The following is a 115343-nucleotide window of genomic DNA, read 5'->3' on the forward strand; positions in this document are numbered from 1 at the left end:
TATGGCTGGGTGGTGGCGGTGGGCGCCCCCAGCGCCGGCTTCGGGGTAGGCTTCTTCCAGCGCTTCGCGGTCTACGTGCTGGGCGCCTGGGTGGTGCTGAGCGCCTGCATCGCGCTGGCCTCGTGGCTGTCCGGGCGCATCGTGCGCCGCATCGAGAGCGTGCAGGCCGGCGCCGCCGCGCTGGGCAGCGCGCGCAAGGTGCAGGTGGCGCCGTCGCGGATCAAGGAGATCCGCGAGATGGGCCAGGCACTGGAGGCCGCCGCCAGCCGGCGCGCCGCGCAGGAAGAGGAGCGTTCGCGCCTGCTGGCGTCGCTCGAGGAAGCGCTGGCGCAGGCGCGCCAGGCCGGCCAGGCCAAGGACGCCTTCCTGGCCATGCTGGGCCACGAACTGCGCAATCCGCTCAGCCCGATCCTGACCTCGCTCGACCTGATGGACTTGCGGGGCGAAGCGGGCAGCCAGCGCGAGCGCGCCGTCATGCGGCGCCAGGTGACCCACCTGCGGCGCCTGGTCGACGACCTGCTGGACGTGTCGCGCATCGCCTCCGGCAAGCTGGCGATCGACGCCCGCCCGCTGAACCTGGCCGAACTGGCGCGCCATGCGGTGGCGGCCCTGCCGGGCGAGCCCATCACCCTGGAGGCGCCGCCGGAGGTCTGGGTCACCGGCGACGAGACCCGCCTGGCGCAGGTGCTGGGCAACCTGCTGTCGAACGCGGCCCGCTTCGGCAGCAGCGACACCCGCGTCACGCTGGCGGCGGTGAATGGCGAGGCGGTGCTGGGCGTGAGCGACAACGGCGCCGGCATGGCCCCTGAGTTGCTGGCGCGCGTGTTCGAGCCGTTCTACCAGGCGCCGCAGCCGCTGGCGCGGCGCACCGGCGGACTCGGGCTCGGCCTGGCGATCGTGCGCGAGATCGCCCAGCTGCATGGCGGCCGGGTCGCGGCCTACAGCGCCGGCCCGGGCGCCGGCAGCCGTTTCGAGGTGATCCTGCCGCTCGGCGCGCCGAGCGCGGCGCGCGAGCCGGATCCGCTGGCGCCGGCGGCGCCGGGACGCCGCATCCTGCTGGTCGACGACAACGAGGATGCGGCCGCGGCCAGCGCGCTGCTGCTGCGCCACCTGGGGCATGCGGTGCGGGTCGCCCACAGCGCGGCCGAGGCGCGCGCGCTGGCAGTGGCCGAACCGCCCGAGGTGGCGATCCTCGACATCGGCCTGCCCGACATGGACGGCTATGCGCTGGCCGCGGCCTTGCGCGGCGACGCGGGCGCGCCGGAAGGAGGCCCGCTGCGGCTGGTGGCGCTGACCGGTTACGGCCAGCAGGCCGACGTGGCGCGCGCGCTGGCCGCCGGTTTCGACGTGCACCTGACCAAGCCGGCGACCATCGAGGCGCTGCAGGATGCGGTGGCGCCGGCCGGGGCCTGAGCAGGCGTGGACGGCGGGTTGCCGGTAGCGTGGATGGGAGCGGCCGCCTCCCCGGCCTGGGGCGCGGGCACGGCGGTGAAGGCGTAGCCGCGCCCGGCCACGTTCACGATCGCGCTGCCGGCGTCGCCCAGCAGCTTGCGCAGGGCCGCGATCTGCACCCGCAGGTTTGCCTCGACCACCACCGTGTGCGGCCACGCCCCGGCCATCAGCGCGCGCTTGCTCACGACTTCGCCGGGCCGGGAGGCCAGCAGCACCAGCAGGTCGTAGGCGCGCGCGCGGCTCGGCAGCGGGCGTCCGGCGCGCAGCAGCAGGCGCTGGGCGGGAAGCAGTTCGAAGTCGAGAAAGGCGATCCTGGTGGGGGCGGATGGGCCGGAATCCATGGCAAGCCTCGTGTCTGGTGGTGGCGGGTCGGGACGTATCGTGACCATTGTCCGCCGCCGGCGCGCGCCGGCGCTAGCATTTTTCTGCTGTCGCGTGCGTTGCCTGCAAGCGTACGCCGGACGCTTGCGGGCCGGACCATAATATGGACGGGCTGATAACGGGAGGACGGATGGGACGCAAGCACGACCTGCCGCTGCACGAAGTGCGGCGCTACCTGGAACCGGGACCGGTGGCGCTGGTGACCTCGTGCCACCATGGCGAACATGACGTCATGGTGATGGGCTGGCACACGGTGATGGAATTCAGTCCATCGCTGATCGGCTGCGTGATCTCATCCGCCAATCACAGCCACGGCCTGATCCGCGCCAGCGGCGAATGCGTGATCAACCTGCCGACCACCCGCCAGCTCGAGGCGGTGCTGGGCGTCGGTTCGACCACCGGGGCCGAGATCGACAAGTTCGCCGCCTTCGGCCTCACGCCGGAGGCAAGCGAGCAGGTGGCGGCGCCGTCGATCCGCGAGTGTCACGCCCAGTTCGAGTGCCGGCTGCATGACGAGAGCCTGGTCGGGCGCTACGATTTCTTCATCTGGGAAGTGGTGGCGGCGCGCGTCGCCGCGCGGCCACGCCATCCGGAAACCCTGCACTACAAGGGTGACGGCACGTTCATGGTGTCGGGCAAGGTGATCCGGCGCCAGCGCGCCGGCCTCAAGTAGATGTCAGTGTTGGCGCGAGCGCCAGCCCGCGTGCCCGGCGCCATGCAGCAGGATGCGCGGCACCCGCCCGCCGGGGCGGCCGCTGGGCGCATGCGGCGCCGTGGCCAGCGCGAGGTCGGTGCTGATCCGGTGCAGCGACAGCAGGTCGAGCAGCGCCGCCACCAGCTGGCGGCCGAGCGTGACGTCGCCATCCTCGACCAGCGGCATGGCGCGGTGCAGGGCGGCCAGGATGGTGGCGTTCTCGGCGCGGTGCTCGTGCAGGCGTTCGTAGTCGAGCGATTCCATGACCCGTTCCTCGTGCCGGAACCCGACCTCGACCGCCGTGACGACGGCCGGGAAGGCGTGCACGAAGCAGTCGTCCGGCGTGCAGGTGCTGTCGGCCGTGTCGGCCAGGCGCGCGCACAGGTGGCGGCGGGCATGGCGGATCGCGGCGCCGATGGCGCCGGCGCTGCCTCCTGGATAGTGGTGAAAAGTCATGGCTGAAATAGTGGCAAAGTAGGTCGAGTGGGATTCAATGGGCGATCAGGAGCGGCGCCGGCGCGTGGTCGAGCACGTCGCGCGTGACGCCGCCGAGGATCCATTCGCGGTAGCGGCTGTGGCCGAAGGCGCCGGTCACCATCAGCCCGGCGTGGCAGTCGCGCGCCATGTCCATCAGGGCCTCGCCCTCGGTGGCGCGGGTATGCGCGACGGCGACGTCGACCTTCAGGCCATGGCGCGCCAGGTAGTGCGCCATGTCGGCCCCCGGTTCGTCGCCGTGCAGGCCGGATTGCAGGTCGGGGTTGACCAGCGCCAGGTGCACGGTGCCGGCCTGGGCCAGCAGGGGCAGGGCGGCGTTGATCGCGCGCTGGGCCGGCATGCTGCCGTCCCAGCCGACCAGCGCGTCGCCGGGGATCGGCTTGCCGTGGTAGGAGTCGGGCACCACCAGCACCGGACGGACGCCGTGCAGGGCGAGGTATTGGGGCAGGCCCCGTTCGGTCGTGGCGCGGGCGCGGCCATTGTCCTGGCTCACCACCACGAGGTCGGCGTAGCGCGCCTGCAGCAGCAGGCCGTCGCGGTCGGCGTCTTCGACCATGCGCGCCTCGGCGCCCTGGATGCCGAGGCGCTCGGCCTGGGCCACGAAATCGTCGAGCTGGGTGGCGACGGCATCGCGCAGGTCCTGGAATTCGCGGTTGGAGACCGGCATGGCCATCGAGCCATTCAGCACCGCGTAACTGGCCATCGACAGGCCGGTGGCGCCGCTGCCGACCAGGTGGGCGCCGTGCGCGCCGGCGAGCAGCGCCGCCGCGCGCAGGCGGCTCTCCTGGCAGGGCCCGCCATCGACATGGACGAGTATGGTCTTGAACATATGCTGACTCCGTTCGGTGGTCTGGAACGTGGCGCACGGCGTTTCACTATACGCGGCGCAAGGCAGCCTGTCAGGCGCACGGTTGATCGCGATCAAACGTGGGTCAAATTTCGCTGCGGCGTGGGCTGGATTGGTTTGCTGGCAATCCAGGCCGGCAGCGTGGGTTCGGTAGTCATCGAGCTCCTGTCCGGTGCGGGGGCGGCTGCCGTCGATCAGACGGCAGCAGGCGTGCAATCCCGCCCTGCTTCAGGACCTGCCGCGGGCGCGCGACCTTCAGCGCCCGTCCAGCAAGTCCTGGCGCGGCCGCTCCCATTGCGGCACCGGCGCCGGGCACGGCTGACCGGCCATCGCGTCATAGGGAAGCGTCGAGAAATTCTCTTCCCCCGGCGCGCTGAAGCGGATGTCGGTCGCCTTGCCGTCGACCAGCGACGGCACGCGCGCGAAGCGCAGCCAGCCGTCGAAGTGACAGTTATCCTGCTGTAGCGCGCGCAGGCCGGCCAGGCTGCCGTGTTCCCGATACTTCCACGACAGCGTCTGGGCGGGCGCTCCCGGTTCGCCGCCGAAGCGCGCCGGGCAGGCCGCCACGCTGGTGATGCCGGGCGCCAGGCTCAGTACGCCGAGGCGCACCGCATAGCTTCCGGCGCCGCCGTGGTCGGTGATCGTCGCGAACGACCAGCACAGGGGATTCGAGGGAAAGGCCGACAGCGGCAGGTCGAGCACCCGGCTGCCGGGATCGACCTGGGCCAGCGCCGCGCGGATCTGTTCGCGCGCCAGCTGCCCGGCCACGCCCTGCACCGCGATGAAGCCCAGGCAGGCCACCAGCGCCGCGACCACGCCGCGCGCGCCGCCGCGGCGCGCCATGAAGCCCACCACGCCCGCCAGCAGCAACAGTCCAGCGAGCGAACCCCATTGCAGGAAACCCAGATAGGTGAACGCCACCGGCGCCGCCAGGATCAGCGCCGCGAACAGCCAGCGCAGCAGCCGGTTCGGCGCCAGCAGGGCGAGCGCGATCCCGAGCGCGGTCCAGAACACCGGCTCGATGATGAACACCATGTCGCCATACAGCCAGCGTGAGTCGAGCGGGTGGAAGGGGTGCACGCCATACACGTTCAGGAAGTCGAGCGACAGGTGCAGCACCATCCCGAGCGCGGCGGTGGCCAGCACCGCGCGCCGCGCCGTGCGGTCGTCGCGCAGCAGGCGCCGCGCCTGGCCACAGCAGCCAAAGCAGGCCGAGCAGCAGCGCGATCTGGGGCAGGGCATACAGCAGCGTGTGCGTATGGCCGCGGTGGTGCAGCAGGTAGCCGAGCGGCGGCGCCAACAGGGGCGTGAGCACCAGGTCCAGGTCGGGGAAGTTGCTGGCCAGCGCGCCGGTGGCAAGCAGGACGCGGCGGCGCGTGCGCGCCTGGTGCGGATCGGGTTGAAAGGGCAGGGCGCGGTCGGCGAGTTCGCCCAGCGCCAGGCCTACCAGGGAGTGAGTGAGATTGTCCATCCCACAAGTTTACCGTGAAAGCAAGACATTGAACTAAATCAAGATTCTCTTGGTTACATAGCATGGCCAACCATCGCATTTTTGATGTAGGTCATATTTTTCGCATTTCCTCATCGCTAGAATGCGAGAAACTATATTTTCTTACAGGCAACAAGAGGGAGAGCACAGTGCGCAATAACCAGCCAGTGACCGGGATCGAATACGTGATGGGGGCGGAACAGTCGATCGTCTCGAAGACCGATACCAAAGGCCGCATCACCTACGTCAACCCGAGCTTCGTCGACGTCAGCGGTTTCAGCGAGGACGAGTTGCTGGGCAAGGCGCACAATATCGTGCGCCACCCCGACATGCCGCCCGAAGCCTTCGCCGACCTGTGGGCGACCCTGCAGGCGGGCGAACCCTGGACCGGGATGGTCAAGAACCGCCGCAAGAACGGCGACTTCTATTGGGTGGTGGCGAACGTGGTGCCGATCCGGGAGCGCGGCCGCGTGACCGGCTATATGTCGGTGCGCACCGCGCCCACCCGCGCGCAGGTCGAGCAGGCCGACCTGTTGTACCGCCGGATCCGCGCCGGCCAGGCGCGCGGCCTGGGCATCGTGCGCGGCCGGGTGGTGCGCACCGGCTGGCGCCGGCGCCTGGATGTCCTGGCCGCCCTGCGCGCGCTGTCGCTGCGCCAGCGCCTGGGCTGGACGATGGGCGCCCAGGCCGTGCTGCTGGGCACGCTCGCGGCGGTGGCCGAAGGCATGGGCTGGCGCGTGCTGGCCGGCGCCGGCGTGCTGGCCTCGCTGGCGGCCTGGTATGAGCTCGATCGCAGCATCGCGCGGCCGCTGCGGGAAGCCATCGCCACCGTCCACGCCCTGGCCGGCGGCGACCTGGCGCGTCCGGTCGCGGCTCCCGGCAGCGGGGACGTCGGTCGCCTGCAACTGGCGCTGCGCCAACTGAACATCAATCTCACCGCGATCATCGGCGACGTGCGCGACAACGTCAGCTCGATCGAGCTGGCCACCCGCGCGATCGCCGCCGGCAACGCCGACCTGGCCGCCCGCACCGAAGCCCAGGCCGCCAGCCTGGAGCAGACCGCCAGCAGCCTGGGCAACATCGCGCGCGCCGCCGGCCGCAATACCGACAGCGCGGTGCAGGCCGACGGCATGGTGCTGGCCGCCACCACGGTGGCCGGCCAGGGCGGCCAGGCCGTCGATCGCGTCGGCCGGACCATGGACCGGATCAGCGGCTCCGCCAACCGCATCGGCGACATCATCGGCCTGATCGACGGCATCGCCTTCCAGACCAATCTGCTGGCGCTGAACGCGGCGGTGGAGGCGGCCAGGGCCGGCGAGCAGGGGCGCGGCTTCGCGGTCGTGGCCGGCGAAGTGCGCAGCCTGGCCCAGCGCACCGCCGGCGCCGCCAAGGAAATCAAGGGATTGATCGAGGTCTCCAGCGGCCACGTGGGCGAGGGGAGCGAACTGGTCTGCCAGGCCGGCCAGACCATGCGCGCGGTGGTCGACAAGGTGGGCGAGGCAGCCGCCATCATGAGCGCGATCACGGCCGCCAGCCGCGAACAGGCCCAGGACATCCGGGGCGTCAACGCCGCCATGAGCGAGCTGGACGCGATCACGCGGCAGAACGCCGCCCAGGTCGAGGAATCGGCGCTGTCCTCTGGCAGCGTGGCCGATGAGGCGGCACGCCTGTCGCTGGCCTTATCCGTGTTCAAGTTCAAGCATGGCGGACGGCCAAGCCAGGGCTGACTCTTCCATATTTGATGCATGTCAAGGATTTGCGTGAAGTAGATCAATAAACTGACCGCTAATCGTGCCACTTTGCATTTCGGCAAAGTGGCCAGCAGCTGGAGTACCTCAGTCATGTTCGCAGAAGTGCAAGCGGCGCCTCCCGCGCCGGTTCCCGCCCGGTTTCCGTCCCAACCCGCCACCGTGCTCCACCCGGCCGTCGAATTCGATGGCGACCTGCTGGCCCGGCTCGGCAAGTCTGGCCCGCGCTATACGTCCTACCCGACGGCCGATCGCTTCAGCCCCGACTTCGGCTACCGCGACTACCTGCACGCGGTGGCCAGCGTGCGCACCCGCGGCAAGCGCCCGCTGTCGCTATACCTGCACATCCCGTTCTGCGAAAGCGTGTGCTATTACTGCGCCTGCAACAAGATCGTCACCAAACGTCGCGACAAGGCGGCGACCTACTTGTCTTACCTGAAGCGCGAAGTCGAGATGCAAGGGCTGCTGTTCGCCGGCATGAACGAGGTCGAGCAGCTGCACTTCGGCGGCGGCACCCCCACTTACCTGTCGGACGAGCAGATGGGCGAGCTGATGGCGCACCTGGCGCGGTGCTTTCGCTTCGCCCCCGACGAGCGCGGCGAATATTCGATCGAGGTCGACCCGCGCACCGTCTCTGTCGAACGGGTGCACAGCCTGCGGCGCCAGGGTTTCAACCGCATCAGCCTGGGCGTGCAGGATTTCGATCCAGACGTTCAGAAGGCGGTCAACCGGGTCCAGCCCGAGCGCGAGACGGTGGCCATCATCGACGCCGCGCGCGCCGCGGGTTTTCGTTCGGTGAGCATCGACCTGATCTACGGCCTGCCGAAGCAGACCCTGGCCAGCATGACGCAAACCCTGGACAAGGTGATCAAGGCCGGCCCGGAACGCATCTCGGTCTACCACTATGCCCACATGCCGCACCTGTTCAAGCCGCAGCGGCGCATCCTGCAACAGGACATGCCGGACAGCGACACCAAGCTCAGGATGCTCCAGCTGTGCATCGAGCGCCTCGGCGCCGCCGGCTACGTGTACATCGGCATGGACCATTTCGCCAAGCCGGACGACGACCTGGCCGTGGCCCAGCGCCAGGGCCGCCTGCACCGCAACTTCCAGGGCTACTCGACCCATGCCGACGCTGACCTGGTGGCGTGCGGGGTGTCGAGCATCGGTGCGGTGGGCGCCACCTACAGCCAGAACGTCAAGACGCTCGACGAATACTACGACCTGATCGACCGGAACGAGTTGCCGGTCCAGCGCGGCATCCGCCTGTCGATGGACGACGCGCTGCGCCGCTCGATCATCCAGAAGCTGATGTGCCAGTTCGAGCTGTCGATCCCGGCCATCGAGCAGGCGTTCCCGATCGCTTTCGAACAGCACTTCGCCGGCGAGCTGGCCACGCTGCGCACGATGCAGGACGACGGCCTGGTGCAGGTCGGGCCGGAGTGGCTGACCGTCACGATGAAGGGGCGCCTGCTGATCCGCAACGTGTGCATGGTGTTCGACCGCTACCTCGCCCGGCCGGGCGAGGGCCCGCGCCATTCGCAAACCGTCTAGGGCCGGTCGATGAGCGGCGTCAGCCTGTTCCCGGTGTTTCTGGTCGGCCTGGCCGGCAGCGTGCACTGCGCCGGCATGTGCGGCGGGATCGTCGGCGCGCTGTCGCTTCCGCGCGCGCCGGGCTTGGCCGCACGGGAACCGGCTTTCCCGGTGCCGGTGCGGACCGTCGCCGCGAGCGCGGGTGCCACGCTCACCGGCGTGGGGGCCTATAACGCGGGGCGCATCGCCAGCTACATGACGGCCGGCGCGCTGGCCGGGGGATTGGCCGGCGGCGCGGCCTCGCTGGCGGCGTTGCCGGCCGTGCAGGCAGGCTTGTATTGGGCCGCGAACCTGATGCTGGTGGCGCTGGGGCTGTTCCTGATGGACGCCTGGCGCGGCCTGGCCCGCGTCGAGCAGGCCGGCCAGGCATTGTGGCGCCGTCTCGCGCCGCTGCTGCGGCGCATGAACGGCGTCGGGACCAGCGGCGCCCGGACCGGCGGCGCCCGCATGTTCGTGCTCGGCGCCCTGTGGGGCTGGCTGCCGTGCGGCATGGTGTACAGCGTGCTGGTGACGGCCATGCTGAGCGGCTCGGCGCTGGACGGCGCCGGCGTGATGCTCGCCTTCGGCCTGGGCACGCTGCCGATGCTGGCCGCGCTCGGCCTGGCGGGCGGGCGCCTGCGCGCGTTGATGGCGCGGCGCGCGGTGCGCCTGTGCTGCGGGTTTGCGATCCTGGCCTTCGGCATCCTCGGCCTGGCGCGCGCCGCCGGCGGCCTGCCGGCCGGCTGGATGCACGGGCTGTGCCTCGGGAGGCCGGCATGAGCGCGGTGCTCGAAGAAGCGATGCGCGCCGCGGGCGGCGCCGCCACGGCTGCCGCGCGCAACGCGCCCGCAGGGTGTTTCCACTGCGGCTTGCCGGTGCCGCACGACAGCGCCTGGCAAGCCACGATCCGCGGCGAGGTGCGGCGCATGTGCTGTCCCGGCTGCGCGGCGGCGGCCCAGGCCATCGTCGACGGCGGCTTCGCCGACTACTACGCGACCCGCACCGCCTACGCCGCCCAGGCCGACATCGAGGCCGCCAAGGCGCCCGAGCTCGACCTGGTCGACGACGGCGATGCCGACGGCGCGGCCAGCTTCACGGTGGAGGGCATCCGCTGCGCCGCCTGCGTGTGGCTGATCGAGCGCCGCCTGCACGACTTGCCCGGGGTGCTGGACGTCAGCCTGAACGTGGCCACCGAGCGCCTGTTCGTGCGCTGGGATCCGTCCGGCTGCCGCGCCAGCGCCATCCTGCGCACGCTGCGCGCGATCGGCTACCTCGCCTATCCCTACGATGCGCGGCGCCACGGCGAGCAGCTCGAGCGCGCGCGCAAGCAGCTGTTCCGCCAGCTGTTCGTGGCCGGCCTGTCGATGATGCAGGTGATGATGTATGCGGTGCCGGTGTACATGGCCGACGAGGGCACGATGGACGCCGCGATGACGGCGCTGATGCACTGGGCCGCGTTGTTCCTGACCCTGCCGGCGGTGCTGTATTCGGCCCAGCCGTTCTTCAAGGGCGCCTGGCGCGACCTGCGGCGCGGCATGCCGGGCATGGACGTGCCGGTCGCGCTCGGGATCGGCGCCGCCTTCGCCGGCAGCCTGCAGGCGCTGGTCACCGGCAATGGTGACGTGTATTTCGATTCGGTGACCATGTTCGTGTTCCTGCTGCTGGGCAGCCGCTACCTCGAACTGGGCGCGCGCCGCAAGGCGGCCGGCGCGCTCGAGCGCCTGCAGCAGGGCTTGCCGCCGTCGGCGCTGCGCCTGCGCGGCAATCCCCTGCTGCGTGACACCGAGCTGGTGACGGCCGGCAGCCTGCGGGTGGACGACCTGGTGCTGGTGCGCGCCGGCCAGGCGGCGCCGGCCGACGGCATGATCGTCGAGGGCGACACCGACGTCGATCTGGCGCTTCTGACCGGCGAGAGCCGCACCCAGCGCCGCGGCGTGGGCGACCTGGTGCCGGGCGGCGCGCTCAATGCGGGCGGCGCCATCGTGCTGCGCGTGACCTCGACCGCCCATGACAGCACGCTGTCGATGCTGGTGCGGCTGGTCGAGCGCGCGGGGCAGGGCAAGCCGGCGCTGGCCCTGTGGGCCGACCGGGTGGCGGCCTGGTTCGTGCTCGGCTTGCTGGCGCTGACCGTGCTGGCCTATTTCGCCTGGCTGCAGGTGGACCCTGGCAAGGCCTGGCAGGTGGCGATCGCGGTGCTGGTGGTGTCCTGCCCGTGCGCGCTGTCGCTGGCCACGCCGACCGCGCTGGCCGCCGCCACCGACCGCCTGTTGCGGCGCGGCGTGCTGTCGGTGCAGCCGCACACGCTGGAAACCTTCGACCGCGCCACCCATGTGGTGTTCGACAAGACCGGGACGCTCACCCATGGCCGGCCGGTGCTGCGCCAGACCCTGCCGGTGGGCAGCCTGACTGGCTTCGACTGCCTGCGCATCGCCGCCGCGCTGGAGGCCGACAATCCGCATCCGCTGGCGCTGGGAATTCGCGAGGCCATCGTCGCATCGCCCGCCGAGGCCGCGCGCGCCGAACGCACGCAGTTCACGATCGGGCAGGGCGTCGAGGGCTGGGTCGATGGGCGTTACTACCGCCTGGGCAGCGTCGCCTGGGTCGCCGGCGTGGCCGGCGGCGTGGCGCGCGTGGCGGCGCCGGTGGGCACCACCTCGGTCTGGCTCGGCAGCAGCGAAGGCTGGCTGGCGCGCTTCGACCTGGCCGACGGCCTGCGGGCCGACGCCGCCGAGGTGGTGCGCCGCATCCGCGCCAGCGGCAAGACGGTGATCCTGCTCAGCGGCGACGAGCAGCATGCGGCGCAGGCCGTGGCGGCCCGCCTGGGCATCTCGACCGCCATCGGCGGCAAGCTGCCGCAGGAGAAGCTGGCCTATGTACGGCGCCTGCAGCAGGATGGCGCGATCGTGGCGATGGTCGGCGACGGCATCAACGACGCAGCAGTGCTGCGCGGGGCCGACGTCTCGTTCGCGATGGGGCGCGGGGCCGAACTGGCGCAGCTGCATGCCGACGGGGTGCTGATGGGCGACAGCCTGGCGCCGCTGGCCGACACCCTGGACACGGCGCGCCGCACGCTGGCGGTGATCCGCCAGAACCTGGCCTGGGCCACGGTCTACAACGTGGCGGCGATTCCGGCGGCGGCGACGGGGTTGTTGAATCCCTGGCTGGCGGGGATCGGCATGGCGGCCAGCTCGGCCGTGGTCGTACTCAATGCGCTGCGCTTGCGAAGGGATTAGCGATGGAAGCCTTGTATTTGCTGGTGCCGCTCAGCGTGCTGGTGGTGGGGGTGGCCTTGTGGGTGTTCTTCGGGGCGGCCGAGAGCGGGCAGTTCGACGATCTGGAAGGGCCGGCGTATCGCGTCTTGCAGGATGATGATCGGTAGGGTCGGAGGCATGGCCGCCGACCCTGCGTACGCCACGGCGACGGATCACATCGTCGGTCCGCGCCCGGTGTGGGTTTCCTTCTCGATGCGGTCCTGGCATTCGATGCAGGTGCGCACCGTCGGCGTGGCCAGCAGGCGCCCGTCCGGGATCTCGCGGCCGCACGACTCGCAGATGCCGGCGCCGCCGGCCTCGAGCTTGCCGAGGGCGACGTCGATCTCGTGCAGCGTGTTCGCATCGTGTTCGGCCAGGTGGACCTGGTCGTGGCTGATCATCTCGGCGGTCACGCGGTCGTCGCCCGGCACCTCATGTGCGAGCGGCCCGATCTGGGGAGCGTCACCCTCGTCGGCCGTGGTGCGCGAACGAACGGCGCCGAGCAGGTCTTCGCGCGCCTGGTGCAGGCGCTTGGACATTTCTTCGTGAACGGATTGGGAAAGAGGCGGCATAGCGATTCCTTATTGGTTGGTGAGGAAAAGCCCCCCGGACTATGGCGGGCCGTCTAGTTTTGGACCTGATTCGTCTCAAAACGATGCCCGTGGAATCGTGGAAGAAAGCGTCGCAGCTCAGCGCACGGTAGGGCGACAAACGGGCTACAACATCCGTTCCTCATACTCTATCCATCAAGGAACATTTTGATACACATCAAGGATTTTTAAGGTTCGTAAACGCACACTCCTGGCTGTCACTACATCGTGTCATTTCAGGAGAGCATCTTGGACAGCAGTCTAAACTATAACTACAAGATCGTGCGCCAGTTTGCCATTGCGACCGTGGTCTGGGGCGTGATCGGCATGGCGGCAGGGGTGTTCATCGCGGCCCAGCTGGCCTGGCCCGCGCTCAACTTCGACATCCCATGGCTCAGCTACGGACGCCTGCGTCCGCTGCATACCAATGCGGTCATTTTCGCCTTCGGCATCTGCGGCCTGTTCGCCACCTCGTACTACGTGGTGCAGCGCACCTGCCAGGTGCGCCTGTTCTCCGACAAGCTGGCCGCGTTCACCTTCTGGGGCTGGCAGGCGGTGCTGCTGTGCGCCGCGGTCACGCTGCCGATGGGCTTCACGCGCGGCAAGGAATACGCCGAACTCGAATGGCCGATCTCGATCCTGATCGCCATCGTCTGGGTCGCCTACGCCGTGGTGTTCTTCGGCACCCTCGTCAAGCGCAAGGTCAAGCACATCTACGTCGCCAACTGGTTCTTCGGCGCCTTCATCCTGGCGGTCGCCATCCTGCACATTGTGAACGGCATGACGTCGCCAGCCTCGTTGATGAAATCGTATTCGGTGTATTCGGGCGTGCAGGACGCCATGATCCAGTGGTGGTACGGCCATAATGCGGTCGGCTTCATCCTCACCGCCGGCTACCTGGGCATGGTCTATTACTTCATTCCGAAGCAGGCCGAGCGCCCGGTGTACTCGTACCGCCTGTCGATCGTGCACTTCTGGGCCCTGATCTTCACCTATATGTGGGCCGGTCCGCACCACCTGCACTACACCGCGCTGCCCGACTGGACCCAATCGCTGGGCATGGTGTTCTCGATCATCCTGCTGGCGCCGTCGTGGGGCGGCATGATCAACGGGATCATGACCCTGTCGGGCGCCTGGCACAAGCTGCGCTCCGACCCGCTGCTGAAATTCATGATCGTCTCGCTGTCGTTCTACGGCATGGCCACCTTCGAGGGCCCGATGATGTCGATCAAGACCATCAACGCGCTGTCGCACTACACCGACTGGACCGTCGCCCACGTCCACGCCGGCGCCCTGGGCTGGGTCGGCTTCATCACCATGGGCTCGATCTATTACATCATCCCGCGCGTCGCCGGCAAGAAGCAGATGCACAGCGTCGCCATGGTCGAAACGCATTTTTGGGTCGCCACCATCGGCGTCGTCCTCTACATCGCCTCGATGTGGATCGCCGGCGTGATGCAGGGCCTGATGTGGCGCGCGGTGAATCCCGACGGCACCCTGACCTATACCTTCGCCGAAAGCGTCAAGGCCACCTGGCCCTATTACGTGATCCGCGTGACGGGCGGCGCCCTGTACCTGTGCGGCATGGTGCTGATGGCCTGGAACACCTGGATGACGATGCGCGGCACGAAGAGCGTCGACGTCCCGATCCCGGTCGGGCCGAAGAATCCGCGCGGCGTGGTTGACGCCGAGCATGTCGTCCCAGCCTAAAGAAACCAGGAGTCTGCAATGAAATTCACCCATGAGTGGATCGAGAAGAATGTGTGGCTGCTGATCGGCCTCGTCCTGCTGGTCATCTCCTTCGGCGGCCTGGTCGAGATCGTGCCGCTGTTCTTCCAGAAGTCGACCACCGAACCGGTCGCCGGCCTGAAACCCTATTCGCCGCTGCGCCTGGCCGGCCGCGACGTCTACATCCGCGAGGGCTGCTACGGCTGCCACTCGCAGATGATCCGGCCGCTGCGCGCCGAGACCGAGCGCTATGGCCACTACTCGGTGGCCGGCGAGTCGGTCTACGAGCACCCGTTCCAGTGGGGCTCCAAGCGCACCGGCCCCGACCTGGCGCGCGTGGGCGGCCGCTACAGCGACGAATGGCACCGCACCCACCTCGACAATCCGCGCGACGTGGTGCCCGAGTCGAACATGCCGGCCTATCCGTGGCTGGCCACGACCAAGCTGATCCCGGCCGAGATCATGCCGAAGATGCGCGCGCTGCGGCGCGTCGGCGTGCCCTATACCGACGCGGAGATCGCGGAAGCACCGAAAGACCTGGTCGACAAGACCGAGCAGGACGCGCTGGTCGCCTACCTGCAGGGCCTGGGCACCCAGATCAAGACGAGGAACTGAGATGGCAATCCAACAGATATTCGACGACGCCAGCAGCGTCATGACCGTGATCAGCTTCGCGACCTTCATGGGCATCGTGGGCTGGACCTACCTGCTGCACAAGGGCAGCGATTTCGACGCGGCGGCGCGGCTGCCGTTCGCGGACGGCGCCGACCACGGCGAGGAGCATTGACATGGCCGACTTCTTCAACGACTTCTGGCACTACTACGTCGCGGTGATCACGGTCCTGTCGATCGCCGGCTGCGCCATCCTGCTGTGGTCGCAATCCAGGTTCAAGGTCAGGCTCGACGCCGCCGGCAAACCGGAGATGACCACCGGCCACGTGTGGGACGAAGACCTCACGGAGCTCAACACGCCGATGCCGCGCTGGTGGATCGTGCTGTTCTGGCTGTCGATCCTGTTCGCGGCCGCCTACCTGGTCATGTACCCGGGCCTGGGCGCCTGGCGCGGCACCGTGGGCTGGAACCAGGTCGGCGAGTACCAGGCCGAGCTGAAACAGGCGAAGCTTGAGTACGGCCCGCTGTTCGAACAGTACAGGAAGCTCGACCTGAAGGCCGTGGCCGCAGACCCGCAGGCCCACGCGATCGGCGAGCGCCTGTTCCTGACCTACTGCTCGCAATGCCACGGCTCGGATGCGCGCGGCAGCAAGGGCTTCCCGAACCTGGCTGACGCCGACTGGCTGCACGGCGGCGAGCCGGACATCATCAAGACCACAATCATGAACGGCCGCACCGGCATGATGCCGCCGATGGGCGCGGCGCTGGGTTCGGACAAGGATGTCGAGAGCGTGGCCCACTACGTGCGTTCGCTGTCCGGCCTGTCGGCCGATCCCATCAAGGTCGCCTTCGGCAAGCCGAAGTTCGCCACCTGCGTGGCCTGCCACGGCGCCGACGGCAAGGGCAATGCGATGCTGGGCGCGCCGAACCTGGCCGACAAGACCTGGCTCTATGGCGGCAGCGTCGAGACCGTGATGGAGACGATCCGCAAGGGCCGCACCAACACGATGCCGGCCTTCGGCGACTTCCTGGGTGAAGAGAAGGTCCACGTGCTGGCGGCCTATGTGTGGAGCCTGTCGAATCCGACCTCACCGGCGTCAAGCATTCCGACGAAAGCGACGGCCGCAAAATGACAGACCCTGCTGGAGCGCCGCGCGAAGCGGTCGTCCGCATGTACGCCGCGCGGGAAGACATCTTCCCGCGCGAGATCAAGGGACGCTACGCCACGCTGCGCTGGGCCTGCGTCTGGCTGACGCAGATCCTGTTCTACGGCCTGCCATGGCTGAACATGAACGGCCGCCAGGCCGTCCTATTCGACCTGGCCAGCCGCAAGTTTTACCTGGCAGGCATGGTGTTCTGGCCGCAGGACTTCATCTACCTGGCGGCGCTGCTGATCGTGTGCGCCTATGGCCTGTTCTTGGTCACTGCGGTAGCGGGCCGCGTCTGGTGCGGCTTCGCCTGCCCACAGACGGTCTATACCGAGATCTTCCTGTGGATCGAACGCAAGATCGAAGGCTCGCGCAGCAGTCAGCTGCGCCTCGCGCGCCAGCCGTGGAATGCGGAGAAGGTCGTCAAGCGCGGCGCCAAGCACCTGTCGTGGGGCGCGGTCGCGCTCTGGACCGGCTTCACGTTCGTCGGCTACTTCGCCCCGATCCGCTCGCTGGGCGGCGAGATCGCGGCCTTCGGCCTGGGGCCGTGGGAAACCTTCTGGATCCTGTTCTACTCTGTCGCCACCTACGGCAACGCCGGCTGGCTGCGCGAGCAGGTGTGCAAGTACATGTGCCCGTATGCGCGCTTCCAGAGCGCGATGTTCGACAAGGACACGCTGATCGTCACCTACGACGTCGAACGCGGCGAGCCGCGCAACGGCCGCAGGAAGGGCGAAGCCCAGGCCAGCGCCGGCAACGGCGGCGACTGCATCGACTGCAGCCTGTGCGTGCAGGTGTGCCCGACCGGGATCGACATCCGCAAGGGGCTGCAGTACGAGTGCATCGGCTGCGCCGCCTGCGTCGACGCCTGCAATATCGTCATGGACAAGGTCCGGAAGCCGCGCGGCCTGATCCGCTATGCGACCGAGAACGGCCTGGCGCAAAAGCTCGGCGCGCTCGAGATCCGGCGCCGCATGCTGCGTCCGCGCGTGCTGCTCTACGGCGCGGTGCTGGCCATGCTGGTGGCGGCGATGGGCACGTCGCTGGCGCTGCGCAACCCGCTCAAGCTGGACGTGATCCGCGACCGCGGCTCGATGGGACGCGAAGTCGAGGATGGCCGCATCGAGAACGTCTACCGGCTGCAGGTGATGAACACGAGCGAAGCGCCGCAGACGCTGCGGGTGAGCGTGAGCGGCATTCCCTCGGCCACGGTGGTGGATGACGGCGCCATCGCAATGGAAGGCGCCACCACGCGCGCGGTGCCGGTGCGGGTGCGGGTCGACCCGGGCGCCGGCAAGCCGGGGTCGAACAGGATCGAATTCACGGTGCGCTCGGTGGGCGATCCGGACCTGAGCGTGAGCGAAGGGGCAGCTTTTATTGTACCTAAATGAGCGTTCCGAAGTGAGGCCTGTATGAGCAAGGAGAAGAATATGCAAGCGACCAACCCCAACTTCCCGCAGCAGGCGGCGCCGTGGTACAAGCACCGCTGGCCGTGGTTCCTGATGATAGGTCCGGTGGCGGTGATGATCGCCACCGGCGTCTCGGCCTGGCTCGGGGCGCAGCAGCCGGACGCGATGGTGGTGGCCGACTACTACAAGCAGGGCAAGGCCATCAACCAGGACCTGCGGCGCGACCGCGTCGCCACCGCGCTGGCGCTGAGCTTCGAGGCCCGCCACGATGCGCAGGCGGGGCGCCTGAACGGACGCCTGGCCAGCGGCGGCCAGCCGGTGGTGGCGCCATTCCACATCCGGCTGGCGCATCCGACCCTGCCGGAGCGCGACCTGGTGCTGGAGGCGCTGCCCGATGCGCAGGGGCGCTTCGCGGCCGCGCTGCCGACCCTGGAGGCGACCCACTGGCAGGTGGTGGTGGAGGGCGCGGCGCGCGACTGGCGGCTGGCGCGTAGCTGGAGTCCGGCGAAGCAGGCGCTCTTGATGATCGAGGCCGACGCTAGCCCAGACGCGCGATGAGGCGCACGTAGACCAGCTCCGCGACCAGCTCCACCAGCGTCTGCGTCACGATGATCGCCGGCAGCAGCGGCACCGCGCCCGGCACGGCCAGCGCCAGCGGCAGCACCACCAGCGAGTTGCGGGTGGCGCCGCTGAAGGCGACCGCGCGGCCGGCGGGCGCGGCGAGTCGGAACAGGCGCGCCACCAGCCAGCCGGCGGGCGGGGCCAGCAGCGCGAAGGCGATGTAGACCGGCGCCACCTGGAGTGCCGTATCGAGCGCCTGGCCGAGCTGCGGCAGCACCGACGCCACCACGATGAACAGCACCAGCGCTGTGGCCGGCACCGGCAGCAGGCCAAGGATTGTCGACGCACGTGCGCCGGCCTGGCTGCGTGCGGCCCAGAGCTGCAGCGCGACCGCCAACAGCAGCGGCACGGCGATCAGCCACACGAAAGCGTCGATGAAGGGACCCGGCTGGACCAGGCCGGCCGTGTCAATGCCGAGCAGGATGCGCAGGTAGACCGGCAGCATCAGCATCTGCGCGACCAGCAGGACGGGCGTCGCCGCCAGCAGCAGGCGCGCATCGGCGCGGCCGAGATGGGAGAACGTCACCACGTAGTCGATGCAGGGCGCCAGCAGCACCAGCAAGACGCCCAGCCGGATCAGCGGATCGTGCGGCACGAAGGGCAGGAGGCCGGCGACCAGCAGGGGAATGACGATGAAGTTCGTTACCAGGAGGGCGCCGAGGAAGCGGGTGTTGGTGAAGGCGCGTCCCAGTTCGGCCAGCGGCACCTGGAGGAAGGTCACGAACAGCATGAGGGCCAGGGCAGGATTGACCGCGGGCTCCAGCGCCGTAGTTCCCGGCAGCGCCAGCGCCGCCAGCGCGGCCAAGGCCACTGTCGCGAAATAGATGCCGATCTGGTGGTTTTCCAGCTTGTCCCTGATGTGCTGCATGTGGTGTCGTCGCTTTCTTCGTGGAGGATGGCAAGCCCGTGCAAACTCGCCAAGCGGGCATTATACGGAGCGCGGCCCTGCCTTCAGGTAGTCGTGAGGTAAGATGCCGTCCAATTGCGATTCATCGGGAGAGGAAGTGCAGTACCGGAACCTGTTGTTGTACTGGCTGGCGATCGGCGTCCTCGGGATGCTCGCGTTTCGCCTGCCCCTGGTCGGCTTTGCGCTCGGCATCGGCGCGCTGCTGTACTTCGTATATGCGATTCCCTACTGGCTGCTGTTCGTGGTGTTCTTCCACCAGCGTCCATACAGTCGCACGGTGTTCGGCATGGCGCGCCGCACCTTCGCGATCAGGCTGGCGATCGGCGCCGCGGTGGTGTGCGTCGGCAGCCTGCTGCTGGGGTGGAAGGTGCTGGCCTGCCTTGGCGCGGCGGTGCTGTATTACTGCGGCGAGATCGAACTCAAGGACCGGATGATCGCCGCCGCACGTGATGACTTCGACCTCCCTCAGTGACGGCATAGGGGCGAGGACTGCGCCGCCCATGTTGCCGCATGCAGCAGCGTCTCCCTCGCCGACTCTCCCGGCCTCGTTGGAACCTCGGGCGCTATGCCGCCGCGGATGACCGGCGCGTCGCCGATCGCATAGCGCGACGTCGTCAACGCGAGCATGGAGCCATCCGCCATCCGGTGCGCGACATTGGCGGTCGTCGCTCCGTACGAGGTCTGGCCGAAGGTGCGCGTGCGCGGGCCCTCTCCCATCAGGGCGATCAGCAGCATTTCCCCGGCGCTGCTGGTGCGCTGGTCGACGAAGACGGCCAGCGGCGCGCCCGCGAAGCGCTGTAGCGGATTGTCCGCTCGTCCCTTGAACCGTGCTTCCATCTGGCGCAGCTGCGGCGGGTTGACGAAGGCCGTGCGCTTGCCGTCGCGTCCGACCCAAGCCGCCGCATTGTCCTGGCCGAACAGGGGATGCATGACGATGAAGGGTGGCCAGGCGTTTCCTCCAAGCTGGGCGCTCAGGTCGACAACGAGGGCGCAGGCCTTGTCCGCACCCGGCGTCGTCGCGTAGTCCGCGTGGAAGCGCTGCAGGAATAGTGGCGCCTCGGTCTGCAGATCGCCCATGCTTTGCGGCGGCGTCCAATGCAGCACCACGCCGTGGGCCGTCAGGACCAGCGCAAAGGACGATGCCGTTCCTTGAACGCGCGTGCTCGCAAGGCCTTGCTGGACCCGGTGTCCGGTCGATGGCGGCCGGATGGACGAGTGGCCATCCGCGTCGAGGGTGCCGAGCATCGTGTTCACGTGCTGGAACAGCGACTGGCGATCGACCTCCACCCCAGTGCCGTCGAGCGCCGCCAGGAGTCGCGCCTTGGCGCTCGCGTATTCGTTTTGATTACGCGGGTACAGGCCTTCGGCTTCGACCAGCTGGATGGTCCGCTGCACCACGTCGCGGGCCGTCTGTGCCGGGATCGGATCCGTCATGGCGGGTGCCTGCGCCAGCGCGTTCGGCAGGAGCAGAATCGTCGCCGACGCCATTGCGAGAGTGCTCACCCATTTTCCGTGCCTGCCTGCCGCCATGCTCGCTCCGTTCGTATAGTCCAGTCATTATCCTAGCCGCGACCCGCCATGCAGTGAGAGTAAGTTGCCACCGAATGTAAGACGCCGTACGTACGCCGCCCGACAACACCGGCGTTGTCGATCTGTTTACTTCCATGTTAGATTCCTTGGCGGCAATTGCTACGCGCCGCAGATAATCAACCACAAGGAAGACACCCAAGATGCCATCGACCCGCCAGCGCAGCCTGCGCGCCACCATCGCCGCCCTGTTCATCCCCGCCATGCTCGCCGGCGCATCGCTGCCAGCGGTGGCTGCGCCGGCCGCCACCCAGGCCGCCGCCGTCGCCCCCTACAAGGCCTTCGACGCCTGGAGCGACAAGTTTGCCGAGGACTGGGTGCGCCTGAGCCCGCAGCTCGCGACCTCGACCCAGTACTTCAGCGGCGCCGAGCAGGCCAGGCTGGACCGCGAACTGACCCCCTTGAGCGCGGCGCACCGCCAGAAGGCGGTCGCGATGGCGCGCGAAGGCGTCAAGCGCCTGGACGGCTTCAAGTCGCAGCCCCTGAACGAGACCCAGAAGATCTCGGCGGCGGTGATGCGCTGGTCGCTGCAGAACGTGATCGCCAACGAGCCGTTCGAGGACCACGCCTTCGTGTTCTCGCAGTTCAGCGGTCCGCAGATCGGCCTGGTCAACTTCATGACCAACACCCACCCGATGCGCAACGCGGCCGACGTCGACAGCTACCTGGCGCGCCTGGACCAGGTGGCGGTCCGCCTCGACGAGGCGCTGGTGCGCGCCAAGGGCGCGGCAAGCAAGCAGATGATTCCTCCGCGCTTCATCCTGGAGCGCGCCCAGTTCCAGGTCGACCACTTCCTGAAGCCGGCCGCTTCTGACAACGTGCTGGTGACCACGCTGGCCCAGCGCACCGCCGAGATGAAGGACCTGTCGCCGGAGGCGCGCAGCGCCGCCATCGCGCGCGCGACCGGCATCGTCGAGCAGAAGATCCGTCCTTCCTACACCCGCGTCCAGGCCTTCATGGCCGAGATCCACCCGAAGACCGGCGACGTCGCCGGCATCTCGCGCCTGCCGAACGGCGCCGCCGCCTACAAGCGCGCGATCGAGAACTTCACCAGCACCGAGCTCACGGCCGACGAGATCCATACGATCGGCCTGCGCGAAGTGGCGCGCATCGAAGCCGAGATGGACAAGCACCTGCGCTCGCTCGGCTTGGCCGACGGCAATATCGAAACCCGCATGAAGCAGCTCGATGCGCGCTTCCAGCCGAAGGGCGAGGGCGACCCGCGTCCGGCGATCATCGCCAGCTACAACGAGATGGTGCGCGACGCCGAGCGCAGGAGCGCCTCGCTGTTCAACCTCAAGCCGCGCGCGCCGGTCGACGTGCGCCGCGTGCCGCCGCTGACCGAGCCGTCGGCCGCCGCCCACTACACCTTGCCGGCGCCGGACGGCAGCCGTCCGGGCATCTTCTGGGTGCCGCTGCGCGGCCCGACCTTCGACATGATCCGCATGCGCAGCCTGGCCTACCATGAGGCGGTGCCGGGCCACCACTTCCAGCTCGCCATCCAGCAGGAGATGAGCGACCTGCCGAAGTTCCGCAGCCAGCGCATCTTCAGCGGCGGCAGCGCCCACTCGGAAGGCTGGGCGCTGTATACCGAGCGCCTGGCGGTGGAGCAGGGCTGGTACAAGGACGACGTCCCGGGCCTCCTGGGCGCGCTGGGTTCGGAGCTGTTCCGCGCCCGCCGCCTGGTGGCCGACACCGGCCTGCACACCAAGGGCTGGACCCGCCAGCAGGCGATCGACTACGGCATGGGCGCCCAGGAAACCGAGCGCTACGTCGTGTGGCCGGGCCAGGCCAATGCCTACATGATCGGCATGCTGCGCATCCTGGAATTGCGCGAGAAGGCGCAGAAGGAACTGGGCGACAAGTACTCGCTGCCGGCCTTCCACGACCTGGTGCTGGGCGCCGGCTCGGTGCCGCTCGATGTGCTGGGCGAGCTGGTCGACAACTGGATCGCGCAGCAGAAGAAGGCTTGACGCCGGCCGGCATGCGGCGAGCGCCGCATGCCCAACGGTTGAGCAACGTCCCCGCCATGAGCGGGGACGTTTGCTTTCTGCTACTGGCAAACGGCCAAGGCGAACCCGGTCAAGTGTGTGGCGCGAACGCGAATGATAATGATTATCGTTTACATGTATTGACGTTCTCGGTAGAATCATTGTTTTACTTGCAGTGTTTCATCACATATCACTTCTGAGAGAGACCGCCTCGCCATGAAAGCAATAAAAAGCCGCAAGCATCCCATCACCCGCAGCCGGCTCGCGGGCACCGCACTGGCCGCGGCCCTGCTGCCGCTTGGCGCGCACGCCGCCGACGACGCCACCGCTGCCACCGCCACCGCAGCGCCTGCCACCGTCGCTCCGCAATCGACCGTCGAAGTGGTCGGCAACTACGAAAACCCTTTCCGCGCCGAGAACGCCTCGTCGCCCAAGTACACCGAGCGCCTGGTCGACACCGCCCAGACCGTGCAGGTGATCAAGAAGGAACTGTTCGAGCAGCAGGGCGCCCTGACCCTGACCGAGGCGCTGCGCAACACCCCCGGCGTCGGCGCTTTCTTCCTGGGCGAGAACGGCAACACGAATACCGGCGACGCGATCTTCATGCGCGGCTTCGACACGTCCGGCAGCATCTACGTCGACGGCGTGCGCGACGTCGGCTCGATCTCGCGCGACGTGTTCAACCTGGAGCAGATCGACGTGCTGAAAGGCCCGGCCGGCACCGACAACGGCCGCAGCGCGCCGACCGGCTCGGTCAACCTGGTGACCAAGAAGGCGAATCTCACCGACCTGGTGACCACCGCGATCACCGGCGGCAGCGGCGAGCAGAAGCGCATCACGCTGGATGCCAACAAGGTGCTGGACGAACAGCGCGGCATCGCCGTGCGCCTGAACGTGCTGGCCCAGGATTCGGGCAGCGCCGCGCGCGACGTGGTCGAGAACAAGCGCTGGGCGGTGGCGCCGAGCATCGGCTTCGGCCTGAACGGCCCCACCCGGGTGCACCTGGACTACCTGCACGTCGACCAGAACAACATCCCCGATGGCGGCGTCTACGTGATCGGCCTGCCGGGCTACACCAGCCCGGACCGCGCCAAACCCTGGGTCGCCGACGCCCCCAAGGTCGACCCCAAGAACTTCTACGGCTCGGTCGACGATTACGACGACGTGAAGGCCGACATGGCCACCGTGCGCATCGAGCACGACTTCTCGCCGACGATGAAGCTGCAGAACACGAGCCGCTACGGCAAGACCAGCCAGGACTACCTGCTCACCGCCTTCCTCACCAGCGCCGCCAACCTCGCCACGCCGGTCGAGGCCGACCCGAATACCTGGACCCTGGCGCGCAGCATCCGCACCGGCAAGGACCAGGAAAACAAGATCCTCACCAACGTCACGACGCTGACCAGCCAGTTCGACACCGGCGCCGTGTCGCACACCCTGGTGACGGGCCTCGAAATCACCAGCGAACGCCAGACCACCTGGGGCTTGACCGGCCTTGGCACGCTGCCGCCCGCGAACATCTACCGTCCCGATCCGAACCAGGCGCCGACCACGCCGGTCGACGTGCGCCGCACCGGCGCCTACAACGAGGGCGAGGTCGACACCCAGAGCGTGTACGTGTTCGACACCGTCAAGGTCGGCGAACGCTGGATCTTCAATGGCGGCGTGCGCCTCGACCACTTCCGCGGCGACTATTCGGTGGTGGCGCTGACGAATAACGTGTTGACCCCGACCCGCTTCAAGGTCGGCGATAACCTGGTCAACGGCAAGCTGTCGGCGCTGTACAAGCCGACCGCCAACAGCAGCGTGTATGCGATGGTGGCCAGTTCCAAGCAGCCGCCGGGCGGCAGCTTCACCGTGTCGGGCAACGCCAACAGCGCCCAGAACCCGATCTACGATCCGCAAAAGACGGTCACCACCGAAGTGGGCGGCAAGCTCGACCTGCTGAAATCCAAGCTGTCGCTGTCGGCCGCGCTGTTTCGCACCGACGTCGAGAACGAGGTCGAGCAGGACCCGGTCGACCAGCAGTGGTACCAGACCGGCGAGAAGCGGGTGCAGGGCGTGGAGCTGGGCGCCACCGGCGAACTGGCGCCGCACTGGCTGCTCAGCGCCGGCTACCTGTACATGGACACCAGCGTCGAGCGCGGCCGCAACGTCACCGCCGCCGGCGAGAACAGCTTGACCTATACGCCGAAGCAATCGTTCACCGCCTGGACCTCGTATGACCTGCCATGGGGCCTGCGCATCGGCGGCGGCGCGCGTTTTTCCGACAAGCTGGCGCGCGGCACCGACGGCGCGATCGGCACCCCGGCCTATACCGAATCGTACTGGGTGTTCGACGCCATGGTCGGCTACAAGGTCAGCAAGCACGTCGACCTGCGCCTGAACGTGTACAACATCGGCGACGAGAAGTATGTCGCGGCCATCAACAAGAGCGGTTACCGCTATACGCCGGGCACGCCGCGCTCGGCCAGCCTGACGGCGAACGTGCGCTTCTGATCGGCTAGCGCGCCAGCGGTGCGTCACCACCGGCCCGCTTCTGCTATGTTGAGCCCACCTTCATGGGGGACGACATGGAACGATTCCTGATCATCTATCGCGGCGCATCCGAACCGGGCGAGCGCCAGGAAGATCGCTGGCGCGCCTGGTTCGATGTCCTGGGCCCGGCCCTGCTCGACCCGGGCAGCCTGACGCAGGACAGCGTCGAGATCCCGAGCCGCCTGATCGGCCCCAAGCTGTCCGGAAGCTCGCTGTCGGGCTACTCGTTGATCGAGGCGGCGGATTTCAATGACGTCGTGCGCATGGTCCAGGATTGCCCGGTCTTCGACGAGCGCGGCTCGGTCGAGATCGCACGCCTGGGGGCGGGGTTCGGCGCGGGGTTGGGCGCAAGCGCAAGCTGAAGAAGGGCGCCGCCTGCGGTATACTCGGCGCCCATGCGCATCCAGCTTTTCTCCGACCTGCACCTCGAACGCTATCCCGGCTTCCAGCCGCACATCCTGCCGGACGCCGACGTCGTGGTGCTGGCCGGCGACATCGGTTCCTACCAGGCCGGCTCGCGCCTGGAAACCCAGGATTTCGGACTCGAGCGCTTCTCTCCCGCATTGCCGGCGCTGGCCGGCAAGCGGGTGCTGTTCATTCCCGGCAACCACGAATTCGATTCGCTCGACCACGACGCCACCCATGCGCGGCTGCGCGCCACCTGCGCGCGGCTCGGCATCGTCTGGCTCGACCGCGAGATCGTCGTCATCGATCATGTGCGCTTCATCGGCACCACCTTGTGGAGCGACTTCGACGCCCTGGCGCTGCGCGACGCCGACCTCACCAAGCAGATGCAGCAGCGTAACAAGGCGTTCCGCGCGGCGAACTACTACCTGAGCAAGAACACGACCCTGAAAGATGGCGGGCAGGTGCTGGCCGAAGGCATCCGCGCCATGTCGCTCGACTGCCAGGCCTGGCTGCGCGCGGCGCTGGCCACGCCGTTCGAGGGCAAGACGGCGGTGGTCACCCATTTCGCCCCGAGCCTGATGAGCGCCGACCCGCGCTATGGCCTCACCCCCGGCACGGCGGGCTTCTGCAACGCGCTCGACGACCTGTTCAAGCACGCGCAGCTGTGGATGCACGGCCACCTGCACTGCCGGAACGACTACGTGGTCGAGGGCCGCGACGGCGCCCTGTCCTGGTCGTGCCGGGTGGTGGCCAATCCGCTCGGCTACCTGAGCAAGGGAGAGCAGGAGGCTTTTCGTCCCGAGCTGCTGATCGAGATCTGATCAGCGCGGCGGCTCTTCGCCGCCGGAAGAGAGCGTGCCGATGAGCGTCTCGAAGCCGTCCGCCGCCTCCGGCACGTGTTCCTGGTCCGCATACTCGGCATACACCCAGTCGCCGCCGGCGCGCGCCACGCCTTCCGGCGGCAGCGGTTCGTGCTGCGGCGTCCTGGCCAGCGCGACGCGCATGAAGTCGACCCACATCGGCAGCGCCAGGGTCGAGCCGAACTCGCGGCCGCCGAGCGAGCGCGGTTCGTCGTAACCCATCCAGGCCACCGCCGCCACCTGGCCGCCGTAGCCGGCGAACCAGCCGTCGACCGCATTGCTGGTGGTGCCGGTCTTGCCGGCCAGGTCGGCCCTTTGCAGCTGGCGCGAGGCCGCCGCCGCGGTGCCGACGCGGGTGACGTCGCGCAGCATGCTGTCGACGATGAAGGCGTTGCGCGCGTCCAGCACCCGGGCGCTTTCCTGTCTCGGCTGCGGCGCCGCATGCTCGAACACGACCCTGCCGTCGCCATCCTGGATGCGCGCGATCAGCCACGGTTCCACGCGGTAGCCGCCGTTGGCCAGCACTGCGTAGGCGCCGGCCATCTGCAGCGGCGTGACGGCGCCCGTGCCCAGGCCGAGCGTCAGGTTGCGCGGCTGGCGCGCGGGGTCGAAGCCGAAGCGCGCCAGGTGCGCGCGGGCGTAGTCGACGTCCAGCGCGCGCAGCATGCGCACGGTGGGCACATTGCGCGAGCGCGACAGCGCATGGCGCACCGTGACCGGGCCCTCGAACACATTGTCGTCGTTGCGCGGCGACCAGTTGGCATAGGCCTTCTCGGCGCTGAAGTCGAGCGGCTCGTCGAGGATCTGCGTGCCGGGGAAGAAGCCGCGTTCCAGGCCGGCGGAATAGACGAAGGGCTTGATGCTCGATCCCGGCTGGCGCCAGGCCTGGGTCACGTGGTTGAACTTGTGGATTGAGTGATCGAAGCCGCCGACCAGCGCGCGGTAGGCGCCGGTTTCGGTGTCGAGCGCGACGAAGGCGGCGGCAACCTCGGGCAGCTGGGCGATCGATGGAGAGCCGTCGGTGGCCCTGGCCAGCCGGATGACGGCGCCGGGCGCCAGTTTCATCGCGGCCTTGGCCTTGCTCGACAGGGCGCCGGCGGCGAAGGCCAGGCCCGGGCCGGTGACCTCGACAGCGTCGCCGTTGGCGAGCAGGGCGCGCACCCGCCTGGGCGACGCGGCGACGACCACCGCCGGCGCCAAGCCGGCAACAAACGGACGTTTCTGCAGGGCGGCGGCGATCGCGTCCTTTCTTTCTTCGGCGCCGGCCGGCAGCGCGAGACGCGCCTCCGGGCCGCGGTAGCCGTGGCGGCGGTCGTAGGCGAGCACGTTGCGGCGCACCGATTCGTGGGCCGCATCCTGTTCGGCGGCCACGATGGTGGTGGTGACCGTGATGCCGCGTTCGTAGGCCGCCTGGCCGAAGCGGGCATGGACCGCCTGGCGCGCGATCTCGGCGACCCAGGTGGCGCGCGGATTCAGGGTGGCGCCATCGCTGCGCACCTGCAGGCGTTCGGCCAGGGCGCGCCGGTACTGGGGCTCGGTGATCAGCGCCAGTTCGCGCATGCGCTTGAGGACGACCTGCTGGCGCTTGCGGGCCGCCTGCGGATTCGACACCGGATTGCTGCTGGACGGGTTCTGCGGCAGGCCGGCCAGCATCGCGATCTCGGCCAGGGTCAGGTCCGGCAGCGGTTTGCCGAAGTACGTGCGCGCCGCGCTGGCGAAGCCGTAGGCGCGCTGGCCGAGATAGATCTGGTTCAGGTAGACCTCGAGGATCTGGTCCTTGGAGAGCGCCTTCTCGATTTTATAAGCCAGGGCAACCTCGGTCAGCTTGCGCGGCAGCGTCTTGTCGCGCGACAGGAAGAAGTTGCGCGCGACCTGCATCGTGATGGTGGACGCGCCCTGGCTGCCGAAGTCGGCGAGATTGGCCTTGGCCGCGCCGAGCGCGCGGATCCAGTCGACGCCGCCGTGCTCGTAGAAGCGGGTGTCCTCGATCGCCAGCACGGCCGATTTGAGCAGCGCCGGCATCTTGGCCACCGAGACGAACTCGCGCCGCTCGGCGCCGAATTCGCCGATCAGCACCTTGTCGGCGGTGTAGACGCGCAGCGGGATCTTCGGCCGGTAGTCGGTGACGGCCTGGATGTCGGGGACGTCCGGCAGGATCGAGGCGCCGGCCACGTGCGTGGCGGTCGCGAGCAGCAGGGCGGAAAGCAGGATGACGAGGGGGCGACGTGGTTGCATGGCGGTTTTCGTGGACGGTTGGTCGAACGCGGCCGATCATACTGTCGCGCGGCGCCCGGGTCATGCGAAAAGGCCGAGGTAGCGCGACACGCCCCTGCGCAGGGCGGCTGGCGCTACCTTGGCCATGCCTCCGGCGAGCGGCGCATCCGTGGCGCGGGACGACGCTGGACGCACGGAACGGGTATCCTTGCGCCAGTCAGTTTTCATGAGGAGAGATGGATGAGCACCAGGTATAGCGCATTGGTCGTCGGCGCCAGCGGCATCATCGGCAATGCGGTCGTACGCGAGCTGCACGGACGGCCGGAATGGCAGGTGCGGGCCTTGCCGCGCACTTTCGTGGACGGTGTCGAGAGCATCAAGGTCGACCTGACCGACGCCCAGGCCACCGCGCGCGCCCTGGAAGCGGCGCGCGACACGACCCACGTGTTCTACGCCGCGCTCAAGGGCGGGACCGACCTGCTCGACGAGGAGCGGATCAATGGCGGCATGCTGCGCAACCTGCTCGACGGCTTGACGTCGGTCGGCGCCCCGCTGCAGCGCGTGGTGCATTATCAGGGCGCCAAGGTGTATGGCGTGCACCTCGGCCATGCCCAGGCGCCGTTCTACGAGGACGACCCGCGCCACATGACGCCCAACTTCTATTACGCCCAGGAAGACCTGCTGCGCGAGCGCGCCGCCGCCGGCGAGATCGAATGGTCGATCCTGCGGCCCGACGTGGTGGTGGGCGACATCGCCGGCAATCCGATGAATATCGCGATGGTGATGGGCATGTTCGCCGCGCTCAGCAAGGACGCCGGCGCGCCGCTGCGCTTCCCGGGGACGGACAAGGTGTACTCGGGCGTGCTGGCCCAGACCACCGATGCCGACTGGATGGCGCGCGCCAGCGTCTGGGCGGCCCTCGATCCGGCGGCGCGCGGCGAAGCCTTCAACCTGGTCAACGAGCCGTTCCGCTGGGAGCGCGTTTGGCGCCAGGTCGCGGCGGCCTTCGACATGGAGGTGGGACCGCCGCAGCCGTTCTCGCTGGCGAAGCAAATGCCGTTGAAGGCGGCGGCATGGGAGCGCATCGTGCAGCGCCATGGCCTGCAGTCGATGCCTTACGAGAAGCAGGTCGGCTGGTGGTTCGGCGACTTCGTGTTCAACACCGAGTTCGACATGGTGTCGGACATGGGCAAGATCCGGCGCGCCGGTTTTACCGAAGCGGTGGAGCCCGGCGCGACGATCGTCAGCGCCATCGAGCGGCTGCGCGCCGCCCGCTGGCTGCCGTGATGCGGCAACTGGCGCCGGCTCGACTTTCGTATACCATGTCCGACCTCGTTTATCCGACCGCATGATGTTTCCACCAACCCTTACGCGCCCGCGCCGTCAGGCGGCGTTCCTGGTGCTGGCCTGCAGCGCCCAGTTCGCCTTCGCCGATGACGGCGATGTCATCAATCCCGACCGCCCCAACGTCGCCAACTCCAGCCAGGTGGTCGGCGATGGCCGCCTGCAGCTCGAGATCGGCGTCAACTGGGATCGCCAGCGCAACGACGACCTGCACCTGCGCACCTTGAGTACGCCTGCGCTGCTGCGTATCGGCCTGGGCGACACGACCGAGCTGCGCATCGAGACCGACGGCCGCAGCATCGAGCACGAGCTCGATCCGGCCACGCGCGCGCGCACCACGACGGCGGGCTGGAATGCCACGTCGATCGGATTCAAGTGGCACTTTGCCGAGGGAGAGGGCGTACATCCTGCGCTGGGGCTGATTGGCAGTGTAGCGCTGCCAAGCGGCAGCTCGGCGCTGCGGGTCAAGGGTGTGCTGCCGCAGCTGGTGCTGGCGGCCGAGTGGGATCTGCCGCAAGGCTGGTCATTGGCCGTGACGCCGGGCGCAGGGGCCGATGTCGACGATGACGGCGCGCGCTACCACTACGGCATCCTGGCGGCGTCGCTGGGCAAGAAATTCACTGAGCGCGTCCAGGGATTCCTTGAAGTGGCGGCGCCGCAGATCGCGTCCGCCTCGCATGGCGGCGACCGGATGCAGGTCGACGCCGGCGTGAGCTGGCGCCTGAACCAGAACTGCCAGGTCGATGCGATGGTGGTGCATGGGTTGAATCGACAGACGCCCGACCTGGGCCTGGCGTTCGGGCTGTCGGTGCGGCGCTAAGGTCGCCGCGACTTCACCAGCCAGCGCTGTGCCGACGGGATCAGTGCGCGCCCCGGTGCGCCGACGCGCACGAGACCACGCCAGCGACCAGCAACGCCAGGGCGGCGGTCTCGAACCCGCTCGGCCAGCGCGCCTCCCACAAGAAGCCGTACAGGGCCGCGAAGATGGTCTCGAACACGATCATCTGGCCCATCAGGCTCAGGGGCAGCGCGCGGCTGGCGTGGTTCCACAGGGCGTTGCCGACCACCGAGCACAGGATGGCGACCGCGGTGACCAGGGCGCCGAACTGCATCCAGGCCGGCAGCGTGTGCGCGCCCGGCGCCAGCACGAAGGCCGGCACCGCCAGCGCCAGGGCCATCAGCCCGGTCACCACGCCCACCAGCAGGTTCCATTCATGCGGCGAGATCCCGTCGATGCGCGCCAGCCAGCGGCTGTTGTGCACCGCGAAGAGGGTCCATGACACCAGCGCGCCGAAGGCGCATGCCAGGCCGGCGGCCGAGCCGGGGCCGGACGCCGACAGCGACTCCCAGCCGATGCAGGCCAGGCCGGCGCCGCTCAGCAGCAGCGACGGCAGCAGGCGGCGCAGCGGCACCGCGTGACGGTCGCGCGAACCGACCAGGGTGACCGCGATCGGCAGCAGCCCGATCACGATCGAGGCCATGGCCACGCCGCCCAACTGGACCGCGTTGGCGAGGAACAGGTAGTAGACGATGTTGCCGGTGAGGCTGAGCCAGATCAGGCTGCGCCAGGCCGGCCAGCCGAGATGGCGGCGCAGCCGTCCCCAGGCCGGGGCGATCAGGATGGCGGCGACCAGGCCATAGGCCAGGTAGCGCCCGGCCGAGAGCTGGATCGGCAGGAATCCGGGCGCCAGTTCCGGCGCCAGGAAGACCAGGCCCCAGAGCGCGCCGGCGGCGATGCCGGCGCCGATGCCGAGCAGGGTGGAGCGGGACAGCCCGCCCGCGCCAGTAGCGATGTACATGATGAATCTCCTTTGAAGAGATTCTCGGATCCGGACGTGGGATCGGTCTTGGCCGGGACTACCGCGATTTTGGCGGTTTCTCCTGACCCGCACGCCGGCAGGCGCCGGGCGTGGTGTCGAGTATCCGACGCATCGCCCGCGTCAGGCTGGCCTGGTCCGAAAAGCCGCAGGCGAGGGCGATGTCGGCCACGCTGCGCGCGCCGTGCGTCAACAGGCTGCGCGCGCAATCCAGGCGGCAGCGCAGCAGCCAGGCATGCGGCGTGCTGTCCAGCTCTTCGCGAAACAGCGCGTGGAGGCGGCTGACGCTCAGGTTGGCGGCGCGCGCCATCGACTCGGTGCTCCAGGCCAGGCCGGGCGCGGCCTCGATGCGCGCCAGCAGGGCAGCCAGGCGCGAGGTGGCGCGCGGCGCGTCCAGGCTCAGGGTGTCGAGCAGCAGCGGCACCCAGCCCTGCACCAGCGAGCGGGGCGGAGTGGACTCGCGTGCCATCAGTCCCATGAACTCGACCAGCTTGCGCGCCGCGGGGCCGAGCGTGACGAAGGGCCGTTCCAGCAGGCGCTGCCACGGGCCACTGCCGAAGGCGGCGCCGTCGACGTCGACGATCAGGGAGCCGTTGGCGCCCGGGCTCGACTGCGCATGCCAGGCGCCGGGCGCCACCAGCGCGCCATGCAGGGGATCGAGCCGGCCGCGCCGCTCTTCGATGTCGAGCACGACTTCACCGTGCACCGGCAGCACCAGCTGGGCGAATTCATGGCGGTCGCCCCAGTGCACGCAGTCATAGCTGCGCAGGTGCAGGTCGCACGCGGGCTGGGGCGTCATGGGCTCACGCCATCGGGCTGCAGGCGTCGGTGCCGGCCGCCAACGCCTTCAGCTTGACCGGATCCAGCAGGGTGACTTCGCGCTTGTCGACCTCGAGCCAGCCCTGCTTCTTGAAGCGCGACAGCAGGCGGCTGATGCTTTCGATGGTCAGGCCCAGGTAGTTGCCGATGTCTTCGCGCGACATGCGCAGCTGGAAGCGGTTGGCCGCATAGCCGCGGGCGGCGTAGCGCGCCGACAGGTTGACCAGGAACACGGCGAAGCGCTGCTCGGCGCGCATATTGCCGAGCAGGAGCATGACGTTCTGCTCGCGCGTGATTTCCTGGCTCATGATGCGGTGGAAGTGGCGCAGCAGCGTCGGCACCTCGCCGAACAGGTCTTCCAGGCGCGCGAACGGAATCTCGCATACTTCCGAGTCTTCCAGCGCCACCGCATCGCAATGGTGGGTGCCGCTGATCGCGTCCATGCCCAGCAGCTCGCCGGCCATCTGGAAGCCGGTGATCTGGGCTTCGCCGGCGGCATTCACCTGGTAGGTCTTGAAGTGGCCGAAGCGCACCGCGTACAGGTTGCGGAACGACTCGCCCACCCCGTACAGGCGCTCGTCGCGCTCCAGGCGGCGACGGCGGCCGATGATCTTGTCCAGGCGGTCGATCTCGGCGTCTTCCAGGCCCATCGGCAGGCACAGCTGGTGCATGCTGCATTGGGCGCAGGACTTGAGCGCGTGGATGTTCAGGGGCGGCTCGGCTTGCCGGGACAGGGGCTGGCTCATGAGGGATGGTCACTTTGTTCAGTACACCGCAAATTATAGACCCCTTGGCTGAGCATTCCGGCCGGCAAGCTCGAAATTTGCACCAAATTGGGAAGTTTTCATGAACTTTTGTTGCGAACCGGTCGGCATGTGTTCAAAAACCACTCAACAATGATAAAAATGATATGGCCAATCGTGCGAGGCCGATGTCGTGATCTACTTGGCGCCATCGATACGGGGGAGTTTGCATGCTTGGTCTTACAGCCCTGGAACTAGCGCGCATCCAGTTCGCCTTCACGATTTCCTTCCACATCATCTTCCCCGCGATCACGATCGGCATGGCCAGCTACCTGGCCGTGCTCGAGGCGTGCTGGCTCAAGACCAGGCGCCAGGTCTACGTCGACCTGTACCACTTCTGGCTCAAGATCTTCGCCGTCGCCTTCGGCATGGGGGTGGTGTCGGGCATCGTGATGGCCTACCAGATCGGCACCAACTGGAGCTACCTGTCCGAATTCGCCGGCAGCGTCATGGGCCCGCTGCTCACCTACGAGGTGCTGACCGCCTTCTTCCTGGAGGCCGGCTTCCTGGGCGTGATGCTGTTCGGCTGGAACCGGGTGGGGCCGCAGCTGCACTTCCTCGCCACCTGCATGGTGGCCATCGGCACTCTGATCTCGTCGACCTGGATCCTGGGCGCCAACAGCTGGATGCAGACGCCGCAGGGCTATGCCATCGAGGGCGGGCGCATGATCCCGGTCGACTGGCTGGCCATCATCTTCAATCCCTCGTTCCCCTACCGCCTGATGCACATGGTGGTGGCGGCCTACCTGGCCACCGCCCTGATCGTCGGCGCCTCGGCCGCCTGGCACCTGCTGCGCGGACGCGACAACAAGAACGTGCGCAAGATGCTGTCGATGGCGATGTGGATGATCCTGCTGGTGGCGCCGATCCAGGCCGTGATCGGCGACTTCCATGGCCTCAATACGCTGAAGCACCAGCCGGCCAAGCTGGCGGCGATGGAGGGGCACTGGGAGAATACGCCGGGCGAGGCGGTGCCGCTGATCCTGTTCGGCATTCCCGACATGGAGCGCGAAGAAACCCGCTATGCGGTCGAGATTCCCTACCTGGGCAGCATCATCCTCACCCATACGCTGAGCGGCCAGTTCCCGGGACTGAAGGAGTTCCCGCGCGAAGACCGCCCCAATTCCCTGATCGTGTTCTGGAGTTTCCGGGTCATGGTCGGCCTGGGCCTGTTGATGATCGCCCTTGGGGCCTGGAGCCTGTGGCTCAGGCGGGGAGGGCGGATCTACGGCAAGCGCCTGTTCCTGCGCTTCGCCTTGCTGATGGGGCCGGCCGGCCTGATCGCCATCCTGGCCGGCTGGATCACGACCGAGGTCGGCCGCCAGCCGTGGGTGATCTACGGCGTGCTGCGCACCGCCGATGCGGTCTCGCCGCACAGTGTCACCACGATGGCCGTGACGCTGGCGATGTTCGTCGTGGCCTATGTGTTCGTGTTCGGCGCCGGCACCGTCTACCTGCTGCGCCTCATCAACAAGGGGCCGCAGCACTTCGCCCTCAACAAGCCGCCCGAGGGCGGGTCGGGCGAAGGGCGCACGCCGATGCGGCCGCTGTCGGCGGCCAACGTCGACAACGACGACAGCATCGAGGGCAATATCGACGACAGTCCCGACCACGGCGCTGACCGCGACGGCGGCAACCCACCGACGCGGAGCTGACACCATGGGCATCGACACATCCGTCATCTGGATCCTGATCATCTTCTTTTCCGTCTTCATGTACGTGCTGCTGGACGGCTTCGACCTGGGCATCGGCATGCTGTTCCCGTTCACGCCGAAGAAGCGCGACCGCGACACCATGATGAATTCGGTCGCGCCGGTGTGGGACGGCAACGAGACCTGGCTGGTGCTGGGCGGGGAGGGGCTGCTGGCGGCCTTCCCGGTGGCCTACGCGATCATCCTGTCCGGGCTCTACCTGCCGCTGATCTTCATGCTCATCGGCCTGGTGTTTCGCGGCGTGGCCTTCGAATTCCGCTTCAAGGCCAAGGAGCACGAGCGCCACCTGTGGGACAAGGCCTTCATCGGCGGCTCGGTGGCGGCGGCCTTCTTCCAGGGCGTGACCCTGGGCGGCTTTTTGGACGGCATCACGGTCTCGGGGCGCAGCTTCGCCGGCGGGCCGCTCGACTGGGTCGCGCCGTTCCCGCTGCTGGCCGGCGTCGGCGTGATGATCGCCTACACCTTGCTGGGCGCCACCTGGCTGGTGATGAAGACCGAGGGCGAACTGCAGGCGCGCATGATCCAGGTCGCGCGGCCTTTCGCCTGGCTGCTGCTGGGGGCCATCGTCGCGGTCAGCATCTGGACCCCGCTGCGCTTCGCGGCGGTGGCCGAGCGCTGGTTCACCTTCCCCAATATCGCCTTCCTGGCGCCGGTGCCGATCCTGGTCGTGCTGTGCATGGCGCTGCTGCTGCGCTCACTGGCCCGGCAGCCGTTCCGCCAGCCCTTCGTGCTGGCGCTGGCGCTGATCTTCCTCGGCTACAGCGGCATGGCGATCAGCATCTGGCCGCACGTGGTGCCGCCCGCGATCACGATCTGGGAAGCCGCCTCGCCGCCGCAGAGCCAGGGTTTCGCCCTGGTCGGCACGCTGTTCATCCTGCCCATCATCCTGATGTACACGGGGTGGTCGTACTGGGTATTCCGTGGCAAGGTCAAGCATGACGCGGGGTATCACTGATGGCCGCGCGCCGCGAATGGCTGCGCCGGCTGGGGTGGATGGCGCTGCTGTGGCTGGGCGGCGTCGTCACCCTGTCGCTCGTCGCATTTCTCATAAGAATTGTCATGCATGCCGCCGGAATGCGCTAGGCGCAACTGTGCGCGCTCAATGTGAATCGGCGTCTACACTGGCGATACAAATTGAACAACTGGAGTGATCGACAGTGTCATCTACAAGTGCGAGCACGTCCGTCAACGCCGCCTTCGTCGCGGTCTCTGCGCCTGCCATGTCGCCCAGCGGCGAAGACCAGGCCAGGGCCGACCTCTACGCCTTGCTCTCGCGCCTGCTGCTGGCGGCGCCCGACGCGGCGCTGCTGGAAGCGCTTGCGTCCAGCGATCCTATTTTGGCCGAAGGCGGCGATCCGGCGCTGGAGCGTGCGTGGGAACACCTGACCGTGGCGTCCGGCGTGATGGACGCCCAGGTGGTGCAGGATGAATTCAGCGCGCTGTTCGTCAGCATCGGCACGCCGCCGGTCGACCCGTATGGCTCGCGCTACCTGGCCGGCTACATGAACGACACGCCGCTGGCGCTGCTGCGCGACGACCTGGCGCGGCTTGGCCTGGCGCGCATGCGGGGCCGGGGCGAGTTCGAGGACCACCTCGGCGCGCTGTGCGAGACCATGCGCGTGCTGGTCGCCGGCGCCCCCGGCATCCGGCGCCAGCCGCTAACGGCGCAGCGCCAGTTCTTCGAGGCCCACATCGGCGGCTGGTGCATGCGCGCGCTGGACGACATCGCCAATGCCGAGGGCGCCAACTATTACCGCCTGGTCGCGCGCTTCGCGCAGGCCTTCCTGGCAATCGAGGCCGAGAGCTTCGCAGTAGGAGAGGACACCGATGAGCAAGCATGATCGACAGACGCCGGACCAGCCCGACCCGGCGCGGCGCGGCTTCCTGAAGGCCGCCCCGCTGGGCGCGCTGGTGGTGGCCGCTGCCGCCGCCCCGGCGAGCGCGGCGCCTGAGGCCGCACCGGCCGCGCCGGACCCCAAGGTCAAGCGCGGCTACCACGAGACGGATCACATCCGCCGCTACTACGCCACCGCCGCCTACTGGTAGGCAAGCAGAGGAATCCCATGTCACTGGTCAAGTCTACGCGCGACAGCGCCCTGAAACGGCGCCGCTTCCTGGTCGGGGCCGGCGTTGCCGCCGGCGCCGGCGCCCTGGCGCGCCACCTGCCGCTGAACGTGATCGAACCGGCCCAGGCCGATCCGGTGCCGAACACCCCGGTGCCCACCGAAGTGAAACGCACCGTGTGCAGCCACTGCTCGGTCGGCTGTTCGGTGGACGCGGTGGTCGCTAACGGCGTCTGGGTGCGGCAAGAGGCCGCCTTCGATTCGCCCATCAATATGGGCGCCCACTGCGCCAAGGGCGCCTCGGTGCGCGAGCACGCCTTCGGCGAGCACCGCCTGCGCTATCCGATGAAGCTGGTGAACGGCAAATACCAGCGCATCTCCTGGGACCAGGCGATCGACGAGATCGGCGACAAGCTGCTGCACCTGCGCAAGGAGGCCGGACCGGATGCGCTGATGCTGATCGGCAGCTCCAAGCACAATAACGAACAAGCGTATTTGCTGCGCAAGTTCATGTCGTTCTGGGGCTCGAACAACTGCGACCACCAGGCCCGCATCTGTCACTCGACCACCGTCGCCGGCGTGGCCCAGACCTTCGGCTACGGGGCGATGACGAACTCGTTCAATGACCTGCACTACAGCAAGGCGGTGCTGTTCATCGGCTCCAACCCGGCCGAGGCGCACCCGATCTCGATGCTGCACTTCCTGCACGCCAAGGAGCTGGGCGCCAAGATGATCGTCATCGATCCGCGCTTCACCCGCACGGCGCGCTTTGCCGACCACTACGTGCGCGTGCGGCCGGGCACCGACATCCCGCTGGTGTGGGGCATCCTGTGGCACATCTTCAATAACGGCTGGGAAGACAAGAAATTCATCGAAGAGCGCACCTGGGGCATGGACGACGTGCGCGCCGAAGTCATGAAATGGACGCCCGACAAGGTGTCGGACGTGACCGGCGTGCCGGAATCGGCGGTGCGCATGGCGGCCGAGATGCTGGCCACTAACCGTCCCTCGTCCGTGGTCTGGTGCATGGGCATCACCCAGCACCACGTCGGCACCGCCAATGTGCGCGCGCTGTCGATCCTGCAGCTGGTGCTGGGCAATATCGGCATTCCCGGCGGCGGCGCCAACATCTACCGCGGCCACGACAACGTGCAGGGCGCCACCGACGTCGGCCCCAACGGCGATTCGCTGCCCGGCTACTACGGCCTGGCCGAAGGCGCCTGGAAGCACTTCGCCAACGTCTGGGGCGTCGACTACGAATGGATCAAGTCGCGCTTCGGCTCCAAGGAACTGATGGAAAAGCCCGGCATCACGGTGTCGCGCTGGTTCGATGCGGTCAACGAAGAAAACCAGTTCATCGATCAGCCGAGCAATCTGCGCGCCGTGTTCTACTGGGGCCACGCGCCGAACAGCCAGACCCGGCTGCCGGACATGAAGGCGGCGATGCAAAAGCTCGACATGATGGTGGTGATCGACCCCTATCCGAGCATGACGGCGGCGATGCATGGCCGCACCGACGGCGTCTACCTGCTGCCGGCCGCCTCGCAGTTCGAGACCCAGGGTTCGTGCACGGCCTCGAACCGCTCGATCCAGTGGCGCGAGCGGGTCATCCAGCCGCTGTTCGAATGCAAGACCGACCACGAGATCATGTACCTGTTCGCGCGAAAACTCGGCTTCGCCGAGGAACTGTGCAAGAACATCAAGGTGGTGCACAACGAGCCGGTGGTCGAGGACATCCTGCGCGAGATCAACCGCTCGTGCTGGACTATCGGCTACACGGGCTGCTCGCCCGAGCGGCTCAAGCTGCACATGGAAAACAAGCACACGTTCAACCCGACCACCCTGCGCGCCGATTCCGGCCCGTGCAAGGGCGACTACTACGGCTTGCCGTGGCCATGCTGGGGCACGCCGGAGATGAAGCATCCGGGCACGCCGATCCTGTATGACCTGAGCAAGAGCGTGGCCGAGGGCGGTTTGCCGTTCCGCGCCAACTGGGGCGTCGAGCACAACGGATCGAGCCTGCTGGCGGCCGACGGCTCGACCAACAAGAACAGCGAGCTGGACTTCGGCTACCCCGAGTTCGACCACGTGTTCCTGAAAAAACTGGGCTGGTGGGCCGAGCTGACCCCGGCCGAGCAGGCCATGGCCGAGGGCAAGAACTGGAAGACCGACCTGTCGGGCGGCATCATCCGGGTCGTCATCGCCCACGGCTGCGCGCCGTACGGCAATGCGCGGGCGCGCTGCAACGTCTGGAACTTCCCCGATCCGGTGCCGGTCCACCGTGAACCGCTGGCTTCGCCACGACGCGACCTGGTGGCCAAGTACCCGACCTACGACGACAAGGCCAATCACTGGCGCCTGCCGACATTGTACAAATCGGTGCAGGCGGTCGACTATTCGAAAGACTTTCCGCTGATCATGACCTCGGGCCGCCTGGTCGAGTACGAGGGCGGCGGCGAGGAAACCCGGTCCAACCCCTGGCTCGCCGAGCTGCAGCAAAACATGTTCGTCGAGATCAATCCGCGCGACGCGGTCCAGATCGGCGCCAAGCTGGGCGAATACGTGTGGCTCGAGACCCCGACCGGCGCGCGCCTGAAGATGATGGCGATGGTCACCGAGCGGGTGCCGGTGGGCCTGGTGTGGGCGCCGTTCCACTTCGGCGGCTGGTGGATGGGCGAGGACCTGGAACGGCACTATCCCGAGCATGGGGCGCCGATCGTGCGCGGCGAAGCCATCAACACTGGCTGGACCTACGGCTACGACGCCGTGACCATGATGCAGGAAACCAAGGTATCGCTGTGCCGCGTGGTGCGCGCCTGACGAGCCGACAGGAGACTGACTATGCCAGCAAGAATGAAGTTTATCTGCGACACGGAGCGCTGCATCGACTGCAACGGCTGCGTGACCGCCTGCAAGAACGAGCACGAACTGGCCTGGGGCATCAACCGGCGCCGCGTGGTGACGATCAACGACGGCATCCCCGGCGAGCGCTCGGTATCGGTCGCCTGCATGCACTGCACCGACGCGCCGTGCCTGGCCGTGTGCCCGACCAACTGCATCTACCACACCGAGGACGGCATCGTCCTGCACAGCAAGGACCAGTGCATCGGCTGCGGCTACTGCTATTACGCCTGCCCGTTCGGCGCGCCGCAATTCCCCGAGACCGGCCTGTTCAACCACCGCGGCAAGATGGACAAGTGCACCTTCTGCGCCGGCGGCCCGGAACCGGATACCTCGGAAGCCGAGTTCAAGAAATACGGCCGCAACCGCATCGCCGAAGGCAAGCTGCCGGCCTGCGCCGAGCAGTGCGGCACCAAGGCGCTGCTGGGCGGCGACGCCAACATCATCGCCGACATCTACCGCCAGCGGGTCGAGACGCGCGGCTACGGCCCGCAGCTGTGGGGCTGGAAGATCGCCTACGGCAGGCCGAAACGCGGTGGCCAGTACAAGGCCGAGGGCGACTCGCCGCGCGTCAACCAGGACGTGCGCGATTCACAGAACCACGCGGGGAGGTTCCCGACATGAAGCTCCTCAAAGCATGCGCGCTGATCCTGCCGGCCGTGCTGCTGGCCGGCTGCCTCGAAGTGGACCAGCACCCGCCATGGCTCAAGGGCGAGTACGCCGGCAAGCCGGACGACCGCCATTACCAGCGCCGCTTCCACAACGACCGGCTGGCCTGGTGGGCCACGGTCGAGAATCGCAACGGCAAGCAGAACGAATACAACCGGGCCAATCCCTGAGGAGACGACATGCGAGCGAATCTGAATGTGTTGCGCGCGATGCTGCTCCTGGTGGCGACGCTGGCGCTGTCCAGCAGCTGGGCCGGCGTCAAGAACGAGCGCGCCACGCCGGCGTATGCCGAAGAGCAGACCATGCTGCAGATCGAGGCCGACTCTGTGGTGCCCGACCCCGGCCTGCTGCAATCCGAATCGGGCCGCGTGCACATGGACCGGCACTACCTGGGCCAATACGGCAGCAAGGAGGGCAACGTCATCGTCCAGCGCGGCGGCAACACCTGGCGCCACCTGCGCAACGGGCCGCTCGCGACCATCGCCGGCTTCATCCTGCTGGCCGTGCCGCTGGCGATCTTCGTGTTCTACCGGACCATCGGCCCGGCCAACCAGGTGGCCGAGGCAGGGCGCAAGATGCAGCGCTTCAACCGCTGGGAACGCCAGGTACACTGGGCCACGGCCTTCAGTTTCATTGCCCTCGGCATCACCGGCATCATCATCATGTACGGCAAGAAGATCATGCTGCCATGGATGGGGCACGACCTGTTCTCCTGGGTGGCGATCATCTCGAAATACCTGCACAACTTCGTCGGGCCGCTGTTCATCCTGTGCTCGATCCTGATGTTCTTCACCTTCTTGAAGCGCAACTTCTACAACCGCGCCGACTGGCAATGGGTCAAGCAGGGCGGGGGACTGATCAGCCACAAGCATGTCCCGGCCGGCTTTTTCAATGCGGGCGAAAAGACCTGGTTCTGGGGTGGTGTCGCGTTGCTGGGCCTGATCATGTCGGTCACCGGCCTGGTGCTCGACTTCGCCGTCGGCCAGACCCGCTACGTGATGCAGGTGGCGAACGTCCTGCATGTGGGCGCGGCCGCGATGTACATGGCGGCCGCCATGGGCCACGCCTACATCGGCACCTGGGGCACGCCCGGCGCCTATGAGGCGATGCGCTACGGCACGGTGGACGAGAACTGGGCCAAGGCCCACCACCAGCTGTGGTACGAGCAGATGAAGACGGGCGTGCCGCCCGGCATGGACAAGGACGGACGCATGGTGCCCGGTCGCGACGTGCCGGGCCAGGGCGGCCGTCCGCAACCCGGCCCGGCGCACTGAGGAAATGACGATGAAACGATTCGATGCATCGGTCCTGGGCGCCGTAGCGCTGCTGGCCAGCGCGTTGGCCGCCTGCGACCGCGGCCAGGCGCCCGCCGCCAATGGCGTGATCCAGACCAAGTACCCCGGACAGGTGTCGTCCGGCGGCATGACCAGCGGCCAGCTCATGGCGCGCACGGCGCGGCCGGAAACCGACGCCACCTATGCCGGCGGCACGCCAGGCATCGCCGGCGGTTCGGGCGGCAATACCAGCGGCGCCGAAACCGGCGGCGAGACCCGGGAAACCGGCCAGGGGCCGTCGAGCGGCGTCACCCAGCCGTCCAGCGCCGGACGTCCAGGCAGCGAGCTGCCGTCGGGCGAGAACCGCCCCGTCGCGCCGGCGCCGGGAAGCACCGAAGCCCCGGCGGCCAACAATGCGGCGCCGCAGGGACAATCAGGAGGAACGCGATGACGATCAGGCGATTGCAATGCGTGCTGGCGCTGGCGTCCGGCCTGGCCGGCGCATCGTGGGCGGCCCTGCCGCCGCCATCGCCGGCCCAGGCCCAGGCCGCGGCGGCGAAAAAGGCCGAGGCCGACGCCAGGGCGGCCAAGGAAAAGGAAGCGTTGAACGCGTCGATGGACCGGATCAGCGGCCAGTGGCGCCAGCGCGCCGCGCAGGAAGGCTGGACCATCAAGCCGCCGCCGCCCGTGAGCGGGCCGACGGGTGTCGCCGCCTCCGATCCGACCCCGCCGGGCGCCGGCGTGCCGTCGCCGGCCCCGGCCGGCGGCGCTCCGGGAACGGCGGGCGCGGCGCCCGCCACCGGCGCCGCGCCGCTCGGCGCGCGTGCGCTGCATGCGGCCAACGTGCCGGTCAAGAGCGAGAAACTGGGCACGGCGCGTCCGAGCGAAGACGTCAAGCAGGGTCCGACCCGCGCCGAGCCGGCCGGGGCGTCGCCGACGGTGAACAAGAAAGGCGTGCCTGAAAACGCGCCCGAACAAATGAAGGCCGAGCGATGAAAATGGGAAGCATGCCGGTCGCCATCATCATGCAGCGGCGCGCGGTGCGGCACCGCTGGGGTGATATGGACAGCTGGGCCGCGGTGGGCGTGGTGCCGGACCGCGGCGAGCTGCCGCGCCTGTCGGTGCTGAGCGAAAGCGCCGAGCGCGACTACTACCTGGTCTCGGGCCTCGAGCTGGAACTGTACACCGACGAGCACGAGGGCTATTACGAGAACGTCATGGCGCCGGAATCGAAGGTGTTCGTGCTGTGGCGCATGGAGGACGGCCGCGCGATGCCGGCGCGCGCCTCGGTCAGCTACGTCGAGGGCACGCGCATGTTCGATTCGGGCGAGTCGGCCGACGGCGTGACCATGCCGGCCGAGATCTACAGCTGGGTCGCGGGCTACCTGCGCGAGCATTTCACGCCGCGCCCGCGCAAGGGAAGGCAGCACGGATGAGCGCTGACGCCGTGGCCGAGGAAGGATTCCTGCGCCGCTGGTCGCGCCTGAAGGCGGCGCCCGAGCCGGTGCAGGAAGTCGCGCCGGCGCCGCTACCTGCCGCCGCGCCGCCGCCACCGGTGCAGGAGGATCAGCGGGCGCTGCCGACCCTGGACGACGTGGCCCGGCTGACGCCGGAATCCGATTACTCGGCCTTCGTCGCCAAGGGCGTCGACAAGGCCGTGCAGCGCATGGCGCTCAAAAAACTGTTCGCCGATCCGAACTTCGCGGTGATGGATGGCCTGGACATCTATATCGCCGACTACAACAAGGCCGCGCCGCTCACCGACGCCATGCTGGCTTCGCTCAGGCACGCTCCCGGCGTGCTGAATCGCCTGCTGGGCGAGGACGAGGACAAGCAGGGCGAGGCGCAGGCACGGCGCGACGACGACCCGGCAGCCGACGGCCAGCCGGGCACGCCAACACAAGGGACCACATGAACATCCGATTCAACGACGGGGCGGCTTCCGACCCTGTCCAGGACGGCCGCGACGCGGCCGCCCGCGTAGCCGCGCTGCAGGCCGCGCGCGACTTTCCCGACTTCGAGGCGGCCGTTACGGTCGACTACCGCTCGCACGGGCGCACGCTGGTGGTGGGCAGCGCGTGTGACGCGCTGCCGCTGGCCGACCGGCTGGCCGGCGCGCTGTCGGTCACCGTGCTGCTGCTGGACGAGCCGGATGCCCCGGACCGCCCGCAGCCGCGCTTGTATCCGGTGCACAGGGCGCAGACGGTGGCGGTAGCCGGCTGGCTGGGCGCCTTCGAGGCGCGCTGGCGCGCGGCCGGCCAGCCGGTGGGCGAGGGCCGGTTCGACCTGGTGCTCGACCTGTGCCCGGCGCGCCTGATCGCCAGCCACCAGCGCCCGCACGGCTACTACGCGCCCGGACGGAGCGAGACCGCGCGCATGAAAGCGGTCGAGGCCCTGCTCGAGATGGTCGGCGACTTCGAGAAACCGAAATACTTCAGCTACAAGGAGCGCATCTGCGCCCACGGTCGCAACGGCATCCACACCTGCAGCGCCTGCGTCGACATCTGCTCGGCAAAGGCGATCGTGAGCGACGGCGACCGGGTCAAGGTCAATCCGTATCTGTGCGCCGGCTGCGGCGCCTGCGGCACCGTGTGCCCGACCGGCGCCATGAGCTACGCCTATCCGCCGGCGCCGTTCACCGGCAAGCGCATCCAGGCCGCCTTGCGCGCCTTCCGCGAGGCGGGCGGCGCGCAGCCGGTGCTGCTGCTGCACGACGCGCAGGGGCTGGACGTCATCGAACGCCTTGGCGACAGCGTTCCGGGCCGCATCCTGCCGTTCTCGCTGCACCACGTCGCCGCGACCGGCATCGACGTCTGGCTGGCGGCGCTGGCCTACGGCGCGGCCGGCGTCGCCGTGCTGACCACGGGCGAGGAAGCCCCGCAATACGTGCAGGCGCTGGGCGAGCAGATGCGCATCGCCCAGGCCGTGCTCGATGGCCTGGGGTATGCCGGGCCGCACTTCCAGCTGCTGCAACTGGCTGGCGGGCCACAAGCGTCGCCGTTGGAGGCGGCCCAGGAACTGGCGCTGGCCCTGCGTCATGCGCCGCGCGGCGACACACCGTCGTCGCCAGCGGTGTTCCACCTGGCTGCCGACAAGCGCAACACCCTGGACTATGCCCTCGACCACCTGCACCGCCATGCCCCGCAGCAGCCGCCGCACATCGGCCTGCCCGACAAAGCGCCGTTCGGCGCGCTGCTCGTGGACCGCCAGGCCTGCAGCCTGTGCATGTCCTGCGTCGGCGTCTGCCCGGCCAATGCGCTGCAGGACGGGCAGGGCGCGCCGCAGCTGCGCTTCATCGAAAAGAACTGCGTCCAGTGCGGCCTGTGCGCCAACACCTGCCCCGAGAACGCGATCGCGCTGATGCCGCGCATCTCGTTCGCGCCCGAGCGCATGGCGGCGGTGGTGCTGAACGAATCGCAGCCCTTCCACTGCATCCGCTGCAGCAAGCCGTTCGGCACGCTGCAAATGGTCGAGAACATGCTCGGGCGCCTGGGTTCCCACCCGGCGTTCGCGGCCAACCTCGATCGCCTGCGCATGTGCGGCGACTGCCGCGTGATCGACATGATGGCACCGGCCGACGAGATGCAGGTGACGCCGCTGCGGCGCAACTGAAGCGTCAGGCGTCACCACGGGCCGAATCGGTGGCAGAATGGTCGCAAGGCGGGAGCGTCACGCATCCCGCCATCCACATGGCATAGCGACCAGGAGACACCCCATGACGCCAACCCAGCGCTTCGTGCAGGCGCGCGACTTCCTCCAGCGGCACCGGCTCGACTACGACACCGCCTACCGCGATTTCAGGCAGCCCGCGCTCGACCGCTTCAACTGGGCGCTCGACTTCTTCGACCATCAGGCGCGGGACAATCACGCTCCCGCCCTGTGGGTGGTCGAGGAAGACGGCAGCGAACGCAAGATCTCCTTCGCCGACATGGCCGCGCGCTCGAGCCAGGTGGCCGAATACCTGCGCAATCTCGGCGTGCGGCGCGGCGAGCGGGTGCTGCTGATGCTGCCGAACCGGGTCGAGCTGTGGGAAATCATGCTGGCCGGGATCAAGCTGGGCGCCGTGCTGGTGCCGACCACGATGGCGCTGGCGGGCGACGACCTGGCCGACCGCCTGGAGCGCGGACAAGTCAAACACGTGATTGCCCAGGCCAGCGAAGCCGGTAAATTCGAGGCGCTCGCCGGCAACTACACCCGGATTGCGGTCGGTGGCGGGCCGGCAGGCTGGCACGACTACGCGGACAGCGAGAACGTGGCCAGCGTGTTCGTCCCCGAAGGCGAGACGCGCGCTACAGACCCCCTGCTGCTGTACTTCACGTCCGGCACCACGGCGAAGCCGAAGCTGGTGCTGCACACCCACCGGAGCTATCCGGTCGGCCACCTGTCGACCATGTACTGGATCGGCCTGCAGCCGGGCGACGTCCACTGGAACATCAGCACGCCCGGCTGGGCCAAGCATGCCTGGAGCTGCTTCTTCGCGCCCTGGAATGCGGGCGCCACGGTGTTCGTGTTCAATTTCGAGCGCTTCAGCAGCCGCGCGGTGCTCGACACGCTGGTGCGCTGCGGCGTGACCTCGCTGTGCGCGCCGCCGACCGCCTGGCGCATGCTGATCAAGGAAGACCTGGCCGCCTGGAAGCCCACGTTGCGCGAACTGGTCGGCGCCGGCGAACCGCTCAATCCGGAAGTCATCGAGCAGGTCGAACGCGCCTGGGGCATCCGCATCCGCGACGGCGTCGGCCAGTCCGAGTCGAGCTGCCAGATCGGGAATTCGCCGGGCCAGCCGATCAAGCCGGGCTCGATGGGCCGTCCGCTGCCGGGCTACCGCATCGCGCTGCTCGACCTCGACGACCGGCCGGCGGCGGAGGGCGAGATCTCGGTGGAACTTGCGTCGAACCCGATCGGTCTCATGGTCGGCTACGAAGGCAACGAGGAAAAGACGCGGGAGGTGATGCGGGCCGGCTACTACCATACGGGAGACACGGCGAGCGTGGACGGCGACGGCTATTATTTCTATGTCGGCCGCAACGACGACGTGTTCAAGTCGTCCGACTACCGTATCAGCCCGTTCGAGCTCGAGAGCGTGCTGATCGAGCACGAGAGCGTGCTGGAGGCGGCCATCGTGCCCAGTCCCGACCCGCTGCGGCTGGCCGTGCCGAAGGCCTTCGTGACCCTGCGCGCCGGGGTCGAGCCGAGCCGCGAGATGGCCGCCGCGCTGTTCGCCTTTAGTCGCGAACGCCTGGCGCCGTACAAGCGGATCCGGCGCATCGCCTTCCGCGAGCTGCCCAAGACCATCTCGGGCAAGATCCGGCGCGTCGAGCTGCGCCGCGAGGAAGCCGGGCGCGAGGCCGGGGCCGCAGACACGGTCGAGTACCGCGCCGAGGATTTCCCCGGCTAGCCCTGCGTAACGCCTGACAGGAGAACGACATGCAACTGCACGCGCCGATCCAGCCCTGCCTGTGGTTCGACACCCAGGCCGAGGAAGCGGTCAAGCACTATATCTCGATCTTCCCCGACTCGCGCATCACGCACGTGTCGCACTACAGCGCGGCCGGCCAGGACGTGCACCGCATGACGCCGGGCAGCGTGATGGCGGTGCAGTTCGAGGTCGACGGCCAGCCCTGCATCGCCATGAACGGCGGGCCGCTGTTCCACTTCACTGAAGCGGTCTCGTTCATGGTGATGTGCGACAGCCAGGAGCAGATCGACTATTACTGGGAACGCCTGGGAGAGGGCGGAGACGAGGCGGCGCGCCAGTGCGGCTGGCTGAAGGACAGGTTCGGGCTGTCGTGGCAGGTGACGCCGACCGAGATCATGTCCTGGATGGCCGGTCCGCAAGCCGACGCCGTCATGACGGCGCTGCTGCCGATGAAGAAGATCGACGTCGCCGCCTTGCGCGCGGCGGCCGGACTTTCCTGATGAAGCGTGCGGGCAATGCGCGGCGATTGCCGCCATAATGGATGCATTCCTTCAATCGTCCATTCGGCAACCAGATGACCAACAAGAAAAGCGCCGCCAAGGGCGGCAGCAAACCCGCCGACACCGACCCGATGGTCGAGGTGCGCCAGTCGCCCGTCCACGGCAACGGCGTCTTCGCACTGCGCCCGATCGCCGCCGGCGACCGCATCATCGAGTACAAGGGCCAGCGCATCAGCTGGGACAAGGCGACCCGGCGCGCCGAGAAGGCGGGCGGGCCGATCAACCATACCTTCTATTTCAGCCTGGCCGACGGCCGCGTGATCGACGGTGGCCGCGACGGCAACGACGCGCGCTGGATCAACCACGCCTGCACGCCCAACTGCGAAGCCTTCGAGGACGACGGCAAGGTCTATATCCACGCCATGCAGGACATCGAAGCCGGCGAAGAGCTGAACTACAATTACGCGCTGATCTACGACGAGCGCCATACGCCCAAGCTCAAGAAGCTGTTCGCCTGCCGCTGCGGCACCCCCGGTTGCACGGGCACGATGCTGGCGCCAAAGCGGGCCGCAAAGCGCCGCGCCGAGAAGTAGGCGACAATACAGCCTGCCGCGCCCGTTGCGCACATGCCTGGAGCCTTGATGAAACCCGTAGTCCGCAGCCTGCTGGAGACCGACCTTTACAAGTTCACGATGTGGCAGGCCCTGCTGCACAGCCACCCCGGCGCCACCGGGGAATACGAATTCCGCTGCCGTAACGAGCCGGCCTATCCGCTGGCCGAACTGAAGGACGACGTCGAACGCGAACTCGACTACCTGTGCAGCATGATGTTCACCGAGGGCGAGGTGGCCTACCTGCGCGGCCTGCGCTTCATCAAGAGTGACTTCGCCGACTTCCTCACCCTGTTCCGCTTCCAGCGCAAGTTCATCCGGGTCGACACCGACGGCCCGCACCTGACGATCCGCGCCAGCGGCCCGCTGGTGCACGTGATGGGCTTCGAGATCTTCGTGCTCTACATCGTCAACGAGCTGTACTTCCGCCGCTTCGACCAGCAGGAAGCGCTGCTCGAAGCGCGGCGCCGCCTGCAGCAGAAGATCGACGAGCTGCGCGCCTTCGGCAACGAGGCGCCGCGCGCCAACCCGTTCGAGTTCTTCGATTTCGGCGTGCGCCGCCGCTATTCCGGCGAGTGGCACGACGAAGTGGTGGCCACCATGGCGCGCGAGCTGCCCCAGTACTTCAAGGGCACCTCGAACGTCTACCTGGCGTACAAACTCAAGCTGACGCCGATCGGCACCATGGCCCACGAATACCTGCAGGCCCACCAGTCCTTCGGCACCCGCCTGCGCGACTTCCAGAAGGCCGCGCTCGAGAACTGGGTGCAGGAATACCGCGGCGACCTGGGCACGGCCCTGACCGACGTGGTGGGCATGGACGCCTTTTTGGCGGACTTCGACCTGTATTTCGCCAAGCTGTTCGACGGCCTGCGCCAGGATTCGGGCGACCCGGTCGTGTGGGGCGAGAAGGCGCTGGCGCACTACGCCAAGCTGCGCATCGACGCGCGCACCAAGCGCCTGGTGTTTTCCGACGCCCTCACGGTGCCCAAGGCGCTCGAGCTGTACCGCCATTTCGCCGACCGCGTGATGACCGGCTTCGGCATCGGCACCAAGCTGACCAACGACACGCCGCACAAGCCGCTGAACATCGTCATGAAGCTGGTGCGCTGCAACGGCCAGCCGGTGGCCAAGCTGTCCGACACCAAGGGCAAGTCGCAGAGCACGGACGAGACCTTCATCGCTTACCTGCGCCAGGTGTTCAACAAGTACGATTCTGGCGACTGAGGGGCGACTGCGGGGCGACTGCTGGGCAACTGAGCCGCGAAATTGTGTGAGTTTGTGCGGCGCCGGAACGCGCTATGCTGTCGGTTTTCGATCCTTCCAGACGGAGTCCGCCATGAAGCAGCTCGCACCGATCGCCCTCGCCATGATGTTCGCCATGCCCGTCGCCGCCGTGCATGCGCAGGAAACCGACCACACCAAGGCCGGCGTGGCCGCCGCCGGGCAGTGGCTCGCGCTTGCCGATGCGGGCAAGGCCGCCGAAAGCTGGAGCGCCGCCGGCACGGTGTTTCGCAGCGCCGTCACCGCGGAGCAATGGAACGGCATGCTGGCGGGCGCCCGCGCGCCGCTGGGCGAACTGAAATCGCGCACCCTGGCCAACGCGCGCCATACCCGCACGCTGCCGGGCGCACCGGAAGCCGACTATGTGGTGATCCAGTACAGCGCCGTGTACGCCAACCGCCCGGGCGTGACCGAAACCGTGGTCACCTCGCGCGAGGCGGACGGCGGCTGGAAGGTCATCACTTACCTGATTCAATAAGCTTCCACAACTCGGTCGGCAGCGCCGCCGGCGCGTCCGGCTTGAAGAAAGCCGAATCCTGGATGTGCGAGGTCGTCACGTAGACCGTGCCGTCCGGGCCCTGGCTGAAGGTGTCGGGCCAGCGCAGGCGTTCGTCCTGCACCACCACCCGTACCTCGGCCTGTTGTCCCTGATCGAGGTCGCGCATCTTGATCGCATCGTCCTGCACCGAGGTCAGGAACATGCGCTTGCTGCCGCGATCGAACAGCAGGCCATCGTTGACGCCGTTGTGGCCATACTCCTCGACCGCATCGCCCACGTCCTCGCCCTGCAGGCCGCGTTCGATCAGCGCTTGCGTGGGGATGCGGTACAGGGTGTCGCCCTTGATCGCCTGCCAGTACAGCCAGGCGCCGTCGCCCGACAGTTCGATGCCGTCGGCCGAGAACTCGACCCCGCGCCCGTCCGGCCGGCGCAGTACATCGCCGTCGGCTTTCACGTTCAATCCCTTCTTCATCTGGGTCGACGGGTGGCCGTCGAGCAGGCGCACCGTCTTGTCCTGCCCGAGGTCGACCACCAGGATGGCGCCGACCACGCCCGAGTCGGTGATGTAGGCGTACTTGCCGTCGTTCGAAAAGCGCACGTCGTTCAGGTAGGAGCCCTGCGGCGCGGCGTCTTCGTCGAAGGCGATCGTGCGCACGACCTTGTCGCTCGCCAGGTCGACCTGCACCAGCTTGGCGCCGCCGGACACCAGGTGCGCCTGGGCCGGCGCCGCCGGGTCGAGCACCCACAGGCTGCCGCGGCCGTCGGCCACCACGCTCTGCACGCACACCCAGTGGTCGTGCGGCGTCACCTCGTCCTTGCGCGCGTTGCGCCAGGCGTTCCATTCCTGGTCCGGGTAGGGGCGCAGCGAACCATCCGGCTTCAGCTCGGCCACCGAGACGGCGTTGTCCTCGGTCCAGCGCGGGAAGTTGACGAAGATGCGCTTGTCCTCGGACACCGAGACGCCAGTGACCTGGTGCTCGAAACGGGCGACGAGTTCGATCTTGTATGCGGTCATGCCAGTCCTTTCGTGATGCGCTCAAGCCGCCGCGCGGGCGGCCGGGCGCGATGGTTTGCGGGTCGCGGCCTTCGCCGGCGCAGGCTTCTTGCGTGACGCCGGGGGCTTCGGAAGGTTTTGCAACTGATCCTGCTCGTGGCGCAGGCGCTGCTGCAGCATGGCCAGCACCGCCGCTTCTTCCGGCTGCAGGGCGTGCAGGTCTTCCTGCAGCTTCTCTTCGGTGCGTTCGCGCAGCACCTCGAGCGCGGCGCCGTCGAGATAGGCGTCCAGCACCGCAGGGTGCACGTAGCACTTGCGGCAGATCGACGGCGTATTGCCGAGCTTTTCGGCCACCGATTCGATCGCGCGCACGATGTTCTTCTTGGCCTGGGCCTCGGAATCGAACTTCTCGAACTCCTGCAAGGCCAGCGCCGCCAGCACGGTGCCCGACCAGGTGCGGAAATCCTTGGCCGTGTAGTCTTCGCCGCCGATGGCGCGCAGGTAGTCGTTGACGTCGCTCGAATCGATGGCGTGGGTCTCGCCGTCCTCGTCCACGTACTGGAACAGTTCCTGGCCCGGCAGGTCGCGCGAGCGCGCGACGATGCGCGCCAAGCGCCGGTCGTGCACCTTGACCTTGTGATAGACCCCGCTCTTGCCGCGGAAGCTGAACTCGACGTCGCTGCCGTCGACCCTGGCGTGGCGGTTGCGCAGCGTCGTCAGCCCGAACGACTTGTTGGTGCGCGCGTATTCCTCGTTACCGACACGCATCATGGTCGCTTCAAGCAGGTAGACGATGGTGGCCAGCACTTTTTCGCGCGGCAGGCCGGGCAGGCGCAGGGCGCGGTCGACCTCGGCGCGGATGGCCGGCAGCGCCTGGCCGAACTTGAGCATGCGCTCGTACTTGACCTCGTCGCGCGCCTCGCGCCACTTGGGATGGTAGCGGTATTGCTTGCGGCCGCGGGCATCGCGCCCGGTGGCTTGCAGGTGGCCGTTGGCCTGGGGGCAGATCCAGACTTCGGTCCAGGCGGGCGGCACGACCAGGCTCTTGATGCGTGCCAGCGTCGCCTCGTCCGTCACCGGCTCGCCGCGGGCGTCGAGATAGCGAAAACCGTCCTTGACGGTGTCGCGCCGGATGCCGGGCCGGTCGTCATGGACGTAACGCAGGCCGGCCGCGCGCGCGGCGGCGGGTGGATCGCTGGGGACGGCATCGGCGTCGGGTTTTTCGCTGGGCATGGCAGGGTCGCTGGAAGGTGGATCTTCCAGCCGATCCTACCCTTGGCTTCCCCCGCTCACTGTACGCGAAGTAACGTAGGCGCAGTCCGAAGCACGTAGGCGCAATCTGAATCCGGCTGCATGTGCTCAGCGGTAACGCGCCTCGACCAGGTCGATCTCGCGCAGCAGCTTGCGCGCGATCTCGTCCGACAGCTGGTTGTGGCGCGCCATGCGCAGCAGCACCGCGCGTTCCTGCTCGAGCGCGGCCAGGCGGTAGTGGCGTTCGGCATTCTCGGCGGCGCGCGCGCGGACGGGTTCGATGCCGGCGCCTCCGACGTTGCCCGACCAACCGTCGAGCCGGTACTGGTACAGGCTGCGCACCTGGTCGGCCGCGCTGGCATGCATCTCGGCCGCGCCCTCGGCATCGCAGCCCGAGGTCGGCGGCGGCGGCGGGGCCGTGGCGATCGCTTCCAGCGCCGCCAGCGCGGCGGCGTGGCGCGCCTGGTCTTCCTCGCTTTCGTGGGCCGCTTCGGCCGGCAGTTCCAGGCCGCGCAGCACGCGCGGCAGGCCGACGCTGGCCAGCACCAGCGACACCACGATCACCGCGCTGGCCAGGAAGATCACCAGGTCGCGGCCCGGGAACGGCGTCCCGTTCGGCATCGCCAGCGGCAGGGTCAGCACGCCGGCCAGGGTGATCGCGCCGCGCACGCCGGCCAGCGAGGTGGCCAGGATCAGGCGCGGATTCGGACGGTAGACGGCCTGCTGCTGGCGCCGCGCGGCCAGCAAGGTCAGGCGCAGCGAGACCCAGACCCAGATGAAGCGCAGCAGGATCAGGCCGACGCTGATGGCCAGCGCATTGCCCAGCAGCCACCAGACATCATGGGCCGCCGGCAGTTCGGGCGCGACCAGGGCGGCGCTGACGATGGATGGCAGCTGCTCGCCCAGCAGCACGAACATCACGCCGTTCAGCGCGAACTGGACGGTATCCCAGACCACGGCGCGGCGCACGCGGGTGGTGGCCAGCGCGCGGCCGCTCAGCTCGACGTAGCTCATCGTGACGCCGGCCGCCACCGCCGCCAGGATGCCCGAGGCTTGCAGGTGCTCGGCCGCCAGGTAGGCGCCGAAGGGCAGCAGCAGGTTGACCAGGATCGGCGAGCCGCTTTCCTCGCCGATGCGCGCCGCCAGCATGCGCTGGGCCCAGCTGACGGCGACCGTCAGGCCGACGCCGATCGCGATTCCCGCGAGCGCCACCCACAGGAAGGTGAGGGTGGCGTCGCCCAGCGAGAAAGTGCCGGTGAGCGCAGCCGCCACCGCGAAGCGGAAGCACACCAGGCCGCTGGCGTCGTTGAGCAGCGACTCGCCCTCGAGGATGTGCATCAGGCGCGGCGGAATCGGCACGCGCGCCGCGATCGACGACACCGCGACCGGGTCGGTGGGCGCCAGGATCGCGGCCAGCGCGAACGACACGGCCAGCGGCAGCGACGGGATCAGCCAGTGGATCAGGAAGCCGGCGCCGATCACGGTGAACAGCACCAGGCCGAGCGCCAGTTCGAGGATGGTCGAGCGGTCGCGGAACAGGCCCACCTTGGGAATGCGCCAGCCGTCGAGGAACAGCAGCGGCGGCAGGAACACGAGGAAGAAGATGTGCGGCTCGAGGCGCACGCCATGGCTGGTGGTGCTGGAAATGGCGGCGCCGAGCGCGATCTGGACCAGCGGCAGGGGGACGGCGAACGGCAGTATCCGCACCAGGTAGCCGCTCGCCACCACCGCCAGCAGCATTGCCAGTACGATTCCTACCTCATCCATCGATATCCCTCCCGTCCATACATGACATGACAACATGAAATGATACGGGATCGCGGCGATTTACGTCGGAGGCGCTCGTGCAGCGCCGGCAGCGCCGGCCAGCGAACCGTGCGAACTCAGGACGCCCGGCGCAGATGCTCGAGCAGCGCTTCCAGCGGCATCGGCCGGTGGAACAGGAAGCCCTGCATGCTCGCATTGCCGTGGCGCGCGAGATACCCGGCCTGGGCCTCGGTCTCGACGCCTTCGGCGACCACGCGCAGGCCCAGGTGGCCGGCCATCGACAGGATCGACTGCACGATCGCGGTGCCATCCTTGTCGTTCGGGGTGTCGCGGATGAAGCTCTTGTCGATCTTGAGTTCGTACAGGGGCATGCGGGTCAGGTAGGCCAGGCTCGAGTAACCGGTGCCGAAATCGTCGACCGAGATCCGCACGCCCAGCGCCGCCAGCTCGTGCATGCGGCCGATGGTCTGGTCGAGGCGGTCGACCAGCAGGCCTTCGGTGACCTCGAACACCAGCTGGCCGGGCGGCACCCCGGTGTCCTGCAGGATGCTTTCCACCCGCGCCACGAAGTCGGGCTGGCGGAACTGCATCGGGCTGACGTTGACCGACAGCGGCAGCGGATGGCCGGCGCGCGCCAGCGCATGCCAGGCCAGGCAGGTTTCGCGCAGCGCCCACTCGCCCAGCGGCACGATCAGGCCGCTCGACTCGGCGACCGGGATGAACTGGTCGGGCGGCACGCTGCTGCCGTCCTTGCGGCGCCAGCGCATCAGGAGTTCGGCCCCGCTCGGGCGCCGCGCGCCGTCGACCTGCAGCTGCAGGTGCAGCGACAGCTCGCCGTGCTCCAGCGCCAGGCCCAGGTCGCGCTCGAGGGTGAGGCGGCGTTCGGCGTCGCGCAGCATGCCGGCCTCGAACAGGGCGACGCCGTTGCGGCCGCGCGCCTTGGCGTGGTACATGGCGGTATCGGCCTCGCGCAGCAGGTCGTGCACCGCGAGCGGCGCGCCCGCCGCCGCGGTCAGCGCGACGCCGATGCTGGTGGTGGCGTAGTAGCGCTGGCCCTCGATGATCATCTTTTCGCACAGCGCGCCGCGGATCTCTTCGGCCAGCGCGAGCGCGCGCGTGGTGGCGGCGCCTGCCTCCGCGCCCAGGTCGTCCAGCAGCACCACGAATTCGTCGCCGCCCAGGCGCGCCACGCAGGCCCGCGCTCCGGCCACCGCCGCCAGGCGTTCGGCGGCCTGGCGCAGCAGCTGGTCGCCGACGGCATGGCCGCGCGCATCGTTGACGTTCTTGAAATTGTCGAGGTCGACGTACAGCAGCGCGCCCAGGGCGCCGTTGCGGCGTGCCCCCTCGGCCAGTTCGGCCAGGCGGTCCATCAGCAGGCGCCGGTTCGGCAGGCCGGTCAGCACGTCGTAGAAGGCCAGGCGGTTGACGGCGTCGGCGGCGGTGCGCGCTTCCTGCGCCGAGCGCGCCAGGCCCTTGAAGAGGGTGCCGGCGGCAAAGGTGACGAGGCCGCCGACGCAACTGAAGTTGATCGCCACCACCACCGAGGACAGCAGCGGATCGGTCTCCAGCCCCGGCACGTACAGCCGCGCATAACCCTTCACGCCGAACGCCACGATGCACACCGCGCCCAAGGCGAGCGTGAGGATGCCGGGCCGGTTGCCGAGCAGGATCACGGCCATGATCGGCGGCGCCATCAGGTAGTTCAGGCTCACCGGCCCCACCGCCAGCATCAGCCCGATGGCGACCATGAACAGCACGGCCAGGAAGTTCAGCACGCGGAAAGTGTGGGGCAGGCGGTCGAGGCGCCAGATGGCGAAGATCCAGGCCAGGGCCACCGCGTCCATCAGCGCGATCTGCCACAGGCCCTGGCGCAGCGCCAGGGCGACGCTCGGCAAGGCGGCGCTGGTGCCCAGCACCAGCACGATCGGCAGCAAGGTGGAGAAAACACGCACGCGCCAACGCGCGATATCGTCAGTGGGAAGCATCAGGCAGCATCCAGGTCAGCATGCCCACAGAATTTCTCCAGAGTGCATAAATTTGCTCGTCGGCAAATTTTATGTAGGCGGCATGGCGATTGTCACGCGATATTTACACGGATGTTGCTCTGAAACGACCAAAGGTGAAATGACAACAGGCCCGCGTCGACACGATGCGGACCTGCCCGTCAGCGCGCGGCCGCCGTGGCCAGCAGCTCGCCCAGCTGCAGCGTGTTGACCGGCTTGACCAGGTAATGGTCGAAGCCGGCCTGGCTGGCCGCCTCGCGGTCTTGCTGGCGTCCGTAGCCGGTGGCGGCGACCAGGGTCGCGCCGCTGGTCTGCGGCAGGCGGCGCAGGCGGCGCGCCAGTTCGTTGCCGTCCATGTCGGGCAGGCCGATGTCGAGGATGCAGACCTGCGGCGCGAACACCTTGGCGATCTCGAGCGCGTCGACGCCGCAATAGGCGATCTCGACCTCGTTCCCGGTGGCGCGCAGGAACAGGTTGAGCGTGTGCGCGGCGTCGAGGTTGTCGTCCACCACCAGGATGCGCAGCGCGTTCGGCGCGGCCGCATCGGGGATCGGGTTGCCGGCGGACGGATGACCGAGCAAATGCGCCGGCAGGGGCGCGCTTTCCTGCCGGTGGCGCGGCAGGCGCACGGTGAAGGTGCTGCCGCGGCCCAGGCCGGGGCTGCGCGCGCTGACGCTGCCGCCATGCAGCTCGACCAGGCTCTTGGCCAGCGCCAGGCCCAGCCCCAGGCCGCCCTGCGAGCGGTCCGGGGTGCGCTCGGCCTGGGTGAACAGGTCGAACACGCGCTCGACCAGGGGCGCCTCCATGCCGATGCCGTCGTCGCTCACGCTCAGTTCCCAGTCGCCGCCGGCTTCCAGCAACTGGAGCTGGATGTGGCCGCCCTCGGGGGTGTACTTGGTGGCGTTGCCCAGCAGGTTGGCCACCACCTGCACCAGGCGCTTGTGGTCGCCCTTGGCCTGGGCTGGGCCGCTCGGCAGGTCGAGCACCACCTTGTGGCGCCGCGCGCCGATCAGCGGGCGGATCTGCTCGGCGGCGTCGTCGATCACGTTGCGCAGGTCCAGCACCTGGGTCGACAGCGACACCAGGCCGCGCGTCACGCGCGACACGTCCAGCAGGTCGTCCACCAGGCTGGTCATGTGCTCGACCTGGCGCGCGATGATGGCGCAGGTCTGGGTGATCTGGGCGTTATCCGAGTGCAGCAGCTTGAGCAGGTGGGCGCCGGTGCTGATCGGCGCCAGCGGATTTCTCAGCTCGTGCGCCAGCATCGCCAGGAATTCGTCCTTGCGCTGGTCGGCGGCGCGCAGTTCGCGCTCGGCCTGGCCGCGCGCGGTTTCCTTTTTCTGCAGGTTCTCGGCCATCTCGTCGAGCGCCGCCGCCAGCCGCCCGATCTCCTCGTTGCCGTACTCGATCCGGGTGCGCGCGTCGAGTTCGCCGGCGGCGATGCGGCGCGCGACCGTGGTCAGGCCGCGCACCCGCTGCACGATCAGCTTTTCGCCGGCCAGCCAGGCCGCCAGCAGCGCCAGCAGGGTGGTGGCGCCAAGGCCGAGCAGGGACATGAACTGGGCGTCGCGTGCGACCTGGGTGATCAGGTCGGTCGGCATCCCGATGGTGATGGTGTAGTCGGTGAGGGTCGGCGAGCCGACGCGGGCGAAGGCGTGCAGGCGCTCGATCCCGTCCTCGCCGCGCACCACCAGCGCGCGCTCGTGCGGCCCGCGCATGGCGTCCAGCAGTTCGCCGGTGACGCGCTTGCCGAACCAGCGTTCCGGGTCGGGGCGGCGCGAGATCAGGTTGCCCGAAGCGTCGGCCGTCTCCAGGATCGAACCGGGCGGCATGCTGATGTCGTTGACGAAGGTGTCCAGGCCGGCCAGGTCCATGGCCGCGAACACCACTGCCACCACGTCGCCCGAGCGGTCGATGACGGGATAGGTGAGATTGATCGTGTGCTTGCGGATCACGCGCCCGAACACGTAGTCGCTGGCGATGAAGCGGCGTTCGGCGATCGCGCGCTTGAAATGGCTGCGGTCGCCCAGGTTCACCGGGTGCAGCATCGGCACCGCGCTGCAGGTGACCTCGCCGTCCAGCTGGATCAGGCCGAAATTGACATAGCCCTCGTTGCGGTCGAGGACATTGGCCAGCAGGGCATTGCAGCCGGCGGTGTCGCCCATCAGGTCGGGCACGCTGACCAGGTCGACCAGGATCTGGCGCGCGCGGTCGATCGATTGCGCCTCGTTGGCGGCCGCCAGCGCGGTGAGGCGCTTGAGGTTTTCTTCCGAGGCGCGGATCGCCGCCTCGCGTTCGCGCAGGCCGCCCAGCACGGTGACGACGGCGATCGGTGTGATCGCCAGCAGCACCAGCAGCATCAGGCGGCTGCGCAGGCTGTTCAGGCGAAAACGTCCCAGCAAATTGCTCATCGAGGCTCCGCCGACTGCGCCAGGCGCGTGCCGAACGCGATGATGCGGCGCACGCCTTCCATCAGGGTGTCTTCGTCGTCCGAGATGTAGCCGATGCGGATGAAGCCGGGCTCGCCGAGCGCGTCGCCCGGCATCAGCGCCACCCGTTCCTCCTCCAGCAGGCGTTCGGCGAAGCCGACCGTGTCCATGGTGAGCCCACGCACGTCGCCCCACAGATAGGGGCCGGAAGCCGGCGCATGCATGGTGATCCAGGGCGCGTCGGCGAACCGGCGCACCACCAGGTCGCGCCGCGCGCGGTAGTCGCGCAGCAGTTCGTGCGGGGTACCGGTAGCGAAGGCGGCCACCGCCGCCACCTGCGACAGGTGCGGCGCGGCGGCCGTGATCGGCCCCTGCAGGGTCTGCATCGCATTCACCAGCGCGGCGGGGGCGAGCGCGAAACCGACCCGCCAGCCCATCATGGCATAGCTCTGCGAGGCCGAGAACAGGGTGACCACGCCGACGGCGCGCCAGTCGCACAGCGCCGCCAGCGTGACGTGCTCGCCGTCGAAGATCAGGTGTTCGTAGCTCTCGTCGACGATCACGTGCACGCCGCCGGCCGTCGCCCAGTCGCGCACCAGTTCGAGCTCGCGCCGGGTGTACACCTTGCCGGTCGGGTTGTGCGGGTTGTTCAGGACCAGCACCTTGACCTTGCCGAGGGCCGCCAGGCAGGCCTCGGTCAGCGTCTCCGGCAGGTCGGCCAGCACCACCTCGAGTCCCAGCAGTTCGGCGGTGGCGAGATAGGCCGGCCAGTGCGGACGGAACACGGCGATGCGGTCGCCCGGATCGGTCATCGCGTACAGCGCCTGGTAATACGCCTGTTTGCAGCCGTTGGTCACGATGATCTCGTCCGCCCGCGCCTCGATCCGGTTCTCGCCGGCGAGCTTGGCGCGCAGCGCCTCGCGCACCTTCAGCGCGCCGCCCACCTCGGTGTACGGCAGCGTGCGTTCGCGCTCGATGGCGCCGGAGACGGCGTCCAGCACGCTGGCCGGGGCCGGAAAGTGCGAAATCGCGATCGAGAAATCGATTACGCGCTCGCCCGCATTGCGCAGCGCTTCGGCGCGGCCATGCATGGCGGTGGTGGCAAGGGGGCGGGAGTGCGCGATTCGGTTTGAAATGTTCATCGTGTCTGGCGAATTATCCAAGTTGGGTGGCCGGCTGCGCATGGTCCGGAATCTCGGTTCTGCTCTTTCTGGATTGTACTAAAAATTGGCATTTTTCAGAGGGCCATTCTTTCGTGCGCAACAAGTGGTTGACACCTCAAGCATTGGGACAGGTAAACTAGGCGCCATACCAGCACCCGGAGGGATCATGAACATCGTTTGCGTCGGCGGCGGCCCGGCCGGCCTCTACTTCGGCCTGCTCATGAAACTGCGCCACCCGACGCATGCGGTGACTGTCGTCGAGCGCAACCGGCCCGGCGATACCTTCGGTTGGGGCGTGGTGTTCTCGGACCAGACCCTCTGCCACCTGGCCCGGGCCGACGAACCGAGCGCGCGCGCCATCCTGCAAGCGTTCAATCATTGGGACGCGATCGACGTCCACTTCAAGGGCGCCACCATCACCTCGCACGGCCACGGCTTTTGCGGCATCGGGCGCAAGCGCCTGCTCGACATCCTCGCGGCGCGCTGCCGCGCGCTGGGCGTGGAGCTGGTATTCGAGACCCGGGTCGACGACGTGGCCGAACTGGCGCGCCGCCATCGCGCCGACCTGGTGGTGGCCGCCGACGGCGTCAACAGCGCGATCCGCCAGCACTACCGCGACGCGTTCCAGCCCGAGGTCGAGGAGCGCCTGTGCCGCTTCGTGTGGCTGGGCACGCGCAAGCGCTTCGATGCCTTCACCTTCGCCTTCGAGGAGACCGAACACGGCTGGTTCCAGGCGCACGCCTACCAGTACGACGACGAGACCTCGACCTTCATCATCGAGACGCTCGACACGACCTGGCGCGCGAGCGGCCTGGCCGACATGGATCAACCTGATGCGCTGGCCTTCTGCGAGCGCCTGTTCGCGCGCCACCTGGACGGCCAGCCGCTGATGGCGAACGCCGCCCACCTGCGCGGATCCGGCATGTGGATCCGCTTCCCGCGCCTGGCCTGCCGCAACTGGGTCCATATGCTCGAGGTCGACGGGCGGCAGGCGCCACTGGTGCTGATGGGCGACGCCGCCCACACGGCCCATTTCTCGATCGGCTCCGGCACCAAGCTGGCGCTCGAGGATGCGATCGGCCTCGCCGATGCGCTCGATGAAGAGGTCGATGTGGCGGCGGCGCTGGCGCGCTACCAGGAGGAGCGCCTGGTCGAAGTGCTGAAACTGCAAAGCGCGGCGCGCAATTCGATGGAGTGGTTCGAGAACGTGGCGCGCTACACGGCCATGGAGGCCGAGCAGTTCGCCTATTCGCTGCTCACGCGCAGCCAGCGGCTGTCGCACGAAAACCTGCGCCTGCGCGACGCCGCCTACGTCGACGGTTTCGAGCGCCGCTTCGCCATCGCGGCGGCGCGCCAGGCCGGCGTGGCGCCGCCCACGGCGGCGCCGCCGCCCATGTTCACGCCCTACAAGGTGCGCGATGTGCTGCTGAAGAACCGGGTGGTGGTGTCGCCGATGGCGCAATACTCCGCCGTGGATGGCGTGGTCGGCGACTTCCACCTGGCCCACCTCGGCGCCCGGGCGCTGGGCGGGGCGGCGCTGGTGATGGCCGAGATGACCTGTGTCTCGGCCGACGCCCGCATCACGCCCGGCTGCCCGGGCCTGTACACGCGGGAGCAGATGCTGGCCTGGAAACGCATCGTCGACTTCGTGCACACGGCCAGCGACGCGAAGATCGGCGTCCAGCTCGGCCATGCGGGCGCCAAGGGCTCGACCCGGCCGATGTGGGACGGCATCGATCTGCCTTTGGCAAGCGGCAACTGGCCGCTGCTGTCGGCCTCCAGCCAGCAGTACATCGATGGGGTCTCGCAGATCGCGCGTGAAGCGACGCAGGGCGACCTGGAACGCATCAGGGACGACTTCGTGCGCGCCACCCGGGCTGCCTTCGACGCCGGCTTCGATTGGCTCGAGCTGCATTGCGCGCACGGCTACCTGCTGTCGAGTTTTATTTCTCCGCTGACCAACCGGCGCCAGGACGCCTACGGCGGCAGTCTCGAAAACCGCTGCCGCTACCCGCTTGCGGTGTTCGCCGCGGTGCGCGCGGCCTGGCCGGGCCAGCTGCCGATCAGCGTGCGCATCTCGAGCCACGATTGGGTCGAGGGCGGCATCACGCCGCAGGACGCGGTGCAGATCGCGCGCCTGTTCCGCGCTGCGGGCGCCGACATGATCGACTGTTCGTCGGGCCAGGTCAGCAAACTGGAGAAGCCCGTGTTCGGACGCATGTTCCAGGCTCCGTTCGCGGACCGGATCCGCAACGAGGCCGGCATCCCGACCATCGCCGTGGGCGGCATTCATGAGGCCGATCACGTGAACGGCATCATCGCCGCCGGCCGCGCCGACCTGTGCGCGGTGGCGCGCCCGCACCTGGCCAACCCGGCCTGGACGCTGCTGGAAGCGGCGCGCATCGGCTACACCGGCGCTGCCTGGCCACGCCAGTACGTGGCCGGCAAACAGCAGCTGGAGCGCAACCTCGAGCGCGAGCGCCAGCTGCAGGCGGCGTCCAGCGGCCTGTCGCCACAGCAGGTGGCCACGCGCCTGCTCGAAGGCTGACTTTTCAAACATCAGGAGTCACACATGCATTATCTACCGGGGCAGTCGCACCGCCTGCCGGGCGGGCGCAGCAGCCTTGCGGGCCATGCGGCGCAGCACTTTGGCTTCGCGCTCGATGCCGGCGTCGCCACCATCACCCTGAACCGGCCCGAGCGCAAGAATCCGCTGACCTTCGATTCCTACGCCGAGCTGCGCGACCTGTTCCGCGCGCTGGCGTATGCCGACGACGTGAAGGCGGTCGTGATCACGGGCGCCGGCGAGAACTTCTGTTCCGGCGGCGACGTGCACGAGATTATCGGCCCGCTGACGACGCTGGACATGCCCGGCCTGCTGGCCTTCACCCGCATGACGGGCGACCTGGTCAAGGCGATGCGCGCCTGCCCGCAGCCGGTGGTGGCGGCGGTCGACGGCGTGTGCGCCGGCGCCGGCGCGATCCTGGCGCTGGCCTCCGACCTCCGCTACGGCACGGCGCGCAGCCGCACCGCCTTTTTGTTCACCCGGGTCGGCCTGGCCGGCTGCGACATGGGCGCCTGCGCGCTGCTGCCGCGCGTGATCGGCCAGGGCCGGGCCGCCGAGCTGCTGTACACGGGCCGCTCGATGGATGGCGAGGAGGGCGAGCGCTGGGGCTTCTTCAATCGCCTGTGCGCGCCCGAACAACTGCTCGGCGAGGCCAGCGCCTTGGCCGCCACGCTGGCGGGCGGCCCTACCTTCGCCCACGGCATGACCAAGAAGATGCTGCAGCAGGAGTGGAATATGGGCGTGGACGAGGCGATCGAAGCCGAGGCCCAGGCCCAGGCGATCTGCATGGCGACCAATGATTTTCATCGCGCCTACCACGCCTTCGTGGCCAAGGAACGGCCGCGCTTCGAGGGGGATTGATGGACTACCTGGACTGGCCGTTTTTTGAAGAGCGGCACGGCGCGCTGGCGCGCGAACTGGACGCCTGGGCGGCGGATAACCTGATTGATGCGCATGGCGCTGACGTCGATGCGATCTGCCGCGCGCTGGTCGCGCGCCTGGGCCGCGACGGCTGGCTGCGCCATGCCGTCGGCAGCGGAAATGGGGCCATCGACACCCGCGCCATCTGCCTGATCCGCGAAACCCTGGCGCGCCATGCCGGCCTGGCCGACTTCGCGTTTGCGATGCAGGGTTTGGGCAGCGGGGCGATTTCGCTGTTCGGCACCCAGGACCAGAAGCGGCGCTGGCTGCCGCCGGTGGCCAATGGCGAAGCGATCGCCGCCTTCGCCCTGTCGGAACCCGAGGCCGGCTCCGACGTCGCCGCCATGCAGTGCGCGGCGCGGCGCGATGGCGACGACTGGGTGCTCGATGGCGAGAAGACCTGGATCTCGAACGGCGGCATCGCCGATTTCTACGTCGTCTTCGCCCGCAGTGGCGACGGCGGCGGCGAGGGGGGACGTGGCTCGAAGGGCATCTCGGCCTTCATCGTCGACGCCGCGACGCCGGGCCTGGAGATCGCCGAGCGCATCGACGTGATCGCGCCGCATCCGCTGGCGCGCCTGCGCTTCACCGGGTGCCGGGTGCCGGCCGCCTGCCTGGTGGGGGAAGAAGGCCAGGGCTTCAAGGTGGCGATGGCGACCCTGGATGTGTTCCGCACCTCGGTCGCCGCCGCCGCGCTGGGCTTCGCGCGGCGCGCGCTGGAACAGGCACTGGCGCGCGCCCAGGCGCGGCCGATGTTCGGCAAGACCTTGGCCGACTTCCAGCTCACCCAGGCCAGGCTGGCCCAGATGGCGCTGGAGATCGACGCCGCCGCGCTGCTGACCTACCGCGCCGCCTGGCTGCGCGACAGCGGCAAGCGGGTGACGAAGGAAGCGGCGATGGCCAAGCTGGCCGCCACCGAATCGGCGCAGCGCGTCATCGACGGCGCGGTGCAGCTGTTCGGCGGCCAGGGCGTGCAGAGCGGGCAGGTGGTCGAAGGCCTGTACCGCGAAATCCGCGCGCTGCGCATCTACGAGGGAGCGAGCGAAGTGCAGCTCCTGATCATCGCGCGCGAGCTGCTCGCGCCGAAGGTTTAACCCAGGGTCTGGAGCAGGGATGGACATTCTTCAACCGCCGGGCTGGCCGCGCCCCAAGGGTTATTCCAATGGCGTGGCCTGCCGCGGACGCCAGATCTTTGTCAGCGGCATGATCGGCTGGGATGCCGAAGGGCGCTTTCACACCGACGACTTCGCCGGCCAGGCGCGCCAGGCGCTGGAAAACATCGTCGCCGTGCTGCGCGAAGCGGGCGCGGGGCCCGAACACATCGTGCGCATGACCTGGTATGTGGTCGACAAGCGCGAGTATCTCGACGCCGGGCGCGAACTGGGCGCCGCCTACCGCGAGGTGCTGGGGCGGCACTATCCGGCCATGAGCGCGGTGCAGGTGGCGGGCTTGATGGAGGAGCGCGCTAGGGTCGAAATCGAGGTGACAGCGGTAGTGGCTGATTAGCCCATAATAGCTTCTCACCTGACGTGTTGCGATAAGCCCGAGTTTGTTCTCCATATCATGAGTGCATCCCTTGGGCTCTGTAAATGCTCATAATGAGGTGATCGATTTTATGGTTTATTTTCCCAAAGGAAAATCAAATAGGTATCTCGCCATCTAAGAGATTCGAAAGCTCTGAAAAAATCGAGCCGTGCAGATCGGGCTTGGCTTATTCTGGGGTGCGAGGAATCAATTTCATAGATTTCATATATTTGCAGATGAAAGTATGAGCGAAAGCTTAGAACAAATTAAGAATGCCATTCTTTCGCTGAAAGCCGCCGGTCCTGACGGGTTTGAGGGTTTTGTGCGAATAATCCTGACTTCGCTTACGGGTGTTCCTTTTCGTCTAGCTGCAAGTGGACTTCAGGGTGGTATAGACGGCAGCGCCACTTTTTACAGCGATTCAGTTTGCTTCGAAGCGAAACGGTATTCAGATGCTATCCCGCGCAATGAAATTCTAAGCAAGGTCGCCGACCTCGCTAGAAGCAGTCATGCTTCTGACCGCCTATGGGTGCTTGGTGCGACCAGTGAAGTAAGTTCTCAGTTGGTGTCGGCGGTGCGTGAAGTCGGGAATCAGCGTGCCATATCGACTCTTATACTTGACTGGGCGGAGTTCCCTTTGCCGCTCTTGGGCATCACGGCGGTAGCTGCAGGTCAGCAGGCCATCGATTTTTTGTATGAATATGGCGCGCCAGAGTGTGAACGCGATACGCTCGACGAGGCGTTCAAGGCTGTTGCGAACCATCCAGATTTCGACGAGCTTGTAAATAAAACGCAGAACAATCTTCGTGTGCCAACGCTTGCGCTGAAAAATGCTATATCGAGCAATCGAAAATGGCGAGACAGATCTTTCGCATCGGAAAGCAGCGCACGTGCTAAGCTTGGACAAGCACTGGATATAAACAGATATCCACAACTGCATTCTTTACGTAAATCGCTTCGAGATGAGATACGAGTCAGGGTGGAAACTGGCGGCGACGTCGTCTTGTTGGGTGGCGAGGGGCACGGCAAGTCGTGGCTCGCAGCTCAAATATGCTTAAGCTATGACGGAATTGGTCTTTTCTTGGGTGCCGAACAGCTTGAGCGTATTGGGACACAGCCTATCGAGGAGGGGCTAATTAGTTTTTTCATCGAACAAACCGATGACATACCGGATGAGTCGACAAGGTTACGGTGGTCTCACCGTTTTAATGCTTGGAAACAGCAACCGGGAATTCAGCGGTTCTTAGTGATCGTTGACGGTATCAATCAGCGATCTCACTTAAGATGGGATCGAATTCTGAATGCCCTACATTTTGAGCTGGTGGCGTTGGGAGGCCGACTGGTCGTGACATCGCGACCGCAGTTCTGGCTTAGGACCGTCTCACCTGGTCTAGCCTTCTCGCAAAACCCGATCGATATTCCCGAGTGGCTGCCCGAAGAACGTAACCAAATCTTGCAACATTGTGGAGTCTGTTTGGATTGGCTGGACGAGACGACTCTTAGAAGCTTATGTAATCCGCGATTACTCGGAGTCTCTATAGCAGTCATCCCTCATCGGGTTGCGGACGCTTGGAAAGGACTCACGACCGACCGTGTCCTAATGGAACATCTTCGGGCTTCTCAACGCGAAAATTTCGAAGACGAAACTTTGCAAGAGTTGACGAAGCGTCTTAGTAATCACGCAAAGAAGGTCTTAGACCAGGTTGGAGAGTCGGCCAAACTTTTGACCATGAGTTTTGAAGAAGAGTCAACTGCAGTAATAGAAACTCGATTTTTCCAAACGCTTCAAGGTCCTGGCAATGCGTATGAGCTCCGTGCTGAAGGTTTGACACTTGCTCTCGGCTATACATTGGTCGATCAATTATGGCAGGCACATCGCCGTAAATTGGATCTGCGCGAACACATCACACATCTAATAGAACCAATCTCTGCCATTGATCGAACGGTCGATGTAGTGTTCGCGGCTCTCATTGTATGTACGCTTGATCCTATTCGCTTTGATCGAAAAATATTTAGTGCATTACTAGAAGCATTTGCGGATCTTCAAAACGTCGATGACTGTCGCTTTAAGGAGTTTGTCTCAATCACAAGCCAGAAGCCTGTGGAGTTAATGGAGACCCTAGGCGATATCGTTCTCGCAGGCAGGCGGCGTTTGAATGAGGATTGGTTGCGACAAGCAGCGTTGGAGATTGCCCGTTCAGCTGAAGTATGGCCAGTAGTGGAGATTTTTATTCATCGGTGGTTGCGGGTGTACAACAAGGACGCGGCAAAACAAATCGGTGACTTTCCAAAGGAAAATGAAGAAGATGAGAAAAAGCAAATTCTAACTCGGAAGGAGGAAATTGATGATATCTTGGCGTCGCTGTCTGTCTTCGAGTTAAATTTGCTCGACCAAATGTCTGAAGTTTCTGGTGACACCGAGGCAATATATAGCTTGGCATTAAGTTTTCTGGCGGGGCGCCCGTTGGCAGGGTTCGCAGATTCATTTGTAGCTCTTGGACTCGGCTTCGCGCTTGGGAAAAATATTTGGTCCGCACGCAAGGCATTTAATCATCTGACAACGTTCAATCGAGTAGATCGCATTGCAACGCGAGATGCTTTTCGCACTGCGGTGGAACCCCTACGAACTTTGCAAACCTCGAAAGCCGGTCGCTGGACGCTAGTGAGAATGCTGTACGCGGCAGGAGACGAAGCAAGTGCGCTAGAGGCGAGCGAAATCGCTTACGAATTAAGAAAAGATCAGTCTCGGTGGAAAGAACCGAACCCAAGCGGGTGGCGTCAGGCTCAGGTCGCTAACCCAGACGCAGCACGCCCGATGGATATGGAAAAAGCGCTTCTTAAATTCGCAGCGATATCACCTGCGGGGATAATGCAGTTCATGGGCCAAACCGAGCACGATTACGATTTGCAGGAGCTATTGCCAGTTGTATGCAGATTTCAGAGCGACGTTAGTGTCGCAAAAATACGTCAGATATTAGATACTCTCTTGGTTAGGACTGCAATTCCACTTCGTCAGCTAATCCTCAACGGATTTGAGTATAGCCCATTGGCGACCAGAGGTGTTAGTTTGGATATTTTGGCAAGAGCGGCTGACTCGGACATCTTTTCGTCAAATATGCATCGTGAGCGAGATATACTGAGGATGAGCTTATTTAGTTATGTCATCCAAAATCTCTCTCCGGCAGAACAGTTGGAATGTCTAATCAATCCATGTTTTGGATCGGACTATTCTATACGCATTCTTCCATTTCTTAAAGAGCAACGTCCTGAAGTAATTTCAGACGCGTTGCAATCTGCTCTCTTCAGGAGCGACGAGGCTGTCGGTTACGGGGCTCTTATTGCTGCATATTATGGTGGCACAACGATGACGGATCAGCTTGAATCTCTGATTGCCGAATTTCGGTGTGCAGAATCGCCAAGCCTTCGATCGATTTCCTTGCAACTTGCATTAAAACACAGCTTGAAGAAACTTAGGAAAGCCCACGTCGAGAGCGAGTGGTACTCGGCTAATATCGATACAAGATCGTCGGAACATTGGTATGGTTCACTTCTTTTAGTCGACGCATGTGCTAATGGAGAGATTTCTGTTGAGGAAATGATTTCGCGCAGTGCTCCTGGAACGTGGTTTGCCGCTGTTAGACAAATCGGCCATCCGGTCGGGGAAATCTTGGCTGCCTGTTTTTTACGTCGATTGCAGGGTGCCTTAAAGTCGCCTGCCGAGTTAGCGATGCCGGCTATTGACATCACTCTTACTGTCGGTGATGGCAATCTCTCGCCAAGGTATTCAATTAATTCCGCTGACCGTGAGAAGCCGCGTTTTGATCGAGAGCTATCTTATAAAGAGGCTTTTCCGCCTGATTCCGAGGCCGATTTCTACGAAAGGCAAGACGATAATCGCACGATTTTCGAAACATTTCTACGTAAACTTGAAGGAACAGATGCGTGGATGCTGGTTGAGCGTATCACTATAGACGAATTGAAGTTATTGATCAGCCATAGGCCTTCATTAAGTTTAGAAGTAGTCGAGCTTATGGAGAAAGCAAATGATGTTGAGCTTGCTTGGGTTAAGAATGTGGCCTTTGCAGCCGCAAATTTAGTTTCCGGTGACATGCCAGAGAGAGCTGTAGCACTTTTCACTAGGATTAGTGGAACGCAAGGGTTTGTTGACTTTGTGCTCGAAGACAACTTGACTATAGCGCACGAGGCAATCTGGTCTAGCACACCATCAACTGCCATCGAAAATCTATGGTGGCGACGGCTTGCTTACGCTGCATCTGATGAGATTTTGGCTCAAGAGGTATTGGCTGCTGAACGTTTCGGTGCGGAGGCCTATATAAAAAAGTTTGTTGAAGAGAATGCTGCAAGTCCGTCAACGCTCGACCAAGCTATGGCAGTTGCGGTGGCCGGATTTTCAAACCGGTCAGATTTTTATTCTGAGATAATTACTTGTCATTTAGATAAGGAAGGAATATCTGGTGATGCGGCTAAAATGGCTAAGTCGGCTGCCGATGCTGCCAGGTGGGCGCGCGTTTGGCTAGCGGATATGTGGAGTGCAAAAACTCTAGAGGAGTTCTGGCGTTGTTTGATAATACTGGGGACATGTATGGACTCTCGGTTGGATTCTGGGCCAAACAGATGTTCGGAGTGGTCAGATTACCACTTAGTCTTTGCGAAATTGCGAGATAACGCTAGTGCGAAGCAAGCTAGGAAGCGCGAGAAGACGTTATTCGGCTTAGAGGCACCGGGCAAAATATATCTTGCGTAACTTGAAGTGAGCCATAATAAAATTATGAGTATGTTGGTCATCGCTACGCCAATGCTTAATCCGGATTACTGACGTGGATGTTTAATCCTCGCACCAGACTCCGACTGTCGACGAGCGGCATGGTCGGCTGGGATGCCGAAGGCGCTTCCACACTGTCGACTTCGTCAGCCAGATCCTAGAAAACATCGTCGCCGTGCTGCGCGAAGCGGGCGCCGTGCCGGAGCACATCGTGCGCATGACCTGGTATAGGGTCGACAAGCGCGAGTATCGCGACGCCGGGTGCGAACTCGGCACCGACTACCGCAAGGTGCGGGGGCGCCATTATCCGGCTATGAGCGCTGTGCAGGTACGGGGCTGATGGAAGACCGGGCGCGGGTCGAGATCGAAGTAACGCGGTCATACCCCATCGAGAAGACTATGCAGAGACGTAAACGCTTGACCTTCTGGGGCGCCAACGAGAATGACGACAGCCTGCCGCGCGCCGTGATCGCTGAACGCAAGACGGCCACCGCCAACGGTCGAGGATTACAAGCCCTACGGCGAGTACAGCGACGGCAGCTATGAAGCCGGCGATGTGATCGAAGTTTGTGACCTGAAGCGGTGCCTGCGCTGCCTCATCCGTGCCGTCGACGTTCAGATCATCCGGTTCGGGGACATGCCGGAAGCGGTGTGGCGAGGCGAGAGATTCGCCAGCGCCCGTGAGTTTCAGGAGATTCACGTTCGCTGTCTGCCGCAATACGCGGTCAATGACGACTTCGAGTTCGTCACCCTGCATTTCGAACTGATCGAAGTGATCGAACCCTGATCGCTCTAAGGCTGGCTTAATGCGGGTCTGTCCCGTTTGTCCTGCTTGTTCTGTTTGTAGAACAGGAAGGCCATCGTGGTCGTGGCGATTAATAACACCACGCTGGCCGCATCGACCGTCACATTGACGCGCACGTCTACTTTCACGTCTTTCATGGCTTTGTCCGGATGCATGATGAATGTTGGCGCTGAACGCATGGGAGTGTCGTCTCGAACATAACATGGTGCGCTGCCAACCCGCGCCGGCCAACCACGCCAGCGGAGACGGAGTTCAGAACAGTTCGTCCAGCATCAGATGGAACTGCAGCTTGCGTCGATCGGGCGTGGCGACGCCATACTGTCGCAGGAAGCGCTCCTGGAGCGCGCCACCGAACTCGCCGAGGCAGTTCCAGGCGATGGCAAGATCCTGGTAGCGGTCGGCAATGCCGACCCGTCCGGCGTCGATGCAGCCGGCCACCTCGCCATCGACGATGAGGAGGTTGTCGAGCGAATAGTCGCCGTGCGTGACCATGGGATCGGGCGCGAGCGGCAGCAGGGCCTGCATGGCGTCCCACACTTGCCGTGCGGTCCAGCCTGCGCGTTCCTGGTCGAAATCGCCTTCATCGACCAGGCCCGCCTCGATGCGCGCGCGCCAGGACCAGGCGATGGGCGTGGTCGCTGTCGAACGGGCAGGCGGACGCCGGGAGCGCGTGCAGCCGCTGCAGGAAGCCGGCCAGGGCATCCACGATGGCGTGACCCTGGCCGGGATCGGCTTCCAGCAGCTGGTAGGCGGTCTTTCCCGGCAACGCCGTCATCAACAGCCAGGCCAAATCGGTGGTACGGACAACATTCACGACGGCGGGCGCCGGCAAGCGTCCCGTCAGCCAGCGCAGCCTTGCCGCTTCATCGCCGATGGCATCGGCAACCTTATGCCTGCCATGCTTCAGGTACAGGTCAGGCGCCCCTGGCTTGCCGTGCAGCCGGTAGACGGCGCCGCCCGATTCGCCGACCCGGTCGCGCGCCCAGGCATAGCCAGCCACGGCGGACGACATGCTCCCCGGAACGGTCACGGCTCGACAGGCTTCCTCCCGGTTCATGTTGCTCCTGGTCTGTACGTCGTCGTCTCGACCGAGCGCCACCGCCCCGGCCATTCTGGTAAGTTGGTTCAATAGTGAACCGAGGAGCAACACATGAGCAACCCCATCGTCCACGTCATCCAGGATTTCTCCATCGCCGAGCAATTGCGGGCCGACCTGCTGGCCGCCGGCCTATCCCAGGACAGCGTCGCCCTGTCTCCGATCGGCGACGAGGCGGGCCCGGGCCAATCCAACTTCACGGTCGGGGACTCGCCGTCGGCCAAGGGCGGCACCGACTACAACGACGTCTATCGCCCCGAAGGCGATATGCACGGCGCCTGCATCCTCAGGGTCCTGGCGCAGAATCCGCGCGAGGAAGAGCTGGCCCGGGCCATCGTCGAACGCCATCGCACGGCGAACCCGCACGCGCTGAGCGAGCAGCGCGTGCCGTGAACGTCATCCCCGCGTAGGCCGGGACCTAAGTATTACTTCCTCAACTCCAGCTCAGATCGGCCTTGCTGAGCGGGAGTTCACGCACCCGCTTGCCGGTGGCGGCGAAGATCGCATTGCACACCGCCGGCGCCAGCGGCGGCAGGGGCGGCTCGCCCAGGCCCGTCACCGGCTGGTCCGACTTCACGAAGTGCATCTCGATCCTTGCCGGCGCGTCGCCGATGCGCAGCAGCTGGTAATCGTGGAAGTTGCTCTGCACGATGCGGCCGTTCTCGAGGTTCAGCTCGGGGAACATCAGGGTCGACAGGCCGTCGATCACCGAGCCCTCGACCTGGTTCTCGGCGCCCGACAGGTTGATGATGGTCGGTCCGACATCTAGCGCCACCACCACGCGGTCGACCTTCACCTTGCCGTCCTTCGAGACGGTCACCTCGGCCACTTGCGCCACGTAGCCGCGGTGGCTGAAGTGGAAGGCGATGCCTTGTCCCTGGCCGCGCGCGAACTTCTTCTTGCCCCAGCCGGCCTTGTCGGCGGCGGTCTGCAGCACCGCGCGCATGCGCGCCACGTTGTAGGGCTGGCCGCGCTCGACGCTCGGCGCCATGATGTCCTTGTCGCCCAGCAGTTCGAGGCGGAAGGCCAGCGGATCGCGCCCGCCCGCATGCGCCAGCTCGTCGATGAAGCTGTGGAAGGCCCAGGCGAACACGCAGCTGCCCGGCGCGCGCCAGGGTCCCATCGGCACGCTGCATTCCAGCGCGGTCTGCTCCAGCTGGCAGTTGGCCAGCCAGCGGCCCGGGAATTCGTCGGGCGACAGGCTGCCGCCGCTACCGTTGCGCAGGGTGCTCTTGCCATCCTGCTCCACCCGGTTGGCGAAGGTGACGAAGTGGTTGTGCCATCCGACGACCTTGCCGGCCTCGTCGACGCCGCCGCGCAGGAAGTGGAAGCCGCCCGGACGGAAGTGGTCGTGCTGCAGGTCGTCCTCACGGGTCCAGGTCAGCTTGACCGGCGCCTTGTCCTTCATGCGCTGGGCGATCGCGGTGGCTTCGACGATGAAGTCCGAGCTCAGGCGCCGGCCGAAACCGCCGCCGCTGCGGATGATGTGCATTGTGATCTTTTCTTTGGGGATGCCGCAGGTGCCCGAGACCAGCGCCTGGCCCGCGTTCGGATTCTGGGTCGGGGCCCACAGTTCGAGCGCGCCGTCGGGCTTGATCCAGGCGGTGCAGTTCTGCGGCTCCATGCTGGCATGCGAGATGAAGGGGTAGCTGTAGGCCGCTTCCACCGTCTTGGCGGCGCCCTTCAGGGCGGCGGCGACGTCGCCATCCTTGCGCAGCACGGTAGCGCCGGGCTGGCTGGCGGCCGCCTTGGCCTGGGCCGTGAAGTCGGCCCAGCTGTGCTTCGCGGCGCCGCCTTCGTCCCACGTCACTTCGAGCGCGCGGCGGGCGCGGATCGCGGCCCAGGTCGAGGTGGCGACGATCGCCACGCCGGGACGCAGGCCGTTCAGGTTGCTGGTGCCTTCGATGATGAAGGCGTCCTTGACGCCGGGCAGGGCGCGCACCGCGTCCAGGTTGGCGCGCAACGGCTTGCCGCCGAAGACCGGGCACTTGACGTATTGGGCGTGCAGCATGCCCGGCAGCTGGACGTCGATGCCGAACAGCGGCTTGCCGCTGACGATGGCGGGGTTGTCGACGCCGCCGATGCGCTTGCCCAGCAGCTTGAAGGTGGCCGGGTCCTTGACCGCCACGCTCGCCGCTTCCGGCAGCGGCAGCCTGGCCGCCGCCTCGACCAGGTCGCCGTAAGCCAGGCGCCGTTTGCTCGCCGCGTGCAGGACATGGCCGCCGTCGGTCGTGCATTCGCCGGCCGGCGCTTTCCAGGCCTGGGCCGCGGCCTGCACCAGCACGGCGCGCGCGGTGGCGCCCAGGCGGCGGAAGTTCTCGTAGTTGTTCGGGGTCGAGTTCGAGCCGCCCGCGCCCTGGCTGCCGTAGGCTTCCAGGTTCAGGTCGCCCTGGACCACGCGCACGCTTTCCCAGGCGACGTCGAGTTCCTCGGCGATCACCATCGGCAGCGAGGTCTTGATGCCCTGGCCGATCTCGGGCTGCTTGGAGATCAGGGTCACGCTGCCGTCGCGCGCGATGCGGATGAAGGCGTTCGGCACGAAGTCCGGGCTGGCGGCGCCGGCCTTCGTATCGCTCACGGCGGCCAGCACGCCCTGCGCCGACATGCCGATCAGGAAGGCGCCGCCGGCGGCGCCGGCGCGCAGGAAACCGCGGCGCGAGGTGGAGGCGAGCGTCATGCTTGTTTCCCTTCGGTCGATGCGATGTCGGCGGCGCGGTGGATGCCCTTGCGGATCCGCATATAGGTGGCGCAGCGGCACAGGTTGCCGGCCATGGCCTCGTCGATCTGGGCGTCGGTCGGCTTCGGATGCTGCTTGAGCAGGGCGCAGGCGCTCATGATCTGCCCCGACTGGCAGTAACCGCATTGCGGCACGTCGAGCTCTTGCCATGCCACCTGCAGCGGATGGCGGGCATTCGCGTCCAGGCCCTCGATGGTGGTGATCCTGGCATTGCCGATGCTCGAGACCGGCAGCACGCAGGCGCGCGTCGCCACGCCGTCGAGGTGGACCGTGCAGGCGCCGCACTGGCCCAGGCCGCAGCCATACTTGGTGCCGACCAGGCCCAGGGTATCGCGCAGCGCCCATAGCAGCGGGGTATCGGCTTCGACGTCGACGGCCTGCGCCTTGCCGTTGACATTCAGGGTGTATGTACTCATGACGCTCCTTCAAGGCAGTCCGAACAGGCTGACAATCCTAGCTGAAATTTCACTACTTCAACAGTATTGCAGTGCCTGTTTTAATCCCTGCCAGATAGTAAATATGCCGCCTTGGACGCTACGGATTAATATGTAATACTTTGTTGCATTAAGGTCGACACTATTTTCTATGCTTAAACGCGGTCTGCGCCTGCTGCCGGCGAACCTGAAGCTGCGCATGGCCTGCGTCGCGGCCGTCCTGGTATTCGTGGCGACACTGCTGGTCACCCTGTCGACCCTGGCGGTGGCCGAGCGCGGCATGAAGTCGGTGATCGGCGACCAGCAGTATGCGATGCTGGCCAGCGCCGCCTCCTTCATGGACGACCGCATCGCGGCGCGCCTGGCGCAGGTGGAGTCGCTGGCGGCCTGCCTGCCGGCGGCGGCGCTGGGCGACCCGGAGGCGGCGCGCCGCTTCCTCCAGGCCCAGGCGCCGCTCTGGGAACACGAGTACATGAACCTGATCCTGCTCGACGTCCGCGGCCAGCAGCTGGTGTCGCTGCGCACGTTCGGCAACGAGCGGCGGCTCGACGCCGCCGGGCGCGACTACTTCGAGCGCCCGCTGGCGACCCGGCGCGGCTTCATGGCGCAGCCGATCGTCAGCCGGATCTCGGGGCGCCAGGTGGTCGTGATCGGCGCGCCCGTGCTCGACCGGGGCGGCGAGGTAGGAGGCGTGCTGACGGCCAGCATGGATTTGCAGGCCACTGGCTTCCTGCGCCAGATCGGCGCCATCAGACCGGGCGCTTCGGGCTACCTGTTCCTGATGACGCCCGACGGTGCCATGATCGACCATCCCGGCCCGCGCCGCCTGCTGCGCCAGGCCGGAGCGCGCGGATCGGGCGCGGAGCGCGCCCTGGAGGGCTTCGAGGGGTGGATGGAGGCGGCCGGCGACGATGGGCGCGAATCGATCTACGCCTACCAGCGCCTGCGCACCACCGGCTGGATACTGGGCGCCCGCTACCCCACCGAGGAAGCGTTCGCGCCGCTGGCGCAGATGCGCCGGAACGCCATCTTCGGCGCGACCGCCCTGGCGCTGGCCGCGGGCGTGCTGGCCTGGGCGCTGGTGTTCAGGCTGCTGGCGCCGCTGCAGCGGCTGCGCGACCGCATTCGCGCGATCCGCCACGACGGCGCCGACATCGGGGTGCTGCACGACACCCGGCGCGACGAGATCGGGGAGCTGGGCAATGCCTTCTACCAGCTGATGGCCGAGCGCCAGAACGCCGAAGGCCTGCGCGCGGCCAGCGAGAAGCGCCTGCGCCTGATCACCGACAACCTGCCGGTGCTGATCGCCTACGTCGACCGCGACCGGCGCTTCCGCTTCGGGAACGCGACCTTCGAGCGCTGGTTCGGGGTCGCGCCCGAGCGGCTGGTCGGCATGTCGATCGCCCAGCTGATGGGCGAGGAGGCCGCGCGCCAGGGCGCGGAAAGCCTGGAGCGCGCGTTCGCCGGCCACGCCGCCACCTGCCAGATGCGGCTGCTGATCAAGGGCGCGCCGCGGGTGCTGGAGGGCGTCTACATCCCCGACCTGCAGCCGGACGGCAGCGCGGCCGGCGTGTACGCGCTCAAGCACGACATGACGCACGTGAAAGAGGTCGAGGAGCAGCTGACCCGCCTCGCGCGCATCGACACCCTGACCGGCCTGGCCAACCGGCGCAGCTTCAACGAGACCCTGCAGCAGGCGCTGGCGCGCGCCTCGCGCCACGGCCGGGCGCTGGCGCTGGCCTACCTGGACGTCGACCACTTCAAGCGCATCAACGACAGCCACGGCCACGGCGTGGGCGACGAAGTGCTGAAGGAATTCGGCGAACGCCTGCGCGCCTGCGTGCGCGCCAGCGACCTGCCTGCGCGGCTGTCGGGCGACGAGTTCGTGGTGATCCTCGAAGAGATCGGGAACGGCGGCGAGGCCGAACCTACCGTGGCCAACATCGCCGCCAAGATGGTGGCGGCGATGCGCGCGCCGTTCGCCACCGGGGCCGGGATGCTGGCGGTGTCGGCCAGCGTCGGCGTCGCATTGTGGCGGCAGGGGCAGGGTGAAGACGCGCTGCTGGCCGAGGCGGATGGGGCCTTGTATGTGGCGAAGGCGAACGGGCGGGATGGGTATGCGGTGGGAGCGGCGGCGTAGGGGCCGACCCTACAACCCGCCTGGATAGGTCTCCGGCGGCTCGCCGGAATGCCAGCCGCTGGTCGCATCGAGCGGCTCCACCGCCGTGGTGCGGTCGATGTGGATCACGGCGTCGAACTGGCGCGGCAGCTGGGCCATGAAGTAATGGCTCTGGCGCTCGCTGCGCGGCAGGTACAGCACGCCGATGGCGCGTTCCAGACGCTCTTCCATCAGCGCGTCGCGCGCCGGCGAAGGCTCGCGCAACGGCAGGAAGAAGCGCTCGATGCCGGTGCTGTGCAGCAGGTGCTCGTAGCTGTTCTGCAGGGCCGGACGCACGTGCTTGTGCCGGCCCTCGCCATCCCATTCCGACGCCGCCGTGACCCGGCCTTCGTAGGTGGTGAAGCCGATCAGGACCGTGTCGGCGCCATGGGCCTTGCGCGCCAGCTCGCCCAGCGTCCATTCGCCCTGGCGCCCGATCTCGGTCGCGCGCGCGTCGCCGATGTGCGAGTTGTGTTCCCAGACCACGATGCGCGCCGGCTTGCCGCCCTGCGACAGGTGGCGCGCCACCGTGTCCAGGGTCTCGGCCATGTGGCTGTCGCGCAGGTTCCAGGACGAGACGCGGCCCTTGAACATGGTGCGGTAATACTCTTCGGCGTTCTTGACCAGGCGCGCGTTCTGCTGGGCGTGGAAGAACGTGTCGTCGCCGCCGCCGGCCTGCACGTAGTCGAAACCGCGCTGCTGCAAGGTGCGCAGGGTGGCGATCACGCCTTCCTGGCACGACGGCGACATGCCGAAGCTGGCCTCGTAGCCGTATTGCTGGCTGTCGCGGTCGTAGTGGTCGAAGCAGGCGTAGACCTTGCGCGCCTCGCGCGCGGCGTTCGGGTCGACTTGTTCCAGGTAGTGCAGCACTTCGCGGATCGAGGTGTACATGCTGTACAGGTCCAGGCCGTAGAAGCCGGTCTTGGCGCTGGCGCCCGGGCCGTCGTTGTGCGCGCGCAGCCACTCGACGAAGTCGAGCACCGCGGTGTTGCGCCACATCCAGGCCGGGAAGCGTTCGAAGCCCGAGAGGGCGGCGCGGCCGTCCGCGTCCGCGCCTTCGCCACGCACGTAGCGGTTGACACGCCAGGCATCGGGCCAGTCGGCTTCGACCGCCACCGCGGTGAAGCCTTTTTCCTCGATCAGGCGCCGGGTGATGCGCGCCCGCTCCGCGTAGAACTCGTGGCTGCCGTGGGTGGCTTCCCCGAGCAGCACGAAGCGGGCGTTGCCGACCATGTCGAGCAGGGCGTCGTAGTCGTCCGCGCCCCCGGTGAGGGGGCGGGCCGACGCGCGCACCGCGTCGAGGGTGGCGTTGGTGAGGATGGCCACGTCAGTGCAGGAAGCTGTGGCTCGGCGCCGCCTGGTGGCCGGCGTAATGGGCGCCGCCGCGCTCGATGAATTCCTTCATGCGCGCCAGGTCGTCGTCCATCTGGCGCTGCGGGTCGGCGCCCAGCATGCGCGCGATGCCGTGGCCCAGCGCGCCGGCCGGCGGCGAGTAGGTCATGCGCACCGTGACGCGGGTGCCGTTGCCGGACGGCTCGAAGGTCACCGAGCCTTCCTGCTCGATCTCCGAACCCGGTTCGCTGCGCCACGACAGGCGCTCGGGACGCGACTGCTCGGTCATGACGGCGTTCCAGGCGTATTCCATGCCGCCGGGGCCGCGCACCACCCAGTGCGAGCGGCGGTGGCCGAGGTCGCGCACCTCGGTCACGTGCGACATGAAGCGCGGGAAGTTCTCGACTTCGGACCAGGCGTCGAACACTTCCTTCGGCGCGGCGTCGATGTGGATCGAGTTCTCCACCCCGACCTGGCTGGCGGCGCCGCGGTGGCGCAGCGAATCGACCAGGTGGCGGCCGCGGTCGCTGCGCAGCAGCACCGCCAGCGCGCCCAGGCCGAGCAGGGCGGCCACCGGCGAGCGGCGCACCAGGCCGACCACGCTCAGGGCGCCGGTGCCCAGCAGGGCGGAATTGGTGAGCGTCGGGCTGCGCGCGCCGAACACCTGGCTCAGGTGGTCGGTCCAGGCGCGCACCTGGTCGCCGGCGGCGTGGGCGCGCGAGCGGGCGTCGGCTTTCACGCTGTGGGCGGTCTGTTCCAGGCGTTCGCGCGCCAGGTCGGCGCGTTCGCGGGCGCGTTCGGCGGCGCGGTCGGCGCTGTACTCGGCGCGGTCGCGCGCCTTGTCGGCGGCATACTCGGCCTTCTCGCGCGCTTCGTATGCCGCATGGCTGGCGCGGTCGCGCGCCTCATAGGCGGCGTGTTTCACGCGATCGCGGGCCTCGTGGGCGGCGTGGCTGGCGCGGTCCTTCGCCTCGTACGAGGCGTCGGCCAAGCGCTCGCGCGCATGTTCGAGGCGGTCGCGCGTGCGGTGCGAGACCTCGGCCAGGCGGTCGCCCGCCGCATGGGCGGCGCCGGCCAGGCGTTCGCCGGCGCGGGCCGCGGCGCCGGTGGCGCGCAGGCGCGCCGAGTCGAGGCGGTCGCCGGCGTTGTGCCAGGCGTGTTCGAGGCGGTCGCCGGTGCGGTCGCGCGCGTCGCGCAGCGCGCCGCGGGCGTTGGCGCGGCGCTTGGCGCCGCGGTCCGGGTCGAATGCGTACATCAGCAATGCGCCTGCGACTGCTGCGCCGATCCACTTACCTGCGTTCATCGCTTTTTCGTTCGTATCGTTCATGTCGGCTCCTTTCGGTGGGGTTGGCTGGCGGCGTCGCGCGTCGAGGCCCACGCCTGCGCCAGCAGGGTCTGCACTTCTTCATCGCCGGTCTGCCCGAAGTGGCGATACCACTGCCCGACGGAGCGAAAGCGGGGCGGGGCGACGAGGCATACCACGTCGTCGACCACGCCGCGCAAGGCGTCCAGCGCCTCACGGGCCGCCGCCGGCGCCGCGACCACCAGCCGCGACGGCTGCTGGCGGCGCGCCGCTTCGACCGCCGCCAGCATCGTCGATCCGGTGGCGATGCCGTCGTCGACCAGGATCACGCAGCGTCCCGCCACCCGGCATGGTGGGCGCTCGCCGCGATAACGCCGTTCGCGCCGCGCCAGTTCGGCCTGTTCCGCCGCGATCACCGCATCGACTTCGGCCCGGGTCACGCCCATCAGGCCCGGCACGCCGGGCTGGAGCACCTGGACGCCGCCGCTGGCAATGGCGCCCATGGCGAACTCGGGCTGGTTGGGCAAGCCGAGCTTGCGCACCAGCATCAGGTCGAGTTCGGCCCCCAGCGCCTGCGCGATCGGGAACGCGACCGGCACGCCGCCACGCGGCAGGGCCAGCACGAGTACGTCTTGACTGCCGGCATGGTGTGCCAACGCCTGTGCCAGCGCAGTTGCCAGTTTCGTGCCCGCGTCGGCGCGGTCGATGAACGGTTCGAGCTCTTGCATGATGAAGAAGTTGTTAACTTCCAGCATACACAGGGACGAGCGTGGCCGTCGTTCGTTTGCCGCGTGGAATGATGTCGATGGGAATGGCGGCCCCGGACGGGGCCGCGCGGTGGATCAGCCGAGCTGGCGGCTGTGGAAGCGCAGATGGTCTTCGACGAAGGTCGAGATGAAGTAATAGCCGTGGTCGTAGCCGGCATGGCGGCGCAGGGTGAGCGGCTGCCCGGCCTTGGCGCAGGCTTGCTCGAAGGCCTCGGGCAACAACTGCTCGACCAGGAATTTGTCGCCCAGACCCTGGTCGATCAGGATGCCGCCAGGGAAGGGCGCGCTGGTGTGCGAGGCCATCAGGGCGCTGGCGTCATAGTGCCGCCACGCGTTTTCGTCGGCGCCGAGGTAGCCGCCGAAGGCCTTCTTGCCCCACGGGCAACGGCTTGGCGCGGCGATCGGCGCGAAGGCCGAGACCGAGCGGAACAGGTCGGGGTGCCTGAGCGCCATGGTCAGCGCGCCATGGCCGCCCATCGAGTGGCCGAAGATGCCCACCCGGCCCGGGTCGGCCTGGAAAGTGGCCAGCACCAGCGCATGCAGTTCCAGCAGATAGCTGTGCATGCGGTAGTGGCGGGCCCACGGCTCCTGGGTGGCGTCGAGGTAGAAGCCGGCGCCGGCGCCGAAGTCCCAGCTGTCGCTTTCTCCCGGCACGTTGGCGCCGCGCGGGCTGGTGTCGGGCGCGACCAGGATGATGCCCAGTTCGCTGGCCAGGCGCTGGGCGCCGGCCTTGATCATGAAGGTTTCTTCGGTGCAGGTCAGGCCGGCCAGGTAGAACAGGACCGGCAGCTTCTTCTCTCCCGCCGCTGGCGGCAGGTAGACCGAGAATTTCATCGGCAGCCCGATGGCGGCCGAGTCGTGCTGGTAGAAGCGCTGCACGCCGCCGAAGCAGGCGTGTTCATTCAGGAGTTGGGGCATCTTGGGGTCGATTGCAGTTGATGGATGCCGCCAGTATGCCGCTTCCCGCCCCGGCTTGCCAACTAGACCACGCCCAGCGCTCCCAGCAGCGCGCCGAGCGCCAGCATCCACAGCAGGTGCAGCCGGGTGCGCCAGATGACGATGGCGGTGGCCGCCGTCAGCAGCCACAGGGGCCAGTTGTCCATGTGTTCGCCGCCCTTGCCGCCGCCGGTGGCCAGCAGCCAGGCGGTCGACAGCAGCATGGCGATCACCAGCGGCGCCATGCCCTGCTTGAAGGCGCGCACGGCGCGCAGCTCGCGGTTGCGCTGGGCCCACTGCGCCACCTGGTAGGTGAACACGGTGGAGGGCAGCATGATGCCGATCATCGAGATCGCGACGCCGTAGAGCGCGGCCGTCACGCTGCCGGAATTGAGGCCGACGTTCCAGCCGAGCAGGGCCACGAACAGGACGTTGGGCCCGGGCGACGACTGGGCCAGGGCCACCGAGTCGGCGAACTGGGTCTGGCTGAGCCAGCCCTGGCGCTCGACCAGGTAGCGCTGCATCTCGGAGGTGGTCGAGATCGCGCCGCCGAGCGACATCATGGACAGCATCAGGAAATGGACGAACAGGTTCAGCCAGTCATGCCAGCCGAACACCAGGCTGGGCGCGCTCATGGCTTGAGCCCGCGCCAGGCCAGCACGCAGCCGAGGCCGCCGAGCAGGCCGATCACGGCCGCCAGCGGCATGCGGATCCAGGCCAGCAGCACGAAGCCGGCGGCGGCGATCGCGATGCAGGCCGCGAGCGGAATCACATTCCTGGTCAGCGCGACCGACATGCGCAGGCCGGTGGCGGCGATCAGGCCGGCGGCGACGGCGGCCATGCCGCGCAGGGCGCCTTGCACCTGGGGCTGGGCGGCGAACTGCGCGTAGACCAGGGCCAGGCACAGCACCAGGATCAGCGGCACGGTGAGGATGCCGGCCAGTGCGCTCATGGCGCCGGCCAGGCCGAAGTGGCGGCTGCCGATCATCATGGCCAGGTTGCAGACGTTCGGGCCCGGCATGATCTGGGCCACGGACCATTCTTCGATGAATTCCTCATTGCTCATCCAGCGCTTGCGCTCGACCACCTGCTGCTGGATCACGGCCAGGACCCCGCCGAAGCCCTGCAAGGCGATCAGCGTGAACGACACGAACAGGTCGGTCAGCGAGGTCGGGCGGGGACGATCGGGTTCCGCCGGCGGCGCAGAACGTGGGGACTGGGGTGCGGAAGGCGGTATTGGCAAGGGTGAGGCGCTCATCCGGCGATTATCGCCGCAGGGCCCGTGCCGTGTCCACGCGCTACCCGCCGTGGGTAGTGGCTCAGCCGCCGCCGATGCCTTCCATCACGCGGCCGGTACCGCCGCATTGCGGACATGGCTTGCCGTCGGCCAGCGTGCCGCGGCCGGCGCAGGCGTCGCAGATGTCCTCGCCGGCGCCAGGCGTGCCGGGAGCGGCGTCGTCGCCGGGATTCAGGTCGGGTTGGATGCTCATGGAAATCCTCGTGGTTGGTGGGTTGCGGCCGATTGTAGGCAGGATGACGGGCGGACGGCGCAGCGCTGGTGGGCACAGGCATCCGACCAGGGTTTTCGTGGTTCGATACAGGTTTGACATTGACTTCATTCCAGCATCGTCAATACTCGTGGTGCGTCAGCGACATAACCCACCGGAGATCCGCGCCATGAGCCCATACCGTGCCCAGGATATCGACCAACGCCTCTCCGGATCTTCCGAGCTCAGGCGCAACGTACGCGAGCGTGACATCGTGGCGCGCGGCATCGCCACGCTGGGCGAGTGCGGCACCATGCCGGCGCTCGAGTACCTCAAGGCGCATGGCGTGCGCCGGCAGGTGATCGAGCGCGTGCTGCTCGAACCGGAGCGCCGCCGGGCGCTCGCCTGATCGGATCCGGCGCATCCGCCAGACCACAAAGTTGCCGCGAGATTTATTTGTGGTGCATACTGCGTGCGTCGGGGGCACAACGTGTAACCCCTTGATTTACAGCGGAATCGAGATTGCCTTCCCAATAGGCAAATTGTTGAAAGCCGCACGGGAGGCCGCGTCCAGCGTGTCAAGCCCCCGCTTTTCCACACACTTATTCACAGACTTTGTGGATATCCAAAAAACGCCTTGATTATCCGTAACTTGGCGGCGATTGCTGAGGTCATGGCTGATGTCATTCTTGACAACGCCTTGACAGCGGCGAAAGACGGCCGCATTTTCTTCTTGCGGCCCGTGACTGGATAAATGTACAGTATGGCATTTCCAGATTCCGCCCCATGTCCGCCGTCGCCGATCCGATCGCCAACCTGTCCGCCACCGACGACCCGTTCGCCAGCCTGAACCCCGAGCAGCGGGCGGCGGTCGAGCACGACGTCGGGCTTGACGCGCCGCGTCCGCTGCTGGTGGTCGCCGGCGCCGGTTCCGGCAAGACCAATACGCTGGCGCACCGGGTGGCGCGCCTGATCCAGTCGGGCGCCGATCCGCAGCGCATCCTGCTGCTGACGTTTTCGCGCCGCGCCGCCACCGAGATGACCCAGCGCGCCGGCGGCGTGCTGCACCGGCTGTTCGGGCTCAAGGGCAGCCAGGCGCCGGTCACGCTGCCCTGGGCCGGCACCTTCCACAGCATCGGCGCGCGCCTGCTGCGCGAGTTCGCCGGCCGCATCGGCCTGGATGCCGGGTTCACGATCCACGACCGCGGCGACTCCGAAGACCTGATGGGCATGGTGCGCCACGAGATCGGCCTGAGCCAGCTCGACAAACGCTTTCCGCTGAAAGGCACCTGCCTGTCGATCTATTCGCGCGTGGTCAATGGCCGCGAGCCGCTCGACGCGGTGCTGCAGGCGTTCTTCCCCTGGTGCAGCGAGTGGGAAGCGCAACTCAAGACCCTGTTCGGCGCTTATGTCGACGCCAAGCAGGAGCAGAACGTGCTCGATTACGACGACCTGCTGCTGTTCTGGGCCGAGATGGCGGCCGACCCGGTGCTGGGGCTTGAACTCGGCGCGCTGTTCGACCACGTGCTGGTCGACGAATACCAGGACACCAACCGCTTGCAGGCGGCCATCGTCACCGGCATGAAGCCCGACGGTCGCGGCGTGATGGTCGTCGGCGACGATGCGCAATCGATCTATGGCTTTCGCGGCGCCACCGTGCGCAACATCCTCGACTTTCCCGCCCAGTTCTCGCAGCCGGCGCACCTGATCACGCTGGAGCGCAACTACCGTTCCACACAGCCGATCCTGGACGCGTCGAACGCCGTGATCGGGGCCGCGCTCGAGCGCCACGCCAAGACCCTGTGGACCGACAAGGCGTCAAGCATCAAGCCGCAGCTGGTGTTGATTCCCGACGAAGCCGAGCAGGCGCGCTGGGTCTGCAACCGCATCCTCGAACAGCGCGAAACCGGCGTCGCCCTCAAAAGCCAGGCGGTGCTGTTTCGCGCCGCCAGCCACAGCGCCGCGCTCGAACTCGAACTCATGCGTCGCAACATCCCCTTCGTCAAGTTCGGCGGCCTGAAATTCCTGGAGGCGGCCCACATCAAGGACGTGCTGGCCGTGCTGCGCTTCGCCCAGAACCCGAGCGGACGGCTGGCGGGTTTCCGCGCGCTGCAGCTGATTCCCGGCATCGGCCAGGCGACCGCCACCCGGCTGGTCGAGGCCGCAGGCGGCAGCGACGATCCGGTGGCGGCACTGGAAGCCTTCGCGGTGCCGGCGCGCTGCAAGACCGACTGGCAGGCATTCTGCGCGCTGTACCGGCGCCTGCGCAGGCCCGGCCTGCGCTGGCCGATGGATCTCGAGCTGGCGCGCGCATGGTACCAGCCGCACCTGGAGCGCCTGCACGACGATGCGCAGGTGCGCGCGGCCGACCTCGACCAGCTGGTGGCGCTGTCCGGCGGCTATGGCAACCGCGAGAGCTTCCTGGCCGAGATCACGCTCGATCCGCCCGAGGCCACCAGCGACCGCGCCGGCGCGCCGCTGCTCGACGAAGACTACGTGATCCTGTCCACGATCCACTCGAGCAAGGGGCAGGAGTGGAACACGGTGCACGTATTGAACGTCGTCGACGGCTGCATGCCGTCCGACATGGCCACCGGCACCCAGGACGACATCGAGGAAGAACGGCGCCTGCTCTACGTGGCCATGACGCGGGCGCGCGAGAACCTGCACCTGGTGGTGCCGAACCGCTTCTTCATCAAGCAGCAGTCGAGCATGGGCGACCGCCATGTGTATGCGACGCGCACGCGCTTCATCACCCCGGTCATGCTCAAGCATTTCGAGGAATGCGCCTGGCTCAGCGCCGACAAGCGCGAGCTGCGCACGCCCATGCCCGACAGCATCCGCATGATGGTGCGCGACCGCGCCCGGAACGCGTGGAAATGACGACAGATGCGGACAAATTGACGACTTATCCCCGGTGCCCCACTTTTGTAGGAGTTTGCCGTATGTGACATGGACGCGCAGAAGTGGTGCACGTGCAAGTGACTGATTTTACGGGGATATTTTTTTGCCTTCTGAACGGGCATTTTGTTGAAACCCGCATCAATGCTGCGCTTGCGACTTGTCAAGTGGCGCTTTTCCACACAGTTATCCACATTTCTTGTGGATAGACCCAAAGATCGAATGAAATCAGGTACTTGGCGTCGTCCGGACGCAGCGCCAAGTGGCGTCCTGGCCGCCCCGCGAATCGGCTGCGTCGGCGTGGGGCCCACGCGGCCGTTGGAGGTGCGCCGCGCCGTCAGGCATGGGCTGTCATTGATGATTTGCAAGGAAATTCGCTAATATGTAAGTTATCGAACATACTTGATCGATAACTGCAGTTAACCTGTATCAAGCAATTCCAACAGAGTGGCCGACTTATCGCCCGGCCACGCGAGCTCCGCCGTCCTCGCGACGGCGAGGGCGGCGGGCTCCGCCCGCATGCCGCCTGCCGCGTCCCCATTTTCCAAAGGATCTCGCCTCATGTCATCAGTCACGCCGCCAGCGCACGCCGCCAATCCCGCCAATCCCGCCAACCCCACCCCTCCCGATACCAGGGAAAGCCGCTTCGTGTTCAAGGTCGCCATCGCCGCGACCATGGGCGCGCTGGCCTTCGGCTATGACACGGGCGTCATTTCGGGCGCCTTGCCGTTCCTTGGCCTGGCGCCCGCGCAGGGCGGCCTCGGCCTGACGCCGGTGACCGAGGGCATCGTCACCTCGTCGCTGGTGTTCGGCGCCGCGCTCGGTTCGCTGATGGCGGGCACGCTGTCGGACAAGTACGGCCGCCGTACGACGCTGATGGGCCTGTCGCTGGTGTTCATGATCGGCGTGCTCGGTTCGGTGCTGGCGCCGTCGGTGGCGGTGCTGGTGGCGATGCGCTTCATCCTCGGCATGGCGGTGGGCGGCGCCTCGTCCACGGTGCCGGTGTTCATTGCCGAGATGGCCGGCCCCAGCCGGCGCGCGCGCCTGGTCAGCCAGAACGAGCTGATGATCGTGACCGGCCAGCTGGCGGCCTACGTGCTCAATGCGCTGCTGGCCTACCTGTCCGATTCCCCGCACGTCTGGCGCTACATGCTCGCCATCTCGGCGGTCCCGGCCGTCCTGCTGGGGCTGGGCATGATGCTGGTGCCGAAGTCGCCGCGCTGGCTTGCCGGCCAGGGCCGGATGGACGAGGCGCGCGCAGTGCTCGGACAGATCCGTTCGAGCGACAAGCAGATCGAGACCGAGATGGCGGAGATGACCCGGTTGAACGCGATCGAGCGCGAGCAGGCGGGCTGGTCGGCCGTGCTCGGCACGCCGTGGATCCGCAAGCTGCTGTGGATCGGCATCGGCCTGGGCTTCACCGCCCAGTTCACCGGGATCAATGCCTTCATGTATTTCACCCCGATCATCCTGACCTCGACGGGCCTCGGCACCAATGCCGCACTGACCGCCACCATCGGCAACGGCGTGGTCTCGGTGATCGCGACCTTGATCGGCATCTGGCTGATCGGCAAGCACGGCCGCCGGCCCATGCTGATGACCGGCCTGGGCGGCGTGATCCTGACCCAGGCCGCGCTCGGCATCGTGTTGACGTGGTTCCCGGACGGCCTGGCGCGCAGCTATGCGGCGCTCGCCTGCATCCTGTGCTTCCTGCTGTGCATGCAGATGCTGATCGCGCCGGTCTACTGGCTGCTGATGTCCGAGCTGTTCCCGATGCACGTGCGCGGCGTGCTGACCGGCACCGCCGTGGCCTGCCAGTGGGTGTTCAACGCCCTGGTCGCCTTGCTGTTCCCGATCGCGCTGGCGCAGTTTGGCAGCGCCACCTTCTTCGTGTTCGCAGCCATCAATATTGCCTCGCTGGCCTTCGTCGCGACCTGCGTGCCGGAAACGCGCGGCAAGTCGCTGGAAGGGCTGGAGCGTCACCTGGAGAAGACGCTGAGCGCGGGCGCCTGAGACGTCAGTCGGTCGAGCGCACCGCGAGCGCGAGCCGCTCGAGCTCGCGCATGAAACGCTCGCAGGCCACGCCCGGCGCCCACGGCTCCCACGGTCGGCAATCGTAGTAGGCGGCAAGGGGATCCTCGGCCAGCACCTCGGCGCGGATCTTCAGGGTGCGCCGCACCTCCTCGCGCGACCAGCCGGCCACGTGCACGGCCTCGGTGGCCGCGGCCAGGCGGTCGGCGCGCTTGTGCGCCGCATGGCTGCGCGCGTCCCAGGCCGGCAGGCCATAGCGCAGGAATACCGTGTGTTCGAGGCGCCTGGTCAGCGCGCGGAAGGCGTCGCCCAGGAAAGGCTTGATCACCGAGATCGCATCGAAGCCGAGCAGGCCTTCCTCGGCGTCGTGCAGCAGTTCGCGCAGTTCTTCCAGCGGCGTGATGGCCGGGGCGGCGGCGCGGCGCAGCAGCATCACCGTGATCGAGTGCTGGGCCACCGACAGCGGCAACGGCCAGGCCGAGTGGCCGCCCCAGCGGTAGGTGCGGGCCAGGCCGAGCGCCAGGTCGGCGTCGTCCCAGTCGAAGGGTGTCGGGTCGAGCAGGTCGAGGCGGCGGCCGGATGGCATGCGGACCCAGGCGCGGGTCCGGTCTGGCGTGGACGGGATGGACATGTGGCGATTTTACACACCGGCCCGTCCATTCTCCGCATAATTGACGCAGGCAAACGCCGGACCGGCGCGCCCGCGTAAAGTGGATCGAACGCGCCGGGTCGGATGGTTTAGAGGAGGGGGCGATGGGAGCGGACACGACGATCGATTGCGACCTGCTGGTGGTCGGCGGCGGCATCAACGGCGCCGGCATTGCGCGCGACGCGGCCGGGCGCGGCCTGTCGGTGGTGTTGTGCGAGAAGGACGACCTGGGCGCGCATACCTCGTCCGCCTCCAGCAAGCTGATCCATGGTGGCCTGCGCTATCTCGAATACCGCGAATTCGGCCTGGTGCGCAAGGCGCTGGCCGAACGCGAGACCCTGCTCAGGAGCGCGCCGCACATCATGCGTCCGCTGCGCTTCGTGATGCCGCACGTGGCAGGCCAGCGCCCGGCCTGGCTGATCCGCGCCGGCCTGTTCCTGTACGACCGCCTGGCGCCGCGCGCCTTCCTGCCGGCGTCCAGCGCGCTCGAGCTGGCCGGCCACCCCGCCGGCGCGCCGCTCAAGCCCGAATTCACGCGCGCCTTCGCCTATTCCGACGGCTGGGTCGACGACGCCCGGCTGGTGGTGCTCAACGCCCTCGATGCCCACGAGCGCGGGGCGCGGGTGCTCACCCATGCGGCCTGCGCAGACGTGGTTCGGCGCGCCGCGCACTGGGAGGCGCGCATCGATGGGGGCGGCGCGCCCCTGACCGTGCGCGCGCGCGGCCTCGTCAACGCCGCCGGCCCGTGGGCGGCCCATTTCGCGCGCGGCGCCAACCGGGCGGCGCCGCACCGCGCGCTGCGCCTGGTCAAGGGCAGCCACATCGTCGTGCCGCGCCTGTTCGACCATGGCTGCGCCTACCTGTTCCAGCATGCGGATGGCCGGGTCGTGTTCGCCATTCCGTATGAAGAAGTTTTCACCCTGGTCGGCACCACCGACGTCGATTACGCGGGCGACCCCGGCGCCGCCGCGATCGGCGAGGGCGAGACACGCTACCTGTGCGCGCTGGTCAACCGTTACTTCAAGCGCCAGCTGGCGCCGAGCGACGTGGTGTGGAGTTATTCGGGCGTGCGCCCGCTGCTGGACGACGAGGCCGGCAAGGCGGCGGCGATCACGCGCGACTACTTCCTCGAACGCGACGCCAGCGGTCCGCCGCTGCTGTCGGTCTTCGGTGGCAAGATCACCACCTACCGCAAGCTGGCCGAGGAAGCCGTCGACTGGATCGCGCCGCTGCTGGGTGCGACGCCGACGGGAGCATGGACGGCGCACGCCGTGCTGCCGGGCGGCGACCTGTTCGGGCCGCAGCCCGACAACCGCGGCGTGCTGGAATTCGACCGCTGGGTGGCGGCGCTGCAGCGGCGTTACGCCTGGCTGCCCAAGCCGCTGGCGCTGCGCTATGCGCGCGCCTACGGCGCCCGGGTGGAGGGGTTGCTGGATCGGTGCGGGATGTTGGCCGATCTCGGCGCGGAAGTCGCCCCTGGCCTGTACGAGGCCGAGCTGCGCTACCTGATGGCGCACGAGTGGGCCGCCTGCGCCCAGGATGTCCTGTGGCGCCGGACCAAGCTGGGACTACACCTGCGGCCGGGCGTGGCGGACAAGATCGATGCCTGGATGGCCGCCGAACGGTCGGCGACGGCCATCGCCTGACGCTTAGCGCACCCGCTTGTACCACGCCCCCTCGTCGAACAAGGGCTGGTAGTCGGCCGCGCCCGCGTCGCTCGCCGCCAGCTCGCGGTCGATCCCGAGCACCCCGAACAGGGCCAGGCTGTCGCGGAACAGGCGCAGGGTCCGCTGGCGCAGCACCGGGCCGAAGTCGGGCAGGGCGCGGCAGCAGACGATCGCGTGGAACTCGTTGAACGAGCCGTCGGTCACCAGGCAGTATTGCAGCCAGGTGATGCGCTCGCGCAGCCGCGGCAGCAGGCGCGCGCGGCCGTCGCTGACCTCGAAGTAATCGGCCAGCCGCCCCGTGCCGCCACTGGCTTCGTAGCCGCGCTGAGCCTGCGCCAGCTGAGCGGCCGGCAGCGTGGCTTCGCGCGCCTCGAACAGCAGTTCGTCGCTGGCCAGGGTCGCGAACACTTCGGTGCGCCCGTACAGCTTTTCCTCGGCCAGCAGCACGGCCAGGGTCCAGGCCTCGCCCACGCCGGCCACCTCGGGCAGCCAGACCTTGGGGAGCGCCGTCGGACGCAGGCTGTCGGCCAGCGCGCCGCGCTGGCGCCGCGCCCAGTCGGGACGGTCGAACAGGGCGGCCGGCTGCACCGCCAGCGCGCGCACCACGCCCAGCGCCGCGCCGGGCGCGTGCAGCACCTGCTCCTGCAGCCGCGTGAGATTCGGCAGAGCGTGCAGGCGCGCCAGCTCGTGCAGCCGGCGGCGCAGGATGGCGCGCTCGTGGCTGCGGTAGTCGAGGCCGAAACGCTGGTACAGCGCTTCGAGCAGCAGATCGATCTCGAGCTCCGCCAGGCCGGTATCGACCGGCACACCAGTCAAGGCATTCACTGGTGCCTCAGTGCAGCCAAACCCGCATCATCGACAGCAGCTGCGCCACGTCGACCGGCTTGGTGATGTAGTCCGAGGCGCCGGCCGCGATGCACTTGTCGCGGTCGCCCTTCATCGCTTTCGCGGTCAGGGTGATGATCGGCAGCGAGCGGAATTTCGGGATGCGGCGGATCGCCCGCATCGTGTCGTAGCCGTCCATCTCGGGCATCATGATGTCCATCAGGACGATCTCGATGCCCGGGTCCTTCTCGAGCACTTCGATGCCGTCGCGGCCGTTCTCGGCGAACAGCACCTGCATCTGCTGGCGCTCCAGCAGCGTCGACAGCGCGAAGATATTGCGCAGGTCATCGTCGACGATCAGCACCTTGCGTCCGGCCAGGCCCGAGTCGAGGGCGTGAATTTCCTCGAGCATGCGCCGCTGGGTCTCGGGCAGGCTGGCCTGCGAACGGTGCAGGAACAGCGCCGTCTCGTCCAGCAGGCGCTCGGGCGAGCGCGCATCCTTGATCACGATGGTCTTGGCAAAGCGCTTGAGCTTCGTGACCTCCTTGCGGGTGAGCTCCTGGGCGGTGTAGATCACGATCGGCAGGTCGCGCAGGCGTTCGTAGCGGGCGATCTGCTCGAGCAGGTCGAAGCCCGAGATGTCGGGCAGGGTCAGGTCCAGCACCATGCAGTCGAAGTGCGAGGACTGCAGGGCCTCGAGCGCGGCGGCGCCATGGTCGACCGTCACCATATGGATGTCGTTGTTGCCGATCAGGGAAACGATCGCGTCGCGCTGGGCCGGATCGTCCTCGACCACCAGCAGGCTGCGCTTGCCGCCCATCAGGAATTTCTGGATGCGCTTGAATTCCTCGTTCAGCGCCTCGCGCTCGACCGGTTTGTTGATGTACGAGATGGCGCCCTGGCGCAGCGCGCGTTCGCGCTCGCGCAATGACGACATCACGTGCACCGGGATGTGGCGCGTGCTCGGGTCGCGTTTCAGGCGGTCGAGCACCGTGAAGCCGTCGATGTCCGGCAGGTCCAGGTCGAGCAGGATGGCCGACGGCAGGTAGTCGCGCGCCAGCGACAAGGTCGAATCGCCGCGGTGGGTCACGATCGCCTTGAAGTTTTTCTCGCGGGCGAATTCGAGCACCACCTTGGCGAAGCGCTCGTCGTCCTCGACGATCAGCACCGACGGGTCGCCCGGCGTCACCAGGCCGCGGTCGTCCAGCACGCTCGCGTACTCGACCACGGCGCCGCTCGGGTCGAGCAGGTCCGCCGTCAGCTCGAGGGTCGAGACCTCGCTGTTTTCCTGCAGCACCGGCACCAGCGGGGCCGGGACGTTCAACGGCGGCGCCAGGCGCGCCGGCTGCGGTTGGCGCGCCTGTTCATAGTTGATGAAGCCGGCGCGGTTGTACGGCAGGTAGAGCGTGAACACCGAGCCGACGTTGACCGTCGACTCGACCCGGATTTCGCCGCCCAGCAGGCGCGCCAGTTCGCGCGAAATCGACAGGCCGAGACCCGTGCCGCCATACTTGCGGGCGGTCGAACCGTCGGCCTGCTGGAAGGCTTCGAAGATCAGCTGCAGCTTGTCGGCCGGGATGCCCACGCCGGTGTCGTACACCGAAAACGCCAGCACCGCGTCGGCATGCTCGAGGTTCGGGTGGTCGGCGGTCCAGCCGCTGGTCACCAGGCTGATGCCCAGCGAGACCTGGCCATGGCTGGTGAACTTGAAGGCGTTCGACAACAGGTTTTTCAGCACCTGCTGCAGGCGCGTGGTGTCGGTCATCACGGCGGTCGGCAGGTTCTCGGCCAGCTCGACCTGGAAGCCCAGGTGCTTGGCCTCGGCCATGTGGCGGAAGGTGCGGTCGACGTAGTTGCGCAGGTTCGAGAAGCGGTATTCCGACACGTCCAGCGTGACGGTGCCCGATTCGATCTTGGACAGGTCGAGAATGTCGTTAATCAGGGTCAGCAGGTCCGAACCCGAGCCGTAGATCGTCTTCGCGAACTCCACCTGCTTGCCAGACAGATTGCCTTCCGGGTTGTCGGACAGCTGCTGGGCCAGGATCAGCAGCGAATTCAGGGGCGTCCTTAATTCGTGCGACATATTGGCCAAAAATTCCGACTTGTACTTCGAGGACAGCGCCAGCTGGGTCGCTTTTTCTTCCAGCGCCAGCTTGGCCTGCTCCACCTCGCGGTTCTTGCGTTCCACCTCGATGTTCTGCTCGGACAGCAGGCGCGCTTTCTCGCCCAGCTCCTGGTTCGTCTGCTGCAGTTCCTGCGCCAGCGACTGCGACTGGGTCAGCAGCGACTCGGTGCGGCTGTTGGCCTCGATCGTGTTCAGGACCACGCCGATCGATTCCATCAGCTGGTCGAGGAAGGACAGGTGGGTCTCGGTGAAGCGGTCGAGCGAGGCGATCTCGATGACGGCCTTGACCTGCTGCTCGAACAGGATCGGCAGCACCACGATATTGTTCGGCGGCGCCGAGCCCAGGCCCGAGGACACCACGATGTAGTCGCGCGGGACGTCGGTCAGCCAGATGCGGGTCTTCTCCAGCGCGCACTGGCCCACCAGGCCTTCGCCCGGCAGGAAGGAAGTCGGCAGCTTGCGGCTCGAGCGGTAGCCGTAGCTGGCGATCATGCGCAACCTGGCGTCGGTCTCTTGCGAGTCCATCATGTAGAACACGCCGTGGTGGGCCGAGACCAGCGGCGCCAGCTCCGACAGGATCAGCTTGGTCACCGCCTGCAGGTCGCGCTGGCCCTGCAGCAGTCGAGTGAAGCGGGCCAGGTTGGTCTTGAGCCAATCCTGCTGCGCGTTCTTTTGCGTGGTCTCCTTCAGGTTGCGGATCATCTCGTTGATGTTGTCCTTCAGGTAGGACACTTCGCCGCGCGCTTCCACCTGAATGGAGCGCGACAGGTCGCCGCGCGTCACCGCCGTCGCCACTTCGCCGATCGCGCGCATCTGGTTGGTGAGGTTCGCCGCCAGCTGGTTGACGTTTTCCGTCAAGTCCTTCCAGGTGCCGGCCACGCCCGACACGTTGGCCTGGCCGCCGAGTTTACCTTCGGTGCCCACCTCGCGCGCCACCCGGGTCACCTCCGAGGCGAACGAGGACAGCTGGTCCACCATGACGTTGATGGTGTCCTTCAGTTCGAGAATCTCGCCCTTCACGTCCACGGTGATCTTCTTGGACAGGTCGCCGCGCGCCACGGCGGTGGTCACCGCCGCGATATTACGCACCTGGCCGGTCAGGTTCGAGGCCATGAAGTTGACGTTGTCGGTCAAGTCCTTCCAGGTGCCGCCGACGCCCGGCACATACGCCTGGCCGCCCAGTTTACCTTCGGTGCCGACTTCGCGCGCCACCCGCGTGACTTCCGACGCGAACGAGGACAGCTGGTCGACCATCACGTTGATCGTGTTCTTCAGTTCCTGGATCTCGCCCTTGACGTCCACCGTGATCTTCTTGGACAGGTCGCCGTTCGCCACGGCGGTGGTCACTTCCGCGATGTTACGCACCTGGGCGGTCAGGTTGCCCGCCATCGAGTTCACGCCGTCGGTCAAGTCCTTCCAGGTGCCGGCCACGCCCGGCACGTTGGCCTGGCCGCCGAGTTTACCTTCGGTGCCGACCTCGCGCGCCACGCGCGTGACTTCCGAGGCGAAGGAGTTCAGCTGGTCGACCATCACGTTGATGGTGTTCTTCAGCTCGAGAATCTCGCCTTTCACGTCCACCGTGATCTTCTTGGACAGGTCGCCGTTCGCCACCGCGGTGGTCACGTCCGCGATGTTACGCACCTGGCCGGTCAGGTTGCCCGCCATCGAGTTGACCGAGTCGGTCAAGTCCTTCCAGGTGCCGGCCACGCCTTTCACCACCGCCTGGCCGCCGAGCTTACCCTCGGTGCCGACCTCGCGCGCCACGCGCGTCACCTCGGAGGCGAACGAGGACAGCTGGTCCACCATCACGTTGATCGTGTTCTTTAGTTCCAGGATCTCGCCCTTCACGTCCACGGTAATTTTCTTGGACAGGTCGCCGTTCGCCACCGCGGTGGTCACCGCCGCGATATTACGCACCTGGCCCGTCAGGTTCGAGGCCATGAAGTTGACGTTGTCGGTCAAGTCCTTCCAGGTGCCGGCCACGCCCGGCACATAGGCCTGGCCGCCGAGTTTACCCTCGGTGCCGACCTCGCGCGCCACCCGCGTCACTTCGGAGGCGAAGGAGCGCAGCTGGTCCACCATCACGTTGATGGTGTCCTTCAGTTGCAGGATCTCGCCGCGCACGTCGACCGTGATCTTCTTGGACAGGTCGCCGTTGGCCACCGCGGTGGTCACTTCCGCGATGTTACGCACCTGCGAGGTCAGGTTGCCCGCCATCGAGTTGACCGAGTCGGTCAAGTCCTTCCAGGTGCCGGCCACGCCTTTCACCTGCGCCTGGCCGCCCAGCTTGCCCTCGGTGCCGACCTCGCGCGCCACGCGCGTGACTTCGGACGAGAACGAGGACAGCTGCTCGACCATGGTGTTGGCCGTCATCGCCGCGCGCAGGTACTGGCCCTTGAGCGGATGGCCGTCGACTTCGAGGGCCATGGTCTGGGACAGGTCGCCTTTCGCCACCGCGCCGATCACGCGCGCCATCTCGGTGGTGGGGCGCACCAGGTCGTCGATCAGGGTGTTGACCGAGCTGATCATGGTGCTCCAGCCGCCCACCACGCCCGGCAGGTCGGCGCGCTGGGTCAGGTGGCCTTCGCGGCCCACCACCCGCGAGACTTCCGTGACGGTTTCGACCATCTTTTGCTTGGTCTCGATGATGTCGTTCAGGGTATCGGCGATCTTGCCGGACACGCCGGTCCAGTCGTCAGGCATGCGCACCGAGAAATCGCCTTTTTTCAGGGCCATCAATGTGGTGAGCAGCAGCTTGACGTCCAACTGTTCGCCCATATCGGTCATGGTGTTCATCGCCTGGATCCTCGTCCTGAAAGGAAGTCTGTCGGTTAGCCGGTGGTGCCGGCAAGAGTGTCGTTTTTACACACGCACGAAATACGATTCTATAGATCTAAGTCAAACCACGAAACGGTATCTCGGCTAGTAAATACTTGCTAATCTGAAATTTGTTACAGGTAATTCGGCGGAGGGTAGCCGATTCCCCTCTAGCAGGGCGCACGATTGCAACTTTGTTGTGGTTTATGCACGACAACATGCATGTGAGATAGAAGTAAATATCTTGATTGTTAATTTCTGTGAATTTGTGAACGGGGTGAACCATCTAGCATAGGGGTGTTACATCAAACTTTGCCCCCATGATTGACACTGCCTTATTACTCGAGCTGATGCAGGCCAAGGATGCTTCCAAATGGAGCGCATCCCTGTTCACGGTTGCGCGGGGGCTGGGCTTCGACCAGGTGCTGTTTGGCGTCGTTAATTCGCGCCATACCCGTTTCGAGTCGGCTTTCTTGCGCAGTAATTATTCCGCAGACTGGCGCGACCGCTACGACCGCAACGGCTTCGCCTATGTCGATCCGACCGTCGCCCATTGCCTGTCGAGCACGATCCCGATCGTGTGGGAGCCGGGCACGTTCGCCTCCGGCCCCCAGCAGGCCGGGCTCTACGAAGAGGCCAGCGCCCACGGCATCCGCAGCGGCGCGACCTTGCCGGTGCATGGGCCGCAGGGCGAGTTCGGGGTGATCAGTTTCGCGTCCGATGCGCGGCCCGACGCCGACGCCCGGCGCGCCATGAACGAGGCGCTGCCGATGCTGTCGCTGGTGCGCGACTACGCTTTCATTTCTTCCGGGCGTTTCCGCGAGGAGGAGACGCGGCCGGAAGAGGCGCCGCGCCTGACGCGGCGCGAGCTGGAAGTGTTGCAGTGGGTGATGGCGGGCAAGTCGTCCTGGGAGGTCGCGCGCATCACGGGCTGTTCCGAAGCCACCGTTAATTTTCACCTGGCGAATGTGCGTCAAAAATTTGACGTCAACACTCGCCAGCAGGCGGTGGTCAAGGCCATCGCCCTGGGGCTCATCACCCCTGAAGATCACCATCGCTGAGTTTGCCGTTCATGTACATGCGCAGAAGAATCGATACAGGCGCCGGGATCGCGAGACCGGTTTCAAAGCGGCTGCCGCTGGACTGGGTGACGCCGAAGCGGCCCCAGAATTTTTCCTGGCTTTCGCGCTTCGTGATGCGCAGCCGACGCAGTTCGTGCGGCGCCAGGCGTGCCGTGCCGGCGGCCTGGACCAGCTGGTTGGCCTGCAGTTCGGCTGCCAGTGCGTCGCACATCAGATCGTTTGCCATGGTCGTTCCTTTCGGGGTAGTGAATCGAATAATTCGGAAACTGCGTCGTTTCCAAAAGTATTGCACTGCCGATATTGCTCGCCACCTATCAATGCTGATAGTACCCAGCCTACCCGATTTGCATAACGCTTTGATGCGTAGTGCATATTTCTTGAACCGATTTTCTCAACGAGGAGGGGGTTGGCAATGAGCATGCAAATCACGATCGCGCCACGCCGCGCATTCGCATCGAAAGAGTTGTGGGAAATGCATACGCTGCGCGCGAAGGTATTCCGCGGGCGGCTGGGATGGGAAGTGCCGGTGCTGTCCGGCATGGAGATCGATGGTTACGACGCGCTCGAACCGCGTTACATGCTGATGCGCGACGGCGAGACGCTGCGCGGCTGCTGGCGCCTGCTGCCGACCGAAGGACCGTATATGCTCAAGGATTCCTTCCCCCAGCTGCTCGACGGCCAGGAGCCGCCCAGCGACCCGCACATCTGGGAGCTGTCGCGCTTCGCGCTCGAGACCGAGGGCGCCGGCAGCTACGGCTTCTCGGAGATGACGATGGAGTCGATCGAGGCCATCATCCGCCACGCCCACGAGCGCGGCCTGTCGCGCTACGTCACCGTCACCACCACCGCGATCGAGCGCATGCTGCGCCGGGCCGGCGTGGTCACCACCCGCATCGGGTCGCCGCAGGCGGTCGGGATCGAGACCGCGGTCGCGCTCTACGTGGAGATCGAGCCGACCTGGGAAGCGCTGTTCGCCAGGCGGCTGGCCTCCTGAGCGGATTTCAGGCCGCGTGCTCGCCCAGCTGTCGCAGCAGGAAGGTGTAGGTCAGCGCCACCATGCGCGCGGTCTGGGCGTTGTCGGCGGCGCCGGCATGGCCGCCTTCGGTGTTTTCCCAGTACAGCACGTCGTGTCCCTGGTCCAGCATGCGCGCCGCCATCTTGCGCGCATGCGCCGGATGGACGCGGTCGTCTCGGGTCGAGGTGGTAAACAGCACGCGCGGATAGCGCTCGCCGGGCCGCACGTTGTGGTACGGCGAGTAGCGGGCCAGGTAGGCCCAGTCCTCGGCATCGTCCGGGTCGCCGTACTCGCCCATCCACGAGGCGCCGGCCAGCAGCAGGTGGTAGCGCCGCATGTCCAGCAGCGGCACCTGGCACACCACGGCGCCGAACAGGTCGGGACGCTGGGTCAGCGCCGCGCCGACCAGCAGGCCGCCGTTGCTGCCGCCCATGATGCCCAGTTGTCGCGGCGTGGCGACGCCGCGCGCCACCAGGTCTTGGCCGACGGCGATGAAGTCGTCGAAAGCGCGCTGGCGATGCTGGCGCAGGGCCGCCTGGTGCCAGCGCGGGCCGAATTCGCCGCCGCCGCGGATATTGGCCAGCACATAGGTGCCACCCTGTTCGAGCCAGGCGGCGCCGGTCATGCCGCTGTAGAAGGGCTTGAGCGAGACCTCGAAGCCGCCGTAGCCGTACAGCAGGGTCGGACCGGATGCGCCGCCGCCGCCGCTGGGGGCGACGACGAAGTAGGGCACGAGGGTGCCGTCGCTGGAAGTCGCCGTGTGCTGGCTCACCTCGTACGGTCCGGCGTCGAAGAAGGCGGGCATCGCCTTGAGCGGCTCGCGCGCGTCGCTGCCGCTATGCATCAGGTACAAGGTGGTCGGATGCAGGAAATCGGTCACGGTGAGGAAGTAGTCGTCCGAGTGGTCCGAGTCCAGGGCCGACACGCCCAGCGAGCCGATGCCGGGCACGGCGACCTCGCGCCGGATCCAGCGCCCGTCTTCGCGCCGCAATTCGACGATGCGGTTCTTGACGTTGTCGAGCACCGTCAGCAGCAGGCTGCTGCGGGTGGCCGCCACGCCGTCCAGCGAGGTCATTGGGGTCGGCGTGAACAGCACCTCGAAGGCGCGGCTGCCCGCCACGAAGGCGTCGAAGCCGGTCGCCAGCAGGGCGCCCTGGGGGTAGGTCACGCCGTCGATGGTCCAGTCCGAGCGCAGCTCGATCACGAGCTGGTCGCGCAGGGCGAAGGCGCTGGCGTCGAGCGGCTTGTCGATCCTGAGCAGCCGGTCGCCGCGCCGCCAGAACAGTTCGCTCGTATAGAAATCGATCTGGCGCAGCACGAAGGCGCGCTCCCAGCCGGGGCTGTTGTCCTGGTAGCCGGACGCCGCCATGTCGCCCGGGGCCGCCTCGTACACGGTGGCGGCCGCTGCCAGCGGCGCGCCGCGCTTCCATTCCTTGACGATGCGCGGATAGCCCGATTCGCTCAGGCTGCCCGGGCCGAAGTCGGTGCCGACGAACAGGGTGTCGCGGTCGATCCAGGACACGTCGCTCTTCGCCTCGGGCAGGGTGAAGCCGTCGGCCACGAAGCCGGGCAGCGTCAGGTCGAATTCGCGCACCACCCTGGCGTCGCCGCCGCCGCGCGACAGCAGGACCAGGCAGCGCGCGGCGTCGGGCTCGAGCCAGGACACGCCGGCCCAGACCCAGTTTTCATTCTCCGTGCGCGCCAGCGCGTCGAGGTCGAGCACCGTTTCCCAGTCGGGGGCATTCTTGCGGTACTCGTCGAGCGTGGTGCGGCGCCAGATGCCGCGCACGTGGGTCGCGTCGCGCCAGAAGTTGTAGCACCAGCCGCCATGCACGCCGACGTAGGGAATCTTGGCGCTCGAATCGAGGATGCCCGTCAAGCGTTCGCAGAGCGGCGCGAAGCGCGGATCGGCCTGCAGCTCGGCTTCGGTGGCCGCGTTGCGCGCGTCGACCCAGGCGCGGGCTTCGTCGCTGTCGATCTGTTCCAGCCACAGCCAGGGATCGTCGTGGTGTTGCATGCTGTCCTCATCAGTATCACGCCGGCGCGGCGCGCCGATATACTAGCAATTTTACGTGGCGGGCACCGCCCGCCAGGGGAAGCATGAAGCGCTTGACCATGCCAGGAATCGACGCCATCGAAGCGGCTTGCGTGCGCCTGGGCCGGCCGTTCGTGCTGTGGGGCGGCGGCGTCGCGCTGGCGCTGGCGGTCGGCCTGCTGCTGCATGCGGTCGCCGACGCCTCGATCGAGGAAGAGGCGCGCGGCCGCTTCGGAAACGCGGCGCAGGCGGCGCGCGAACGGATCGACGCGTCGCTCGCCTCGTATGGCCGCGCGGTGCGTTCGCTGGCGGCCCTGCATGCGGCCGGCGACGGCAACGCCGTGCCCGACCGGGCGTCCTTCCACCGTTATGTCGCCGCGCTCGACATCGCGCGCAACTATCCGGCCATCGAAGGGGTCACGTACGCCGCCCACGTGCCCGAAGTCCAGCGCGCGCGCTTCGTCGCCGCGGTGCGCGCCGATCGCAGCGTCGACGCCCGCGGCTACCCGGACTTCGCGATTTTTCCCGCCGGGCGCCGTCCCTGGTACGAGGTGATCGCCTACCAGTATCCGATCGACCAGCCCAGCCGCCGGCTCGGCTTCGACATGGCCGGCAGGCCGGCCGTCGCCCGCGCCCTGGAGCAGGCGCGCGACAACGGCGGCATCAGCGCCTCGGGGCAGCCGGTGTTCCTGCGCGACCCCACGCCGCACTATGCCCTCGGCATGCGCATGCCGGTCTATCGCGGCGGCGTGACCCCGCCGAGCCTCGAAGGGCGGCGCGCGGCCTACCTGGGCTCGTTCGGCATCGCCTTTTCGGTGCCGGCGCTGGTCGACAATGCGCTGGCCGCATCGGCCGGGGCGCCGCCGTCGGTCAGCGTGTATGGCGCGAACCGCGATGCGGGAGGGGGCGAGTTGCTGCTGCATGGGCCCGACGTGCGGCGCACGGCGTTCGACCCGGGCGACTACTTCACGACCGTGCTGGACGTGGATTTCGCCGGCAGCCGGTGGGCGGCGCATTTCGCCACGCCCAAGCGCGCCATGCTCCATGGCGCCGATCTCTGGATGCCGGTGGCGGCGCTGGCCTTCGGCTTCGCCGCGACCCTGCTGGTGTACGGACTGTTCCTGGCCCAGTACCGCTCGCGCCGCGCCGCCGACGAGCAGCGCCTGCTGCTCGACACCGTGCTGGACAACCTGGACGCCGAGGTCTACCTGAAGGACGCGCTGCGCCGCATCCGCTACCTCAATGCCAAGGGCGCCTCGCGCCTCGGGCGGCCGGCGGCGGAGCTGATCGGCCGGCGCGACGTCGAGGCCATGGACCGCGCCCTGGCCGACGCCGCCTGGGAGCTGGATCGCGCGGTGCTGCACGACGGCCGCAGCAGCAGCGCCCAGGTGGCGCAGTCGGCGCCGGGCGGCGCGGCGCGCCAGCTGTGGACAGTGCGCGTACCGATGCAGGTCGACGAGGAGCCGGCGGTGCTGTGCGTGGCGACCGACGTCACCGAGCTGCATCGCCTGAAGGCGCGCGCCGACGCCGCCAGCAAGGCCAAGAGCGACTTCCTGTCGAACATGAGCCATGAGATCCGCACCCCGATGAACAGCATCATCGGCATGACCCACCTGGCGCTGCAGGCCGCGCCCGACGCGCGCCAGCGCGACTACCTCGAAAAGATCTACCACTCGGGCCAGCACCTGCTGGGCATCATCAACGACATCCTCGATTTCTCCAAGATCGAGGCCGGCATGCTGGAACTGTCGCGCGTGTGCTTCATGCTCGACGCCCTGCTGCGCAACGTCGAGGCCCAGCTGGGCACCGCGGCCGTGGCCAAGGGCCTGGGCTTCGACATCGAAATCGATCCGGTCCTGATGCGGCCCCTGTGCGGCGACTCGCTGCGGCTGGAGCAGGTGCTGCTCAATTTCGCCGGCAATGCCGTCAAATTCTCCGAGCGCGGCCGGATCACGCTGCGCGCGCGCCTGGCGCGCGCCTTCGGCCCTGAAGTGCTGGTGCGCTTCGAGGTCGAAGACCGCGGCATCGGCATCGACGCCGCCGCGTTGCCGCACCTGTTCACGCCATTCCAGCAGGCCGACCAGTCGGCCACCCGGCGCCATGGCGGCACCGGCCTGGGCCTGGCCATCAGCCGCCAGCTGGCCGAGCTGATGGGCGGCGAGGTCGGGGTGTCCAGCATCCTGGGCGAGGGCAGCACCTTCTGGTTCACGGCGCGCCTGGCCCTGGACGATGCCGCCGGCGGGCGAGCGGGGACCATGCTCGGAGCCGGCCTGGGCGCCGCGCCGGCCGCGGCCCAGGCGCGCCTGGACGGCTGCGCGGTGCTGCTGGTGGAAGACAATCCCTTCAACCAGCAGGTCGCGCGCGAGCTGCTGGAAGAGTCCGGCGCCGCGGTCGAGGTGGCGAACAACGGCCAGGAGGCGCTGGCGGCGATGGCGGTCAAACGCTTCGATTGCGTGCTGATGGACGTGCAGATGCCGGTGATGGACGGGCTGGAAGCGACCCGCCGCATCCGCCACGATCCGGCCTTGCAGGGCACGCTGGTGGTGGCGATGACGGCCAATGCCGGCGTCGACGACCGCGCGCGCTGCCTGGCCGCCGGCATGAACGAATTCCTGGCCAAGCCGGTGGTGCCGGAACTGCTGGCCGCCACCATCGCGCGCTGCCTGGGCCGCACCACGGCGCCGGTGGCCGACGTCGCGATCGCGAGGGCGCCAGGGTCCGCGAGCGGCGCGGGGCCGGGCGGGCAGGGAGAAGTGCTCGACCTGGCCAGCCTGGCCAACACGGCCGGCGGCGACACCGAACGGATGCGTAAATATGTGTTCCTGTTCCTCGATACCGCGCGCGAGAACCTGGCCGGGATCGAGGCTGCCCTGGCCGGGGGCGACCTGACCCATACCGCAAGCCTGGCGCACCAGCTCAAGTCGGCGGCGCGCGCGATCGGCGCCGCCAGCTTCGGCGCCATCTGCGAAGACCTGGAGGCGCAACCGCGGCGGGCGCCGCGCATGGGCGCGGCCGGCACCGCCCAGGCCAGGGCGCTGGCGGCACGCCTGCGCGCACTATTGATCCGGATCGAACGCGAAGTCTCGACCCAGTTCGGCAGCCGGGACGGCGAGGTGCGCTGAGCGCGCAAGCGCCTGCGGGCCTACCGCGAGCGGACCAAACACGGTATGCTGTGGACCCGACCGTTCGAGCTTCACGCATGCCTTCCCCGATCACCCCCGGCCTCCTGATCCTTCATGGCAACCAGATGGAGCTGCTGCGCAGCGCCGTGTTCGACTGGCTGCGCAACCATCCGCTCGGCCCCCTCGAAGAAGAGATCTTCCTGGTGCAATCGAATGGCGTGGCCGAATGGCTCAAGATCGCGCTGGCCGAGGAGATCGGCGTGTGCGCCGCCACCCGGGTGGCGCTGCCGGCGCGCTTCATGTGGGAAGCCTATCGCGGCATGCTGGGCCGCGAGCGGGTGCCGACCCGGGCGCCGTTCGACAAGGATCCGCTCACCTGGCGCCTGATGCGCCTGTTGCCCACGCTATTGCAAGAGGACGGCTATGAGCCGCTGGCGCGCTTCCTGGCCGACGGCGACGCCGAGCGCCGCCTGCAGCTGGCCGAGCGCGTGGCCGACCTGTACGACCAGTACCAGGTCTACCGCGCCGACTGGCTGGCCGATTGGGCCGACGGTCGCGACCAGCTGCGCCGCGCCGCCGGCTCATTGGGCGATGAAGCCGTGCCATTGGCCCCGGACCAGCGCTGGCAAGCCTGCCTGTGGCGTGCGGTGCACGCCAGCCTGGACGAATCGCAGCGCCACAGCGGACGCGCGACCATCCACCGCCAGTTCCTGGCCGCGATCGAGTCCGGCCAGGCGCCTGCCAGCCGCCTGCCGCGCCGCGTGGTGCTGTTCGGGATGTCGACGCTGCCTTACCAGACCTTGCAGGCGATCGCGGCGCTGTCGCGCCACACGCAAGTGCTGTTCGCGGTGCCGAATCCGTGCCGCTTCTATTGGGGCGACATCATCGACGGCCGCGACCTGCTCAAGGCCGCGCGCCGCCGCCAGCCGCAGCGCGGCGGCGTCGACCTGGGCGCGATCCCGATCGAGGAGCTGCATGCGCACAGCCATCCGCTGCTGGCGAGCTGGGGGCGCCAGGGGCGCGACTTCGTGCGCATGCTGGACGAATTCGACAACCAGGACCGGAGCGAAGAAGAGACTGCGCCGCTGAAGGTCGACCTGTTCGCCGACGACGACGGCGCGACCTTGCTGGGGCAAGTCCAGGCCGCGGTGCGCGACCTGCTGCCGCTGTCCGAGCATCCGCGCGTGCCCCCGATGCCGGATGACCGCTCGATCGAATTCCACGTCACCCACAGCGTGCAGCGCGAGGTCGAGGTCCTGCACGACCAGCTGCTGTCGTGGTTCGCGCAAGACCCGAGCCTGCGGCCGCGCGACGTGGTGGTGATGGTGCCCGACATCGACGCCTTTTCGCCGGCGATCCACGCCGTGTTCGACCAGCATCGCCAGAAGGACTTGCGCCGCATCCCGTTCGAAATCGGCGACATGCGCGACCGCAGCGTCAACCCGCTGCTGGTGTCGCTCGAATGGCTGCTGCGCCTGCCGCAGCAGCGCTGCCGCCAGAGCGAGGTGCGCGACCTGCTCGACGTGCCGGCCGTGGCGCGCCGTTTCGGCCTGGGCGACGACGACCTGGCCATCCTGGGCCGCTGGATCGAAGGCGCCGGCGTGCGCTGGGGCCTCGACCACGAGCACCGCGCCGGCCTGGGCCTGGGCATGGCGGGCGAACAGAATGCCTGGATCTTCGGCGTGCGGCGCATGCTGCTCGGCTACGCCAGCGGCGCCGGCGCCAGTTTCGCCGACATCGAACCCTACGCCGAGGTCGGCGGACTGGATGCGGCGCTGGCCGGCGCGCTGGCGCAGCTGGTCGATTGCCTGCTGAATTGGCGCGCCCAGCTCGACACGCCGCGCACGCCGGCCGCGTGGGGCGAGGCGGCGCGCGAGATGCTGTCCTGCTTCTATGCCGCCAGCGACGAAGCCGACCGCCTCACCCTGCAAAGCCTGAACGAAGGCCTGCAATGCTGGCTCGAGACCTGCGCTGCGGCCGGCTTCGACGAACCGGTGCCGCTGGGCGTGCTGCGCGAAGCCTGGATGAACGAACTCGACCAGCCGACCCTGAACCACCAGTTCGTCTCGGGCGGCGTGACCTTCTGCACCCTGATGCCGATGCGCGCGGTGCCGTTTCGCGTGGTGTGCCTGCTGGGCATGAACGACGGCGACTTCCCGCGCCGCGCGCGCCAGTCCGACTTCGACCTGCTGGCGCTGCCCGGCATGGCGCGTCCGGGCGACCGTTCGCGCCGCGACGACGACCGCTACCTGATGTTGGAGGCCCTGCTGGCGGCGCGCGACAAGTTCTACGTCAGCTGGGTGGGCCGCAATGTGCGCGACAACAGCGAGCAGCCGCCGTCGGTGCTGGTGTCGCAGCTGCGCGACTATCTCGCCGACGGCTGGAGCCTCGACTTGCATGGCCTGACGACCGAACACGCGCTGCAGCCTTTCAGCCGCGTCTATTTCCAGCAGGGCGGCCTGTTGACCTATGCCGGCGAATGGCGCCTGGCCCACGGCGCCGAGCAGCTGGAAGGGGGCGACGCCTTGCCGCCTTTCGAGCTGGAAGCCGACTTCGTGCTCAAGCTGGGCGAACTGGCCAGCTTCCTGCGCCAGCCGGCGCGCTACTTCTTCCGCCGCCGCCTGGGCGTGGTGTTCGCCGACGCCGCCCAGGTGGGAGAAGACGAGGAACCGTTCGCGCTCGACGCGCTCGAACGCTACCAGATCGAGGACCACCTGCTGGACGACAGCGGCGAACCCGAGAAGCTGCACGAGGTGCGCGCCACGCTTGCCACGCGCGCCGAGCGGCTGGCGCGCGAGGGCGTGCTGCCGATCGGCCTGATGGGGCGCCTGTGGCAGGAGCAGCTGGTCGAGAGCCTGGCGCCGGTGCGCACCGAGTGGCTGCGCCTGGGCGCGCGCTTCCCGGAGGCAGCCCCCAAGCAGGCGCTCAGCCTGGATCTGGACGGCATCGTGCTCGACGACTGGATCGACCGCCTCAGGAGCGACGGCGTCGAGACCGCGTGGCTGATGCAGCTGTCCTCGAAGGTGCTGGACCGCAGCGGCCGTCCGCGCGGCGACAAGCTGATCGCTCCCTGGCTGCGTCAACTGGGGAGTAGCGCGGCCGGCCATCCGGTGGCCGGCTACCTGGTCGCGCGCGACGCGGTGCTCGAGATGGCGCCGCTGGGTCAGAAGGAATCGCTGCAGGTCCTGCGCGACCTGGTGCGGCTGTGGCGCGCCAACCTGGACGCGCCGCTGCCGGTGGCCTGCCGCACCGCGCTGGCGCAGCTGGCCGAGGGCGACCCGCGCGCGACCTATGACGGCGGCTTCGAGCTCCGTGGCGAAGTCGACGACCTTTGCCTGGCGCGCCTGTGGCCCAGCTTCGAGGCGCTGTGCGACGCGGGCGGTTGGCCCGAGCTGGCCGAGGAATTGTATGGACCGCTGGCGCGCTGGATGGATGGCGCCGTCACGGTCAAGGAGTTGTCCGCATGAGCAGCAAACTCGAAGCGATCCGGTTCCCGCTGCACGGCTCGCGCCTGATCGAGGCGTCGGCCGGCACCGGCAAGACCTGGACCATCGCCGCCCTCTACGTGCGCCTGGTGCTCGGCCACGGTGGCGACGCCGCCTTCGTGCGCCCCTTGCTGCCGTCCGAAATCCTGGTGATGACCTTCACCCGCGCCGCCACGCGCGAGCTGGCCAACCGCGTGCGCGAGCGGCTGGTGCAGGCGGCGGCTTACTTTCGCGGCGAAGCGCACGAACAGGATTCTTACCTGGACGAACTGGCCGAAGCCTATGCGCCGGGCAGCGAACGCAGCATCGCCGCGCACCGCCTGATGCTGGCCGCCGAGACGATGGACGAGGCGGCGATCTTCACCATCGACGCCTGGTGCCAGCGCATGCTGCGCGAGCACGCCTTCGACAGCGGCAGCCTGTTCGACGAAGAACTGGTGAGCGACGAGCGCATGCTGTTCGAGGACGCCGCCCACGATTACTGGCGCCAGCACGTCTATCCGCTCGGCGCGCAGAACCTGGCCATCGTGCTGGATACCTGGAGCGACGTCGAGGCGCTCAAGGGCAGCGTGCGCGAACTGGTGCAGCGCGGGCCGCTGCTGGGCGAAGTGGCGCGCGAGCCGCTGGGCAAGCAGGTGGCGCGCCTGGCCCAGGCCCAGCGCGAGGAGCTGGCGCGCCTCAAGCACGGCTGGGTCGAACGCGCCGACGCGATGGAGCGCTGGATCGCTGGCCACCGCGAACGCGCGCCCAAATGCTTCAACGGCAACAAGATGCGCGCCGATTCGCTGGTCAAGTGGTTCGAGGCGCTGCGCGCCTGGGCCACGGACCCGGCGCGGCACATGCCGGACCTGAGCGACACCGCCTGGAAACGCCTGACGCCGGACGGCATCGTCGACGCCTTCAGCAAGGACTTCAGCGCCGAGGTCCCGGCCTGCTTCGACGGCACCGCCGCGCTGCAGGAAGCCTTGGGCGCGATCGATCCGATCGCCCATGCGCTGCTGCGCCACGCCGCCGGCCACATTGGCGCGCGCATGCAGGAACTCAAGCGCCGCAACCGCCAGTTCGGCTTTGCCGACATGCTCGAACGCCTCAAGCTGGCGCTCGAAGGCGAGAACGGCGCGGCGCTGCGCGAACGCATCGTGCAGCAGTATCCGGTGGCCATGGTCGACGAATTCCAGGACACCTCGCCCGACCAGTACCGCATCTTCGACCTGCTGTACCGGGTAGGCGCCAACGATCCGCAGCAGGGGCTGTTCCTGATCGGCGACCCCAAGCAGTCGATCTATGGCTTCCGCGGCGCCGACATCCACAGCTACCTGTCGGCGCGGCGCGCCACCACCGGACGCCACTACCAGCTCGACACCAATTACCGCTCGACGGCGGCGCTGGTGGGGGCGGTCAATGCGCTGTTCCTGCACGCCGAAGGTGGCGACGGCCGCACCGGCCATGCGCAAGCGGCGTTCCGCTTCCGGCGCGGCGACGACAATCCCCTGCCGTTCGAGGCGGTCAAGGCGCGCGGCCACAGGGAGCGCCTGGTTGGCGTCGAGGGCGACGGCGAGATCGAGGCCATGTCCGTGTGCACCACCTGCGACGACCTCAAGGCCGAGGACTACCGCAGCTTCTTCGCCCACCACTGCGCCGAGCACATCGTGCGCCTGCTGAACGACGAGCGGGTCGGCTTCCGGGATGAGCAAGACGGTGGTTTCCGGCGCCTGATGCCGGCCGATATCGCGATCCTGGTGCGCGACCGGCGCGAGGCGGCCGCGGTGCGCCAGGCGCTGGTGCGGCGCAAGGTGGCCAGCGTCTACCTGTCCGACAAGGATTCGGTGGTCGAGAGCGAGGAAGCGGCCGACGTGCTGCGCTGGCTGTACGCGGTCGCCAATCCGCTGGACGGCGCGCTGGCGCGCGCCGCCTTCGCCACCCGCACCGCGGGCCTGCCGATGGGCGAACTGGCGCGGCTGTCGAGCGACGAGCTGGCGTGGGAGCGGCGCGTCGAGCAACTGAAAGCCCTGCACGGCGCCTGGCAGCGCCGCGGCGTGCTGGCCATGCTGCGCACCTTCATCCACGAACTCGGGCTGCCGGCGCGCCTGCTGGGCGAGCCGGGCGGCGAACGGCGCCTGACCAATCTGCTGCACCTGGCCGAACTGCTGCAAGAGGCCAGCGCCCAGCTCGAGGGCGAGCAGGCCCTGATCCGCTGGTTCGCCGAGCAGATCGAGGGCCTGGGCGCCGGCGGCGACGAGCGCGTGCTGCGCCTGGAAAGCGACGCCGAGCTGGTCAAGGTGGTGACGGTGCACAAGTCGAAGGGCCTCGAGTATCCGCTGGTCTACCTGCCGTTCGCGGTGACCGCGCGCGCGACCAACCGCCGCAACCGCGCCTTCTTCGAATACGTGGACGATGCGGGGAGCCGCCGCCTCGACCTGGCGCTGTCCGACGAAGCGCTGGAGGCGGTCGACCGCGCCCGCATCGAGGAAGACCTGCGCCTGCTGTATGTGGCCCTGACCCGGGCGCGCCACTTCCTGTGGCTGGGCGCGGCGGCAGTGGCCGGCACGCGCAAGGGCGAGAACCGGCTGCACGAATCGGCGCTCGGCTATCTGCTGGCCGGCGGCGCGCCGATCCCGGCCGACGGTTTGCGCGCTCGCTTCGAGGCGCTGGCCGGCGCGGGGGGAGGCATCGCCTTGCGCGAACTGGAGCGCGAGGACGGCGTCACCATGCTGGCGCGCCAGGATGCGCGTCCCGCGCTGCTGGACGCGCCGGTGTACCGCGCGGACTTCGAGAAGGATTGGTCGATCGGCTCGTTCACCTCGCTGACCCGGCATGCGGTGGCGCCGCCGCCGACGCCGATGCGGGCCCAGGAACAGACCCTGCTCGAGGAGGCGCCGCAGGCGCCGCTACCGCCGCGCATCGACGACGTCGCCTGGCACCGCTTCCCGCGCGGCTCGGTGCCGGGCAACTTCATGCACGAGCAGCTCGAATGGCTGGCGCGCGAAGGTTTCGACTGTCTCGACCAGCCGCATTGCGAGACGCGGCTGGTGCAGCGCATCGAGCGCGCCGGCTGGAGCAACCGGCTCGAGGACGCGCTGACCTGGCTGCGCGCGATCGTCGACACGCCGCTGCCGCCGCTGGGCGCCGCGCTGCGCGCGCTGCAGGGTGTGCTGCCCGAGATGGAATTCTGGTTCCCCAGCGAGCGCCTGGCGCTGCCCGCGCTGGACGCGCTGTGCCGCGCGCACCTGTTGAACGGCATCGAACGGCCGGTGTTGCCCGAGCGCGACCTGCACGGCATGCTCAAGGGCTTCGCCGACCTGGTGTTCGAGCACGAGGGGCGTTACTGGGTGCTCGACTACAAGACCAATGCGCTGGGGCCGAACGACGCCGCCTACAGCCAGGCGGCGATGGAGGCCGGCATGGCCGAACACCGCTACGAAATCCAGGGCAGCATCTACCTGCTGGCGCTGCACCGCCTGCTGCGCGCGCGCCTGGGCGAAGCCTACGAGCCCGAACTCCAGCTGGGCGGCGCGATCTTCATGTTCCTGCGCGGGATCGCCAACCCGGACACGCGCGGCTGCTGCGTGCTGGCGCCCGACCTCGAACTGCTGGACGAGCTGGAACGATTGCTGGACAAGGAAAAGCATGGGCAAGACTGAACCGCATATCGACGCCCTGTGGCATGAGATCGGCAATCTGACCGAGGCCGGCGAGCTGCGCCGCCTGTCGAGCGCCTTCGCGCGCTTCATCGCCCAGCTGGGCGCCGCCCCGCCGCCGCTGGTGCTGGCGGCGGCGATCCTGTCCGAGCTGGAGGGCCATGGCCACAGCTGCGTCCAGCTGGCCGACCTGGCCGCCGGCCCGGCGGCCCTGCTGGGCTGGAGCGAGGAGCAATGGGCGCAGCTGGCGGCCGCCGCGGCGCCGCTGCCGCGCGGCGTGGCGGGCTGGCGGAAGCTGCTGGCCGGCTGCGAGCAGGTGTGGGTGCGCGAGGAGTTCGACTACGACCAGCCGCTGGTGCTGGACGGCGAGCGCCTGTACCTGCGCCGCTATTGGCGCGACGAGACCCAGGTCGCGCGCGCCGTGCGCGAACGCGCCGAGGCGACCCACCCGGTGGACGCGCGCCTGGTGCGCGCCTGGCTCGACAAATTGTTCGTGGCGGCGCCGGGCGCCGGCCAGCCCGACTGGCAAAAGCTGGCCTGCGCCGTGGCCCTGCGCGGTGCGGTCGCGATCATCACGGGCGGCCCCGGCACCGGCAAGACCTATACGGTGGCGCGCCTGCTGGCGCTCCTGTTCGCGACCGCGCCGGACGCCGCACGCCAGCGCGTGGCCCTGGCCGCGCCGACCGGCAAGGCGGCCGCGCGCCTGAAGCAGTCGATCGACAAGGCGCTGGGCGAGCTGGCCGACCGCGTCGGCGCCGAGCTGCCTCTGCGCGAGCTGACCGCGCGCATGGGCGCCGCGCGCACCCTGCACAGCCTGCTCGGGGCGCGGCCCGACACCCGCGCCTTCGCCCACCACCGCGGCAATCCGCTCGACGTCGACGTGCTGATCGTCGACGAAGCCTCGATGGTGCACCTCGAGATGATGGCCAGCCTGCTCGACGCGCTGCCGCCGGGCGCCACGCTGATCCTGCTGGGCGACAAGGACCAGCTGGCCTCGGTGGAGGCGGGCGCCGTGCTGGGCGACCTGTGCCACGATGCGCAGGCCGGCAACTACGACGCCGACACCATCGCCTATGTGCGGGCGGCGAGCGGCGAGGCGATTCCGGCGGAATATGCGGGCGAGGGCGGGGCGCTGGCCCAGCAGACCGTGATGCTGCGCCACAGCCGCCGTTTCGGCGGTCCGATCGGCCAACTGGCGCTGGCGGTCAATGCCGGCGACAGGGCGCGCGCCGAGGAAGTCCTGCGCGCCAGCCTCGATGGCGTGCGCTGGATCGAGCACGCGCAACCATCCCAGTTGCTGCAACTGGCCCATGCCGGTTACGCGCCGTATCTCCAACTGCTCAAGGACGGCGCGGCGAGCGACGAGGACTGGGTGCGCCAGGTGCTGCAGAGCTTCGAGACCTTCCGCATCCTGTGCGCGGTGCGCGACGGCGAGTGGGGCGTGTCGGGCCTGAACGAGGCGATCGAAAAGCGCCTGCAGGCGGGCGGCCTGCTGCGCCGCGGCGCCGAATGGTATGTAGGGCGGCCGGTGATGGTCACCCGCAACGACTATTCGACCGGCGTGTTCAATGGCGACATCGGCGTGACCCTGCCTGATCCGGCGCGTCCGGGCGCGCAGCGGGTGTATTTCTTGGAGGGCGACAAGGTGCGCAGCGTGCTGGCCACGCGCCTACGCAACGTGGAGACGGCGTTCGCGATGACGGTGCATAAATCGCAGGGTTCGGAATTTCGCCACACGGTGCTGGCGCTGCCGCGCGAGGTCAATGCCATCCTGACGCGTGAGCTGGTGTACACCGGCATCACGCGCGCCAGCCGCGAATTCACGCTGGTGACCCCGAGCGGCGAGGTGCTGCGCGAGGCGATCGCCAGCCGCACCCACCGCACCAGCGGGCTGCGCGAATTGGTGGCGTAATCAGGGAACGCGCAATGACGAAGGGGCCTCGCGGCCCCTTTTGTCATTACATCGATGATCTCAGTCGCGGCGCTTGCGCGTCGTCTTGACCTTGGCCTTGACGCGTTTCTTGGTCACCTTGGCCTTCGAGGCTTTCGACTTGGCGCGGGCCTTGGCCTTGGAGCCGCCGGCGCTGGCCTTGATGCGCGGGCCGCCCGCGGCGCGCGCCACCCGGCTCACCGGCTCGTCGCCGGTGATGAAGCGGCGGATGTTCAGCGCGTCCATGATGCGCGCCGACGAGGCGCCGGCGTTGAGCAGCACCAGGGTCGCCTTCTTGCCGGCGGCGGTGATGTTCATGATCAGGCAGCGGCCGGCCTCGTTGGTGAAGCCGGTCTTGGACAGGCCGACATCCCAGCCCTTGGCGCCGACCAGGCGATTGGTGTTCCGGAAATTCACGTCGCGGCCCTTGATGTCGAACACATCCGTGGTCTCGGTTGTCATGTGCACGATCTCGGGATACCGGGTCGAGGCCTTGGCCATCTTGACCAGGTCGCCGGCAGTGGAGCGGTTGTGCGGAGACAGTCCGGTGGGCTCTTCGATCACGGTATGGGCCATGCCCAGCTGCCGGGTCTTGTTGCGCACGGCGGTCTTGAAGGCGTCATTGCCACCAGGGAAGGTGCGGGCCAGGGCGGCGGCGGCGCGATTGTCCGAAGACATCAGGGCAAGGTGGAGCGCATCGCGGCGCGTCAGTTTGGCGCCGACGGCCACGCGCGAGCTGCTGTACTTGAGGCGGTCGACGTCCGCGCTGTCGATCTCGATCGTCTCGTCCATGTCGAGCTTGGCATCGAGCACCACCATCGCCGTCATCAGCTTGGTGAGCGACGCGATCGGCATCACGGTATCGGCGTTCTTCTCGAGCAGGATCTTGCCGGTGTCGTCTTCCACCACGAGCACCGATTGCGAACCGAACGGCACGGCGAATGCCGCAGCCGAAAAGGTCATCAGGACCGTTGCGAACAGTTTCTTGATCATTCTTTGTCTGGAATCTGGGGTTGAGGTTGAACGTCGGGGCGCCGGGCGGCGCAGATCAACATCTATCTCTAGAGCAACTAGAGTAAGGACAATATCATCCATCCCAGCTGCATGTCTATGGCGCACGAGCAAATTCCCCTATGGGAAGCCATTTTTTGTCGGAAATGTGACGCTGGCGATTCGCGAGATTAACAACTCATGTCACATAGAAATGTCGAGTGACTAATTTGCGTGCATATTAAACAAACAGCCCTGCGCGCGGCAGGGCTGTCTGGAATCAAGCGGCGTTTACTTCGCCTGATAGATCTTGTCGAATTCGCCGCCATCGTTGAAGTGGCGTTTCTGGGCCGCGCTCCAGCCGCCGAACACCTCGTCCACGGTGAACAGGCTGATCGGCTTGTAGTTGGCCGCGTACTTCTTCATGACCGCTTCCGAGCGCACGCGCATGAAGTGCTTGGCGCCGATTTCCTGTCCCGCCGGCGAGTACAGGAAGTTCAGGTAGGCGGTGGCCGGCTGGCGGATCTTGAGGCGGTCGACCACCTTGTCGACCACGGCCACCGGCGACTCGGCCAGGATCGACGTGCTCGGGTAGACGACTTCGAAATCATTGCCGAATTCCTGGCGCACCATGCTCACTTCGTTCTCGAAGGTCACCAGCACGTCGCCGATCTGGCGCTGGGTGAAGGTGGTGGTCGCGGCGCGGCCGCCGCCGTCCAGGATCGGCACGTTCTTGAAGATCCTGGCGACGAGGTCGCGCGCCTGGGCTTCGTTGCCGCCTTTCTTGATCACCGAGCCCCAGGCCGCCAGGTAGGTATAGCGGCCGTTGCCGGCGGTCTTGGGATTCGGGATGACGACGCCCACGCCCGGACGCGCCAGGTCTTGCCAGTCGCGCACCTGCTTCGGATTGCCCTTGCGCACCAGGAACACCATGGTCGAGTAATACGGCGCTGCATTGTTCGGGAACTTCTTGGCCCAGTCTTTTGCCACCAGGCCACGGTCGGCCAGCATGTCGATGTCGTTGGCCTGGTTCATGGTCACCACCGACGCCGCCAGGCCATCGGCCACGGCGCGCGCCTGCTTGCTCGAGCCGCCGTGCGATTGCTTGATGGTGACAGTCTGGCCGGTCTGCTGCTTGTACGAGGCGATGAAGGCCGGATTGACTTCCTTGTACAGCTCGCGGGCCACGTCATAGGACACGTTCAGCAGTTCGGCGTTGGCGGCGCTGGCATACAGCGGCAGCGCAGCGCCGGCGGACAGGACCAGGGCCATGAGGGAGCGGCGCAGCGCGTTCGGGGTGGTGTTGCGCATGGTTGTTTCTCGCTTTGAAAGTGATAGTGACAGAGTGCATGTTCCCTAATCCACGCAGCGAACGGAACGATAGTTTCGTCATATCCTTATACGGCGAACGCGTTTGACCGCGCCGCCAGCAGGGTCTCTCACTTTAGGTGTATAGTCGAGGTCGTGCGATGCCCCGTCATCGTTCGTTCATGTCCGTTTCCAAGTAGATGATTGATGTCCACGCGTATTGAAATCCGCAGGGCTGTCCCTGACGATGCAACGGCTGCCTGCAATCTGCTGCGCCGTTCGATCGAAGAGGGCTGCCGCGCCGACCACCAGGACCAGCCGGGCGTGCTCGGCGCCTGGCTCGGCAACAAGACGCCGGCCAACGTCGTCACCTGGTTTTCCTCGCCCACCAATTATGCGGTGGTGGCCGAGAGCGAAGGCGAACTGGTCGGCCTGACCCTGTTGACGCAGGCCGGCAAGGTGGCGCTGTGCTACGTGCTGCCGGACGCCTTGCGCTGCGGCGTCGGCCGTGCGCTGCTGGAAGCGGTGGAACAGCAGGCGCGCGCCTGGAACATCAGCAAGCTGCACCTGCACAGCCCGGCGGGCGCGAGCCTGTTCTTCGAGCGCCACGGCTATATGAATGCCGGGAAAGAAAAAGCCTGCTTCGGCCTCGAATGCGACCTGCTCTGGAAGCGCCTGGACGGCGCCTGCGATCCGGCGGCGCGCAAGCGCTTCTGCAACTGCGGCGAATAAGACCACGGCCACCACACCTCCTGCGTGGTACGAACGCGTGGAGGATTCGGTCCAGTGGACCGAATCACGAGCCGTCCACCCCACGCAACAAATCGATAACATCTGCACGCTTCGTGCACTCTTCTGCATGCTAGTCGGATACGCTATAGTACGCGCTATCGCAATTGTCGAGTAACGGATCCGCCCCATGGCTTCACGCAGAGATTTCCTTCACCATAGTGCCCGCCTGGCCGCGCTGGGCGCACTCGGCGCGCCGCTGGCCGCCGTCGCCACCGACCTCC

The 115343-nt window shown here is 67.5% G+C and carries 94 protein-coding genes and 2 pseudogenes (2 of these 96 running past the window's edge); 60 read left to right on the forward strand and 36 right to left on the reverse strand.

Annotated elements, in window-relative coordinates; all coding sequences use genetic code 11:
- A protein-coding gene (locus LO55_RS16740; RefSeq protein ID WP_071362331.1) for a hybrid sensor histidine kinase/response regulator crosses the window boundary here: on the forward strand, window positions 1–1413 show its 3' portion. It extends 771 nt beyond the left edge of the window; 1413 of the gene's 2184 nt are visible here — the last part of the coding sequence; the start codon falls outside the window, past its left edge; its stop codon occupies window positions 1411–1413.
- On the opposite strand, the gene LO55_RS25945 is transcribed toward LO55_RS16740, so the two are convergent.
- Window positions 1299–1793: a winged helix-turn-helix domain-containing protein gene (locus tag LO55_RS25945; protein ID WP_177185536.1), complete on the reverse strand. Its 495-nt coding sequence runs from the start codon at window positions 1791–1793 to the stop codon at window positions 1299–1301. The genes LO55_RS16740 and LO55_RS25945 overlap by 115 nt on opposite strands.
- 170 nt (window positions 1794–1963) lie before the next feature.
- Here LO55_RS25945 and LO55_RS16745 point away from each other — a divergent pair, with 170 nt between their 5' ends.
- Window positions 1964–2506: a flavin reductase family protein gene (locus LO55_RS16745; protein WP_071362332.1), complete on the forward strand. Its 543-nt coding sequence runs from the start codon at window positions 1964–1966 to the stop codon at window positions 2504–2506.
- Between the two features lie 3 nt (window positions 2507–2509).
- Here the strand turns inward: LO55_RS16745 and LO55_RS16750 are convergent, their stop codons facing one another.
- The 4 genes and pseudogenes from LO55_RS16750 to LO55_RS27040 form a co-directional block, all read right to left on the reverse strand.
- Window positions 2510–2983, reverse strand: coding sequence for a hemerythrin domain-containing protein (locus LO55_RS16750; RefSeq protein ID WP_071362333.1), 474 nt, complete (start codon window positions 2981–2983; stop codon window positions 2510–2512).
- Between the two features lie 34 nt (window positions 2984–3017).
- Complete coding sequence (locus LO55_RS16755) at window positions 3018–3851, reverse strand: universal stress protein (RefSeq protein WP_071362334.1); 834 nt, start codon at window positions 3849–3851, stop codon at window positions 3018–3020.
- Between the two features lie 273 nt (window positions 3852–4124).
- Complete coding sequence (locus tag LO55_RS16760; protein WP_229410164.1) at window positions 4125–5111, reverse strand: metal-dependent hydrolase; 987 nt, start codon at window positions 5109–5111, stop codon at window positions 4125–4127.
- A 4-nt stretch (window positions 5112–5115) separates the two neighbouring features.
- Window positions 5116–5340 (reverse strand): annotated as a pseudogene (locus tag LO55_RS27040) (metal-dependent hydrolase); the annotation flags it as partial.
- Between the two features lie 167 nt (window positions 5341–5507).
- Here LO55_RS27040 and LO55_RS16765 point away from each other — a divergent pair.
- The 5 genes from LO55_RS16765 (at window position 5508) to ccoS (ending at window position 12057) form a co-directional block, all read left to right on the forward strand.
- Complete coding sequence (locus LO55_RS16765; protein WP_071362335.1) at window positions 5508–7085, forward strand: methyl-accepting chemotaxis protein; 1578 nt, start codon at window positions 5508–5510, stop codon at window positions 7083–7085.
- Window positions 7086–7199: 114 nt separating this feature from the next.
- Window positions 7200–8660 carry an oxygen-independent coproporphyrinogen III oxidase gene (hemN, locus tag LO55_RS16770; protein ID WP_229410165.1) on the forward strand — a complete coding sequence of 487 codons (1461 nt, stop codon included), beginning with the start codon at window positions 7200–7202 and terminating at the stop codon, window positions 8658–8660.
- A gap of 9 nt (window positions 8661–8669) precedes the next feature.
- Complete coding sequence (locus LO55_RS16775; RefSeq protein ID WP_071362336.1) at window positions 8670–9458, forward strand: sulfite exporter TauE/SafE family protein; 789 nt, start codon at window positions 8670–8672, stop codon at window positions 9456–9458.
- Window positions 9455–11911 (forward strand): heavy metal translocating P-type ATPase, encoded by a 2457-nt coding sequence (locus LO55_RS16780; protein WP_083415381.1) that lies wholly within the window; start codon window positions 9455–9457, stop codon window positions 11909–11911. Before LO55_RS16775 ends, LO55_RS16780 begins: the two co-directional genes overlap by 4 nt.
- A gap of 2 nt (window positions 11912–11913) precedes the next feature.
- Complete coding sequence (gene ccoS / locus LO55_RS16785) at window positions 11914–12057, forward strand: cbb3-type cytochrome oxidase assembly protein CcoS (protein WP_005667205.1); 144 nt, start codon at window positions 11914–11916, stop codon at window positions 12055–12057.
- Window positions 12058–12102: 45 nt separating this feature from the next.
- On the opposite strand, the gene LO55_RS16790 is transcribed toward ccoS, so the two are convergent.
- Complete coding sequence (locus LO55_RS16790) at window positions 12103–12501, reverse strand: TraR/DksA family transcriptional regulator (protein ID WP_071362337.1); 399 nt, start codon at window positions 12499–12501, stop codon at window positions 12103–12105.
- Window positions 12502–12768: 267 nt separating this feature from the next.
- Here LO55_RS16790 and ccoN point away from each other — a divergent pair, with 267 nt between their 5' ends.
- Genes ccoN through LO55_RS16820 form a run of 6 tightly spaced genes read left to right on the forward strand, consistent with a single transcriptional unit; the run spans window position 12769 to window position 17974 of the window.
- A complete protein-coding gene (gene ccoN, locus LO55_RS16795; protein WP_071362338.1) occupies window positions 12769–14229 on the forward strand; it encodes a cytochrome-c oxidase, cbb3-type subunit I in 1461 nt (486 codons plus the stop codon).
- A gap of 18 nt (window positions 14230–14247) precedes the next feature.
- Window positions 14248–14862, forward strand: coding sequence for a cytochrome-c oxidase, cbb3-type subunit II (gene ccoO / locus LO55_RS16800; RefSeq protein ID WP_071362339.1), 615 nt, complete (start codon window positions 14248–14250; stop codon window positions 14860–14862).
- 1 nt (window position 14863) lies between these two features.
- Window positions 14864–15034: a cbb3-type cytochrome oxidase subunit 3 gene (locus LO55_RS16805; RefSeq protein ID WP_071362340.1), complete on the forward strand. Its 171-nt coding sequence runs from the start codon at window positions 14864–14866 to the stop codon at window positions 15032–15034.
- A 1-nt stretch (window position 15035) separates the two neighbouring features.
- Window positions 15036–15992, forward strand: coding sequence for a cytochrome-c oxidase, cbb3-type subunit III (ccoP, locus tag LO55_RS16810; protein ID WP_071362341.1), 957 nt, complete (start codon window positions 15036–15038; stop codon window positions 15990–15992).
- A complete protein-coding gene (gene ccoG, locus LO55_RS16815) occupies window positions 15989–17398 on the forward strand; it encodes a cytochrome c oxidase accessory protein CcoG (RefSeq protein ID WP_071363826.1) in 1410 nt (469 codons plus the stop codon). Before ccoP ends, ccoG begins: the two co-directional genes overlap by 4 nt.
- Window positions 17399–17437: 39 nt before the next feature.
- Complete coding sequence (locus LO55_RS16820; RefSeq protein WP_071363827.1) at window positions 17438–17974, forward strand: FixH family protein; 537 nt, start codon at window positions 17438–17440, stop codon at window positions 17972–17974.
- Here the strand turns inward: LO55_RS16820 and LO55_RS16825 are convergent.
- Window positions 17955–18905, reverse strand: a complete 951-nt coding sequence (locus tag LO55_RS16825; RefSeq protein ID WP_071362342.1) for an arsenic resistance protein — start codon at window positions 18903–18905, stop codon at window positions 17955–17957. The genes LO55_RS16820 and LO55_RS16825 overlap by 20 nt on opposite strands.
- Before the next feature lie 136 nt (window positions 18906–19041).
- Between LO55_RS16825 and LO55_RS16830 the strand changes: the two genes are divergently transcribed.
- Window positions 19042–19416, forward strand: coding sequence for a hypothetical protein (locus LO55_RS16830; RefSeq protein WP_143054542.1), 375 nt, complete (start codon window positions 19042–19044; stop codon window positions 19414–19416).
- Here LO55_RS16830 and LO55_RS16835 read toward each other — a convergent pair.
- The gene (locus LO55_RS16835; protein WP_177185537.1) at window positions 19410–20447 is read right to left on the reverse strand and encodes a S41 family peptidase; all 1038 of its coding nucleotides are present in this window, start codon (window positions 20445–20447) and stop codon (window positions 19410–19412) included. The genes LO55_RS16830 and LO55_RS16835 overlap by 7 nt on opposite strands.
- A gap of 227 nt (window positions 20448–20674) precedes the next feature.
- Between LO55_RS16835 and LO55_RS16840 the strand changes: the two genes are divergently transcribed.
- The 4 genes from LO55_RS16840 (at window position 20675) to LO55_RS16855 (ending at window position 26289) form a co-directional block, all read left to right on the forward strand.
- Window positions 20675–22504 carry a DUF885 domain-containing protein gene (locus LO55_RS16840; RefSeq protein ID WP_071362345.1) on the forward strand — a complete coding sequence of 610 codons (1830 nt, stop codon included), beginning with the start codon at window positions 20675–20677 and terminating at the stop codon, window positions 22502–22504.
- A gap of 234 nt (window positions 22505–22738) precedes the next feature.
- The gene (locus LO55_RS16845; protein ID WP_071362346.1) at window positions 22739–25021 is read left to right on the forward strand and encodes a catecholate siderophore receptor Fiu; all 2283 of its coding nucleotides are present in this window, start codon (window positions 22739–22741) and stop codon (window positions 25019–25021) included.
- 74 nt (window positions 25022–25095) lie between these two features.
- Window positions 25096–25422, forward strand: coding sequence for a hypothetical protein (locus tag LO55_RS16850; RefSeq protein ID WP_071362347.1), 327 nt, complete (start codon window positions 25096–25098; stop codon window positions 25420–25422).
- A 33-nt stretch (window positions 25423–25455) separates the two neighbouring features.
- Complete coding sequence (locus tag LO55_RS16855; RefSeq protein WP_071362348.1) at window positions 25456–26289, forward strand: metallophosphoesterase; 834 nt, start codon at window positions 25456–25458, stop codon at window positions 26287–26289.
- On the opposite strand, the gene LO55_RS16860 is transcribed toward LO55_RS16855, so the two are convergent.
- Entirely contained in the window at window positions 26290–28563 is a 2274-nt protein-coding gene (locus LO55_RS16860) for a penicillin-binding protein 1A (protein WP_071362349.1), read from the reverse strand.
- A 219-nt stretch (window positions 28564–28782) separates the two neighbouring features.
- On the opposite strand from LO55_RS16860, the gene LO55_RS16865 reads away from it, so the two are divergent.
- Both LO55_RS16865 and LO55_RS16870 read left to right on the forward strand, forming a co-directional pair.
- Window positions 28783–29829, forward strand: a complete 1047-nt coding sequence (locus LO55_RS16865) for an SDR family oxidoreductase (protein ID WP_071362350.1) — start codon at window positions 28783–28785, stop codon at window positions 29827–29829.
- A gap of 61 nt (window positions 29830–29890) precedes the next feature.
- Window positions 29891–30706 (forward strand): transporter, encoded by an 816-nt coding sequence (locus LO55_RS16870; protein ID WP_083415384.1) that lies wholly within the window; start codon window positions 29891–29893, stop codon window positions 30704–30706.
- A 40-nt stretch (window positions 30707–30746) separates the two neighbouring features.
- Here LO55_RS16870 and LO55_RS16875 read toward each other — a convergent pair whose 3' ends face one another.
- From LO55_RS16875 to fnr, 3 genes are read right to left on the reverse strand one after another with little or no spacing between them, the layout of a single operon-like run.
- Window positions 30747–31685 carry a DMT family transporter gene (locus LO55_RS16875; protein WP_071362351.1) on the reverse strand — a complete coding sequence of 313 codons (939 nt, stop codon included), beginning with the start codon at window positions 31683–31685 and terminating at the stop codon, window positions 30747–30749.
- Window positions 31686–31743: 58 nt separating this feature from the next.
- Window positions 31744–32502 carry an AraC family transcriptional regulator gene (locus tag LO55_RS16880; RefSeq protein WP_071362352.1) on the reverse strand — a complete coding sequence of 253 codons (759 nt, stop codon included), beginning with the start codon at window positions 32500–32502 and terminating at the stop codon, window positions 31744–31746.
- Window positions 32503–32506: 4 nt separating this feature from the next.
- Window positions 32507–33268, reverse strand: a complete 762-nt coding sequence (gene fnr / locus LO55_RS16885) for a fumarate/nitrate reduction transcriptional regulator Fnr (protein WP_005667237.1) — start codon at window positions 33266–33268, stop codon at window positions 32507–32509.
- A 227-nt stretch (window positions 33269–33495) separates the two neighbouring features.
- Between fnr and LO55_RS16890 the strand changes: the two genes are divergently transcribed.
- From LO55_RS16890 to LO55_RS16975, 19 genes are all read left to right on the forward strand, one after another.
- Window positions 33496–34980 (forward strand): cytochrome ubiquinol oxidase subunit I, encoded by a 1485-nt coding sequence (locus tag LO55_RS16890; RefSeq protein WP_071362353.1) that lies wholly within the window; start codon window positions 33496–33498, stop codon window positions 34978–34980.
- A 4-nt stretch (window positions 34981–34984) separates the two neighbouring features.
- Complete coding sequence (gene cydB / locus LO55_RS16895; RefSeq protein WP_071362354.1) at window positions 34985–35992, forward strand: cytochrome d ubiquinol oxidase subunit II; 1008 nt, start codon at window positions 34985–34987, stop codon at window positions 35990–35992.
- A complete protein-coding gene (locus LO55_RS25950; protein ID WP_005667240.1) occupies window positions 35992–36120 on the forward strand; it encodes a DUF2474 domain-containing protein in 129 nt (42 codons plus the stop codon). The genes cydB and LO55_RS25950 overlap by 1 nt, the downstream gene beginning before the upstream one ends.
- Window positions 36121–36194: 74 nt before the next feature.
- A complete protein-coding gene (locus LO55_RS16900; RefSeq protein WP_083415385.1) occupies window positions 36195–36878 on the forward strand; it encodes a TorD/DmsD family molecular chaperone in 684 nt (227 codons plus the stop codon).
- A complete protein-coding gene (locus tag LO55_RS16905; RefSeq protein WP_071362356.1) occupies window positions 36865–37083 on the forward strand; it encodes a formate dehydrogenase in 219 nt (72 codons plus the stop codon). The genes LO55_RS16900 and LO55_RS16905 overlap by 14 nt, the downstream gene beginning before the upstream one ends.
- A 17-nt stretch (window positions 37084–37100) precedes the next feature.
- Complete coding sequence (locus LO55_RS16910) at window positions 37101–39920, forward strand: formate dehydrogenase subunit alpha (RefSeq protein WP_071362357.1); 2820 nt, start codon at window positions 37101–37103, stop codon at window positions 39918–39920.
- 33 nt (window positions 39921–39953) lie between these two features.
- Complete coding sequence (gene fdh3B / locus LO55_RS16915; RefSeq protein ID WP_071362358.1) at window positions 39954–40625, forward strand: formate dehydrogenase FDH3 subunit beta; 672 nt, start codon at window positions 39954–39956, stop codon at window positions 40623–40625.
- Complete coding sequence (locus tag LO55_RS16920) at window positions 40622–40840, forward strand: hypothetical protein (protein WP_005667249.1); 219 nt, start codon at window positions 40622–40624, stop codon at window positions 40838–40840. Before fdh3B ends, LO55_RS16920 begins: the two co-directional genes overlap by 4 nt.
- 9 nt (window positions 40841–40849) lie before the next feature.
- Window positions 40850–41944, forward strand: a complete 1095-nt coding sequence (locus LO55_RS16925) for a formate dehydrogenase subunit gamma (protein ID WP_071362359.1) — start codon at window positions 40850–40852, stop codon at window positions 41942–41944.
- A 10-nt stretch (window positions 41945–41954) separates the two neighbouring features.
- Window positions 41955–42395: a hypothetical protein gene (locus LO55_RS16930; RefSeq protein WP_071363829.1), complete on the forward strand. Its 441-nt coding sequence runs from the start codon at window positions 41955–41957 to the stop codon at window positions 42393–42395.
- Window positions 42392–42940, forward strand: coding sequence for a hypothetical protein (locus LO55_RS16935; protein WP_071362360.1), 549 nt, complete (start codon window positions 42392–42394; stop codon window positions 42938–42940). The genes LO55_RS16930 and LO55_RS16935 overlap by 4 nt, the downstream gene beginning before the upstream one ends.
- Entirely contained in the window at window positions 42937–43380 is a 444-nt protein-coding gene (locus LO55_RS16940; RefSeq protein ID WP_005667257.1) for a DUF3305 domain-containing protein, read from the forward strand. Before LO55_RS16935 ends, LO55_RS16940 begins: the two co-directional genes overlap by 4 nt.
- A complete protein-coding gene (locus LO55_RS16945) occupies window positions 43377–43859 on the forward strand; it encodes a DUF3306 domain-containing protein (protein WP_177185538.1) in 483 nt (160 codons plus the stop codon). The genes LO55_RS16940 and LO55_RS16945 overlap by 4 nt, the downstream gene beginning before the upstream one ends.
- Window positions 43856–45556 carry a 4Fe-4S binding protein gene (locus LO55_RS16950; protein ID WP_071362361.1) on the forward strand — a complete coding sequence of 567 codons (1701 nt, stop codon included), beginning with the start codon at window positions 43856–43858 and terminating at the stop codon, window positions 45554–45556. Before LO55_RS16945 ends, LO55_RS16950 begins: the two co-directional genes overlap by 4 nt.
- Window positions 45557–45659: 103 nt before the next feature.
- The gene (locus tag LO55_RS16955; protein ID WP_071362362.1) at window positions 45660–47339 is read left to right on the forward strand and encodes an AMP-binding protein; all 1680 of its coding nucleotides are present in this window, start codon (window positions 45660–45662) and stop codon (window positions 47337–47339) included.
- Between the two features lie 29 nt (window positions 47340–47368).
- Window positions 47369–47860, forward strand: a complete 492-nt coding sequence (locus tag LO55_RS16960) for a VOC family protein (RefSeq protein ID WP_005667264.1) — start codon at window positions 47369–47371, stop codon at window positions 47858–47860.
- Window positions 47861–47934: 74 nt separating this feature from the next.
- A complete protein-coding gene (locus tag LO55_RS16965; RefSeq protein WP_005667266.1) occupies window positions 47935–48453 on the forward strand; it encodes an SET domain-containing protein in 519 nt (172 codons plus the stop codon).
- Window positions 48454–48501: 48 nt separating this feature from the next.
- On the forward strand, window positions 48502–49698 hold the full coding sequence (gene pncB / locus LO55_RS16970; RefSeq protein WP_071362363.1) for a nicotinate phosphoribosyltransferase: 1197 nt from the start codon (window positions 48502–48504) through the stop codon (window positions 49696–49698).
- A gap of 112 nt (window positions 49699–49810) precedes the next feature.
- Window positions 49811–50233, forward strand: a complete 423-nt coding sequence (locus LO55_RS16975) for a DUF4019 domain-containing protein (RefSeq protein WP_071362364.1) — start codon at window positions 49811–49813, stop codon at window positions 50231–50233.
- Here LO55_RS16975 and LO55_RS16980 read toward each other — a convergent pair.
- The 6 genes from LO55_RS16980 to LO55_RS17005 all read right to left on the reverse strand — a co-directional run bounded on the left by LO55_RS16980 (window position 50214) and on the right by LO55_RS17005 (window position 59840).
- Window positions 50214–51269, reverse strand: coding sequence for an L-dopachrome tautomerase-related protein (locus LO55_RS16980; RefSeq protein WP_071362365.1), 1056 nt, complete (start codon window positions 51267–51269; stop codon window positions 50214–50216). The two genes, LO55_RS16975 and LO55_RS16980, sit on opposite strands and share 20 nt — an antisense overlap.
- Window positions 51270–51290: 21 nt before the next feature.
- The gene (locus tag LO55_RS16985) at window positions 51291–52481 is read right to left on the reverse strand and encodes a DNA topoisomerase IB (RefSeq protein ID WP_071362366.1); all 1191 of its coding nucleotides are present in this window, start codon (window positions 52479–52481) and stop codon (window positions 51291–51293) included.
- Window positions 52482–52607: 126 nt separating this feature from the next.
- The gene (locus LO55_RS16990; protein WP_071362367.1) at window positions 52608–54266 is read right to left on the reverse strand and encodes a Na+/H+ antiporter; all 1659 of its coding nucleotides are present in this window, start codon (window positions 54264–54266) and stop codon (window positions 52608–52610) included.
- 116 nt (window positions 54267–54382) lie between these two features.
- Window positions 54383–56251: a putative bifunctional diguanylate cyclase/phosphodiesterase gene (locus LO55_RS16995; protein ID WP_071362368.1), complete on the reverse strand. Its 1869-nt coding sequence runs from the start codon at window positions 56249–56251 to the stop codon at window positions 54383–54385.
- 179 nt (window positions 56252–56430) lie between these two features.
- Window positions 56431–58680: a hybrid sensor histidine kinase/response regulator gene (locus LO55_RS17000; RefSeq protein ID WP_071362369.1), complete on the reverse strand. Its 2250-nt coding sequence runs from the start codon at window positions 58678–58680 to the stop codon at window positions 56431–56433.
- Window positions 58677–59840, reverse strand: a complete 1164-nt coding sequence (locus LO55_RS17005) for a pyridoxal phosphate-dependent aminotransferase (RefSeq protein WP_040776262.1) — start codon at window positions 59838–59840, stop codon at window positions 58677–58679. The genes LO55_RS17000 and LO55_RS17005 overlap by 4 nt, the downstream gene beginning before the upstream one ends.
- Window positions 59841–60027: 187 nt before the next feature.
- Between LO55_RS17005 and LO55_RS17010 the strand changes: the two genes are divergently transcribed.
- The 7 genes from LO55_RS17010 (at window position 60028) to LO55_RS17035 (ending at window position 70442) form a co-directional block, all read left to right on the forward strand.
- A complete protein-coding gene (locus LO55_RS17010) occupies window positions 60028–62409 on the forward strand; it encodes a bifunctional salicylyl-CoA 5-hydroxylase/oxidoreductase (RefSeq protein WP_071362370.1) in 2382 nt (793 codons plus the stop codon).
- Window positions 62410–62433: 24 nt separating this feature from the next.
- Window positions 62434–63288 carry an enoyl-CoA hydratase family protein gene (locus LO55_RS17015; RefSeq protein ID WP_071362371.1) on the forward strand — a complete coding sequence of 285 codons (855 nt, stop codon included), beginning with the start codon at window positions 62434–62436 and terminating at the stop codon, window positions 63286–63288.
- Window positions 63288–64442 carry an acyl-CoA dehydrogenase family protein gene (locus LO55_RS17020; protein ID WP_083415386.1) on the forward strand — a complete coding sequence of 385 codons (1155 nt, stop codon included), beginning with the start codon at window positions 63288–63290 and terminating at the stop codon, window positions 64440–64442. The genes LO55_RS17015 and LO55_RS17020 overlap by 1 nt, the downstream gene beginning before the upstream one ends.
- 19 nt (window positions 64443–64461) lie before the next feature.
- Window positions 64462–64854: a RidA family protein gene (locus LO55_RS17025; RefSeq protein ID WP_071362373.1), complete on the forward strand. Its 393-nt coding sequence runs from the start codon at window positions 64462–64464 to the stop codon at window positions 64852–64854.
- A gap of 262 nt (window positions 64855–65116) precedes the next feature.
- Window positions 65117–69637, forward strand: a complete 4521-nt coding sequence (locus tag LO55_RS26425) for a PDDEXK family nuclease (RefSeq protein ID WP_143054543.1) — start codon at window positions 65117–65119, stop codon at window positions 69635–69637.
- A 193-nt stretch (window positions 69638–69830) separates the two neighbouring features.
- Window positions 69831–69995 carry a hypothetical protein gene (locus LO55_RS27385; protein ID WP_370659610.1) on the forward strand — a complete coding sequence of 55 codons (165 nt, stop codon included), beginning with the start codon at window positions 69831–69833 and terminating at the stop codon, window positions 69993–69995.
- Window positions 69996–70211: 216 nt separating this feature from the next.
- Window positions 70212–70442: an ASCH domain-containing protein gene (locus LO55_RS17035; RefSeq protein ID WP_071362375.1), complete on the forward strand. Its 231-nt coding sequence runs from the start codon at window positions 70212–70214 to the stop codon at window positions 70440–70442.
- 5 nt (window positions 70443–70447) lie between these two features.
- On the opposite strand, the gene LO55_RS26435 is transcribed toward LO55_RS17035, so the two are convergent.
- Both LO55_RS26435 and LO55_RS17040 read right to left on the reverse strand, forming a co-directional pair.
- Window positions 70448–70639 (reverse strand): hypothetical protein, encoded by a 192-nt coding sequence (locus LO55_RS26435; protein ID WP_143054544.1) that lies wholly within the window; start codon window positions 70637–70639, stop codon window positions 70448–70450.
- A gap of 73 nt (window positions 70640–70712) precedes the next feature.
- A pseudogene (locus LO55_RS17040) lies at window positions 70713–71571 on the reverse strand (APH(3')-I family aminoglycoside O-phosphotransferase).
- A 39-nt stretch (window positions 71572–71610) separates the two neighbouring features.
- Between LO55_RS17040 and LO55_RS17045 the strand changes: the two are divergent.
- Entirely contained in the window at window positions 71611–71949 is a 339-nt protein-coding gene (locus LO55_RS17045; protein ID WP_005667288.1) for a hypothetical protein, read from the forward strand.
- Between the two features lie 40 nt (window positions 71950–71989).
- On the opposite strand, the gene LO55_RS17050 is transcribed toward LO55_RS17045, so the two are convergent.
- Window positions 71990–74233 carry a xanthine dehydrogenase family protein molybdopterin-binding subunit gene (locus LO55_RS17050; protein WP_071362376.1) on the reverse strand — a complete coding sequence of 748 codons (2244 nt, stop codon included), beginning with the start codon at window positions 74231–74233 and terminating at the stop codon, window positions 71990–71992.
- Entirely contained in the window at window positions 74230–74709 is a 480-nt protein-coding gene (locus LO55_RS17055) for a (2Fe-2S)-binding protein (RefSeq protein WP_071362377.1), read from the reverse strand. Before LO55_RS17055 ends, LO55_RS17050 begins: the two co-directional genes overlap by 4 nt.
- A 169-nt stretch (window positions 74710–74878) precedes the next feature.
- On the opposite strand from LO55_RS17055, the gene LO55_RS17060 reads away from it, so the two are divergent.
- Window positions 74879–76867, forward strand: a complete 1989-nt coding sequence (locus LO55_RS17060) for a diguanylate cyclase domain-containing protein (protein ID WP_071362378.1) — start codon at window positions 74879–74881, stop codon at window positions 76865–76867.
- Window positions 76868–76876: 9 nt separating this feature from the next.
- Here the strand turns inward: LO55_RS17060 and LO55_RS17065 are convergent, their stop codons facing one another.
- The 7 genes from LO55_RS17065 to LO55_RS26720 form a co-directional block, all read right to left on the reverse strand.
- Complete coding sequence (locus LO55_RS17065; protein ID WP_071362379.1) at window positions 76877–78211, reverse strand: erythromycin esterase family protein; 1335 nt, start codon at window positions 78209–78211, stop codon at window positions 76877–76879.
- A gap of 1 nt (window position 78212) precedes the next feature.
- Window positions 78213–79544, reverse strand: a complete 1332-nt coding sequence (locus LO55_RS17070) for an SRPBCC family protein (protein ID WP_071362380.1) — start codon at window positions 79542–79544, stop codon at window positions 78213–78215.
- Window positions 79541–80275, reverse strand: coding sequence for a phosphoribosyltransferase (locus tag LO55_RS17075; RefSeq protein WP_083415387.1), 735 nt, complete (start codon window positions 80273–80275; stop codon window positions 79541–79543). The genes LO55_RS17070 and LO55_RS17075 overlap by 4 nt, the downstream gene beginning before the upstream one ends.
- Window positions 80276–80362: 87 nt before the next feature.
- Complete coding sequence (fghA, locus tag LO55_RS17080; protein WP_071362381.1) at window positions 80363–81205, reverse strand: S-formylglutathione hydrolase; 843 nt, start codon at window positions 81203–81205, stop codon at window positions 80363–80365.
- A gap of 62 nt (window positions 81206–81267) precedes the next feature.
- Entirely contained in the window at window positions 81268–81858 is a 591-nt protein-coding gene (locus LO55_RS17085) for a chromate transporter (protein WP_005667302.1), read from the reverse strand.
- Window positions 81855–82481, reverse strand: a complete 627-nt coding sequence (locus LO55_RS17090) for a chromate transporter (protein WP_071362382.1) — start codon at window positions 82479–82481, stop codon at window positions 81855–81857. The genes LO55_RS17085 and LO55_RS17090 overlap by 4 nt, the downstream gene beginning before the upstream one ends.
- A gap of 61 nt (window positions 82482–82542) precedes the next feature.
- Window positions 82543–82713 carry a hypothetical protein gene (locus tag LO55_RS26720; RefSeq protein WP_005667305.1) on the reverse strand — a complete coding sequence of 57 codons (171 nt, stop codon included), beginning with the start codon at window positions 82711–82713 and terminating at the stop codon, window positions 82543–82545.
- A gap of 187 nt (window positions 82714–82900) precedes the next feature.
- Here LO55_RS26720 and LO55_RS17095 point away from each other — a divergent pair, with 187 nt between their 5' ends.
- From LO55_RS17095 to LO55_RS17105, 3 genes are all read left to right on the forward strand, one after another.
- The gene (locus LO55_RS17095; protein WP_071362383.1) at window positions 82901–83119 is read left to right on the forward strand and encodes a hypothetical protein; all 219 of its coding nucleotides are present in this window, start codon (window positions 82901–82903) and stop codon (window positions 83117–83119) included.
- A gap of 377 nt (window positions 83120–83496) precedes the next feature.
- Window positions 83497–85593, forward strand: coding sequence for an ATP-dependent helicase (locus tag LO55_RS17100; RefSeq protein WP_071362384.1), 2097 nt, complete (start codon window positions 83497–83499; stop codon window positions 85591–85593).
- Between the two features lie 579 nt (window positions 85594–86172).
- Window positions 86173–87624 carry a sugar porter family MFS transporter gene (locus tag LO55_RS17105; RefSeq protein ID WP_071362385.1) on the forward strand — a complete coding sequence of 484 codons (1452 nt, stop codon included), beginning with the start codon at window positions 86173–86175 and terminating at the stop codon, window positions 87622–87624.
- 4 nt (window positions 87625–87628) lie between these two features.
- On the opposite strand, the gene LO55_RS17110 is transcribed toward LO55_RS17105, so the two are convergent.
- The gene (locus LO55_RS17110; protein ID WP_071362386.1) at window positions 87629–88273 is read right to left on the reverse strand and encodes a phosphohydrolase; all 645 of its coding nucleotides are present in this window, start codon (window positions 88271–88273) and stop codon (window positions 87629–87631) included.
- A 122-nt stretch (window positions 88274–88395) separates the two neighbouring features.
- Between LO55_RS17110 and glpD the strand changes: the two genes are divergently transcribed.
- Complete coding sequence (gene glpD, locus LO55_RS17115; RefSeq protein WP_071362387.1) at window positions 88396–89937, forward strand: glycerol-3-phosphate dehydrogenase; 1542 nt, start codon at window positions 88396–88398, stop codon at window positions 89935–89937.
- 3 nt (window positions 89938–89940) lie between these two features.
- Here glpD and LO55_RS17120 read toward each other — a convergent pair whose 3' ends face one another.
- Complete coding sequence (locus LO55_RS17120; protein ID WP_071362388.1) at window positions 89941–90783, reverse strand: protein-glutamate O-methyltransferase CheR; 843 nt, start codon at window positions 90781–90783, stop codon at window positions 89941–89943.
- A gap of 7 nt (window positions 90784–90790) precedes the next feature.
- Window positions 90791–95704, reverse strand: coding sequence for a response regulator (locus LO55_RS17125; RefSeq protein ID WP_071362389.1), 4914 nt, complete (start codon window positions 95702–95704; stop codon window positions 90791–90793).
- A gap of 341 nt (window positions 95705–96045) precedes the next feature.
- Here LO55_RS17125 and LO55_RS17130 point away from each other — a divergent pair, with 341 nt between their 5' ends.
- Window positions 96046–96786, forward strand: a complete 741-nt coding sequence (locus LO55_RS17130; protein WP_071362390.1) for a helix-turn-helix transcriptional regulator — start codon at window positions 96046–96048, stop codon at window positions 96784–96786.
- Here the strand turns inward: LO55_RS17130 and LO55_RS17135 are convergent.
- Entirely contained in the window at window positions 96761–97033 is a 273-nt protein-coding gene (locus LO55_RS17135) for a helix-turn-helix domain-containing protein (RefSeq protein WP_005667319.1), read from the reverse strand. The genes LO55_RS17130 and LO55_RS17135 overlap by 26 nt on opposite strands.
- Before the next feature lie 186 nt (window positions 97034–97219).
- Between LO55_RS17135 and LO55_RS17140 the strand changes: the two genes are divergently transcribed.
- Complete coding sequence (locus tag LO55_RS17140; RefSeq protein ID WP_071362391.1) at window positions 97220–97801, forward strand: acyl-homoserine-lactone synthase; 582 nt, start codon at window positions 97220–97222, stop codon at window positions 97799–97801.
- A 7-nt stretch (window positions 97802–97808) separates the two neighbouring features.
- Here the strand turns inward: LO55_RS17140 and LO55_RS17145 are convergent, their stop codons facing one another.
- On the reverse strand, window positions 97809–99878 hold the full coding sequence (locus LO55_RS17145; protein ID WP_267873258.1) for a prolyl oligopeptidase family serine peptidase: 2070 nt from the start codon (window positions 99876–99878) through the stop codon (window positions 97809–97811).
- 44 nt (window positions 99879–99922) lie between these two features.
- Here LO55_RS17145 and LO55_RS17150 point away from each other — a divergent pair, with 44 nt between their 5' ends.
- The 4 genes from LO55_RS17150 (at window position 99923) to recD (ending at window position 112014) form a co-directional block, all read left to right on the forward strand.
- Window positions 99923–102979, forward strand: a complete 3057-nt coding sequence (locus LO55_RS17150) for a CHASE domain-containing hybrid sensor histidine kinase/response regulator family protein (protein ID WP_083415388.1) — start codon at window positions 99923–99925, stop codon at window positions 102977–102979.
- Between the two features lie 77 nt (window positions 102980–103056).
- Window positions 103057–106446: an exodeoxyribonuclease V subunit gamma gene (gene recC / locus LO55_RS17155; RefSeq protein ID WP_071362393.1), complete on the forward strand. Its 3390-nt coding sequence runs from the start codon at window positions 103057–103059 to the stop codon at window positions 106444–106446.
- A complete protein-coding gene (gene recB / locus LO55_RS17160; protein ID WP_071362394.1) occupies window positions 106443–110105 on the forward strand; it encodes an exodeoxyribonuclease V subunit beta in 3663 nt (1220 codons plus the stop codon). The genes recC and recB overlap by 4 nt, the downstream gene beginning before the upstream one ends.
- Window positions 110092–112014: an exodeoxyribonuclease V subunit alpha gene (gene recD / locus LO55_RS17165; RefSeq protein ID WP_071362395.1), complete on the forward strand. Its 1923-nt coding sequence runs from the start codon at window positions 110092–110094 to the stop codon at window positions 112012–112014. Before recB ends, recD begins: the two co-directional genes overlap by 14 nt.
- 60 nt (window positions 112015–112074) lie before the next feature.
- On the opposite strand, the gene LO55_RS17170 is transcribed toward recD, so the two are convergent.
- Both LO55_RS17170 and LO55_RS17175 read right to left on the reverse strand, forming a co-directional pair.
- Window positions 112075–113025, reverse strand: a complete 951-nt coding sequence (locus LO55_RS17170) for a serine hydrolase (protein WP_071362396.1) — start codon at window positions 113023–113025, stop codon at window positions 112075–112077.
- A 288-nt stretch (window positions 113026–113313) separates the two neighbouring features.
- Window positions 113314–114333 (reverse strand): sulfate ABC transporter substrate-binding protein, encoded by a 1020-nt coding sequence (locus LO55_RS17175; protein ID WP_071362397.1) that lies wholly within the window; start codon window positions 114331–114333, stop codon window positions 113314–113316.
- A gap of 204 nt (window positions 114334–114537) precedes the next feature.
- On the opposite strand from LO55_RS17175, the gene LO55_RS17180 reads away from it, so the two are divergent.
- Together LO55_RS17180 and LO55_RS17185 are read left to right on the forward strand one after the other, a co-directional pair.
- On the forward strand, window positions 114538–115062 hold the full coding sequence (locus LO55_RS17180; RefSeq protein WP_071362398.1) for a GNAT family N-acetyltransferase: 525 nt from the start codon (window positions 114538–114540) through the stop codon (window positions 115060–115062).
- 187 nt (window positions 115063–115249) lie between these two features.
- On the forward strand, window positions 115250–115343 hold the start of the coding sequence (locus tag LO55_RS17185) for a YcbK family protein (protein WP_005667332.1). It continues 524 nt past the right edge of the window; the window shows 94 of its 618 coding nt (coding positions 1–94); its start codon is at window positions 115250–115252; its stop codon lies off the right edge, out of view.

This window comes from Massilia timonae, from assembly GCF_001866515.1.
GTDB lineage: Bacteria > Pseudomonadota > Gammaproteobacteria > Burkholderiales > Burkholderiaceae_D > Telluria > Telluria timonae.

Bases quoted from the DNA above. Each gene is read 5' to 3' on its own strand.
- ccoG (WP_071363826.1), top strand. From the start codon at position 15,989: ATGACAGACCCTGCTGGAGCGCCGCGCGAAGCGGTCGTCCGCATGTAC.
- LO55_RS17125 (WP_071362389.1), bottom strand. From the start codon at position 95,704: ATGAACACCATGACCGATATGGGCGAACAGTTGGACGTCAAGCTGCTG.
- LO55_RS16855 (WP_071362348.1), top strand. From the start codon at position 25,456: ATGCGCATCCAGCTTTTCTCCGACCTGCACCTCGAACGCTATCCCGGC.
- LO55_RS26435 (WP_143054544.1), bottom strand. From the start codon at position 70,639: ATGCGTTCAGCGCCAACATTCATCATGCATCCGGACAAAGCCATGAAA.
- LO55_RS16890 (WP_071362353.1), top strand. From the start codon at position 33,496: ATGCTTGGTCTTACAGCCCTGGAACTAGCGCGCATCCAGTTCGCCTTC.
- LO55_RS16975 (WP_071362364.1), top strand. From the start codon at position 49,811: ATGAAGCAGCTCGCACCGATCGCCCTCGCCATGATGTTCGCCATGCCC.
- LO55_RS17010 (WP_071362370.1), top strand. From the start codon at position 60,028: ATGAACATCGTTTGCGTCGGCGGCGGCCCGGCCGGCCTCTACTTCGGC.
- LO55_RS16945 (WP_177185538.1), top strand. From the start codon at position 43,377: ATGAGCGCTGACGCCGTGGCCGAGGAAGGATTCCTGCGCCGCTGGTCG.
- LO55_RS16775 (WP_071362336.1), top strand. From the start codon at position 8,670: ATGAGCGGCGTCAGCCTGTTCCCGGTGTTTCTGGTCGGCCTGGCCGGC.
- LO55_RS26720 (WP_005667305.1), bottom strand. From the start codon at position 82,713: ATGAGCATCCAACCCGACCTGAATCCCGGCGACGACGCCGCTCCCGGC.
- hemN (WP_229410165.1), top strand. From the start codon at position 7,200: ATGTTCGCAGAAGTGCAAGCGGCGCCTCCCGCGCCGGTTCCCGCCCGG.
- LO55_RS17070 (WP_071362380.1), bottom strand. From the start codon at position 79,544: ATGAACGATACGAACGAAAAAGCGATGAACGCAGGTAAGTGGATCGGC.
- LO55_RS16860 (WP_071362349.1), bottom strand. From the start codon at position 28,563: ATGCAACCACGTCGCCCCCTCGTCATCCTGCTTTCCGCCCTGCTGCTC.
- fdh3B (WP_071362358.1), top strand. From the start codon at position 39,954: ATGAAGTTTATCTGCGACACGGAGCGCTGCATCGACTGCAACGGCTGC.
- LO55_RS16790 (WP_071362337.1), bottom strand. From the start codon at position 12,501: ATGCCGCCTCTTTCCCAATCCGTTCACGAAGAAATGTCCAAGCGCCTG.
- LO55_RS17180 (WP_071362398.1), top strand. From the start codon at position 114,538: ATGTCCACGCGTATTGAAATCCGCAGGGCTGTCCCTGACGATGCAACG.
- LO55_RS17150 (WP_083415388.1), top strand. From the start codon at position 99,923: ATGAAGCGCTTGACCATGCCAGGAATCGACGCCATCGAAGCGGCTTGC.
- LO55_RS16990 (WP_071362367.1), bottom strand. From the start codon at position 54,266: ATGGATGAGGTAGGAATCGTACTGGCAATGCTGCTGGCGGTGGTGGCG.
- LO55_RS16965 (WP_005667266.1), top strand. From the start codon at position 47,935: ATGACCAACAAGAAAAGCGCCGCCAAGGGCGGCAGCAAACCCGCCGAC.
- LO55_RS16950 (WP_071362361.1), top strand. From the start codon at position 43,856: ATGAACATCCGATTCAACGACGGGGCGGCTTCCGACCCTGTCCAGGAC.
- LO55_RS16980 (WP_071362365.1), bottom strand. From the start codon at position 51,269: ATGACCGCATACAAGATCGAACTCGTCGCCCGTTTCGAGCACCAGGTC.
- LO55_RS16750 (WP_071362333.1), bottom strand. From the start codon at position 2,983: ATGACTTTTCACCACTATCCAGGAGGCAGCGCCGGCGCCATCGGCGCC.
- LO55_RS16825 (WP_071362342.1), bottom strand. From the start codon at position 18,905: ATGCAGCACATCAGGGACAAGCTGGAAAACCACCAGATCGGCATCTAT.
- LO55_RS16845 (WP_071362346.1), top strand. From the start codon at position 22,739: ATGAAAGCAATAAAAAGCCGCAAGCATCCCATCACCCGCAGCCGGCTC.
- LO55_RS17105 (WP_071362385.1), top strand. From the start codon at position 86,173: ATGTCATCAGTCACGCCGCCAGCGCACGCCGCCAATCCCGCCAATCCC.
- LO55_RS17135 (WP_005667319.1), bottom strand. From the start codon at position 97,033: ATGGCAAACGATCTGATGTGCGACGCACTGGCAGCCGAACTGCAGGCC.
- LO55_RS17075 (WP_083415387.1), bottom strand. From the start codon at position 80,275: ATGCTGGAAGTTAACAACTTCTTCATCATGCAAGAGCTCGAACCGTTC.
- LO55_RS17000 (WP_071362369.1), bottom strand. From the start codon at position 58,680: ATGAGCAATTTGCTGGGACGTTTTCGCCTGAACAGCCTGCGCAGCCGC.
- LO55_RS16995 (WP_071362368.1), bottom strand. From the start codon at position 56,251: ATGCTTCCCACTGACGATATCGCGCGTTGGCGCGTGCGTGTTTTCTCC.
- LO55_RS25945 (WP_177185536.1), bottom strand. From the start codon at position 1,793: ATGGATTCCGGCCCATCCGCCCCCACCAGGATCGCCTTTCTCGACTTC.
- LO55_RS17055 (WP_071362377.1), bottom strand. From the start codon at position 74,709: ATGAGTACATACACCCTGAATGTCAACGGCAAGGCGCAGGCCGTCGAC.
- LO55_RS16940 (WP_005667257.1), top strand. From the start codon at position 42,937: ATGAAAATGGGAAGCATGCCGGTCGCCATCATCATGCAGCGGCGCGCG.
- LO55_RS16760 (WP_229410164.1), bottom strand. From the start codon at position 5,111: ATGCCCTGCCCCAGATCGCGCTGCTGCTCGGCCTGCTTTGGCTGCTGT.
- LO55_RS16955 (WP_071362362.1), top strand. From the start codon at position 45,660: ATGACGCCAACCCAGCGCTTCGTGCAGGCGCGCGACTTCCTCCAGCGG.
- LO55_RS16745 (WP_071362332.1), top strand. From the start codon at position 1,964: ATGGGACGCAAGCACGACCTGCCGCTGCACGAAGTGCGGCGCTACCTG.
- LO55_RS17085 (WP_005667302.1), bottom strand. From the start codon at position 81,858: ATGAGCGCGCCCAGCCTGGTGTTCGGCTGGCATGACTGGCTGAACCTG.
- LO55_RS17020 (WP_083415386.1), top strand. From the start codon at position 63,288: ATGGACTACCTGGACTGGCCGTTTTTTGAAGAGCGGCACGGCGCGCTG.
- ccoS (WP_005667205.1), top strand. From the start codon at position 11,914: ATGGAAGCCTTGTATTTGCTGGTGCCGCTCAGCGTGCTGGTGGTGGGG.
- ccoO (WP_071362339.1), top strand. From the start codon at position 14,248: ATGAAATTCACCCATGAGTGGATCGAGAAGAATGTGTGGCTGCTGATC.
- LO55_RS17170 (WP_071362396.1), bottom strand. From the start codon at position 113,025: ATGATCAAGAAACTGTTCGCAACGGTCCTGATGACCTTTTCGGCTGCG.
- fnr (WP_005667237.1), bottom strand. From the start codon at position 33,268: ATGAGCCAGCCCCTGTCCCGGCAAGCCGAGCCGCCCCTGAACATCCAC.
- LO55_RS17130 (WP_071362390.1), top strand. From the start codon at position 96,046: ATGATTGACACTGCCTTATTACTCGAGCTGATGCAGGCCAAGGATGCT.
- LO55_RS16850 (WP_071362347.1), top strand. From the start codon at position 25,096: ATGGAACGATTCCTGATCATCTATCGCGGCGCATCCGAACCGGGCGAG.
- LO55_RS16780 (WP_083415381.1), top strand. From the start codon at position 9,455: ATGAGCGCGGTGCTCGAAGAAGCGATGCGCGCCGCGGGCGGCGCCGCC.
- LO55_RS26425 (WP_143054543.1), top strand. From the start codon at position 65,117: ATGAGCGAAAGCTTAGAACAAATTAAGAATGCCATTCTTTCGCTGAAA.
- recB (WP_071362394.1), top strand. From the start codon at position 106,443: ATGAGCAGCAAACTCGAAGCGATCCGGTTCCCGCTGCACGGCTCGCGC.
- LO55_RS17095 (WP_071362383.1), top strand. From the start codon at position 82,901: ATGAGCCCATACCGTGCCCAGGATATCGACCAACGCCTCTCCGGATCT.
- LO55_RS16910 (WP_071362357.1), top strand. From the start codon at position 37,101: ATGTCACTGGTCAAGTCTACGCGCGACAGCGCCCTGAAACGGCGCCGC.
- LO55_RS17025 (WP_071362373.1), top strand. From the start codon at position 64,462: ATGGACATTCTTCAACCGCCGGGCTGGCCGCGCCCCAAGGGTTATTCC.
- LO55_RS16985 (WP_071362366.1), bottom strand. From the start codon at position 52,481: ATGCCCAGCGAAAAACCCGACGCCGATGCCGTCCCCAGCGATCCACCC.
- LO55_RS17005 (WP_040776262.1), bottom strand. From the start codon at position 59,840: ATGAACATTTCAAACCGAATCGCGCACTCCCGCCCCCTTGCCACCACC.
- LO55_RS16880 (WP_071362352.1), bottom strand. From the start codon at position 32,502: ATGACGCCCCAGCCCGCGTGCGACCTGCACCTGCGCAGCTATGACTGC.
- LO55_RS25950 (WP_005667240.1), top strand. From the start codon at position 35,992: ATGGCCGCGCGCCGCGAATGGCTGCGCCGGCTGGGGTGGATGGCGCTG.
- LO55_RS16875 (WP_071362351.1), bottom strand. From the start codon at position 31,685: ATGTACATCGCTACTGGCGCGGGCGGGCTGTCCCGCTCCACCCTGCTC.
- LO55_RS16960 (WP_005667264.1), top strand. From the start codon at position 47,369: ATGCAACTGCACGCGCCGATCCAGCCCTGCCTGTGGTTCGACACCCAG.
- pncB (WP_071362363.1), top strand. From the start codon at position 48,502: ATGAAACCCGTAGTCCGCAGCCTGCTGGAGACCGACCTTTACAAGTTC.
- LO55_RS17175 (WP_071362397.1), bottom strand. From the start codon at position 114,333: ATGCGCAACACCACCCCGAACGCGCTGCGCCGCTCCCTCATGGCCCTG.
- cydB (WP_071362354.1), top strand. From the start codon at position 34,985: ATGGGCATCGACACATCCGTCATCTGGATCCTGATCATCTTCTTTTCC.
- fghA (WP_071362381.1), bottom strand. From the start codon at position 81,205: ATGCCCCAACTCCTGAATGAACACGCCTGCTTCGGCGGCGTGCAGCGC.
- LO55_RS16840 (WP_071362345.1), top strand. From the start codon at position 20,675: ATGCCATCGACCCGCCAGCGCAGCCTGCGCGCCACCATCGCCGCCCTG.
- LO55_RS16930 (WP_071363829.1), top strand. From the start codon at position 41,955: ATGAAACGATTCGATGCATCGGTCCTGGGCGCCGTAGCGCTGCTGGCC.
- LO55_RS17090 (WP_071362382.1), bottom strand. From the start codon at position 82,481: ATGAGCGCCTCACCCTTGCCAATACCGCCTTCCGCACCCCAGTCCCCA.
- LO55_RS16820 (WP_071363827.1), top strand. From the start codon at position 17,438: ATGCAAGCGACCAACCCCAACTTCCCGCAGCAGGCGGCGCCGTGGTAC.
- LO55_RS16905 (WP_071362356.1), top strand. From the start codon at position 36,865: ATGAGCAAGCATGATCGACAGACGCCGGACCAGCCCGACCCGGCGCGG.
- LO55_RS16920 (WP_005667249.1), top strand. From the start codon at position 40,622: ATGAAGCTCCTCAAAGCATGCGCGCTGATCCTGCCGGCCGTGCTGCTG.
- LO55_RS16865 (WP_071362350.1), top strand. From the start codon at position 28,783: ATGAGCACCAGGTATAGCGCATTGGTCGTCGGCGCCAGCGGCATCATC.
- LO55_RS17110 (WP_071362386.1), bottom strand. From the start codon at position 88,273: ATGTCCATCCCGTCCACGCCAGACCGGACCCGCGCCTGGGTCCGCATG.
- LO55_RS16805 (WP_071362340.1), top strand. From the start codon at position 14,864: ATGGCAATCCAACAGATATTCGACGACGCCAGCAGCGTCATGACCGTG.
- LO55_RS17045 (WP_005667288.1), top strand. From the start codon at position 71,611: ATGAGCAACCCCATCGTCCACGTCATCCAGGATTTCTCCATCGCCGAG.
- LO55_RS17100 (WP_071362384.1), top strand. From the start codon at position 83,497: ATGTCCGCCGTCGCCGATCCGATCGCCAACCTGTCCGCCACCGACGAC.
- LO55_RS16935 (WP_071362360.1), top strand. From the start codon at position 42,392: ATGACGATCAGGCGATTGCAATGCGTGCTGGCGCTGGCGTCCGGCCTG.
- glpD (WP_071362387.1), top strand. From the start codon at position 88,396: ATGGGAGCGGACACGACGATCGATTGCGACCTGCTGGTGGTCGGCGGC.
- recD (WP_071362395.1), top strand. From the start codon at position 110,092: ATGGGCAAGACTGAACCGCATATCGACGCCCTGTGGCATGAGATCGGC.
- LO55_RS17015 (WP_071362371.1), top strand. From the start codon at position 62,434: ATGCATTATCTACCGGGGCAGTCGCACCGCCTGCCGGGCGGGCGCAGC.
- LO55_RS16925 (WP_071362359.1), top strand. From the start codon at position 40,850: ATGCGAGCGAATCTGAATGTGTTGCGCGCGATGCTGCTCCTGGTGGCG.
- LO55_RS16870 (WP_083415384.1), top strand. From the start codon at position 29,891: ATGATGTTTCCACCAACCCTTACGCGCCCGCGCCGTCAGGCGGCGTTC.
- LO55_RS17060 (WP_071362378.1), top strand. From the start codon at position 74,879: ATGCTTAAACGCGGTCTGCGCCTGCTGCCGGCGAACCTGAAGCTGCGC.
- LO55_RS16755 (WP_071362334.1), bottom strand. From the start codon at position 3,851: ATGTTCAAGACCATACTCGTCCATGTCGATGGCGGGCCCTGCCAGGAG.
- LO55_RS17140 (WP_071362391.1), top strand. From the start codon at position 97,220: ATGAGCATGCAAATCACGATCGCGCCACGCCGCGCATTCGCATCGAAA.
- ccoP (WP_071362341.1), top strand. From the start codon at position 15,036: ATGGCCGACTTCTTCAACGACTTCTGGCACTACTACGTCGCGGTGATC.
- recC (WP_071362393.1), top strand. From the start codon at position 103,057: ATGCCTTCCCCGATCACCCCCGGCCTCCTGATCCTTCATGGCAACCAG.
- LO55_RS17050 (WP_071362376.1), bottom strand. From the start codon at position 74,233: ATGACGCTCGCCTCCACCTCGCGCCGCGGTTTCCTGCGCGCCGGCGCC.